Raw genomic sequence first — 110,735 nt, 5'->3', positions numbered from 1 at the left:
CTGCGCGAGTGGTGCGCATACTTCCTGGGCGTGGCCGACGACCAGGCCGGCTTCATGGGACGCATGCTGCAACTCGACGAACTGCGCGGGAGAATCGCGTCGTTGATGCTGGTGCGGTCGCAAAGCGGCCAGTTCGCGAACTACTCGGCGCAGGCGACGGTTCCGCTGTACCACGTGCTGGTGGCGGGGCCGCTGTCCCGCGGCGAGTTCATCCAGATGACCGGCATGCCGGAGCGAAGCGCGCGCCGCGTCCTGTCCCAACTGCTGAAGGACGGGTTGCTGGTCAGCGAGGGACCGAAACGCGCGGTGTCCTTCAATTTCCCCCTGGATGCACTGAACATCCTGCTGCCCAACCTCTACCCCGAAGCGGCCACGGTGAACACCGAAACGTAAGCCGTTTGCATGAGGGAGCTAACATCCCCTCCGCATGAGCCTGTTTCTCGACTCCTTCTGGCGCGCCGTCGCCTACTGCCTGCATCCGCGCGTCATCGGCCTGTCGCTGCTGCCGATCGCGCTGCTGATCGTGCTGGCCGGCGGGCTGGGCTATTTCCTCTGGGATCCGGCCGTCGGCATGGTGTTCGGCTGGCTGGAAGCCTCGGACACCTTCGCCACCATCTCCAACTGGCTGCAGGGCCTGGGCTTCGGCAACGTCAAGACGGTGCTGGCGCCGCTGCTGGTGATCCTGGCCGTGACGCCGCTGCTGATCGTGGTGGTGCTGTTCTTCGTCGCGCTGCTGATGACGCCGGCCGTGGTTCGGCTGGTGGGCCGGCGCCGCTTCCCGGCGCTGGAGCAAAGGCACGGCGCGGGCTGGATCGGCAGCGCCTTCTGGTCGCTGGGCTCGGTGCTGCTGGCCGCGGTGGCGATGGTCGTGTCGGTCCCGCTCTGGGCGATCCCGCCGCTGGTGCTGGTGCTGCCACCGCTGATCTGGGGCTGGCTCACTTACCGCGTGCTGGCCTTCGACGTGCTGGCGGAACACGCCACGGGTGACGAGCGCCGCCGGATCTTCAAGGACCATCGGCTGTGGTTGTTGCTGATGGGGGTGGCGACGGGCTACCTGGGCGCTGCGCCTAGCGCGCTGTGGGCGACGGGGTGGTTCTTCGCGCCGGCGTTTCCCCTGCTGGTGCCGGTGATGATCTGGCTCTACACCTTGATCTTCGCGTTCTCATCGCTGTGGTTCGCGCACTTCTGCCTGGCCGCGCTGGCCAAGCTGCGCGGCGCCAACCCGGACGGCGCGGAGGCGCCGCCGAGGGAGTTGTTGCGGGAGCCGGTGGTGGTGGAGAAGTTGCCGGCGCCGGAGAATTCCGCGGGGTCGACTGGGCCTACCGGGTCTGCTGGGTCTGCTGGGTCTGCTGGGTCAATGTAGGGTGCGCAGCTCGCTGCGCACCTCACGAGGACGATCGCGCGGCGCGCAGCAAGCTGCGCACCCTACAACTGACGGATGACGGAAGGGCCGGCTGGCAACACATTGCCCCTCATGCCGCGCTACCTCCGCCACTTCGCTCCCGGCGGCACCTACTTCTTCACGCTGGCGCTCGAGGACCGCACCAGCGGCCTGCTCGTGCGCGAAATCGAGGCACTACGCGCAGCCTATGCCGCGGTCCAGCGGCGCCATCCCTTCGAGACGATCGCGATCTGCGTCCTGCCTGACCACTTGCACGCTCTCTGGAAACTGCCGGAAGGCGACCAGGATTTCCCGCTGCGCTGGCAGCAGATCAAACATGGCTTTTCGCATTCAGTGCCGGCCGTGGAATCACGCAGGCTGAGCCAGGTGAGCCGCCGCGAAAAGGGCATCTGGCAGCGGCGCTTCTGGGAACACTTGATCCGAAGCGAAGAGGATCTCCGACGGCACGTGGACTACGTCCACTTCAATCCGGTGAAACACGGGCATGCGCGACGCGTGCAGGATTGGCCGTTCAGCAGTTTTCACCGGTGGGTGGAGCGGGGCGATCTGCCAGTGGAGTGGGGCTTGGTCGAAGCGGCAGAAGGTGGGAGTTTTGGCGAGCGAGACCGGAGTCCGTAATTTGTAGGGTGCGCAGCTCGCTGCGCACCGCATGATCATCCACGCGCGGTGCGCAGCGAGCTGCGCACCCTACATCCGTTGAATCGTCGAAGAGCCGGACATCAAGCCCCGCCCCGCCCGTAACTGTCCTCGAGACGCACGATGTCATCCTCCCCGAGGTAAGCCCCCGACTGCACCTCGATCATCTCCAGCTCCATCTTCCCGGGGTTGTGCAGGCGATGCACCTCCCCGATCGGGATGTAGGTCGACTGGTTTTCGCTGAGGAGGAAGGTCTCGCTGCCGCGCGTGACCTGCGCCGTGCCTTTCACCACCACCCAGTGCTCGGCGCGATGGTGATGCTTCTGGAGGCTGAGGGACGCGCCCGGCTTCACGCCGATGCGCTTGACCTGGAAGCGCTCGCCGGCATCGACGCTGTCGTACCAGCCCCAGGGCCGCACCACCTTGCGGTGCAGGACGGCCTGGGCCGCTTCGGCCTTTTCCAACAGGGCGACCACGTCCTTCACCTGCTCCGCGCAGCTGCGGTCGGCCACCAGCACCGCGTCGGGTGTGTCGACGATCAACAGGTCCCGCGTGCCCAGCGCCACCACCGGCCGGTGCGGCGCATGGATGAAGGTGTTGCGCGCATCGTGCGCGAAGCCCTGGCCGATGACGCGGTTCTGCTGCGCGTCCGCCGGCGTCAGGTCGGCTACGGCGTTCCAACTGCCCACGTCGCTCCACTGGCCGCGGAAAGGCACCACGGCAACCTCGGGATGCTTCTCCATCACGGCGTAGTCGATGCTCTGCGAACGGCATGCCTCGAAGGCGGCACGCTGCGGGCGCAGGAACACGGCGCGGGCGGCGGCGCTGCCCACCGTCTCTTCCTGCACGGCGGCCATCGCGGCGCGGCAGGACGCCAGGATGTCGGGCGCATGCTTCTCCAGCGCGTCCAGCAGCACGCCGGCCACGGCCAGGAAGATGCCGGCGTTCCAGAGCGTGTCGCCTTGCAGCAGCAGTTGCTGCGCCCGCGCGGCGTCCGGTTTCTCGATGAACTGCGCCACCTTCAGGCTGCCGTCGCTGCGCGGGGTGCCCTGGCGGATGTAGCCGTAGGCCGTGCTCGGAAAGCTGGGCACCACGCCGAAGGTGACGACGGCGCCGGCCTCGGCGGCCACCACGCCCTGGCGCATGGTGGCCTGGAAGGTGGCGGCGTCGGGAATATGGTGGTCGGCCGGACAGAACAGCAGCAGGTCGTCCGGCTTGGCGGCCAGCGCCGCCAGCGCCATCGCAGCGGCGGTGTTGCGGCCGGTGGGTTCCAGCAGCAGCCGGCCTTCGACACGGGCCTGGCGGAAGGTGTCCGCGACCAGGAAGCGATGGTCTTCGGCCGCCACGGCCATCACCTGCGGGCCCAGCGGCGCCACCCGCTCCAGCGTCAGTTGCAGCAAGCTCTTGTTGCCGATGAGGGGGACGAACTGCTTGGGAAAGCTTTTCCGGCTCAAGGGCCAGAGCCGGGTGCCGGAACCGCCGCAGAGGATGACGGGGACTAACGTACTCATGGGCTCCCATCGTAGCCGCTGCCCGGCCATTCACCGCGGGCGAGGGTGCGCCAACCGGTAGGATTACCGCATGAGCGCAACGCCCGTCCCCACTCCGAACATCGGCCTCGTCATCGTCGGCGACGAAATCCTGTCCGGCAAGCGCGCCGACAAGCACATGCCCAAGCTGATCGAGCTGCTGTCGACGCGCGGGCTGCAGCTGTCGTGGGCCGACTACGTGGGCGATGCGCCGGCGCGCATCACCGCCACCCTGAAGCGCGCCTTCGACTCGGGCGACATCGTGTTCTCCTGTGGCGGCATCGGTGCCACGCCGGACGACCACACCCGCCAATGCGCTGCCGCGGCCCTGGGCCGACCCCTGCAATTGCACCAGCAGGCCGAGGCCCTGATCCGCGAACGCATGCAGGACACCGCGCGGGAGCAGGGCGTGCCCTACGAGCCGGACCGGCCGGACAACATCCACCGCCTGAACATGGGCGTGTTCCCCGAGGGCGCGTCCATCATCCCCAACCCGTACAACAAGATCCCGGGCTTCACGGTGGGGGACGTGCACTTCGTGCCGGGCTTCCCGGTGATGGCCTGGCCGATGATGGAATGGGTGCTCGAGACGAAGTACCGCCCCCTGTTTCGCCAGGGCGCCTATCTCGAGAAGTCGGTCATCGTGTTCGGCGCCATGGAGGCCACGCTGACACCGCTGATGGAGCAGATCGAGCGCGAACACCCGCCGGTGAAGGTGTTCAGCCTGCCCAGCGTGGACCACCCCACGTACGGCCGCCACATCGACCTGGGCGTCAAGGGGGCGCCGGATCAAGTGGAGCCCGCCTACCGGCTCCTCCTGGAAGGCTTGGCCCGCCTCGGTGCCAAGCTGGGCCCCGAACTGGTGCGATCATGATGCACCGATAAGGTGCAACTCGGCAACAGCACCAAAACGGTGCTCTGCCGCGTAAAAACTTCCCGAACCGACCTAGGGACAACCCCTGTTTTCGTGGAAAATCGCCGGGCTGTAGCGCACGGCCGATGCACCAAGCTTTGGCACAGAACCTGCATCCCTGCCCCGCGCAAATCGCTCAACAACCAACCATCCCCCCAGGAGAAACCTGATGGCAGCAGCCAAGAACGTCGCAGACGTCATGAAGATGGTGAAGGAGAACGAAGTCAAGTTCGTCGACTTCCGCTTCACCGACACCCGTGGCAAGGAACAGCACGTGACCGTGCCTGTGTCCCACTTCGACGAAGACAAGTTCAGCGCGGGCCACGCCTTCGACGGTTCGTCCATCGCCGGCTGGAAGGGCATCGAAGCCTCCGACATGCTGCTGATGCCGGATCCGGGCACCGCCAACATCGACCCCTTCTTCGAAGAAACGACGCTGATCCTGTCCTGCGACGTTCTCGAGCCGGGCGACGGCAAGGCCTATGACCGCGACCCGCGTTCCATCGCCAAGCGCGCCGAAGCCTACCTGAAGGCCTCCGGCCTGGGCGACACTGCCTTCTTCGGCCCCGAGCCCGAATTCTTCATCTTCGACGACGTGCGCTGGGGCGCCGGCCCGAACGGCTCCTTCGTCGAGATCGACGAATACGAAGCCCCCTGGAACACGGGCAAGAAGATCGAAGGCGGCAACAAGGGCCACCGTCCCACCACCAAGGGCGGCTACTTCCCCGTGCCCCCGGTCGACAGCACGCAGGACATGCGCGCCGAGATGTCCCTGATCCTCGAATCCGTGGGCATCCCGGTCGAAGTGTTCCACCACGAAGTGGCGGGCGCCGGCCAGAACGAGATCGGCACGCGCTTCAGCACCCTGGTGCAGCGCGCCGACTGGTCGCAGCTGCAGAAGTACGTGATCCAGAACGTGGCCAATGCCTACGGCAAGACCGCCACCTTCATGCCCAAGCCCATCGTCGGCGACAACGGCTCCGGCATGCACGTGCACCAGTCCGTGTGGAAGGACGGCAAGAACCTGTTCGCCGGCGAAGGCTATGCCGGCCTGAGCGAACTCGCGCTGTACTACATCGGCGGCATCATCAAGCACGCCCGCGCGCTGAACGCCATCACGAACCCCGGCACCAACAGCTACAAGCGCCTGGTGCCCGGCTTCGAAGCCCCGGTGAAGCTGGCCTACTCGGCCCGCAACCGCTCGGCCTCGATCCGCATTCCGTACGTGGCGAACCCCAAGGGCCGCCGCATCGAAGTGCGCTTCCCGGATCCCACGATGAACCCGTACCTGGGCTTCGCCGCCATGCTGATGGCCGGCCTGGACGGCATCGAGAACAAGATCCACCCGGGCGAAGCCGCCACCAAGGACCTGTACCACCTGCCGCCGGAAGAAGACGCGAAGATCCCGACCGTCTGCCACAGCCTGGACCAGGCCCTGGACTACCTGGACAACGACCGTGCCTTCCTGACCAAGGGCGGCGTGTTCACCGACAGCATGATCGACGCGTACATCGAGCTGAAGATGCAGGAAGTCACGCGCTTCCGCATGACGACGCACCCGATCGAGTTCGACATGTACTACAGCCTGTAATTCCTTACAGTCCTGGAGCAGCAAAGGGGCGACATTTGTCGCCCCTTTTCTTTTTAAATCAACACCTTAATTGGCAATCTGCAGAGTTTGCGCGATACTGAAAGGCCGTCCTGGGCGCCCCGGGCGCTAGGAGCAGCCCCATGAAGTTCGCCTACTTGTTGATTCCCCTGGCAGCACTCGCTTGCGCCGATGCCGCCCTCGCGCAGGGCAAGATTTTCCGTTGCGGCAACACCTACACCAACGACGAGGCGGTGGCCAAGGCGCAAGGCTGCAAGGCCATGGAAGGCGGGAACGTGACGATCGTGCAGGGCACGAAAGTGAACGGCAACAACGGCACCCGCGTGGCCAACGCCCCGCAGGCCGCCAGCGGTCCCAAGGTCGATGCCGGCGAGCAGAAGTCGCGCGACGCCGAAGCGCGGACCATCCTCGAGTCCGAGCTGAAGAAGGCCGAAGCGCGCCTGGCCGACCTGCAGAAGGAATACAACAACGGCCAGCCCGAGATGCTGGGGCCCGAGCACCGCAACCACCAGAAGTACGTGGACCGCACCGCCGAAATCAAGGCCAACATCGACCGCACCGAGCAGGACATCGCGGGCATCAAGCGCGAGCTGAACCGCGGTAACGGCGCGTCCAGATGAGCGCTTGATCAAACCGACCGTCAAGAACTCCGTCCGCTTCGCCTGCTTCGACCTGCTGGCCACGCTCGTGGCCGTGGTTCGAGGCGACGGCACCGTGCTGTTTGCCAACTCCGCGCTGGAGGACGTGCTGGGCATCTCCCGCCGCAGCATCGAAGGCACCAGCTTGCTCCCCCAGTTCGCCGAGCCGCACGTGCTGCGCACCGCGCTCGACGGCGCGCGCGGCAACGAGTATTCGGCGCTGCGCTATGACGCGCGCCTGCTGCGCCAGGGCAGCGAGCCCATGCCCGTGCACGTGGTGCTGGCGCAGACCGAGCACCCCGACGAGTTCATCGTCGAACTGCTGCCGCTGGAGGCGCAGACGCGCAAGGAGCGCGAGGACCGGCTGCTGGACCAGGCGCAGGCCAACAAGGAACTGATCCGCAACCTCGCCCACGAGATCAAGAACCCGCTGGGCGGCATCCGTGGCGCGGCGCAGCTGCTGGAGATGGAGATCGACGGCCGCGAGCTGAAGGAATACACGCGGGTCATCATCCACGAGGCCGACCGCCTGCAGACGCTGGTGGACCGCCTGCTGGCGCCGCACCGCCGCCCGCACGTGGTGGGCGACGTCAACATTCACGAAGTGCTGGAGCGCGTGCGCTCGCTGATCCTGGCCGAGTTCCCGCGCGGGCTGAAGGTCGTGCGCGACTACGATACCTCCATCCCCGAGTTCCGCGGCGACCGCGAGCAGTTGATCCAGGCCGTGCTGAACATCGCGCACAACGCCTGTCAGGCGCTGGTGGAGCGCATCGCCGCCGGCGATGCCATGCTGACCTTCCGCACGCGGATCGGCCGCCAAGTGACTTTCGGCCAGCAGCGCTATCGACTGGCACTGGAATTGCATGTCATCGACAACGGGCCCGGTGTACCGGACTCGATCAAGGACCGCATCTTCTATCCGCTGGTGAGCGGGCGCGAAGGCGGTTCCGGCCTGGGGCTCACGCTGGCGCAGACCTTCGTGCAGCAGCACCACGGGCTGATCGAGTGCGACAGCGTGCCGGGGAGGACGGACTTCAAGATCCTCATCCCCTTGCCCTGAAAGTATTTTTGCAAGACCTGAGGTGACTGAAGCACATGAAGCCGATCTGGATCGTTGACGATGACCAATCCATCCGCTTCGTGCTCGAGAAGGCCCTCATGCGCGAGGACCTGCCTACGCGCAGTTTCACGAACGCGCGCGAGGTCCTGACCGCGCTCGAATCCGCGAACGACGACGATGGCCCGCAGATCCTGGTAAGCGACATCCGCATGCCGGGCGGCAGCGGGCTGGACCTGCTCACGAAGGTCAAGGAGAAACATCCGGGGCTGCCCGTCATCATCATGACGGCGTTCTCGGACCTGGACAGCGCGGTCTCCGCCTTCCAGGGCGGCGCCTTCGAATACCTGCCCAAGCCCTTCGACCTGCCGAAGGCGATTGAGCTGATCCGCCGCGCGGTGGAAGAAAGCCAGCGCGAGGAGGTGGCCGAGGAGCGCATGATCGCCGCGCCCGAGATGCTGGGCCAGGCGCCGGCGATGCAGGACGTGTTCCGCGCGATCGGCCGGCTGTCGCAATCGAACGTGACGGTGATGATCACCGGCGAATCCGGCTCGGGCAAGGAACTGGTGGCGCGCGCGCTGCACAAGCACTCGCCGCGCGCCAACGGGCCTTTCGTCGCGATCAACACCGCGGCGATCCCGAAGGACCTGCTGGAGTCGGAGCTGTTCGGCCACGAGCGCGGCGCCTTCACGGGCGCACAGACGATGCGCCGCGGCCGCTTCGAGCAGGCCGAGGGCGGCACGCTGTTCCTGGACGAAATCGGCGACATGCCTTTCGACCTGCAGACGCGCCTGCTGCGCGTGCTGTCGGACGGCCACTTCTACCGCGTGGGCGGCCACAACGCCGTCAAGGCCAACGTGCGCGTGATCGCGGCGACCCACCAGGACCTGGAGCAGCGCGTCAAGGAAGGGAACTTCCGCGAGGACCTGTTCCACCGCCTCAACGTGATCCGGCTGCGGCTGCCGGCGCTGCGCGAGCGGCGCGAGGACATCCCGATGCTGGCGCGGCACTTCCTGCAGCAAAGCGCCAAGCAGCTTGGCGTGGAGCCCAAGCGCATCTCCGATGCGGCGCTGGCGCGGCTGACGGTGTTTGCGTTCCCGGGCAACGTGCGGCAGCTGGAAAACATCTGCCACTGGCTGACGGTGATGGCGCCGGCGCAGCTGATCGAACCGAAGGACCTGCCGCCGGAGGTGGTGGGAGCAGCGGTTTCTTCAGAGGCCGCGGCGCCGCGTGCCGCTTCCGCCGAAGTGGCGTCCTCCGTTGCTGCGGAAGTCGCGCCTGCGCTTGCGGTCGCTGCGCCCGTCGCGGGCGGCTGGGAGTCGGCGCTGGAAGCCGAAGCCTTGCAGCTCCTGGCGGCCGGCCATCACGACGTGTGGGACCAGCTCACGCGGCGCTTCGAGTCGAAGCTGATCCTGACCGCGCTGGCCAACACCCGCGGGCGGCGCATCGAGGCGGCGCAGAAGCTGGGGATCGGCCGCAACACGATCACCCGCAAGATCCAGGAGCTGGGTCTCGAAGAGTGACGGCGGTCAACGCCGCACGTCCACGTCCCGCGTCTCCGGCAACATCGCCATCGCGATGACGCTCACCACGCTGATCGCCGCGACGTAGTACGCCGGCGCCAGCGGGTTGTGCGTGGCCGCCAGCAGCCCCGTCACCACGAACTGCGTGGTGCCGCCGAACAGGCAGGTGCTGATGGCATAGACCAGCGACATGCCGGTGCTGCGCACGCCGATAGGCAGCAGCTCGGGCACCGTCACCATGCCGGCCGCACCGGAGATGGCCGTCAGGCCGGCGAGGACGGTGGTCACGCAAAGCAGCGTCGCGATCCCCGGCGCGCCGGCCAGCCAGAGGAACAGCGGCACGATCAGCAGCATCAGCGCGATGCGGGGCACCTGGTTCACCACCTTGCGGCCGTAGCGGTCGCATAGCACGCCACCCAGCAGGCCGAAGCCGAAGGTCACCAGGCCGCCCACCAGCACGCTGGACTGCGCCACTGCCGCGGGCAGCTTCAGCACCTGCACCGCGTAGCTCACCATGTAGTTGCCCACCTGCGAGGCCACCGCGACCGAGGCGGAGACCAGCACGCCCAGCACCAGCACGCGCTTGTGCTGGCGGAAGGTGGCGCCGAGGATGCGGCTGCTGCTCTCGTTGCTGCCGCCGTGCGTCTCGGGCAGGCAGCGGCGCAGGTACAGCGCGATCGGCACCAGCACCAGGCTCACCAGGAAGGGCACGCGCCAGCCCCAGTCGGCCAGCTGCTGCGGCGACAGCAGCAGCGACAGGCTCACGCCGAACACGCCACCCACCGCCACCGCCAGGCCCTGGCTGCCGATCTGCCAGCTGGAGTAGTAGCCGCGCTTGCCCTCGGGCGCCGCCTCGATCAGCAGCGCCGTGGCGGGACCGACCTCGCCGCCAAGGGCCAGGCCTTGCAGCAGCCGGCACAGCACCACGATGATGGGCGCGGCGACGCCGATGCTGGCGTAGCTGGGCGTCGCGGCCAGGCCCAGCGTGCCCACGGTGATGAGGACGACAGTGAGGATCATCGCTGGCTTGCGGCCAGCGCGGTCGGCGAACGAGCCGATCAGGATGCCGCCCAGCGGCCGCGTGAAGAAGCCCACGCCGAAGGTGGCCACCGCCACCAGCAGGCTGCCGAACTCGCCGCCCACCGGGAAGAAGGTCCGTCCGATGTAGACGGCGAAGTAGGCATAGATGACGAAATCGTAGAACTCCATCGCGTTGCCGGCGACGGCGGCGGCGATCGCCTTGCGGCTGATGCGCGTGGCGTTCGCCGCGGGGGCCGGCGCGGCTGCCAGCGTTTCGAGGGTGGTGGCGGTCATTTTGTCTCCAGGATGTTCGTTCAGGCGGCGAGCGGCAAGGGCAGGTCGTCCTGCAGGCCCCGCAGCGCCTGCTCGCAGGCCTGCTGACCCTGGCGCCAGACGGCCAGCTTCCAGTCCTCGGCCGCGGGGTAGAAGGCCTCTTTCAGCGCGAGGCGGATGGCCGCGGCCTGCGGCGTATCGCCGCCGCGCGCCTGCAGCCAGTGTTCGGCGCGCAGCGCGTTCATCACGCGTTCCATCGGGTGCGTGCCGAACTCCAGGCAGATGCCCAGGTGGCGGGCGAAAGGGCATTCCTCGTGCAGCGCCGTCTGGATCGGGCCGGTCAGCGGGATGCTCGCGGAGCTGCCCGCCGTCACCGAGGTGAGGGCGCCCCACCAGCGGCTGGCGCGCTCCAGCACCGCCGGGTCGGGGTCGAAGCTGGCGAAGATGCGCTCGCCGTGGCCGGACGGCCCGAGGCCGGTGTGGATGTCGACGGAGGCGATCTGCTCGACGCCCGCCGTGTGTTCGCGCAGCACCGCGCGGAAGGTGCTGTTGCTCCACGCCGGGCCGAGGCCGCCGTAGTGCAGGCCGTCGGCATGCGAATGCTGGCCCAGGGCCATGGCGCGCTGCAGCCCGCGCGCGCCATGCTTGTCGCGGTAGGTGGCCAGCACGGCCTCGTCCTCGGCGCGCGGCGGCCAAGTGGCAGGCAGCAGCGCTTCGTGGATCTCGCCATAGCCCGCGTTCACCGGCAGCGGCGCGCTGAAATCGACGAAGTTGCGGTTCAGGTCCACGTTTTCCTGCGTCGCGCGGCGCAGGTGCGAGAAGCCATAAGGGTTGACCGCATGCACGTACAGCACCGCGGTGTCGGAACGCTGCGGGCGCAGGCCGGCGCGCAGCACGCCGGTCTGGATGGCGGAGCCGCAGAAGCCTTCCACGCCATGCACCCCGCTGATCACGACAAGCAAGCGCCTGGCGTCGATGTCGCCGTCGCGGGCGACGTCCATGGCCAGTGTCTCGCCCTCGGCGCCGGGCAGCGGCAGCACGTGGCTGCGCAGCGCAAGTCCGCGGTCGCGCGCGGCCTGCACGAACTTCTCGCGGGCGCGGGCGTAGCTGGGACTGAAGGTGTCGAGGATCTGTTGCGGGTTCATGGCGGTCTCAGTGGCGCAGGCGCTGGTCGCGGCGCGCGCGGCAGGCGTCGCCGAAGGCCGCGAAGATGGCGCGGCAGAATGGGCTGTCGTCGATGCGCATCTCGGGATGCCACTGCACGGCCAGGGTGAACTGCGGGGCGTCGGCGACCGAGAAGGCTTCCACCAGGCCGTCCGGCGCGGCGGCTTCGACACGCAGGCCGTCGCCCAGGCGCTGCACGCCCTGGTGGTGCAGCGAATTGACCATGGCCTGGTCGCTGCCCACCAGCGGGGCCAGCCGGCCGCCGGGGAGCACATTGATCGCGTGGCTGTCGTCGTACCAGCGCTGGATCGGCCGGTCGTGGTCGCCTTCACGATGGTCCAGGGCGCCCGGGCGCTGGTGCACGGCGGCATCGAGCGTGCCGCCGAAGGCGACGTTCAGTTCCTGGAAGCCGCGGCAGATGGCCAGCACCGGCACGCCCGCGGCCACAAGTTCCGGCAGCAGCGGCAGGATGGCCGCATCGCGGTCGGGATCGAGCTGCATGGGCGCGTGCGGCTCGGGCGCGCCATACCGCGCCGGGTGCACGTTGGACGGGCTGCCGGTGAGCAGCACGCCGTCGACGGTCTGCGCCAAGGTCGCGGCGTCCAGCGCTTCGCCGTCGGCGGGCAGCAGCAGGGGCAGGGCGCCGCTGGCCGCGCGGACGGCGCGCACGTAGCCGTCGAAGGCGGCGTGGGCGCCGTGGCCGTGGCGGGCTATGCGGTCGGCTGCGATCGCCACGACGGCGCGCGGCGCCGCGGCGTGGGGGCGGGGCATGCGGGGTCTCCTGGGGGTTCGAGCCTGGAGTCTAGGAAGCGCATGCCCTTGCGTAAATTGCAATATAGTCAAGCGTAGGTTGCAAGGCCTGCAAGCAATGAACACCCGGCAACTGCGCCACTTCCTCGCCGTGATGGACCTGGGCTCGCTCAGCGCAGCGGCCGAACAGGTGCACCTGAGCCTGCCCGCGCTGTCGCGAAGCCTGCGTGCCCTGGAAGACGTGCTGCGCGTGCCGCTGTTCGACCGCGAGGGCCGCGGCCTGGTGCCCACGACCTATGCGCACGCCTACGCGCAGCGTGCCCGCCGCATGGTGTTCGACGAGAAGGAGGCCGCGCGCGAACTGGCGCTGATGCGCGCCGGCGAATTGGGGCCGCTGGCCTTCGGCATGGGCGCCTCGCTGGCGCACAGCCTGCTCGCGCCCATGGTGATGCAGCTCGTGACCGGCGCGCCCGGGTTGCGGGTGCGCACGATGGTGCAGAGCTCGGACGTGCTGTTCGCGGCGCTGATGCGCGAGGAGATCGATTTCTTCGTCGGTGACGTGCGCATGGGCGCGCACGACCCGGATGTGGCGGTCGAGCCCTTGCACGAATGCGGGTTCGCGTGGACCGCGCGGGCAGGGCATCCGCTGGCGGGGAAGCGGGCTTTGCAGGTCGCGGACCTGGCGCGTTTTCCCTGGGTACTCTCAGGCTACGCGGACGAAGCCGTGCTGCGCCGGCTGGCACAGCTCTATGGCCTGACGCAGCCGCTGGAGAACCACTTCGCCGTGGACACGACCGACCCGGCGACGGTGCGGGCGATGATGGTGGACATCGACGCGTTGGTGCCGGGAACGGATATTTCCACAGTGATCGAGGTGGCGGCGGGGCAGACGGTGCTGCTCGATGTGGATCCGCCGCTGGAACTGGAGTTGACCTTGGGGATCTTGCGGCGCGCGGGGCGGACAGTGGTGCCGGCGGCGGATCGGGCCTTCGCGATCGTGCGGCGGTTTTTTGCCGACGCGCAGGCGCAGATCGCATCTCGTTAGAGATACGCCTCCGCCGCCTCCTCCTCGAAGCGCTCCGGCTCCCCCTCCCACGCGATGCGCCCATGTTCGACCACGTACAGCCGGTCGGCATGGGGCAGCGCGAAGGTGATGTTCTGCTCCCCGAGCAGCACCGTCAGCCCGGTGGTGCTGCGCAGGCGATGCAGCGCCTTCGACAGCGTCTCCAGGATCACCGGCGCCAGCCCCAGGGTCGGCTCGTCGAGGATCAGCAGGCGCGGCTTCATCATCAGCGCCCGCGCGATCGCCAGCATCTGCTGCTCGCCGCCGCTGAGCGTGCGCGCGACCTGGGCCGAGCGGTCGCGCAGGATCGGGAACAGGTCGAACAGCCAGGCCATGCGCTCGGCCAGATCCGTTGGTGAAAGCAGGTTGCCACCGAGTTCCAGGTTCTCGCGCACCGTCATGTCGCCGAACAGCTCGCGCGTCTCGGGGCACTGCACGATGCCCGCGCGCGCGATCGCTGCCGGTGTCATGCCCGCCAGCGAATGGCCATTCCAGCGGATCGATCCCGCATGGCGCACGAGGCCGGAGATGGCGTTGAACAGCGTCGTCTTGCCGGCGCCGTTGAGGCCCACCAGCGCGACGAACTCGCCTTCGCGCACCTGCAGCGACACGCCCTGCACAGCCAGCGCCTTGCCGTAGCGGACTTCGACGCCGTCCACCTCCAGCAGCGGCGGGCCGTCCTGCGCCACGCGCGCCGGCTCGTGCTGCGCGCGCGTGAGCGCGCCGCCCAGGTAGACGCGGCGCACCGTCTCGTCGCGCATCACTTCGGCCGCCGTGCCTTCGGCGATCTTCTCGCCCAGGTACATGGCCACCGCGCGGTCGACCAGCGCGGCCACGCTCTTGACGTTGTGGTCCACCAGCAGCACCGCACGGCCTTCGCTGCGGAATTCGGAAATCAGCTCGGAAAAGGCGCCCACCTCGGAACTCGTGAGGCCCGCGAAGGGCTCGTCGACCAGCACCAGCTTCGGGTGCTGCGCCAGCGCCTTGGCCAGCTCCATGCGCCGCAGGTCGGCGAAGGCCAGGGTCGGCGGCTTGCGATCGAGCACCGCGCCCAGGCCGACGCGCTGGGCGATCGCGCGCGCCTTGGCGTCGATCTCCTCGCTGTGCAGGATCATGCTCAGGCGGTCCGGGATCAGGGCCACCTTGATGTTCTCCAGCACGGTCTGCCGGTTCAGCGGCCGCGAGTGCTGGAACACCAGCCCCACGCCCAGGCGCGCGATCTTGTGCGCGGGCAGGCCGGCGACCTCGCGTCCCTCGAAGCGCACCGAGCCGGAAGTGGGCGGGTCCACGCCCATCACGCAGCGCATCGCGGTGGACTTGCCGGAGCCGTTCGGCCCGATCAGGCCCAGCACCTCGCCGCCGCGGATGGCAAAGCCCAGGCCCTTGACGGCGACGAGGCCGCCGAAGCGCTTGGTGAGGTCCTGGACTTCGAGCAGCGGCGCGTCAGTCACGGCGCGCCTTTCCCTGCAGCAGCCCGAGGAAGCCGTCGGGGAAGAACAGCACCACCAGCAGCGCCATCAGCGACACCAGCAGCGTGGCCAGTTCGCCCAGCGGCCGCAGCGTTTCGCCCATCGCGATCAGGAAGACGGCGCCGATCGCCGCGCCGATGACGGTGCGCCGTCCGCCCAGCACCGCCGCGACGATGATCTGCACGCCGACCGAGATGTCGATGAAGGTGCCGACGCTGGCCGTGCCCATGTAGAACACCATCAGCGCACCGGACAGGCCGGAGAAGAAGGCGCTGACGATGAAGGCGAACAGCTTGTGCTTGGTGACGTTGAAGCCGAGCGCGCCGGCCTGCACCGGGTCCTGGCCGCTGGCCTGCAGCACCAGGCCGATCGGCGAACGCGACAGGCCGTAGAGGATGGCGCCGCTGGCCGCCATGAAGCCGAAGGCGATCCAATAGTTGGTGGTGGCGCTCACCGACATCACGTCGGGCACCGACAGCCCGATCTCGCCACCGGTGAGGCCGGCGAACACCACCACCATGTTCTGCAGCATCAGCACTGCCACCAGGGTGGTCAGGCCGAAGTAAGGCCCGCGCACACGCAGGGCCGGCAGCGCGAGCACCACGCCGCCGATCACCGCGGCAAGGGCTCCGGCGGCCACACACAGCCACAGCGACACGGCGGGCGCGAACTTCGCGTCGAGGATGCCGGCCGTGTACGCGCCGAGCCCGATCAGGAAGGTGGGGCCGAAATTCACTTCGCCGGCAAAGCCGAACAGCAGGTCCCAGGCCATCGCGAACACCGCGGTGTAGAAAGCCACCGTCAGCAAGCCCAGCACGTAGTCGGAGCCGGCCAGCGGCACGCAGGCGGCCAGCGCCAGGAAGACGAGGCCGGCCAGCGCCGGGCGGGACGGGCGCGCCATCAGCGCCTGCCGAACAGGCCCTGCGGGCGCAGGTACATGACGGCCACCAGCAGCAACAGCGCCGGGATGGTGCGGTAGGCCGGCGAGACGAGGTAGGCGGTAGCGGTCTCGAGGTAGCCGACCACATACGCCGCGATCAACGATCCCGACACGCTGCCCAATCCGCCCAGCACCACGATGGAGAACGCGCTGGCGGTGAGCGGCCCGACGCTGTACGAGCTGACGCCCAGGAACATGCCGAGCAGGATGCCGGCGACGCTGGCGAGCAAGCCGTAGATCAGCCACACGGCCAGATGAATACGCGACAACTCGATGCCCAGCAAGGTCACGCCGCGCGGGTTCATCGACGCGGCCAGCACCGCCTTGCCATGCCGCGTCTTGTTCACCAGCACCCACAGAGCGCCGATGGCGAGCCAGCAGATCCCCGCGGTGAAGTACTCGTTGGCGGGCGTGCGCACGCCGGCCACCGTCACCACGCCTTCGACGATGGGGAGCACCGTCTTCGCGTTGTTGGTGAAGAAGTAGGCGATGGTCTCGGAGATGATGATGCCCCACAGCAAGGTGGCCGTGAGGATGAAGATCTCCTTCTCCGCCTCTGCGACGCGCGGCGAGCGCTGGATCGGCCGCACGGCGACGAAGTAGGTGGCCAGGGTCAGCACCATGCCGAAGGCGATGCCCCCGATGGCCGCCGCGTAAGGCCCGGCCTGCAGCAGGCCGGCCAGCGCCCAGGCCGCCACCGCGGCGGCGACCATGATGGCGCCGTGCGAGAGATTGAGCACGCCGGACACGCCGAAGATTAGCGTGAAGCCGGTCGCGCCCAACGCATAGAGCGAGCTGATGGCGAAGCCGTCGATCAGGATCTGCCAGAAGTTCATCGGCGGCGGCGCCCGGGCCTGGTGCTCAGCTCGCCGGCAGCTTGACGAAGGCCGGGAACTTCATCTTCCCGACCGCCAGGTTCTTCGGCCAGACGTTGACCTGCTTGCCGTCCTGCCACTGCAGCATCAGCCCGGTGATGTAGCCGGCGCCGGTGCGCAGCCCGTGCACGTTGGGGTCGCCCCTGGGCTTGAACGCCACGCGGCCGATGGTGCCCGTGTAGTCGGTCTTCTCCATCGCCTCCACCAGCTTGTCGCTGTTGGTCGACCCGGCGCGGTGCACGGCGTCGGCAATGATGTAGACCTCGTCGTAGGCGGTGTAGCCCGCGTACGAGGGGTTGTTGCCGTACTTCTTGACGTAGGCATCGACGAAGGGCAGGGTCTTCGCCGTCACCGCCACGCCGGGCCCGGAGACGGCCTGGTACAGCACGCCTTCGGTGGCGCCGTTGGTGTCCTTCCAGAAGGTGGAGTTGGTCGCCTGCGAAGAGATGCCGAACATCGCGATCGGCACCTGCTGGCTCTTCCACTGCACCGTGGGCTGCGTGCCCACGTGCGAGATGCCGGTGATCATCACGTCCGGCTTCTGCCCTTCGATCTTGTTGAAGATCGGCGTGAAGTCCGTGGTGTCGGGCGAGAAGCGGATGTGGTCCAGCACCTTGATGCCGGCCTTGGGCAGGCACTGCTCGTAGCCGGCGTCCAGCGGCGTCGTCCAGGCGGCGTCCTCGCTGACGATGATGCCGGTCTTCACCTTCTGGCCCGTCACCAGCAGGTCCTTGGCGGCGTCGCACACCAGGCCGGCGAGCGCGCTGGAGGTGAGGTAGCCGTGGAAGGTGTACTTGTTGTGCTCGTAGTCCTTGGCGATGTTCTGCGTGATCACGTCGGAGGCGGCGCCGGGCGTGATCATCACGGTCTTCAGGCGGGCCGCCCAGGGTTCCAGCGCCAGCACCACCTCGGAGATGTAGCTCGCGATGACCGCGTTGACCTTGTCCTCGTTGACGGCGCGCTGGAAGGCGCGCACCGATTCGGCGGCGGACGAGTGGTTGTCGTAGACGACGATCTCGACCTTGCGGCCGTCGATGCCGCCCTTGGCGTTGATCTCATCGGCCGCCAGCTGCGCGGCCGGCGCGATGGACGAGCCGGCGACGGCCTGCGCTTCGGCAATGACCCCGATCTTGATCGGGTCGGCCGCGAGTGCAAAAGCAGGCAGGAGGGCCGCGAGGCAGGCGCTCGCGAGGACGGACGGCCTGAGCCGCAAGCTGTGGCGCATGTTCTTCTCCAGGGAAGACGCCGCGGTTGCGCGCGGCCGCAAGACACGCATTGGGACAAAGATTCTTGCGGCAGGCGTGCGCCAGGAGCTCGCTGGCAAGCCCCAATAGCCAAGCGGGGCGCGGGCTGCTACCCGCGCGCGCTCAAAACTCGACCGTCACCGGCGCATGGTCGCTCGGCTGCTTCCACTTGCGCGGCGTGCGATCGACGGCGCAGGCCTTCACCAGCGGCTTCAGCGCCTCACTGACCAGGATGTGGTCGATGCGCAGGCCGCGGTTCTTCTGGTAGCCCAGCATGCGGTAGTCCCACCAGCTGAAGCTCTTCTCCGGCTGCTCGAACATGCGGAAGCTGTCGACCAGGCCCAGCGACAGCAGTTCGCGGAAGTGCGTGCGTTCCTCGGTGGTGTGGTGGATGGTCTCGCGCAGGCCTTCGGGGTCGAAGGAGTCGCGGTCCTCCGGTGCGACGTTGAAGTCACCCAGCAGCACCAGCCGCTCGTGCTGCGCCATCTCCGCGCGCACGTGCTCGCGCAGGCCGTCCAGCCACTTCATCTTGTACGCGAACTTCTCCGAGCCCGGTTCCTGCCCGTTGACGAAGTAGCCGTTGACGACGCGCATCGCGCCTGCCGGCGCGTCCACCGTCACCGACAGCAGGCGCGAGTGCTCGTCCTCGAAGCCGGTGATGTTCCGGACCACGTCCTTCAGCGGGTGGCGGCTCATCACCGCCACGCCGTTGTACGTCTTCTGCCCGAACACGGCGCAGTGCTCATAGCCCGCCGCGCGCAGCACGTCCAGCGGGAACTTGTCGTCGGTGAGCTTCAGCTCCTGCAGGCACAGCACGTCCACCGGGTTGGCGGCGGTCCAGTCCAGCACGTGCTGCAGGCGCGCCGTCAGCGAGTTGACGTTCCAGGTGGTGATCTTCATACGTGCAGCATCGCGGCAATGCCGATGATCACGCCGACGCCGCCGACGCCGAACATGCCCCATTCGAGCCACTTCTTCTTCGTCAGCAGCGCGATGGCGGCCAGCGCGATGGCCACCTGCAGCGCGGTGGTCGCCTGCGCCCAGCGATGGTGCTGGTGCATCTGCTCATCGCTCTTGTGGTCCCACTCGGTGGCCTCGGCTTCCAGCTTGTCGGCGGCGAGCTTGATCTCGGCCTTCTCCAGCTTGTAGCGCTCGATTTCCTTCTGGTAGGCCGGCTTCTTGTCGTCGGCGACCAGCACCGCGGCCAGTTCCGACAGGTTCTGCTTGCTGCTCTTGGCCTGGTAGAAATTCCACTGGTTCGACGCCTCGGTCTTCTTGATCGCGGCGTTGTTCTTGTACAGGCCGGCATTGGCCTGCGTGGCGCCACCGGCGTACGCGAAGATCGCGCCCACCGTGGCGATCAAGGCGGTGAACATGGCCACCTGGTTGGTGAGGCTGCCGCCGCCGATGCCGTGGTGGCCTTCGGCCGCGTGCTGCGCCGCGTGTTCCAGTTCGTGGTCGTGTGGACCGTGGACGTGGAAGGAATCGCCGGACATTTCACTCCTCCAAGAGCGTGTTTTGATAGTTGACGAAGCTGAAGGCGAGGCCGGTCTTCGACAAGTGCTGCTCGCGCGCCGTCTCGCGCCAGTGCGGCCCCAGCTGTGGCGCGTGGGTGTCGCCTTCGAAGTCCGCGTCGATCTCGGTCACCGCCGCCAGGTCGGCCAGTGGCAGTGCCAGCTTGTAGATTTCGGCGCCGCCCGTGATCCAGGCGCGCGGCACGTCGCCGCACAGTGCGATCGCCCGCTCCAGCGACTCGGCGCGTTCAGCGCCTTCCGCGTGCCAGTCCGCCTGCCGCGTGATGACGACATTGCGCCGCCCCGGCAGCGGCCGGAAGCGCACCGGCAGCGAATCCCAGGTCTTGCGGCCCATGATCACCGGCGCGCCCAATGTGGTCCGCTTGAAGTGCGCCAGGTCCTCCGGCAGGTGCCAGGGCATGACGCCGCCCTGGCCGATCACGCCGTTGCGCGACCGCACGTAGATGATGCCCAGCTTCATTCGGGTCAGACCGCCACCGGCGCCTTGATCGCGCCGTGGCACTGGTAGTCCAGCACCTCGAAGTCCTCGTACTCGTAGTCGAAGATCGAGGCGGGCTTGCGCTTGATGTTCAGGGTGGGGTAGGGATAGGGCTGGCGCGACAACTGCAGTTCCACCTGCTCGTGGTGGTTGCTGTAGATGTGGCAGTCGCCGCCGGTCCAGATGAAGTCGCCCACGCCCAGGTCGCACTGCTGCGCGATCATGTGCGTCAGCAGCGCATAGCTGGCGATGTTGAAAGGCACGCCCAGGAAGATGTCGGCGCTGCGCTGGTACAGCTGGCAGGACAGCTTGCCGTCGGCAACGTAGAACTGGAAGAAGGCATGGCAGGGCGCCAGTGCCATCTTCGGGATGTCGGCCACGTTCCAGGCGCTCACGATAATGCGGCGCGAATCCGGGTTGGTCTTGATCTGCTTGACCGCCTCGGCGATCTGGTCGATCTGGCCGCCGTCGGGCGTGGGCCAGCTGCGCCACTGCACCCCGTACACCGGGCCGAGGTCGCCGTCTTCACGGGCCCATTCGTCCCAGATGGTGACGCCGCGTTCCTTCAGCCAGTTGTTGTTGCTGGAGCCCTGCAGGAACCACAGCAGTTCCTGGATGATGGAGCGCAGGTGGACCTTCTTGGTCGTCACCAGCGGGAAGCCCTCGTTCAGGTCGAAGCGCATCTGGTAGCCGAAGACGCTGCGCGTGCCGGTGCCGGTGCGGTCGGTCTTGGGCGTGCCATGTTCGTAGACATGGCGCATGAAGTCTTCGTACTGCGAGCGGACGGGGCGGGTCGTCATGGGAAAGGATTATCGTAGGGCGCGCAGCTCCGCTGCGCACCTGGGGCCTTTGGCGGTGCTGCAAATGTCGCTGGTGCGCAGCAAAGCTGCGCACTTACACGGAGACCACCCGCCCGGGGTTCAGGATGTTCTGCGGATCCAGGGCCTTCTTGAGCGATTTCATCAGCGAAAGCGCCACCGGCGACTTGTAGTCCGGCAACTTGTCCACCTTCAGCGCCCCGACGCCGTGCTCCGCCGAGATCGAGCCGTCGAACTTCTTGACCTGGTCGTACACCAGCACGTTCACCCGCTCCTCCAGCTCGCGCAGGAAGGCCTGCGGGTCGCCGCCCACGGGCGCCTGCACGTTGTAGTGCAGGTTGCCGTCGCCCAGGTGGCCGAAGTTGACCAGCCGCACGCCGGGGATGCTGCTCGCCAGCAGCGCGTCGGTCTCGGCGCAGAAGGCCGGGATGCGCGACACCGGCACCGAGATGTCGTGCTTGATGTTCAGGCCTTCCTGGGCCTGGGCCAGCGGGATGCTTTCGCGGATGTGCCACAGGCCGCGGGCCTGCGCGATGTTCTCGGCCACCACGGCGTCGGTGGCGCAGCCGTCTTCCAGCGCCGCTTCCAGCAGCCGCTCGAAGGCCGCGCGGGCGTGCGGCTCGGATTCCTGGTCGGAGTTCTCCAGCAGCACGCAGTAAGGCGTGTCCTGGTACAGCGGCACGCGCAGCTGCGGCATGTGCCTGTCCACCAGCGACAGGGCGAACTGGCCCATCACCTCGAAGCCGGTCAGCCCGGCGCCCAGGTGCTTGTGGGCCAGGCCCAGCAAGGTGACCGCCGCTTCCATGGATGGCACCGCGGCCCAGGCCGTCAGGCTGGCCACCGGCAGCGGGTACAGCTTCATCGTCGCCGCCGTGATGATGCCCAGCGTGCCTTCGCTGCCGATGAACAGGTCGCGCAGGTCGTAGCCGGTGTTGTCCTTGCGCAGGCCGGTGAGGCCGTTCCACACCTCGCCTTGCGCCGTCACCACTTCCAGGCCCAGGCACAGCTCACGAGTGTTGCCGTAGCGCAGCACCTGCGTGCCGCCGGCGTTGGTGCCCAGGTTGCCGCCGATCGTGCAGCTGCCTTCGGCGGCCAGGCTCAGCGGAAAGAGGTAGCCGGCGTCTTCCGCCGCCTGCTGCAGGTTCTGCAGCACGCAGCCGGCTTCCACCGTCATCGTCAGGTTGCCGCCGTCGACTGCGCGGACGCGGTTCATGCGGGTGAGGCTCAGCACCACTTCGCGGCCGCTTTCGTCCGGCACGCCGCCCACCACCAGGCCGGTGTTGCCGCCCTGCGGCACGATGGGTGTGCCGGCTTCGGCGCACAGCTTCACGGCGGCGGCCACTTCCCCGGTGTTGCCGGGGCGCAGCACGGCCAGCGCCTTGCCGCGGGTGCGCTTGCGCCAGTCCTGCTCGTAGGCGGTGAGGTCGCCCTCGGTCAGCACGTTGGCGGCGCCCAGGGCGGCGCGCAGCTTGGCGATCAGGTCATTCATGGCTTGGCATTCCGCAGGCGCACGCGCACGTGCACGGCGCAGGCGGTAAACAGGGTGAGGGTGAAGAGGACTTGCAGGACCGCCGGCGCGCCTTCGTGGATGCGCACCACGGCTTCCATGAAGTAGGGCCACACCAGCAGGCTGGTCCAGCGATACGTGTACATGCGGCGCTTCAGCAGCCCGGCGACGGGGATGCACAGGGGCAGCACCTTCAGCACCCACAGGCTGGGGCGCGCGGGCAGCCACAGCTCCCAGGCGAGGCCGGTGGCGATCAGCCCCAGCAGGCTGGCCACCGCGATCCAGCGTGTGGTTTCGACGACGGGCGGCACGGGAGCGGGGGACATGGCGGGCGGCGACTGCATGGGCGAATGGCATCATAGCGGCCGATGAATGCCCGCCAACTGCTCGCCGACCTGGCCCGCTTTCCCTGGCTGTCGACCGCGCAGACCTTGCGGGAGCGTTTCCGCGAGGACCGCCTGGGCCTGTCGGCCAGCAGCCTGACCTTCACCACCACCATCGCGCTGGTCCCCTTCTTCACCGTGGCGCTGGCGGTGTTCACCGCCTTTCCCATGTTCGGCAAGCTGCAGACCAACCTGCAGGGCTGGCTGGTGCAAAGCCTGGTGCCCGACACGATCGCCCGCCAGGTGCTGGGCTACCTCACGCAGTTCGCGGGCAAGGCCAGCCGCCTGGGCTCGGTCGGCTTCGCGGCGCTGGTGGTGAGCGCGCTGGCGCTGGTGCTCACCATCGACCGCACGCTCAATGGCATCTGGCGCGTGCGCCGGCCGCGCGGGCTGGCGCAGCGGGTGTTGATCTACTGGGCGGCCATCACGCTGGGGCCGCTGCTGCTGGCGCTGAGCCTCAGCACCACCTCGTGGATGCTGACCGCCTCGCGCGGCTTCGTGGGCGGCTTGCCGGGCGGGCTGAGCCTGGTGATCGACACCTTCGAATTCCTGCTGCTGGTGCTGGCGCTGACCGCCCTGTACCGCTACGTGCCCAACACGCCGGTGCGGCGCTCGCACGCGCTGGCCGGCGGCTTTTTCGCGGCGCTGGGCATCGAAGTCGCCAAGCGCCTGCTGGCCTGGTACATCCACCAGGTGCCCACCTATTCGATGGTGTACGGCGCCTTCGCCACGGTGCCGATCTTGCTGGTGTGGATCTACATTGCCTGGGTCACCGTGTTGCTGGGGGCGGTCGTTGCGGCCTACCTGCCCAGCCTTCTGGCGGGCGCCAAGCGGCGCGCCGGCGCCCATGGCTGGCAGTTCCAGCTGGCGCTGGAGGTGCTGCAGCACCTGAATGGCGTGCGCAGCACCGCCCGCCGCGGCCTGAGCGCCACCGAGCTGGCGGCGGCGATGGAAGTGGACATCCTGCAGCTCGAGCCGGTGCTGCAAGCCCTGGTGCAACTGGATTGGATCGGCCGCCTCAACGAACTGGACGACCACGAAGGCACGCGCTACATGCTGCTGGCCGACACCCAGTCCACCGCGCTGGAGCCACTGATGCGCCAGCTGCTGCTGCCTTCCGCCGACAGCACCGCGCGGCTGTGGCAAAGCGGCCGGCTGTCGTCCATCTACCTCGCCGACGTGCTGTAGTCGTCGCATGCGCCCGCCGCCGTCCACCGCCGAAATCCTGGAAGAGGCGGCGCTGCGCGACCCGCTCCGGCCGGCCTTCCAGGAAGAGGGCGCGCTGCTGGAGGTCGGCCAGTTCTATGGGATGGTGGCGCAATGCGCGTTGTGGCTGCAGCGCCTGGGCGTGCGGCGCGGCGAGCGCGTTGCGATTGCCGGCCCGGGCTACGGCGTGCAGCTGGTGCTGCTGCTCGCGGCCGAAGGCCTGGGCGCGGTCATCGCCTCCTTCAATGCCGAAGCCGATCCGGACGCTTCCTTCCTGTTCTCGCAGGTGCAGTGGGTGTTCGCGGCGCGGCCGCAGCAGGTGCCCGCGGGCGTGCGCTTCCAGTTGCTGGACGAGGCGCTGGCCCGCGCCTGGGCGCAGCCACTTGGCCAGGAGCGGCCGGCCTGGAACGCGCAGGCGCTGGGCGAGCCGCAGCGCATCTCCCGCACTTCGGGTTCCACCGGCACGAGCAAGTTCATGCTGCTGTCGCGGGCCGCGCAGGAGCACTGGATTGAAACCGGGCGCGAGAAGCGGACCTTCGGGCCCGGCACGCGCTCGCTGATGCTGGCGCCGCTGGTGATGAATGCGGCCCTCACGCGCTGCAGCGTCTGCCTGCGCCGAGGCGGCATGGTGCTGGCGCCTGCCCACGGCGGGGTGCTGCCGCAACTGCTGCCCACGCATGCCTGGGGGCTGCCCATGCACCTGGAGCGGCTGCTGGCCGAAGCGCCCGCCGGCTGGGTGTCGCCGCACCCGGTGCAGGTGTCGGTGCTGGGGGGCGCCATGGCGCCGGCGTTGCGCGAACAGGTGCTCCGCGTGTTCCATGGCTGGACCCGCAACCGCTACGGCAGCAACGAAGCCGGCGCCATCTGCGAGGAGCTCGATGCCACCGGCACCGGGCTGCTCGCGCCGGGCGTGGACGTGCGCATCCTCGGTCCCGACGGCGGTGAACTGCCGCCCGGCGAGGCGGGCCGCATCGCCGTGCGCACGCCGGCGCTGGTGGACGGCTACCTGGAGCGGCCGGAAGAAACCGCGCAGTGCTTTCAGGACGGCTGGTTCCTGAGCGGCGACGCCGGCCTGCTGGTCGGCCCACGCCAGCTCCGGCTGCTGGGTCGCCAGGACGACCTGCTGGACCTGGCCGGCATCAAGGTGCCCGCGTCGCAGCTGGAAGCAGCCTTGCGCGCGCAGCCCACCATCGCCGACTGCGCCGTGCAGGCCCTGCATTCCGGCGCCGGCGCCGTCACGCTGGGCCTGGCGCTGGTGCTCGCGCCGGACGCGCGCCAGGAGGACGTTGGCCCGCAGGTCCACGAGGCCTTGCGCGCGCAGCCGAATACCCGTGCGCAGCTGCTCGTGCTGCCCGCCCTGCCGCGCCTGCAGAACGGCAAGGTCGACCGCATGGCGCTGCTGCGCCGATTCCACCAAGCTCCTTGACGTCCATGCGCCCTCCAGCCACCACGCTCGAATTCGTCGAATCGCTGGCCCTGCGCGAGCCCGGGCGGCTCGCCATCCACGAGGAGGGCAGCGCCATCAGCTACGGCCAGCTGTATGCGATGGCGCTGCATGGGGCGCTGGAGCTGCAGCGGCTGGGACTGCAGCCCGGCGAGCGCGTTGCCGTCGCCGGGCCCGGCTACGCGCGCCAGTTGCTGGTGCTGCTGGCGGCCGAGGCACTTGGAGCGGTCACGGCGTCCTTCCAGGCACAGGGCGATGCCGATGCGCCTTTCCTCTTCTCGCAAGTGCAGTGGGTGCTGGCCGCGGCGCCGCAGGAGGTGCCCGCCGGCGTGCGCTTCCGTGCCATCGACGACGCCTTCATCGCGCGCATCGCGCAGCCGCTGCCGCCAGCGTCGGTGTCACCCGTGTGGGCGCCGCGCGCCTTGCACGAACCGCAGCGGATCGCGCGCACTTCGGGTTCCACCGGCGCGTCCAAGTTCATGCTGCTGCGGCGGGTCGCGCAGGAGGAGTTGATCCGCATCGGCACCGACACCGGCGCCTTCGGGCCGCAGTTGCGCCTGCTGGTGCTGGGGCCGCTGGTCATCAACGTCGGCTTCACGCGGGCCTGCGCCGTCCTGCGCTGCGGCGGCGCGCTGCTGGTGGGCAATGGGCGCGACGTCGCGCAGCTCGCGCCGAACTACGTGTGGGGCCTGCCGATGCAGGTGGAGCGCCTGCTGGATGAACTGCCGGCCGGCTGGCGCGCCGCGCAGCCGGTGCCCGTGGCCACTTTCGGTGGCACGGTGTCGGAGCAATTGCGCGGGCGCATCCAGGCGGTGTTCGGCGGGCGCATCAACAATCGCTATGGCAGCAACGAGACCTCGTCCATCGTCGACGACATGGATGCGGAGGCGACCGGCGTGCTGGCGCCCGGCGCGGACGTGCGCATCCTCGATCCGCAGGGCCACGAGGCGGCGCCCGGCCAGAGCGGCATCGTGGCCGTGCGCACGGCGGCGCTGGCCGACGGCTACCTGGGCCGCCCCGAGGAGACGGCGGCGGCTTTTCGCGATGGCTGGTTCATTACCGGCGACGTCGGCGTGCTGGTCGGCCGGCGCCGCTTGCGGCTGCTGGGGCGGCACGACGAACTGGTGAACGTGGGCGGGCTGAAGGTGCCGGCCTTCCGGCTGGAAGCCGATTTGCGGCGGCAGCCGGGCATCGCCGATTGCGCGGTGCTGGCGGTGCAGGTGCCGGGCGGCGCGGCATTGGGCATCGCCTTGGTGACGGCGCCGGGTGTCTCGCAGGAGGATGCGCGCTCGCAGGTGCAGGCAGCGCTGGACCTGCCGCATCCGGCGCAAGCGCGGGTGGTTTTCGTCGACGCCGTGCCGCGGATGGTGACGGGAAAGGTGGACCGGATGGGGTTGTTGCGATTGTTGACGGCCGCCTGATTACCGGACGGCAAACGGCGCCTTCAGGAACCCCCGAAACCGCGCCCGCCCGCCGCGCGTCGGCATCGCCGTCAGACGGTAACCCGGGAAGCGCGCCAGGAACCTGCCGATCGCCACCCGCCCTTCCAGTCGCGCCAGGCTCAACCCCGCGCACTGGTGGATACCGAACCCGAAGGCCAGGTGCCGGTTGTCCTCGCGCGCGAGGTCCAGCACCTCGGGCTGCGCGAACTGCGCCGGATCGCGGTTCGCCGCGCCAATGCCCAGCGTCACCAGCGCACCTTCGGGCAAGGCCACGCCTCCCGCTTCGCAGGCGCGTAAGGCGCGGCGGTTCCCGAGCTGGTTCGACGATTCGAAGCGCAGGAACTCCTCCACGGCCAGCGTCATCGGCCGCTCACCGAGGTCGTGCAGCAGCATCGCTTTTTGCTGCGGCCATTCCTGCAAGGCCACCAGCGCGTTGGCGATCAGGTTGGTGGTGGTCTCGTGGCCGGCGTTGAGGATGAAGATGCAGTTCTGCAGCAGCTCGATTTCCGAAAGCTGTTCGCCCGCTTCCTCGCCCTGGACCAGCCGCGTCAGCACGTCGTGCCCCGGGTCGCCCGGCTGCTTCCGGCGCTCGGCCACCAGCAGCCGCAGGTAGTCGACGAACTCGCGCACGGCGCGGTTGCCAAGCTCTTCCTGCAGCGGCGTCAGCTTGGGCTCCAGCGCGCCCAGGATCGCGAGCGACCAGCCGCGCAGCGGCCCGCGGTCCGCGCGCGGCACGCCCAGCAGGTTGCCGACGATCTCCACCGGGATGGCCGCGGCGAAGTCGTCCACCAGGTCGCCGCCGCCACGCGCTGCTATCGCGTCCAGCAGGCGATCGACCAGCACGACGAGCCCGGCTTCCATCTCCGCGATCGCGCGGCGGGTGAGGGCGCCCATGATCAGCCTGCGCACCCGCGTGTGCAGCGGCGGGTCGTTGAACACGAGGCTGGTCGTGTGGTGCTCGAGCAGCGGCGCGCCCGGGCCGTATTTCGGCGTGAACTCCACCTTCTTGTCGGAGCTGAAGGTGTGCGCGTCGCGGTACACCGCGACCACGTCGGCGTGGCGCGAGAGGAACCACGAGCCGTCGGGCATAGTCCGCACCGGCGCGGACTCGCGCAGCGCGGCGTACACCGGGTAGGGATTGGCGTGGAAATCCGGCGGCAGCGCCCGCAGGTCGAAGCTCGCGGCGATCTCGCGCGCGCGCTCCGCCGCCATGGGCGCCGTGACCTTCATGGGCCCAGGAAGTCCTTCAGCGCGAACAGGGTCGCGTCAGGCGCTTCGGTCATCAGCTGGTGGCCGGCTTCGACGACGACCGTCTTCGCATGGCGCGCCTTGGCCTGCAGCGCCTGCGCGGCCTTGGGCGGCGTCATGGCGTCGTTGCGCCCCAGCAGGAACAGCACCGGGCACTGCACCCTGGCCATCGCCTCCTCGCCGCCGGCATAGCTGTCGCAGGCGGCGAAGCCGCGATGGAACACGTTCACCTCCTTGTTGCTCGCCAGCACCCGGCGCATCAGCGCGCGCGAGCCGCCATAGAGCCAGGTGCCGGGGCCCAGCGCCGAGGGCGGCGGCGCCAGCATGGACAGCGAGAAGACGTTGACCATGGCGATCGCCTTTTCCGGCTGGCTCAGCGAGCTCTCCAGCAAGGCGGGCGACACCTTCATCGGGAAGGCCGTCCCGACCAAGGCCAGTTTCGAGATGCGCTCCGGCGCGCGGGCCGCGGCTTCCAGCGCGATCAGCGAGCCGAAGCTGTGGCCCACCAGCGCCGCCTGCTGCACGCCGGCGGCGTCCAGCAGCTTCAGGATGAAGTCGGCGCCTTCCTCGACGGATCGTGGCGGCTCGCCGGCACTGCGGCAATGCCCCGGCAGGTCCGGCGCCAGCACGTTGAAGCCGTGGTGGGCGAAGTAGCGCGTCTGCAGGATCCAGACGCTGTGGTCGTTGAGCACGCCGTGGATGAACACCACGGTGGGCTTGGCCGGATCGAATTCCTTGCCGCCGGTGTAGCAGAAGGTGCGGGCGCCGTTGACTTGGAGTTCCATCTCAGCCTCCGCACGGCCGCCCGAAGGAGGCTGAAGCCCCCTCGGGGGGCAGCGCAGTACACGTAGTGACAAGCGTGGGGGTCATACCGCTTTCTCCGCGGCACGCAGGGCGCGCTTCAGGTCATCGAGCAGGTCGTCCGGGTCTTCCAGCCCGATCGACAGGCGGATGGTGCCGGGGCCGATGCCGCCGGCGCGCAGCGCCTCGTCGCTCATGCGGAAGTGCGTGGTGCTGGCCGGATGGATCACCAGCGAGCGGCAGTCGCCCACGTTGGCCAGGTGGCTGAACAGCTTCAGGCTCTCGATGAACTTGCGGCCCTGCTCGCGCGAGCCCTTGATGTCGAAGCTGAACACCGAGCCGGCGCCCTTGGGCAGCAGCTTCTGCGCCAGCGCGTGGCTGGGGTGCGATTCCAGCATCGGGTGGCCGACGCGCTCGACGAAGGCGTGCGAAGCCAGGAACTCCACCACCATGCGCGTGTTGGCCATGTGCCGGTCCATCCGCAGCGGCAGCGTCTCTATGCCTTGCAGGATCAGCCAGGCCGTGTGCGGGCTCATGCTGGCGCCGAAGTCGCGCAGGCCCTCGCGGCGTGCGCGCAGCAGGAAGGCGCCGACGGTGGATTCGTCGCTGAACACCATGCCGTGGAAGCCGTCGTAGGGCGCGCTGAGTTCGGCGAACTTGCCGGAGGCGTCCCAGTCGAAGCTGCCGCCGTCCACCACCACGCCGCCGATCACCGTGCCGTGGCCGGACAGGAACTTGGTGGCCGAGTGGTAGACGAGGTCCGCGCCCAGGTCGAAGGGCTTCTGCAGGTAAGGGGTGGTAAACGTCGAATCCACGAGCAGCGGCAGCCCCGCCTCGTGCGCGATGGCGGACACGGTGGGAATGTCCAGCACGTCCAGGCCGGGGTTGCCGACCGTCTCGCCGAAGAGGAGCCGGGTGTTCGGCCGGATCGCCGCGCGCCAGCCGTCGATGTCGCCCGGCTTGACGAAGGTGGTTTCGATGCCGAAGCGCCGCATCGTGTAATGCAGCAGGTTCTGCGAGCCGCCGTACAGCGCCGTGCTGGCGACGATGTGCGAGCCCGCGCCCATGAGCGTGGCGATCGACAGGTGCAGCGCGGCCTGGCCGCTGGCGGTGGTGATGGCGCCGATGCCGCCTTCCAGCGCCGCCACCCGCTGCTCCAGCACGGCATTGGTGGGGTTGCTGATGCGCGAATAGACGTGGCCCGAGCGTTCCAGGTTGAACAGCGCGGCGGCGTGGTCGCTGGACTCGAAGACGAAGGAGGTACTCAGGTGGATCGGCACCGCCCGCGCGCCCGTCGCCGGGTCGGGCGCGGCGCCGGCGTGCAGTGCCAGCGTGTCGAATCCAGGGTCCTGGTAGCCTGCCATGGCTTGTGTCTCCTCGGTGGTACAGGGCCGGATTGTGGGCTATATTCTTCACGAAGGCCGCTACAGGGAGCGGCCGCAAGGAGACATGAATGAAGGTCAGCGACATCCTCCGCGTGAAGGGAAACACCCTCTACACCGTCGGGCCCGATGAGCCGCTGGCGCGCGCCATCGACGTGATGGCCGATCGGGACATCGGTTCGCTGGTGGTCATGGAACACGGCGACCTGGTGGGCATGCTCACCTTCCGCGAAGTGATCCAGTGCATCACGAAGAACAAGCACGTAGTGGGCAGCATCGGCGTGCGCACCGCGATGGACGACCACCCGCTCACCTGCACGCTGGAAACCGAGCTCGATGAAGTGCGCCGCATGATGCTGGAGCGCCACGCGCGCTACATGCCGGTGATGGACAAGCGCATGCTGATGGGGGTCATCAGCTTCTACGACGTCGCCAAGGCGGTCGTGGACAGCCAGAACTTCGAGAACCGGATGCTCAAGGCCTACATCCGCGACTGGCCGTCATCGGAAGACGAACAGCCTTCCGCCCAGCTGTAGGGTGCGCAGCTCGCTGCGCACCGCGCGAGGGTGATCACGAGGTGCGCAGCAAGCTGCGCACCCTACGCCTCCGCCCCGTGGATCAGCTCCCGCACCCGCGGGTAGATCTGCTCGCGCCATTTCCGGCCGCTGAACACCCCGTAGTGGCCCACGCCGGTCTGGACGTGGTGCAGCTTCATGTAGGGCCGCAGCCCCGTGCATAGCTCGTGGGCGGCGACCGTCTGGCCGACGGCGCAGATGTCGTCACGCTCGCCTTCCACCGTCAGCAGCCAGGTGCGGCGGATCGCCTCCGTGCGAACCGGCCGGCCGCGGTGCGTGAGTGCGCCGCGGGCCAGGTCGAAGGTCTGGAACACTTTTTCCACCGTCTCCAGGTAGAACTCCGCCGGCAGGTCGTTGACCGCCAGGTATTCGTCGTAGAAGGCGCGGATCAGCTCCGCCTGCGCCAGCTCGCCGTCCACCAGGTGCTGGTACAGGTTGCGGAACTGCTGCAGGTGGCGCTCCAGGTTCATGCTCATGAAGGCGGACAGCTGCACGAAACCGGGGTAGACGCGCCGCATGTGGCCGGCGTGAGGCAGGGGCACGTGGCTGATCAGGTTCTGCTCGAACCAGCCGATCGGCTTGCTGGTGGCCAGCGTGTTCACGCCGGTAGGGTTGATCCGGCAGTCCACCGGGCCAGCCATCAGCGTGACGCTGCGCGGCTGCGCCGGGTCCTCGTCTTCGGCCAGCAGCGCGGTGGCGGCCAGCGCCGCGACGCAGGGCTGGCAGACGGCCACCACATGCGCTCCCGGGCCGATCGCGCGCAGGTAACGCATCATGTAATCGACGTAGTCGTCCAGCCCGAAGCTGCCGTGGCGCAGCGATACGTCGCGGGCGTTGTGCCAGTCGGTGATGTAGACGTCGTGGTGCGCCAGCAGGGTGCGGGCCGTCTCGCGCAGCAAGGTGGAAAAATGGCCCGAGAGCGGCGCCACCAGCAGCACCCGCGGCTGCGCCGCCGCGCCCGGCTTGGCGAAACGCAGCAGGGTGCCGAAGGGCAGCGACAGCACCTTCTCCTCGGTGACGGGCTGCGGCCCGCCATCCGTCTCGACCTGGGTGACGCCATAGGCCGGGCGGCTGTGCGTCAGGCGCAGGCGCGAGAACACTTCCAGCGCCGCGGCGACCTTGCGCATCGCGCTGCCTTCGGTCTGCCGCCACCAGAGCAGGGCGCTGTGGTGCTGGGCCGCCAGCCGCAGCGGCGACAGCGCGTTGCTGTGGGCCTGGTAGGCGTGGTAAAGCATCGTCATGGGGCTGCCTCCGCCCAGGCTGAGGCAAGTTGCGGGCCAGCCGTGCACCGCCATGGCACAAGGCTTGCTCGGACTGCTCGCACCGGGGACGGAGGCAGCCCCGACTTGGAGCGCGCAGCATGGCGAAAGCCGTCCTCACGATCAGCAGCAAGAACTACGGCGCCTGGGCCCTGCGGGGCTGGCTCATGGCCAAGCTGGCCGGCCTGGAATTCACCGAGAAGGTGATCCCGCCGGACGACCCGGCCATGAAGGCCGAAATCCTGCTGCTGGCGCCCTCCATGCGCGTGCCGGCCCTCCTGCACGACGGCATCGAGGTCTGGGACACCCTGGCCATCGGCGAATACCTGCACGAACGCAAGCCCAGGGCCGGCCTGCTGCCGGCAGACGTCAAGGCCCGCGCCCACTGCCGCGCGATCTGCGGTGAGATGCATTCCGGCTTCAGCTCGCTGCGCAGCGCCTTGCCGATGAACATCAAGGCCCGCTTTCCCGGCTTCAAGGTGTGGTCGCGGGCGCAGGCCGACATCGACCGCATCCTGGCGATCTGGGCCGACTGCTTCGAGCGCTATGGGGGCCCCTTCCTGTTCGGCAAGCAGCCCTGCCTGGCCGATGCGATGTACGCACCGGTGGTGACGCGGCTCCTCAGCTACGACGTGGCCATCGACAAGGCCAGCGCCGCCTACTGCAAGCGCATCATGGAGCTGCCGGCCATGAAGGAATGGGTGGCGGCGGCGAAGCAGGAGCCCGACGAGATCGATGAGCTCGATGCGGAGTTTTGAAGGCGGACTTCCGGACGCGAAGGTCGCGAAGGTTACGCAAAAGTCGCAAAAGGACATCCAATTAAATTGGATTTTTTTTGCGAGCTTTTGCGTTCTTTTGCGACCTTCGCGTCCGGAAGTCCGCTTTCAAGGCCAGGGTGTGGGGTCCGGGATCTCGCACACCGGCTCGACGTCCACCGTCTTGAAGTCCGCTGGCGAGACGATTTCCAGGTACTCCATGTCCGGCGAGTAGTCGAACAGGTAGTGGCGGATACCGGGGCGCTGGTGCACGCAGTCGCCGGCCTTCACCAGCGTCTCCTGGTCCTCGTACATGAAGCGCGCCCAGCCCTGCAACATGATCACGATCTGGAATTCCGCCTCGTGGCGGTGCCAGCCCGTGCCCTTTTCGGGTGCCATGTTTGCCTTGACGAGGTGCGCGATGACCTTGCCGCGCGTCGCATCGGCCACGCCGAGGTCGCGGTACAGGAAGAAGTCGCGCAGGCCGCCGGACTGGTAGTCCGTGTCGCCGGGCTTGACGTGGGAGAACTCGGTCGTCGTGCGATCCAGCATGGTGCTCTCCGTTGGCGCCGATGGGCGCCCTGCGCGGGAAGTAGCAGGAAGCGTTCCCGGCCCTCTGGGATAATCCGGCCCATGAGCGGGAATACTTTCGGCCGGCTGTTCGCCGTCACCAACTTCGGCGAATCGCACGGGCCGGCCATCGGCTGCGTCATCGACGGCTGCCCTCCGGGCCTGGAACTGTCGGTGGAAGACATCCAGCCGGACCTGGACCGGCGCCGTCCCGGCACCAGCCGCTACGTGACGCAGCGGCAGGAAGAGGACAAGGTGGAGATCCTGTCCGGCGTGTACGAAGGCCGCACTTCCGGCACGCCCATCTGCCTGCTGATTCGCAACACCGACCAGCGCAGCAAGGACTACAGCGCGATCGCCCGCACCTTCCGCCCGGGCCACGCCGACTACACCTACCTGCAGAAGTACGGCCTGCGCGACCCGCGCGGCGGCGGCCGCGCCTCGGCCCGCCTGACCGCGCCGATGGTGGCGGCGGGCGCGGTGGCCAAGAAGTGGCTGCAGCAGAAGTACGGGACTACCTTCCGCGGCTGCATGCAGCAGATCGGCGAGGTCGCGATTCCTTTCGAGAGCTGGGACCACGTTCCCAACAATCCCTTCTTCGCGCCCGTTGCCGACGTGAGCGAACTCGAGGCCTACATGGACGGCCTGCGCAAGAGCGGCGACTCCATCGGCGCGCGCATCCGCGTCACCGCCAGCGGCATGCCGGTCGGCCTGGGCCAGCCGCTGTTCGACAAGCTCGATGCCCAGATCGCCTACGCGATGATGGGCATCAACGCCGTCAAGGGCGTGGAGATCGGCGCCGGCTTCGGCAGCGTCGCGCAGCGCGGCTCGGTGCACGGCGATTCGCTGACCCCGCAAGGTTTCGCCAGCAACAACGCCGGCGGCGTGCTGGGCGGCATCAGCACCGGCCAGGACCTCGAAGTGTCCATCGCCATCAAGCCGACCAGCTCCATCCTGACGCCGCGCGACACCATCGACATCGAAGGCCAGCCGACCACGGTGGTCACCAAGGGCCGCCACGATCCCTGCGTCGGCATCCGCGCCACGCCCATTGCCGAGGCCATGCTGGCGCTGGTGGTCATGGACATGGCCATGGAGCACCGGGCCCAGTGCGGGGACGTGCTGCTGCCGCTGACGCCGATCGAGGCCTCGCGCCCTTAAAGCCGGCCTACACGCCCATCGGAAAAGCGGTCAAGCAGGAAGGGCCGGTTTTCCGCAGAATGGCGCCATGCGCCTGCTCAAGTACCTCTGGGCCGGCCCCTACACCGTGCTCGGCGCGGCCCTGGGGCTGCTGGTGCTTGCCTGCGGCGGTTCCTGCCGGGTGGAACAGGGCGTGCTGGAGTTCTGCGGCGGGCTCATAGGCCGCGGCTTCGCGCGCCTGCCGCAGCCGCTGGCCTTTTCCGCGATGACCCTGGGCCACGTCATCCTGGCCGTGGACCGGCCGGCGCTGAGCCAGCTGCGCCGGCACGAGCACGTGCACGTGCGGCAGTACGAGCGCTGGGGCCCGCTGTTCGTGCCGGCCTACCTGCTGTCCAGCCTGGTGCAACTGCTGCGAGGCCGCGACCCCTACCGCGAGAACCATTTCGAGCGCCAGGCCTTCGCCCTGGCCAAGCGGCCGCGTCCCCGGTGAGGGCGGGGTTTACCGCGCTTCGACCCCCAGCGGCCGCGTTTGGGTTCATCATGGGGCTGTACCGAAGGAGTCAAAGACATGGATAACAGCTCCGTAACCTCATCCGACACGCGCCGCATCGACTTGACGAAGCAGGTGGACCAGCAGTTCTGGTGCCGCCTGTTCGACGTCAGCCTCGACGAGCTGCGCATGGCCGTCAAGCACGCCGGCCATCGCATGGAGGATGTGCAGCGCTACATCCGCAGCCAGCGCGACGGCCAGAAGTAGGCGCATTCCGACGCTGCGCGACGCGCTTTTCGCCGGCGGCGCCCGCCGGCCCGGGACCACGATGGCGGTTTGCCAGAAGGAGGCCCCGACGATGGACCACAAACCGAGCGCCAGGAACACGCCCCGCAACGGGACCGAGCCGACGGTCGCGAAACAGCGCGAGCTGCAGCGCGAGCAGGACCGCAAGGAGCCGTCCGGCAAGGGCGGTTCCGAGTCCAAGGACCAGGGCGCGGTGCAGACCAGCGCACGCCAGCAGCCCGAGCAGGTGCCGGCGCAGCACCTGGTCAAGCCCGGCCAGGAAAAGGACATGGAGCTCAAGCCCCATTTCCTCGCGCCCGACTACCGGGGCAGCGGCAAGCTGAAGGGCATGGTGGCGCTGATCACCGGCGGTGATTCCGGCATAGGCCGGGCCGTGGCCGTGCTGTTCGCGCGCGAAGGCGCCGACGTCGCCATCGTCTACCTGAGCTCGCACGAGGACGCGCAGGAGACGAAGCAGTCGGTGGAGAAGGAAGGCCGCCAGTGCCTGCTGATCCCCGGCGACGTGAAGGACTCGGCGTTCTGCAAGCAGTCGGTGGAGAAGGTGGTGGAGGAGTTCGACCGGCTCGACATCCTCGTCAACAACGCCGCCTTCCAGCTGCATGCGCACTCGCTCGAGGACATCACCGACGAGCGCATGGAAGAGACCTTCAACACCAACATCATGGGCTACATGCGCATGGCGCGCGCCGCGTTGCCGCACCTGAAGCAAGGCTCCTGCATCATCAACACCGGCTCGGTGACGGGCCTCAAAGGCAGCCAGAAGCTTCTGGACTACTCGGCGACCAAGGGCGCCATCCACGCCTTCACCATGTCGCTGGCCTCCAGCCTGCTGGAGAAGGGCATCCGCGTGAACGCGGTGGCGCCCGGCCCGGTGTGGACGCCGCTGAACCCGGCCGACAGCAGCGCGGAGGAAGTGCAGGAGTTCGGCAAGCAGACCGACTTCAAGCGCCCCGCGCAGCCGGAAGAACTGTCGCCGGCCTATGTGTTCCTGGCCTCGCCCGCGTGCTCCAGCTACATCACGGGGATCGTGCTGCCGGTGACGGGGTCGGTGGGCTGACGCCCCTCATCGTCATCCCCGCGAAGGGGGGGATCCAGGCCAGCGGCCGCTTGGAGCGCCCCGGGTTCCCGCCTCCGCGGGAATGACGAGGTTTTCGCCAAGCGGCGAGAATGTGCTCCATGACCACCCCGCTGCAAATCGATTTCGTCTCCGACGTGGCCTGCCCCTGGTGCGCCGTCGGCCTGGCCTCGCTCGAGCGCGCCCTGGACCACCTGGGCGCCGAGGTGCCGGTGGAGATCCGCTTCCAGCCTTTCGAGCTCAATCCGCAGATGGGGCCCGAGGGCCAGGACGTGACGGAGCACATCCAGCAGAAGTACGGCGCCACGGCCGAACAGCAGGCGAAGAACCGCGAAGCAATGGCGGATCGCGGCGCTGCCGTCGGCTTCGAGTTCCGTAGGGAAGGCCGCGGTCGCATCTGGAACACCTTCGACGCGCATCGCCTGCTCACGTGGGCGGGCGAGCAGGGCGCGCAGCAGCAGCGCGCGCTGAAGATGGCGCTGCTGCAGGCCTACCATGGGCAGGCGCGCAATCCTTCCGACCCTGCGGTGCTGCTCGATGTGGTGGAGGGCGTGGGCCTCGACCGCGCCGCGGCGCAAGAGGTGCTGCAAAGCGGCCGCTATGCCGACGAAGTGCGCGAGGCGGAGCGGCACTTCCAGCAACTGGGCATCCAGGCCGTGCCTTCGGTCATCGTGAACAACCGGCACCTGATCCAGGGCGGCCAGCCGCCGGAGGTGTTCGAGCAGGCTTTGCGGCAGATCGCCGCCGGGGCCGAATAAATCCGCGGCGGGCGTCCGTAGGCTGGGTTGCGCGCCAGCGCACCCCAGCTCAATGCCCGCCGGCAGCCCTCGCGAGCGCGACGCAGTAATCCAGCATCGCCTCCGTCTCCATCGCCTTGTCGAACACGGCGTCAGCGCCCAGCGCCTCGCAGCGGCGGCGCACCTCGCGGTTGGCGCTGCCGGTCAGCACGATCATCTTCTTGATCGGGTCGCGGTCGCGCAGGGCTTGCAGCACGCCGAAGCCGCTGCCGCCGCCCGGCTCCAGCACGAGGTCGACGATGGCGATGTCCCAGGGATGGGCGGGGTCGCGCAGCCAGGCGACCGCGGCCTTTTCGTTGGAGGCATGGCCGGCCGTGGCGATGTTGCCCAGCTCCGCCAGCGCCTCGATCAGGCTGTCCCGGATCTGGGGCTGGTCCTCCACCACGAATGCCTGCAACGCCAAGGCGAGCCTCCCTTGCGCCGGTCGGGCCGGCGTCAGCAGATTCTGCGCCGAAGGGCGCGGCGGGGCACGCGGGGCGTGGCGCTGAACCCACGGGCTGTGGGCAAGGCGCCGCGGCCACCGGGGCCGGTACGATGGCGCACCCCGTCATGGAAGCGCAACCGCGACCCTTGCCGTGCTGAACCTGCGCCTGGCGCACCGCGCCTTCCTGCGCGGCCTGGCGGCCGGGCTGCTGCTCGCCGCCGTCCCGGTTCGGCCGGCCGAGCCACCGGCGGCCGCGCCTGCCGCCACCGCGGCGCGCAAGCCGATCACCATCGCCGAGATCATCCCGCGCGCCGACAGCGACCAGCGGCAGGCAGAGCGGGTGGCCAGCGAGTTCGCGGCCCAGGACCCGGCCGAAAGGCTGCAGCCCAGCCTGGACGCCATCGCGGCGTCGGTCGACGACAAGCTGCGTGCCTTTCCTCCCGGCGACCTGGTCCGGCTGCCGGTGCGGCGGCTGGAAAGCCTGGAGCGCCACTGGCGCTTCGATGCCCGGCGCTTCGACCGCTGGCAGGGGGAGATGCGCGACGCCACGCAGCCCTTGCTGGATGACGCCGCCGACATCGCGCGGCGCCGGATGGACTGGGAGGCCACGCGCGCCGCCGTGGGGCTGGACGGCCTGCCCGCGGCCCTGGCCACGCGGGTCGACGCGATGATCGCCCGCCTGCAGCAGGTGGAGCGCGGACTGTCGCAGCCGCTGGAGCGCGTGATCGCGCTGCGCCAGCAGGCCAACGCGCTGGATGCCCGCATAGTCGCCGGCCGCCGGCAGGTGGCCGACGCCATCCAGGACATCGACCGCCGCCTCTTGCGCCTGGATGCGCCGCCGCTGTGGCGCGCCTACCAGCCCGGCGCCGGCGGCACGGACGCGGCAGCCAGCCTGGCCGAGGGACTGGAGATCGAAACGCGCTTCCTGCGCGACTACGCGCTGGCGGACGGCATCCGCCTCGCCCGCGCGCTGGAGCTGCTGTTGCTGCCGCTGGTGCTGTTCCTGGCGGCGCGCGGCCGGCGCGCACTGGAGCCGGTGGATGTGGAACTCAGCGCCGCGCGCGCCCTGGCCCGGCCGGTGTCGCTGTGGCTGCTGCTGGTGGTGACCGCGGTGCTGGCGTTCGAGCCGGACGCCCCGCTGATGGCGCAGCAACTGGCGATGCTGCTGGCGGCCATCCCGGTGTTGCGCCTGCTGCCGCCGGCGAGCCAGCGGGAGCTGGGGCCGTGGCCTTACGTCGCCAGCGGGCTGTTCCTGCTGAACCGGCTCGGCTTCCTGGTCATGTCCAGCACCTTGCTCTATCGCGTCTATGTGCTGGGGCTGGCCGTGTTGGCGCTGGTCCTGATGCTGTGGCTGCTGCTGCGCCTGCAGCACGCGATGAATGCGGGGAAGGCGGGGACCATGGCCCGGGGCTTGCGCGTCGGCGGCCTGGCCAGCGTCGGCCTGCTGGTCGCTTCGATCGCGAGCAACGTCGCCGGCAACCTGTCGCTGGCGGAGATGCTGGTCGACGGCGTGGTCGACAGCGGGTACCTGGCCCTGATGGCCCATGTGGGCGTGGCGGTCTGCGTGGTGTTGCTGCAGCTGCTGATGAACCGCTCCCGCTGGTCCCGCAGGCGCCTGCTGCGGCCCGACGCCCCGCCGCTGGAGCGGCTGTTGGTGCGGGTGGTCAAGGTGGCGGCGCTGGCCGGCTGGGCCGCCTACGCGATGAACAGCTTCCGCGTCTTCCGCCCGGCCTATGGCGCGGCCTCCGAGCTGCTGTCCTATGAGCTCACCCTGGGCGAGATCTCGCTCAGCCTGGGACGGGTGTGCGTCTTCTTCCTGGCGGTGTTCCTGTCGGTGGGCGCGGCTCGGCTGGTGCGGCTGCTGCTGCGCGACGAGATGCTGCCGCGCCTGGAGGTGCCGCAGGGCGTGGGCAGCAGCGTGGCCTCGCTCGCCTACTACGCGATGCTGCTGCTGGGCTTCGTGCTGGCGCTGTCGGCCGCCGGCTTCCGGGTCAGCCAGCTGGCGCTGGTGTTCGGCGCGCTGGGCGTGGGCATCGGCTTCGGGCTGCAGGCCCTGGTCAACAACTTCGTGTCCGGACTGGTGCTGATGGTGGAACGCCCGCTGCGCGTCGGCGACGTCGTCGAGATGGGTGGAATCACCGGCGAAGTGCGCACGATCGGCCTGCGCGCGACGGTGCTGCGCACCTTCGATGGCGCCGACGTGGTGGTCCCCAACGGCTCGCTGCTCTCCGGCAACTTGACCAACTGGACGCTGGTGGATCGCCGGCGCCGGGTGGAGGTGAACGTCGGGCTCGAATATGGCTGCGAACCGGCCCGGGCCATCGAGCTGCTGCTGGCGACCGCGGGCGCGACGCCCGGCATCGCGGCGCAGCCAGCGCCGCAGGTGTTGTTCCAGGGCCTGGGCGCCAACTCGCTGGACTTCGTCGTGCGGGCGTGGTGCGAGGATTTCGACGCTTCCGCCACGACGCGCAGCGCGCTCGTCACGCGGATCCACGACGCCGTGACGGCCGCCGGCCTGCGCTTCCCCTTCCCGCAGCGGGACCTGAACCTGCGCAGCGTGTCGCCGGAAGCCGAGGCCGTGCTGCGGCCTCAGCCGCCGCGGTGACGCGTCACTCGTAAGCCGACATCGGCACGCAGCTGCAGAACAGGTTGCGGTCGCCGTAGACGTTGTCCACGCGCCCCACCGGCGGCCAGTACTTGGCGTGGCGGCGCTCGTCCAGCACCGCCGCGCCCACTTCGCGCGGATAGGCGTGCTTCCACTCGCCCTTCAGCAAGGTCGCGGCCGTGTGCGGCGCGTTCTTCAGCGGGTTGTCGTCCTGCGGCCACTCGCCGCGCTCGACTTTCCGGATCTCCTCGCGGATCGCGACCATCGCGGCTATGAAGCGGTCGATCTCTTCCAGCGTCTCGCTCTCGGTCGGTTCCACCATCAAGGTGTTGGGCACCGGGAAGCTGAGCGTGGGCGCGTGGAAGCCGTAGTCGGCCAGGCGCTTCGCCACGTCCTCGGCCATCACGCCGCAGCTGTCCTTCAGCGGCCGCAGGTCCAGGATGCACTCGTGCGCGACGTGCCCGTTCTTGCTGGCGTACAGCGTGGGGTAGTGCTCGCGCAGGCGCGTGCTGATGTAGTTGGCGCTGAGGATCGCGGTTTCGGTCGCGTGCTGCAGGCCTTCGGCGCCCATCATGCGGACGTACATCCACGAGATCGGCAGCACCGCGGCGTTGCCCAGCGGCGCGGCCGACACCGCACCGACCGCGTGCTCCGGCAGGCCGCCGGACTTGTGCCCGGGCAGGAAGGGCACCAGGTCTTCGACCACGCAGACGGGGCCGACGCCCGGGCCGCCGCCGCCGTGGGGAATGCAGAAAGTCTTGTGCAGGTTCAGGTGGCTGACGTCGCCGCCGAATTCGCCCGGCGCGGCCACGCCCACCAGCGCGTTCATGTTGGCGCCGTCCACGTACACACGGCCGCCGTGCTCGTGCACCAGCGCGCACAACTCCTTGACCTGCGTCTCGAACACGCCGTGCGTGCTCGGGTAGGTGATCATGATGCAGGCGAGATGCTCGCTGTACTGCTCGCACTTCAGCCGCAGGTCGTCCAGGTCGACGTTGCCCATGTCGTCGCAGGCCGTCACCACCACCTTCATGCCCGCCATCTGCGCGCTGGCCGGGTTGGTGCCGTGCGCGGAAGAGGGGATCAGGCAGACGTTGCGGTGCGCCTGGCCGCGGCTCGCGTGCCACGCCTGGATGGCGAGCAGGCCGGCGTATTCACCCTGCGAGCCGGCGTTGGGTTGCAGGCTGATGCCCGCATAGCCCGTGGCCTGGCACAGCCAGGCGCGCAGCTGTTCGTCCAGCTCCGCGTAGCCTTGCAGCTGGTCGCGCGGCGCGAAGGGGTGCACGTGCGCGAACTCCGGCCAAGTGATGGGGATCATCTCGCTGGTGGCGTTCAGCTTCATCGTGCAGCTGCCCAGCGGGATCATGCTGCGGTCCAGCGCCAGGTCCTTGTCCGACAGGCCCCGGATATACCGCAGCATGCCGGTCTCGCTGTGGTGCGAGTTGAAGACCGGGTGCGCCAGGAACCCGCTGGTGCGGCGCAGCGCCTGCGGGATCGCGGGCTCGACGCCTTTCTCGAACTGGGCGAAGTCCGGCAGCTGCTGGCCCGGCTTGGCGAAGATGGTCCACAGCAGCTTGATGTCGTCGCGGGTGGTCGTCTCGTCCAGCGAGATGTAGATGTATTCGACCCAGTCCTTGCGCAGGTTGGCGCGCAGCGCATGGCCCTTGGCGATGAGCGCATCGGTCGCTTCACCGGTGTGCAGCGAGACGGTGTCGAAATAGGCGGCCGCGCGCGGCTTGTGCCCCAGCTGCTCCAGGCCCTTGGCGAGGATGACGGTGTAGCTGGCCACGCGCTGCGCGATGCGCTTCAGGCCTTGCGGCCCGTGGTACACGGCGTACATGCTGGCCACCACGGCCGGCAGCACCTGCGCCGTGCAGATGTTGGAAGTGGCCTTCTCGCGGCGGATGTGCTGTTCGCGCGTCTGCAGCGCGAGGCGGTAGGCCGGGTTGCCATGCACGTCGACGCTGACGCCGACCAGGCGGCCGGGCAGCGAGCGCTTGTATTCGTCGCGGCAGGCCAGGAAGGCGGCATGCGGGCCGCCGGCGCCCATGGGCATGCCGAAGCGCTGCGTGCTGCCGCACACGATGTCCGCATTGAATTCACCGGGCGGGACCAGCAGCGTGAGTGCCAGCAGGTCGGCGGCGACGATGAAGGCGGCCTGCTTGGCGTGGACCGTCTCCACGTCCAGCCGCAGGTCGTCGATGCGGCCGCTGGTGCTGGGGTACTGGGCCAGCACGGCGAAGTAGTCGCCGGCGATCGCCTTCACCCATTGTTCGTGCGAATTGGCCAGCACCAACTCGATGCCCAGCGGCTTCGCGCGCGTCTGCAGCACCTCGATGGTCTGCGGATGGCAGTCGCCGGCGACCACGATGGTGTTGCTCCTGCTCTTGACGCTGCGCCTGGCAAGCGTCATCGCTTCGGCCGCGGCCGTCGCTTCATCGAGCATCGACGCATTGGCGATGGGCATGCCCGTCAGGTCGCACACCATGGTCTGGAAGTTCACCAGCGCTTCCATGCGGCCCTGGCTGATCTCCGCCTGGTAGGGCGTGTAGGCCGTGTACCAGGCCGGGTTCTCCAGGATGTTGCGCAGGATGACGCCTGGCGTGTGGGTGCCGTAGTAGCCCTGGCCGATGAAGCTCTTGAAGACCTGGTTGCGCTGTGCAATCGCCTTCAGCTCGCCGAGCGCCGCCGCTTCCGTGGTGGCGGGCGGCAACTGCATGGCCGTGCCGCGCGCGATGGAACGCGGGACGATGCTGTCGATCAGGGCGCGGCGCGAGGCCTCGCCGATCACCGACAGCATGTGGCGCTCGTCCTCCTCCGACACGCCGATATGGCGCGGGATGAACTCGGACGGGTTTTCCAGCTCGCCGAGCGGCCGGGCGGATTGCATCAACATTCAGGCTCCGTACTTGCGCTTCTTGTCGTCATGGCGGGCTGCGCCCGCCGGGATCACGCGTTCTCTTTGGTGAACTTGTGGTAGTCCGGCTCGTCCATCAGGACGTCGAATTCCGCCATGTCCTTGATCAGGATCTTGAAGAACCAGCCGTTGCCCATGGGGTCCTTGTTGGCCAGCGAGGGGTTGCTGCGCAGTTCCTCGTTGACTTCGGTCACCTCGCCGGCGATGGGCATGTACACGTCGGCGGCGGCCTTCACCGACTCCACCACGCCCGCCACTTCACCCTTGGCATAGCTGCGCCCCACTTCGGGCAGGTCCACGAAGACCACGTCGCCCAGCGCGTCCTGCGCGTGCAGGGTGATGCCGACGACGGCCGCTTCGTGGTCCTCCAGCTGGATCCACTCGTGATCGGGCGTGTACTTGACGGTCATGTTTCTTTCTCCTTCCTGGCGGCGGCTAACCGCGGTAGTAACGGTTGGGGACGAAGGGCATGGTGCGCACTTCCATGGGGACGGACTTGCCGCGCACGACGGCGTTGACGCGCGTGCCCGCGGCGGAAAGCTGCGGCGGCACATAGCCCATCGCGACCGGCTGGTCCGCCGTGGGGGCGAGCAGGCCGCTGGTCACTTCGCCGACCTGCAGGCCTTGCGCGTCCTGCAGCGGCGTGTGCTCGCGTACCGGCACGCGCTCCAGCGCCACCAGGCCCACGCGCTTGCGCGCGATGGCTTCCGTGCCATCGAGCTGCGCCAGCACGCGCTGCGCGCCCGGGAAGCCGCCGGCGCGGGCGCCACCGGTGCGGCGCACCTTCTGGATGGCCCAGGTCAGCGCGGCTTCCACCGGCGTGGTCGTCGTGTCGATGTCGTTGCCGTACAGGCAGAGGCCGGCTTCCAGCCGCAGCGAATTGCGCGCGCCGAGGCCGATCGGCTTGACTTCAGGCTCGGCGAGCAGGGCGCGTGCGAACGCTTCGGCCTGCGCGGCCGGCACCGAGATCTCGAAGCCGTCCTCGCCGGTGTAGCCGCTGCGCGTGACGAACAGTTCGGCGGCTTGCCACTGGATCGCGGCGCCGGTCATGAACACCAGCTTCTCGACGCCAGGCAGCACGCGCTTCAGCGCATCCACCGCCTTCGGGCCCTGCAAGGCGAGCAGCGCGCGATCGGGCAGCGGCTGCACCTGGCAGCGCGAGCCGATGTGTTCCTGGATATGCGCGATGTCGCCGGCCTTGCAGGCGCCGTTGACCACCACGAACAGCTCGGTGCCGCGATTGACGAACATCAGGTCGTCGATGATCGTGCCTTCGTTCGTGAGCAGCAGCCCGTAGCGCTGCTTGCCGGGCGCGAGGTCGATCACGTCCACCGGCATCAGCGTTTCGAAGGCAGCAGCGGCCTGCGGGCCGGCCAGCCGCAGCTGGCCCATGTGCGAGACGTCGAACAGGCCGGCGGCGGTGCGCGTGTGGTGGTGCTCGGCCATCAGGCCGGCGGGATATTGCACCGGCATGCTGTAGCCGGCAAAGGGAACCATGCGCGCACCGAGTTCCAGGTGCAATGCATGCAGGGGTGTCTTCTGTAGCTCTTCTTGGGGGGCGGACACGCGGACTCCGACAGGGGCTGAGGGCCATGGTACTTCACCATGGGTGGGCCCGTGCTGTCCGCTTTACCTGAGAGATTCACCCCGTGTCGGGGCTTGCTCCTTCGGTGGACCGTTGCTCATCCGGGCAGCGGCCTCTCTCCAGCATGGAGACGCCTCTCGCGAGGCGTTTGCCAGTCCTTTGTGCCTGAGCGTTCGACGCCTTCGGCGGTTCCCCGCAAGGAACTCTCTCCTGACGTGAAGGATTGTAGCCTCAGCCGTGGACCTGCCTGTCGCGCATCGGCGGCTACACTCGCGCCCGTCCCATGGCCGCTTCGCCCCCCGTCAATGTCGTGCTCCGCTCGCTGCAGGTGCTGCGCGCGCTCAACCGGCAGCCGGTGTCCAGTGTCGACGTGCTGCACAAGCAGACGGGCCTGCCCAAGTCCACCATCGTGCGGCTGCTGCAGACCCTGGAGGCCGATGGCCTGGTGCGGCGCGCGCCGCAATACGGCGCCTACTACCTCACTTCCGAAGTGACGGCGCTGTCCAGCGGCTATCACAGCGAGCCGCGCATCGTGGAAGCCTCGTCGGCGATCGCCGAAGCGGTGACGCAGGAGCTGAAGTGGCCGGCCTCGGTGGCCGTGCGCGATGGCGACGCGATGGTCGTGCGCTACAGCACCATCCCGCACTCGCCGCTGTCCTTCTTCCATTCGACGATCAACATGCGCCTGAGCCTGGTCACGCAGGCGTTGGGCCGTGCCTATCTCGCGTTCTGCGATCCGACGGAGCAGGACGCGATCATCGAGATGCTGGCGCGCAAGGGCGAGCAGGTGCCGCTGGCGACGACCGAAGCGCAGTTGCGCGCGATGCTCGCCGAAGTGCGCGAGCGCGGCTACGCGCTGCGCGACCCGCGTGTGCGGCCGGAGTCGTCGACCATCGCCTTGCCGATCTTCGAAGGTCCGCGCGCGGTGGCGACGCTGGGCCTGACCTGGTTCCGTTCGGCCCTGACGGTGGACCAGGCGGTTGAACGTTTCCTGCCGCCGCTGCAGCAAGCAAGCGCCGGGATTTCGCGGGCTCTGGAGACCTTGGCCAGTCCGGGCTAACTTTTCGCGCGGCGGAAAGTCCGGAATTTCGGCTTGGCACGGCCGGGCGCCGCGCCCATCATCCGGGCCTTTCCAAGGAGTCCCGAATGAAAAGACGTACCGCCCTGGTCGCGGCAGCCCTGGTGGCAGCAATCGCGCCGGCGTTCGCGGCGGACTGGCCGTCCAAGCCCATCACCATGGTCGTGCCCTTCCCGGCCGGCGGCAGCACCGACGCCGTCGCCCGCCTGATCGCGCAAGGCCTGGGCCAGAAGCTGGGCCAGACCGTCGTGGTGGACAACCGCGCCGGCGCCGCCGGCAACCTGGGCACCGACGTGGTCGCGCGCGCCCAGCCGGACGGCTACACCATCGTCCTGTCCACCTCGGGCCCGCTGGCGAACAACAAGTTCCTCTACAAGCAGATGCCCTTCGACCCGCTGAAGGACCTGACGCCGATCGTCGCGGTCGGCGAGATCCCGATGGGCTTTGCCGTGAATCCCAACGTCAAGGTGAACTCGCTGAAGGAGTTCCTGGACGAGGCGCGCGCCAAGCCGGGCAAGCTGTCGATCGGCAACCCGGGCAACGGCACCATCGGCCACCTCACCGCCGAACTGATCAAGGTCCAGTCCAAGGTCCACGCGCTGAGCGTTCCCTACAAGGGCGACTCGCCGGCCATTGTCGATGCCTTGAGCGGCACCGTCGACGCCGTCTGCCTGCCCATCACCGCGCTGGTGCCGCAGATCCAGAGCGGCAAGTTGAAGGGCCTGGCCGTCACCTCCAGGCAGCGCTTCCCCGGCCTGCCCAACCTGCCGACCGCGCTGGAGCAGGGCGTCAATGCCGAAGCCACCGTGTGGCTCGCGATCGCCGGTCCCAAGGGCCTGCCCGCCCCGGTGGTGGAGCGCCTGAACAAGGACATCAACGCGATCCTCGCCACGCCCGAGGCGAAGGCCAAGCTGGCGCAGTTCGGCGCCACCACCATGGGCGGCAGCCCGCAGCAACTCGCCCACCTGATGGCCACCGACAGCGAGAAGTGGAAGAAGGTCATCGAGTACGCCCACGTCACCCTGGATTGATTGCCATGAGCCAGCCCCTCTTCTTCGATTCCCACGCCCACCTGGTCGCCGACGACCAGCAGCGCTACCCGCGCAACCCGATGCAGCGCTCCAAGGACGCGCCTTACCGTCCGCCAGGCGTGATCGGCCGTCCCGGTGGCCACCACGGCCCGAACCCCATCAACGAAGTGCCCGACGTCTCGCGCATGCTGGGCTGGATGAAGGCGGAGAACGTCGATGGCGCCGTGGCCGTGCAGAAGCGCATGGTCTACCGCTACGACAACAGCTACATCCTCGACTCGTCGGACGCGCACCCGGAGATCTTCTCCGCGGTGGTGATCCTCGACGCCGAAGACGCCGGCACGCCCGACCTGGTGCGCAAGTGGGTCAAGGAGCACGACCTGGTCGGCCTGCGCCTGTTCGGCGGCCGCCAGCCCGATGGCAGCATGCCCTGGCTCAATTCGCCGGCCGCGCTGAAAAGCTGGGAAGTGGTCAACGAAGCCGGCATCGTGATGGACCTGGAAGTGCTGGCCCAGGGCGGCGGCGGCCCGGCCGTGCCCGCGCTGCTGGAGCTGGCCGAGCGCTTCCCCCAGGTGCGCATCTGCCTGGACCACCTGCTGGAGCCCGAACTGCACCATGGCGAGCACTTCGGCATGGACGAACGCTGGGAGCAACTGGCCGCCTGCGAGCGCATCTCCTTCAAGTTCACGTCGATCAACCTCGACCACTGCCGCGAGGAAGGCTTCCCGGCCAACAAGGTGCTGCGCCGCGCCGTCGACCTGTTCGGCGCCGACCGCGTGATGTGGGGCTCGGACATCGGGACTTCGTCCGGCACGTACCAGGACATGGTGCAACGCATGGTCGATGCGTCCGACCTGCTGAGTGCCGAAGAGAAGCGCAAGGTCTGGCACGACACCGGCCGCCGCGTGTTCACCAAGGGCGGGGCCAAGTGATGAGCGCCGCAGCTCCCACCCTGCGCGCGGGCTCCGTCGCCCGCTGGTACGACCAGGCGCCGCAGATCGAAGCCCCGGGCGTGCGCACCTGGGTCGCGCGCGGCGCGAACTTCATCGTCACCTTCTCCGAGGTCGCTGCCGGCGCCAGGCTGCAGCGCCGCGGCCAGGTGGACGAATACATGGTGTTCCTGCCCGATGCGACGGCGACGATCCGCGCCGGCAGCGAACAGGTGCAGGCCGGCGCCGAGTCGCTCACCATCGTGCCGCCCGGCGACAGCGAGATCGTGGTGGAGCGCGCGGGCCAGGTGGTCTGCGTCTACTCGCACCTCGCCGCCGACCTGCTGGCGCTGGCCGGCAACGGCGCCGACTACGCCGCCGGCGCGCCCGACGTGGCGCCGCTCGTGCCCTGGCCGACGCCGGCCGACGGCTTCAAGCTGCGCCACTACCCGCTGGCGCAATACACGCAGGCCGACAGCAACATGCGCATCTTCCGCAGCACCAACCTGATGCTGAACGTGATGACCCCGCGCATGGTGGCGCGCGACGTGCGCAAGCTCAGCCCGCACCAGCACGCCGATTTCGAGCAGGGCTCGCTCGCGATCAAGGGCGACTGGGTGCACCACCTGCGCTACCCCTGGGTGGCGGACATGAACGCCTGGCGCGAGGACGAACACCCGGAGATGGGCAGCCCTTCGCTGGCGGTGATCCCGCCCAAGGTGATCCACACCAGCCGCAACCTCAATGACGGTGGCGCCTGGCTGGTGGACATCTTCGCGCCCCCGCGCATGGACTTCTCCAGCAAGCCCGGCAAGGTGGCCAACGAGAACGACTACCCGCTGCCGGCGGCGCAATGAAGATCACGATCGTGGGCGCGGGCGCCATCGGCGGCTGGCTGGCCGCACGGCTGGCGCTGGCGGGCGAGGACGTCAGCGTCGTCGCCCGTGGCGCGACGCTGGAGCGCATCGCTTCGCACGGGATCGAGCTGCAGTCCGGTGGCCGCAGCGAAGTGGCGCGGGTGCGCGCCGTCGCGTCCGCCACCGAGCTCGAGCCGCAAGACGTCGTGCTCGTCACGCTGAAGGCCCCGGCGCTTCCTGCGCTGGCGCCGCAGCTGCAAGGCCTGCTGAAGCCCGACACCCTGGTGCTGAGCGCCGGCAACGGCCTGCCCTGGTGGTACTTCCTGTCCGCGGGCCAGCCCTGCGAAGGCCTGCGCCTGCGCAGCGTCGACCCGCAAGGCGCGATCGAAGCGGCCTTGCCCCAGCCGCACGTGCTGGGTCTGAGCGTCTTCGCCGCCTGCCATTGCCCGGCGCCGGGCGTGGTGCGGCACGACAGCGGCGGCCGCTTGGTGCTGGGCGAACCCGCGGGTGGCGACAGCGAGCGCGTGACCGCGCTCGCGCAGCGCCTGCAGGTGGCCGGCCTGGACGCGCAGCCTTCGAGCGATATCCGCCGCGACATCTGGATCAAGCTGCTGGGCAACGCCTGCTTCAACCCGGTGAGCCTGCTGACCGGCGCGCCCACCGACGAAATGATCGACCAGCCGGAGTTGCATGCGCTGTTCGTGCGCATGATGGGCGAAGCGCTGGCCATCGGCGGGCGCCTCGGCCTGAAGCTGGACGTCGACCCGGTGCAGCGCATCGCGCAGACGCGCAAGCTGGGCCACATCAAGACCTCGATGCTGCAGGACCTGGAAGCCGGCCGCGCGGTGGAACTCGATGCCATCGTGGGCACCCTGGTCGAATGCGCCGCGGCCGTGGCGATGCCGGTGCCCACCTTTGCCAGCGTGCTGGCGCTCGCGCGCCTGCGCGCCCATCACGCCGGCCTGCCCGGCGCCTGAAGGAGAAACATGGCCATCACCAGTGAGCAGATCACGCAGCTGACCGCCGACCTCTACGAGTGGTCGCTGAAGAAGGTGCCCGACGACACCAAGGCGGCGCTGGCCGCCGCCGCGCCGCGCGAGAGCGACGACACCGGCCGCAAGACGCTGCGCATCATGCTGAAAAGCGCGGACGCGGCGGAGAGCACCGGCGGGCTGGTCTGCTCCGACGTGGGCATCCCCACCTACAGCATCAAGATCGGCACCCGCGTGTCTTTCGACGGCCCGGTGCGCCAGGCCATCGTCGACGGCTTCGCCCGCATGGCGGCGCGCAGCGACCCGCCGATCCTGAAGATGGTGACCAACCCGCTGACGCACCAGCGCAGCCACGCGGGCAAGGACATGCCCATCGTCACCTTCGACGTGATCGACGAAGCGGACTACGTGGACATCACCTGCGCGCCCAAGGCCATGGGTACGGGCCGCTGGGAGGCGCTGGAGACCTTCGTCTACCCGACGCACCAGCAGATCGAGGACTACGTGCTCGACGTCGTGCTGCGCTCCGGCTCGCAGGCCTGTCCGCCGATCGTGGTGGGCGTGGGCATAGGCGGCACCTTCGACCACGCGGCGCGCATCGCCAAGGAAGCCGTGCTGCGGCCCTTCGGCCAAGTGAATCCGGAGCCGGTGCTGGCCGGCATGGAGCAGCGCCTGCTGCAGGCGATCAACACGCTGGGCTTCGGCCCCATGGGCACCGGCGGCGACACCACGGCGATGGCCGTGCACATCAACTATTCGGCCTCGCACGGTTTCGTGCCGGTGGCTGTGAGCCTGAACTGCTGGATCAACCGCCGCACGCGGGCCCGCATCCATGCGGACGGCCGGGTGGAGCGCATCGAATGAAGCACCTGCAACTGCCGCTGTCCCGTGCCGACATCGACGGCCTCGAGGTCGGCGAGATGGTGACCTTGAGCGGGCAGGCCACGATGAGCATCGGCCTGCCGACGCACCAGCGCATGGTGGAGCACCTGGACGCGGGCACGCCCTTGCCGGTGGACTTGAAGGACGGCGCCTTCTTCCACCTGAGCTGCTTCAACCGCGAAAGCGCCGATGGCGAAAGCCACGAGGCGCTGTACCTGAACCCGACGACCAGCACGCGCTACAACGCCTTCATGCCGCGCCTGATCGAAGGTTGCGGGCTGCGGCTGGTGGGCGGCAAGGGCGGGCTGGACCACGCCAGCGTCGAGGCGATGCAGCGCCAGGGCTGCGCCTACCTGTCCTTCCTGGGCGGTGGCTGCACCTTGCTGTCGCAGGCGATCCAGCGCGTCGTCGCCGTGCACTGGACCGACTACATCGCGCAGTTCCGCCTGCTTACGCTGGAGCTCAGCGAGCTGGGGCCGGCCACCGTCGCGATCGACGCGCACGGCAACAGCGTCTACGAGCGCCTGCACGAGCAGGCGAAGCAGCGCCTGCAAAGCCTGCGCGACGGCCGGGCGGCCTAAGACCCCGCTGCCCGCGTGGCGTATTGCTGGCGGGGCGCGCTGCGCTCCACGATGCGTCTCCGCACAGAGGAGCGCATCCATGGCCAGCAAGATGAAAGCCGCCGTCGTCAAGGCCTTCGGCAAGCCGCTGGAGATCGAGGAGGTCCCGGTGCCCGAGGTGCAGCCGGGCTCGGTGCTGGTGCGCGTCGCGGCCTGCGGCGTGTGCCACACGGACCTGCACGCGGCCGACGGTGACTGGCCAGTGAAGCCGGGCCTGCCCTTGATCCCGGGCCACGAGGGCGTCGGCCACGTCGCCGCGGTGGGCGCGGGCGTCAAGGACGTGAAGGAAGGCGACCGCGTCGGCGTGCCCTGGCTGCACACGGCCTGCGGGCGCTGCGAGCACTGCATCACCGGCTGGGAGACGCTGTGCGACTCGCAGCAGATGACCGGCTACACCGTGAACGGCAGCTACGCGGACTACGTGTTGGCCGACCCGGCCTATGTGGGCCAGCTGCCCGCGAACATCGGCTTCACGGAGATCTCGCCGATCCTGTGCGCCGGCGTCACCGTCTACAAGGGACTGAAGGTGCTGGATTGCAAGCCGGGCGATTGGGTCGCCATCTCCGGCGTCGGCGGCCTGGGGCACATGGCGGTGCAGTATGCGAAGGCCATGGGCTTCCACGTCGCGGCGGTCGACGTCGACGACGAGAAGCTGCGGCTGGCGACCGACATCGGCGCGGACCTCACCGTCAACGCCAAGACCGACGACCCGGTGCGGGTGCTGCAGCGCGAGCTGCGTGGCGCGCACGGCGTGCTGGTGACGGCGGCCTCGCGGCCGGCCTTCAGCCAGGGCCTGGGCATGCTGCACAAGCGCGGCACGATGGCGCTGGTGGGGCTGCCGCCCGGCGAGTTCGGGCTGCCGATCTTCGACGTGGTGCTCAATGCGAAGACGGTCCGCGGCTCGATTGTCGGCACCCGCAAGGACTTGCAGGAGGCCCTTGCCTTCGCGGGCGAAGGCAAGGTGCACACGGTCTGCAGCGAGGACCGGCTGGAGAACATCAACGCGATCTTCGGCCGCCTGCGCGAAGGGCAGATCGAAGGCCGCGTGGTGCTGAAGATGTCTTGACCTTGATGGCGTAGGGTGCGCAGCTCCGCTGCGCACCAGGCACTACTTGTGATAGACGAGGTCCCGCAGCCCCAGCGACAGCGCCGGCACGTAGGTGACCACCATCAGGCAGGCCAGCACCACCAGCACGAACGGAATCAGCCGCGGGACGATCCGGTCCAGCGAGATCTTCGCCACCGTGCAGGCGGCGAACAGGTTGACGCCGAAGGGCGGCGTGATCATGCCCAGAGCCAGGTTCACCACCATGATCAGGCCGAAGTGCACCGGGTCGATCCCGAAGTGCTGGGCCACCGGCGCCAGGATGGGCGCCAGCACGATGATGGAGGCGCTGGTCTCGATGAACATGCCGATCACGAACAGCGCCGCGTTCACGCCCAGCAGGAACATGTGCGGGCTCTGCAGCACGCTTTCGAGCCAGCGGCCGATGGCCTCGGGCACCCCGGCGCGCGTGATCAGGAAGGCGAACAGGCCGGCGTTGGCGATGATGAACATGATCACCGCCGAGGAGATGACCGACTTGCGCAGGATGGCGTAGAGGTCGCGCACGCCGATCTCGCGGTAGATCGCCATGCCGACGACCAGCGCGTAGAACACCGCGACGGCCGAGGCCTCCGTCGGCGTGAAGATGCCGCCGTAGATGCCGCCCAGGATGATCACCGGCATCATCAGCGCCCAGCCGGCCTGCCACAGCGCACGGCCGAAGGGCAGGCGGCCCTCGCCGTCGTTCTTGCCCCAGCCCTTCCACTTGCAGTAGGCCCAGACGAACAGCATCAGTGCGCCGCCGATCAGGATGCCGGGACCGAAGCCGGCGATGAACAGCTCGCCGATGGAGACTTCGGCGCTGACGCCGTACAGGATCATCGGGATCGAGGGCGGGATGATCACGCCCAGTTCCGCGCTGGTGGCCTGCAGGGCCGCGGCGTAGTTGGTCGGGTAGCCGTGCTTGATGAGCGCCGGGATCAGGATGGCGCCGATGGCGAAGGTGGTCGCCACCGAGGAGCCCGAGACCGCGGCGAAGATCATGCAGGTGAGCACGCAGGTCATGGGCAGGCCGCCCTGCACGCCGCCGACGATGCTCTTGGCGAATTCGACCAGCCGGCGCGAGATGCCGCCGGTTTCCATCAGGTTGCCGGCCAGGATGAAGAAAGGGATGGCCGCGAGCGGAAACTTGTTGATCGAATTGAACATCTCCTTCACGGAGATGAGCATGTTGGCGTTGGTGACCTGGATGCCCAGGATGGCCGACAGGCCGATGGAAACGGCGACCGAGACGCTGAGCGCGAAGCACAGCACCATGGTTCCGAGCATGGCCGACGTCATTGCGCGGTCTCCAGTTCTTCGCGGACAGGGTCGATGAGGTTGCCGATGACGCCGAGGATCGAGAAAAGCGCGCCCACCGGCAAGGCCAGGTAGCCCCAGAACATCGAGATCGACTCCAGCCCGGCCATCGATTGCACGCGGCCGCGCACCGCGTAATCCCAGCCCCACCAGAGAATCACCAGCACCAGCACCATCGCGGCGATGGCCACCAGCCAGTCCAGCAGGCGGCGGGCGTGGCCGCGGGTCATGCGGTACAGAACGTCGACGCTGACCATCGCGCCCTGGCGGAAGGCGGTGGGAATGCCCAGGAACACCATCCAGATCAGCGCCAGGCGGATCAGGATCTCGCTCCATTCGGCCGGCTGCTCCAGCACGAAGCGGGTGATGATCTGGAACAGGCCGAGCAAGCTGGCCACCACCAGCATGAGGCAGGCGCCGCCCATGGCCAGCCCGCTGGTGAAGCGCTCGAAGCGCAGGAACTTGTCTTTCATGGTCCTCCTCTCGCGAAAAGGCCCGCGTGCGCGGGCCTTCCCTCTTCCTCCGGTCGCGGAGGCGTTACTTGTAGTTCCGGATCTTGTCCAGGTTCGCCTTGCCGAACTGCTTCTCGAAGTCGGCTTCCACCGGCGCGAGCGCGGCCACGAACTTGGTCTTGTCGATGTTGTCGATGACCGTCATGCCCTTGGCGCGCAGGTCGGCCACGCCCTTGGCGTCGTCCTCGTCGACGCGGTCGCGGTTGGCCTTGGTCGCCACCTTGGCGGCTTCCAGGAAGGCGGTCTTGTCGGCCGCCGACAGCTTGTCGAAGGACGCCTTGTTCATCAGGAAGATGCAGGGCGAGTAGACGTGCCCGGTCAAGGTCAGGTGCTTCTGCACCTGGTCGAACTTGGCGGAGATGATCACCGACAGCGGGTTCTCCTGGCCGTCCACCGTGCCCTGCTGCAGCGCGGTGAAGACTTCGGGGAAGGCCATGGGCGTGGTGATGATGCCGAAGCCCTTGTAGGCCGCGATGTGCACCGGGTTCTCCATGGTGCGCATCTTCAGGCCCTTCAGGTCCTCGGGCAGCTTGACGTCGCGCTTGCTGTTGGTCATGTGGCGGAAGCCGTTCTCCGCCCAGGCCAGCGCCTTGAAGCCCTTGGCGTCGAACTTGGTCAGCATCTCCTGGCCGATCGGGCCGTCCAGCACCGCGCGGGCGTGGGCCTTGTCGCGGAACAGGAAGGGCACGTCCAGGATCTTGGTTTCCGGCACGAAGTTCGGCACCGGGCCGGTGGAGCTGAAGGTCAGCTCCTGGGTGCCCAGCTGCACGGCTTCGATCGACTCGCGCTCGCCGCCCAGCGAGCCGTTGTAGAAGGTCTGGATCTTGTAGCGGCCGCTGGTCCGCTTCTCGACTTCCTTGGCAAATGTGTCGATGGCCACGCCCTGGTGCGAGTTCTGGGCGGTGGAAATGCTGATCTTCATCGTGGTCTGCGCGCTGGCGAGCGAGCAGGCCAGCAGGCCGGCAGCCAGGGCAGCGGCGAGGCGGGTGAACTTCATGCGGGGTCTCCTGCGGGGTGTTGTGGACAGCTTTGCGCGGACCACTATGCACGGCAGGAGGGAAGGGCACCACCGGAGTTCTACCGACCCCAGCCGTCAGCCTGCCGTAGGGTGCGCAGCTTGCTGCGCACCGCGCGGGGATGCTCCGTGCCAGGTGCTGCCGTAGGGTGCGCAGCTTGCTGCGCACCGGTCAACCTCACATGTTCGTGTAATTCGGCCCGCCGCCGCCTTCCGGCGTGACCCAGACGATGTTCTGCGTCGGGTCCTTGATGTCGCAGGTCTTGCAGTGCACGCAGTTCTGCGCGTTGATCTGCAGCCGCTCCTTGCCGTCCTCCTGCACGAACTCGTACACGCCCGCGGGGCAGTAGCGGCTTTCGGGGCCGGCGTACTTGGCGAAGTTCACGCTCACCGGCACCGACGCGTCCTTCAGCGTCAGGTGCGCGGGCTGGTCTTCCGCGTGGTTGGTGTTCGAGATGAACACCGAGGACAGGCGGTCGAAGGTGAGCTTGCCGTCCGGCTTCGGGTAGACGATGGGCTTGCATTCCGCGGCCGGCTTCAGGTACACGTGGTCCGGCTTCTCGCGGTGGATCGTCCACGGGATGCTTCCGCGCAGCACGAACTGCTCGATGCCGGTCATGAAGGTGGCGACCGTGCGGCCCTTCTTGAACCACTGCTTGAAGTTGCGGGCCTTGTTCAGCTCCTTGTACAGCCAGCTGCGCTCGAAGCTCTCCGGGTAGGCCGTGAGCTCGTCGTGCTGGCGGCCGTGCTGGAGCGCGTCGAAAGCGGCCTTGGCGGCCAGCATGCCGGTCTTGATGGCGGCGTGGCTGCCCTTGATGCGCGACGCATTCAAAAAGCCGGCGTCGTCACCCACCAGCGCGCCGCCCGGGAACACCAGCTTGGGCAGCGACAGGATGCCGCCCACCGTCAGCGCGCGGGCGCCGTAGGCCAGGCGCTTGGCCGCGCCGCCTTCGAAGTACCAGCGGATGTTGGGGTGCGTCTTGAAGCGCTGGAACTCCTCGAACGGCGACAGGTAGGGGTTGGAATAGTCCAGGCCCACCACGAAGCCGATCGCGACCTGGTTGTTCTCCATGTGGTACATGAACGAGCCGCCGTAGGTCATCTCGTCCAGCGGCCAGCCGGCGCTGTGCAGGGCCAGGCCTTCCTGGTGGCGGGACGGGTCGATCTCCCACACTTCCTTGATGCCGATGCTGTAGCTCTGCGGGTCGCGGTCGGCGTCGAGCTGGTAGCGGCCGATGATCTGCTTGCCCAGGTGGCCGCGCGCGCCTTCGGCGAACACGGTGTACTTGGCGTGCAGTTCCATCCCGAGCTGGAAGTTCTCGGTGGGCTCGCCGTCCTTGCCGATGCCCATGTTGCCGGTGGCCACGCCCTTGACGGAGCCGTCCTCGTTGTACAGCACTTCGGCGGCCGCGAAGCCGGGGAAGATCTCCACGCCCAGCGCCTCGGCCTGCTGCGCCAGCCAGCGCACCAGGTTCGCCAGGCTGGCGATGTAGTTGCCGTGGTTGCCGAAGTTCGGCGGCAGCATGAAGTTGGGCACGCGGGTGGCGCCGGTCTCGGACATGAACAGGAAGATGTCCTCGGTCACCGGCACGTTCAGCGGCGCGCCCTTTTCCTTCCAGTCCGGGATCAGCTCCGTCAGCGCCTTCGGGTCGACGATGGCGCCCGAGAGGATGTGGGCGCCGGGCTCGGAGCCCTTTTCCAGCACGACGACCGAGACTTCCTTGCCCGCGTCGGCGGCCAGCTGCTTCAGGTGGATGGCCGTCGCCAGGCCGGCGGGACCGCCGCCGACGACGACCACGTCGTACTCCATCGCTTCGCGGGGGCCGTACTGGGCCAGGATTTCTTCTTGGGTCATGGGCAGTCGTTGATAATGGATTGTGGTGCCGAGCGTACGATTTTATTCGTCCGGCCGGCCCCCCCAAAGCGAGAGGGATCCGTGGCTTATTCGATCGACTTGTCGGGCCGTGTCGCCTTCGTTACCGGCGCCAGCAGCGGGCTGGGCGCCCAGTTCGCGCGGGTGCTTGCCCGCTCCGGTGCGGCGGTGGTGCTGGCCGCGCGCCGCATCGAGAAACTGAAGGACCTGCGGGCCCAGATCGAAGGCGAGGGCGGCGATGCCCACGTCGTCGGCCTGGACGTCACCGACATCGGGAGCATCCGCGCCGCCGTGGCGCACGCCGAGACCGAAGTCGGCTCCATCGACATCCTGGTCAACAACTCGGGCGTCAGCACCACCCAGCGCATCCAGGACGTCACCGAGGACGACTGGGACTACATCTTCGACACCAACGCCAAGGGCGCCTTCTTCGTCGCGCAGGAAGTGGGCAAGCGCATGCTGGCCCGCGCGCGCGGCGCGGCGCCGGGCAGCTACACCGGCGGACGCATCATCAACATCGCTTCGATGGCGGGGCTGAAGGTGCTGCCGCAGATCGGCGCCTATGCGATCAGCAAGGCGGCGGTGGTGCAGATGACGCGGGCCTTCGCGCTGGAGTGGGGCCGCTTCGGCATCAACGTCAATGCCCTTTGCCCGGGGTACATCGATACCGAGATCAACCACCACCACTGGGACTCCGAACAGGGCCAGAAACTGGTGCAGATGCTGCCGCGCAAGCGGGTGGGCAAGCCGGAGGACCTGGACGCGCTGATGGTGCTGCTGGCGTCCGACCAGAGCCACTTCGTCAACGGTGCGGTGATCGCGGCCGACGACGGCTTCGCGCTCTAGCTGCCGGCTTCGCGCAGCGCATGCTGAGAGGTGTGCTCGCCGGCCTGCTGGCCGGCGCCCTGTGGGGTCTCGTCTTCGTCGCCCCGCGCATGGTTGCGGGCTTGCCGCCGGTCGATTTCGCGGCCGGTCGTTTCCTCGCTTATGGCCTCGTGGCCTTGGTGGTGGTCGGCTTCAACCGGCGTCCCTTGCCGACGGCGCGCCAGGCGCTGGCTGCCGCCGGACTGAGCGTGCTGGGCTTCACCGGCTACTACCTGCTGCTGGTGCTGGCCATCCGCGATGCCGGCACCGAGGTGCCGGCGCTGGTGATCGGCACCATCCCGATCTGGGTGATGCTGCTGGGCAAGCCGGGGCATTTGCGCTGGCGGGCGCTGGTGCCTGCTCTCGTGCTGACCGCTGCCGGCCTGGCGCTGATGATGGCGCTGCCGGCGGATGCCGGCGCGCGGCCGCACTTCTGGCGCGGCATCCTGATGGCGACGGCCTCGCTGGCGGCATGGACCGCGTTCGCCTTGCTGAACTCCGCCTGGCTGAAGCGCCATCCCGGGGTGAATGCGACGGACTGGGCCAATTGGCTGGGGCTGGCGACGGGCGCGGGCGCGCTGCTGATGTGGGCGGTGGCGGGTTCGGGTGTGGCCGCGTTGCGCGCGCATCCGCAAGCGGGCTTCTTCCTCGCGCTGTGCCTGGCGACGGGTTTCGGTTCGGCGTGGCTGGCGACCATCCTCTGGAACGTGGCCTCGCAGCGCCTGCCGGCCAGCCTGAGCGGGCAGTTGATCGTCAGCGAGACGCTGTTCGCGCTGGCCTATTCCTTCGCCTGGGACGGCGCCTGGCCCAGTGCGGCGCAATGGGCCGCGGTGGCCATGTTCACGCTGGGCATCGTGGCTTCGATCCGGGCGCACCGCGAATAGCCGCGGGTATGCTTTGGGCATGAAGCTCGAGCTGCCCGAACGCAAGAAGCTGGTCCACAGCGCGCGGATGCCCATCCGCTGGGGCGACATGGACGCCATGGGCCACGTCAACAATACCGTCTATTTCCGCTACCTGGAGGTGGCGCGCATCGACTGGTTCGCCGCGATCAAGTGCCCGCTGAACCCGCAAGGCGAGGGGGCGCTGATCGTCAATGCCTTCTGTAACTTCCACAAGCAGCTGGAGTATCCCGGCGACATCGTGGTGAAGATGTACGCCAGCGACCCGGGCCGCAGCAGCTTCGAGACCTGGGCCACGATCGAACGCGAGGACGACCCGGGCGTGGTGTACGCGTCGGGCGGAGCGACCACCGTGTGGCTGGACTTCCGGCAGCAGAAATCGTCCCCGCTGCCGGCTTGGCTGCGCAGCCTGCTGGAAGACGGGCCGGCCCGTTAGCCTCTCCGCTCCCCGGTCCAGGTACATGGCGCCGGGAGTGGTGGCGCGGAACTCAGGAAGCCTTCTTCTCCCTCGGCACGCGGCCCATCAGGTAGAACTCGGGGTTCGGCATCATGTTCGAGAAGCTCGCCATGCGGTTCGACAGGCCGAAGAAGGCCGTGATGGCGGCGATGTCCCAGATGTCCTCGTCGTCGAAGCCGTGCGGCTGCAGGGCCTGGAAGTCGGCCTCCTCGATCTCGTGCGAGCGCAGGCACACCTTCATCGCGAAATCGAGCATCGCGCGCTGGCGCGGCGTGATGTCGGCCTTGCGGTAGTTCACCGCCACCTGGTCGGCCACCAGCGGCTTCTTCTCGTAGATCCGCAGGATCGCGCCATGCGCCACCACGCAGTACAGGCAGCTGTTCGCCGCGCTGGTGGTGGTGACGATCATCTCCCGCTCGCCCTTGCTCAGCGAGCCCGTCTCCTTGAGCATCAGCGCGTCGTGGTAGGCGAAGAAGGCCCGCCACTCGGCCGGCCGGCGCGCCAGCGCCAGGAAGACGTTGGGCACGAAGCCGCTCTTTTCCTGCACCTCCAGGATGCGCTGGCGCATGTCCTCGGGCAGGTCCTTCAGTTCGGGCGATGGGTAGCGTTGCATGGCGTCTCCGGAAATGCATGGGCCTGACTAAGCGGGCCCACCAAGCATACGGGAGCTTAGAACTGCTGCCAGTCGGGATCGTCCGCCGCGGAGACCACCGCCGGACGCGACGTCCGCACGGGCGGGCGCGGCGCCGGCGCGCGCACGGCGACGGCCTTCGCGGAGCTGCTGGCCGTGGCGATCGCCGTGCGGGCCTGCACCTCACCCAGCGTGAAGGCGCCGACCGCCTCCACCAGGCGAGCCGCCTGCTGGTTCAGGCTGGCCGCGGCGGCCGCGCTCTGTTCCACCAGTGCCGCGTTCTGCTGCGTCACCTGGTCCAGCTGCGTCACCGTGTGGCCCACTTGGCCAATGCCGGTGGTCTGCTCGATGGTCGCGGCGCCGATCTCGCCGATCAGGTCGTTGACGCGCTTCACCTGGGCCACGATGTCGGTCATCGTGCGGCCGGCGTCGCTGGCCTGCACGCTGCCGCGCTCCACCTTGGCGACGCTGTCCTGGATCAGGTCCTTGATCTCGCGGGAGGCGTCGGCCGCGCGGTGGGCCAGGTTGCGCACCTCGCCCGCCACGACGGCAAAGCCGCGGCCCTGGTCGCCGGCACGCGCCGCTTCCACGGCGGCATTGAGGGCGAGGATGTTGGTCTGGAACGCGATGCCGTCGATGGTGCTGGTGATCTCGGCGATGCGTTTGCTGGCTTCGCTGATGGCGCCCATGGTCTGCACCACCTGGCTCACCGCCGTGCCGCCCTCGGCGGCGACCGCGCTGGCGGCGCTGGCCAGCTCGGTGGCCTGGCGCGCCGCATCGGCGTTCTGGCGCACGGACGAACCCATCTGCTCCATCGAGGCCGCGGTCTGCTGCAGGCTGGACGCCTGTTCCTCGGTGCGCTGGCTCAGGTCCTGGTTGCCGATGGCGATCTGGTTGGTGCCGGTGGCGATCTGGTCGGCGGCGCTGCGCACCTGGCCGACGGTGCGGCTCAGCGCTTCGCTCATCGCGTTCAGGGCGCGCATCAGGTCGCCGAATTCATCGCCCCGGCTGGCGTCGCCGCGCTGCGTGAGGTCGCCGCGGGCAATGGCGGCCGCCATGTCCACGGCCTGCGTCAGCGGGCGGCGGATCGAGCGGATCAGGAAGGCGGCGCCGGCCACAACGCCGGCCAGCAGCAGGAGGACAACGGCGCAGACGACGGTCGTCAGGTTCTGGCGCTGGGCGCGGAAATCCGCGCCGACCTGGGTCATGTTGTCCTGTTCCAGCTTGGCGAACTCCCGCTGGGCTTCGAGGTAGGGCGCCGCCGTGGCGTCGATGGTGGCCGCGCTCTCGGCACGGGCCGCGGCGGTCGCCTTGGCGCCCTGCTGCTTCGCGGTGGCGGCGGTCACGTCCAGCAGGCGCTTGCGCAGGCTGGCGATCTTTTCCATCTGCGCGTTTTCGGCAGCGTCGCGGGGCAGGGCGGCCAGCTCCTTCTGCAGCGCGGTGATCTCCTGGATGGCCTTGCCGGTGGCCTGGTCCACCAGCGCGCGGACGGCCGGTTCGGTGCTGGAGGCGGTGATGACGATGCGGCCGACGGTGGCCTCGGTCAGGGCGGTCCAGCGCGTGGCCAGCTGGATCTTGCGCTGGGCCAGGCCCAGGGCGGCCTGCGCCTGCGCCGTCGATTCGGCGGTGCGCCAGGCGGCGAAGGCGATGACGCCGGCCAGGCCGGCGACGAGGAGGGCGACGGCAAGCCAGAGCTTGGTGCCGATGCGGAGCTTGCTGAAGGTCATGGAATGGGCAGTGAAGGTGCGTTGCTCGCAGCTTCTTCGGCGGCGCCCGGCCGGACTTGAGGGCTGCTTACGCCCCGGCCATCAGCTTGTGGACCAGATCCGCAGTCGTATTCGCCTTGTACTTCCGCATCAAACGCGCCCGGTAGATCTCCACCGTCCGGTGGCTGATCTGCAGCGTCTTGCCGATTTCCTTGGAAGTCAGCCCGTCGAGCAGCCGCGCCGCCACCTCGCGCTCGCGCGCCGTCAGCTCGGCCTTGACCGGGCGCACCGCGCTGAGATCTTCGAAAGACCAGATGCCCGCCTCGTGCGGCGCCGCGCGGTTCAGGGCCCGGCCGCTCACGTGGCACCAGAAGACGTCGCCGCTGGCCCGCTTCATGATGCGGTCGTCGGCATAGCGGCCCTTGGCGTTCAGGATGGGCGCCATGCGCTTGCCCAGCCGCTCGTATTCGTCGACGCTCGGATAGAGCACCAGGAAGGACTGGCCCACCAGCAGCTCGCGCGACCAGCCGAACATCTCGCAAAGCGCCTGGTTGCAATCCACAATGGCGCGGTTGCGCGAGACGCACAGTCCCACGGGCGCGAGGTCGAAGGCGAGTCGGTAGTCGGCGTCCATCCGGTGGGGCCTCTAGGGATTACTACGTAACATCGTAGGTAGTATCGTAGCGCCCATCCGGGCATCTTCGTCCCAGCAGGAGACAGTGTGAACAAGATCTACCCCAATGCAGCGGCGGCGCTGGACGGCGTGGTCAAGACGGGCCAGCTGATGGCCGTCGGCGGCTTCGGCCTGTGCGGCATTCCCGAGGCGCTGATCGAGGCGCTGAAGGACAGCGGCGTCAAGGACCTCACGGTCATCTCCAACAACGCGGGCGTCGACGGCTTCGGCCTCGGCAAGCTGCTGGAGACGCGCCAGATCCAGAAGATGATCTCCTCCTACGTCGGCGAGAACAAGGAGTTCGAGCGCCAGTACCTGGCGGGCGAGCTGCAGCTGGAATTCACGCCCCAGGGCACGCTGGCCGAGAAGCTGCGCGCCGGCGGCGCCGGCATCCCGGCCTTCTTCACCAAGACCGGCGTCGGCACCCTGGTGGCCGAGGGCAAGGAACTGCGCGAATTCGACGGCGAGACCTACGTGATGGAGCGCTCGCTGGTGCCCGAAGTCTCGCTGGTGAAGGCCGACGTGGCCGACAAGAGCGGCAACCTGCGCTTCAACCTGACGGCGCGCAACTTCAACCCCGCGGTGGCGATGGCCGGCAAGGTCTGCATCGTGGAGGTGGAGAAGATCGTCGAAGTGGGCGAACTGGCCCCGGACGACATCCACCTGCCCGGCATCTACGTGCACCGCATCGTGCACAACCCGAATCCCGAGAAGCGCATCGAAAAGCGCACCACCCGTCCCGCCTGAGGAGTCAGACAATGCCCTGGACCCAAGACCAGATGGCCGCGCGCGCGGCCCAGGAACTCAAGGACGGCTTCTACGTCAACCTCGGCATCGGCATCCCGACGCTGGTGGCCAACTTCACCGGCGACAAGGAAGTCTGGCTGCAGTCCGAAAACGGCATGCTGGGCATAGGCCCCTTCCCGACCGACGCGGAAGTGGACGCCGACCTGATCAACGCCGGCAAGCAGACGGTGACGACCATCAAGGGATCGTCCATCTTCGGCAGCCATGACAGCTTCGCCATGATCCGCGGCGGCAAGATCAACCTGTCCATCCTGGGCGCCATGCAGGTCAGCGAGCACGGCGACCTGGCCAACTGGATGATTCCCGGCAAGATGGTCAAGGGCATGGGCGGCGCCATGGACCTGGTGGCCGGCGTGCCGCGCGTCATCGTGCTGATGGAGCACGTGGCCCGCAAGAAGGACGGCACCGAGGACCTGAAGATCCTGCCCAAGTGCACGCTGCCGCTGACGGGCGTGGGCGTGGTGGACCTGATCATCACCGACCTGGGCGTGTTCGATGTCACGCCCAAGGGCCTGAAGGTGCTGGAGCTGGCGCCCGGCGTCACCTTCGAACACGTGCAGTCCAAGACCGGCGTCCAGCTGATCCAGTGAAAGCGCAAGCCGCCCTGGCAGGCCTGTGGCAGCTCGGTGGGCTGCCGCAGGAAGCCCTGGGATGCGCCGCCCTGACGGGGCAGGACCCGGCCTGGCCTTCCTCCTTCGCGGTTGCCACGGCTGCGCAAAGCACCATCGCGGCGGCCGCACTGGCCGCCTGCGAAGTCGGCCATGTGCGCGGGCAAGCGCGCCAGTCGGTTAGCGTCGACGCCGCGCATGCCTGCGCCGAGTGCCTGGGCTGGTTCAGCCTGGACGGCCAGGTGCCCGAGCTCTGGGACAAGTTCTCCGGCCTGTACCGCACCGCCGATGGCTGGGTGCGCGTGCACGCCAATTTCGCCCACCACCGTGACGGCGCGCTGCGCCTGCTGGGCCTGGATCCGGCCACGGCCGCTCGCGCTGACGCCGAAGCCGCCATGCTGCGCTGGAAGGCGCTGGATTTCGAGCAGGCCGCGGCCGACGCCGGCCTGGTCGCCACCGCCTTGCGCAGCTTCGCCGAGTGGGATGCCTCGCCGCAAGGCCAGGCCATCGCCGCGCAGCCGCTGATGACGATCACGCGCGTCGGTGACGCGGCTCCGCTCACCTTGCCTTTGCTGCGCGACGACCAGCGCCCGCTGGAAGGCGTGCGCGTGCTGGACCTGACGCGCATCCTGGCCGGCCCGGTCGGCGGCCGCGCGCTGGCGGCGTATGGCGCGGACGTGATGCTGGTGAATTCGCCGCAGTTGCCGAACATCGAAGCGATCGCGGACACGAGCCGGGGCAAGCGCTCGGCGCTGGTGGACCTGCGCTCCGACGAAGGCCGCGTGACGATGCACACCTTGCTTCGGGATGCGCATGTCTTCGTGCAGGGCTACCGCCCGGGCGGGCTGCAGCAGCTGGGCTTCGGCGTGGAGCAGGTGGCGGCTGCGCGGCCCGGCATCGTCTACGTCTCCTTGTCCGCTTATGGACCGCATGGGCCGTGGAGTGGCCGGCGCGGCTTCGATTCGCTGGTGCAGACCGCCAGCGGCTTCAACCTGGCCGAGGGCGAAGCAGCCGGCTCGCCGGGCAAGCCGCGGCCGCTGCCCATGCAGATCCTCGACCAGGCCACCGGCTACCTCATCGCTTTCGGCGCGGCCGCGGCACTGCGCCGGCAGCAGCTGGAAGGCGGCAGCTGGCACGTGCAGGTGTCGCTGGCGCAGACCGGGCGCTGGCTGCGCGCGCTGGGCCGTGTCGAAGGCGGCCTGGCGGCGCAAGCGCCGGCGCTCGATGCATGGCTGGAGACCAGCGCTTCCGGCTTCGGCGAGCTGCGCGCGGTGCGCCACAGCGCCCAGCTGAGCCGCACACCGGCCGCGTGGACGCGGCCTTCGATGCCGCCCGGCAGCGCACCCGCCCACTGGTAGCGGTCCGCCGCGCCGGCGGGAAGAGCGACTACAGCCGTTGACTGCCTAGGACTGCGCACCCTGCGCGGCGCGGTACTCATCATGGCCGCATCTGAATTTGCCGCCGCATGCACCGGCGCTAGAGGCGACCATGAAATCGAAACTCGCACTGCTCCTGGGCCTGGCGCTCATTGGCGCCAAGGCCATGGCCTGCTACACCGTCTACGACAGCCGCGACCGCGTGCTGTACAGCGGCGCCGATGCGCCGGTGGACATGCGCCTGCAACTGCACGAAGGCCTGAGGGCACGCGGCTATCCGGCAGGGGCGCGCCTGGAGTTCGATGAGACCAGCACCTGCCAGCGCGTGACGCTGGGCGCGCTGGCGCGGCCGACGGGCAGCGACGTCCCGCCCAATCACATGGCGATGGAGCGCTCGGCGACGCGCACGGTGGCGCGCAGTGGCCCGCCGGCGCCGCTGTTCACCAGCCGCGAAACGGCCGAAGCCTCGCGCCTGCCGCACGTGCAGGTGGCGGGCGACATCGTGATGGTGCCGCCGCAGGCAGCCGACCGCGCGATCAAGCCCACGGTGACGGTGCTGCCGGCGCCGACCTTCGTCGCCGCCGCGCCGGCCGCGCCCGACACCACGTCGCTGGGCGCCGGCCCGGCCACCTACGGCGCCGCCGCCCCGCGCGGGCGCCGGCAGGTGGTGATCACCGAATTGCGCGATCCGCCGGTCACGATCGTGAACAACGGCGGCAGCGTGACGGTGACGCCGTCGCGTTGATGATCATGGCGACCAGCAGTCCCCCGACGATCGCCCCCAGCCCCGCGATCGCCGCCGGCGCCATCGCATTCCCCAGCACCGCCCAATCCAGCAGCGCGGTTCCACCCGGCACGAGGTAGAACAGGCTGGTGACGTTCACCAGGTTGCCGGCCTGGATCAGGCGATACAGCAGCAAGGTCGCCGCCACCGAAATCACCAACGCGAGCCAGCCCACCGACAGCGCCAGTCCGGCCGACCACTGCACGCGCACTTCGGCGAAGGGCAGGGCCAGCAGGCACAGCGCGAGCGCGACAGCGTACTGCAGCGGCAACACGTCCAGCGGCGCCTGCTGCAGGCGCTTCTGCAGCAGGGTGCCCCAGGTCATGGCCGCCAGCGCCGCCAGTGCGGCCAGCACGCCCGCGAGGCCGAGCCGCGCCGCCAGCAGGCTGTCGAAGACCACCAGCGCCAATCCCGCCAGCGCCAGCAAGAGGCCCGCGATGCGCCGCAGGGACAGCGGCCTTTCGGTGAGCGCGAGCGTCAGCAGCGGCTGCACGCCCATCACCGTGGCCAGCACCCCGGGCGTCATGCCGTGGGCCAGCGCGAGGAGGTAGAAGACCGAGTAACAGCCGACCAGCACGAGGCCCGTCAGCGCGACCTGCTTGCGCGTGCCCGGCAAGGGCAGCCAGCGTCCGCGCCGCAGCGCGATCACGGACAGAACGGCCAATGCGAGAGCAAAGCGCAGCGAGAGGAAAGTGAAGGCGCTGGCGTAAGCCAGCCCCCATTTGGCGAACAGGGCGCCGCTGCTCCAGAGGAGCACGAACAGGGACGTCGGGCCGGACGCGGCCGCGACGGAAGAACGGAAAGACATGGCACCACCCTTGGCTGGCGGGCATGCACGGCATGCCCGCGCGAACACGAAGCCCCGCGCGCAGCGCAGCTACGGCAGGAGCACGAGGAAGGTCAGCGGCGCGCCGGAGGCGGCGCGGTGACCATCGGGGGTGCGAAGGGAGGCGGGTTGGTGGCCAACCGCCGGGTCGTGTTCATGGGGGGATGATAAGAGGTCAAAAGCGCCGGCTCAGATAGGGCGAACCCGCCAGCCCGAAGCGCCACGGCACTTCCGCCGCCTTGCTGATCCCGATCCGCGGCCCGATCGCGATCTCGTGCAGCCTGTCGGGGGCGTGCACTTCGAAAGGCTTCTGGTCCAGCCGGTAGCCGTTCATGTCATGCGCGATGGCCAGCGCCTGGCCGACGCGTCCCGGCCCCGAGCAAAGCAGGCGCGGATCGTGCAGCCCGCGCCGCTCGCACATGACGGCTAGGCCCTGCAAGGGCTCGATCGCGCGGATCAACACCCCTGCGCCATGGCCTTCCTCGCGGCAGACGAAGTTCAGGCACCAGTGGATGCCGTAGGAGCGATACACATAAGCCCGCCCCGGCGGCCCGAACATCGACGCGTTGCGCGCGGTTGGCCCGCCATACGTGTGCGAGGCCGGCTCGGACATGTCGTAGGCCTCGGTCTCGACGATGCGGCCGCCGACGCCGTCCACCAGCAGCACGGCGCCGATCAGCACGCGCGCCATTTCCTCGGCGTCGCGCTGGAAGTCCTGCGGCTTCAGCTTGCTAGGCCTCAAGCGCTTCCTCTTCGCTGCTCTCGCCGAGGAAGCCGCCGCTCTGGTGCGCCCACAGGCGCGCGTACAGGCCGCCGGCCGCCAGCAGTTCGCGGTGCGAGCCTTGCTCCACGATGCGCCCCTGGTCCAGCACCACCAGCCGGTCCAGCGCCGCGATGGTCGAGAGGCGGTGAGCGATCGCGATCACCGTCTTGTTCTGCATCAACTGCTGCAGGCTCGCCTGGATGGCGGCCTCCACCTCGGAGTCGAGCGCGCTCGTGGCTTCGTCCAGCAGCAGGATCGGCGCGTCTTTCAGCATCACGCGCGCGATCGCCACGCGCTGCCGCTGCCCGCCCGAGAGCTTGACGCCCCGTTCGCCCACGTGCGCCTCGTAGCCCTTGCGCCCCTGCGGGTCGCTCAGGTTCATGATGAATTCGTGCGCCTGCGCACGGCGCGCCGCGCGCATCAGCTCCTCGTCGCTCGCGCCCGGGCGGCCGTAGACGATGTTGTCGTGCACCGAGCGGTGCAGCAGCGAGGTGTCCTGCGTCACCATGCCGATGGCCAGGCGCAGGCTGTCCTGCGTCACGTGCGCGATGTCCTGGCCGTCGATGAGGATGCGGCCGCCTTCGGTGTCGTAGAAGCGCAGCAGCAGGTTCACCAGCGTCGACTTGCCGGCGCCGGAGCGGCCGATCAGGCCGATCTTCTCGCCCGGCTTCACGGTGAGGTTGAAGTGCTCGATGATCGGCTGCGCCTTGCCGTAGCCGAAGCGCACGTCCTCGAACTTCACCTCGCCGCGCGGCACCGCCAGCGGCTTCGCATCGGGCTCGTCCACCACCTGGCGCGGGCGGGTCAGCGTGCCGATGCCGTCCTGGATGGTGCCGATGTTCTCGAACAGCGAGGCCATTTCCCACATGATCCAGTGCGACATGCCGCTGATGCGCAGCGCCATCGCGGTCACCGCGGCCACCGCGCCGGGCCCGACCTGGCCCTGCGTCCACAGCCAGATGCTGTAGCCGCCGGCCGCGATGATCAGCAACACCACCAGTGCGTGGTTGACGATCTCGAAGCTGCTGACCAGCCGCATCTGCTGGTAGCCGGTGGTCATGAACTCCGTCATCGCCTGGCGCGCGAAGCTGGCCTCGCGCTGCGTGTGCGAGAACAGCTTGACGGTGGAGATGTTGGTGTAGGCGTCGGTGATGCGGCCGGTCATCATCGCGCGCGCATCGGCCTGCTTCTTGCCGATGCGGCCCAGGCGCGGCACGAAGTACCAGACCGAAACGGCATACAGCGCGAACCAGCCCAGGAAGGGCAGCATCAGCCGCACGTCGAAGGCCGCCGCCAGTCCGAGGATGGTGATGAAGTAGACGCCGATGCCGATGATGACCTCGGTCGTCGTGAAGATCATCTCGCGCACGGCCAGCGCGGTCTGCATGACCTTGGTCGTGATGCGGCCGGCGAACTCGTCGGAGTAGAAGGCCAGGCTCTGGCCCAGCATCAGCCGGTGGAAGTTCCAGCGCAGGCGCAGTGGGAAGTTGATGGCCAGCGTCTGGTGCTTGAGGATCGTCTGCAGCGCGATCACCACGGTGCTCGCCAGCAGGATCGCCGCGTACACCGTGAGCAGGCCGTCTTGCTGCTGCCAGAAGGTCTCGCGCGAGGAGCGCGACAACCAGTCCACCACCTGCCCAAGCATGCCGAACAGCCAGGCCTCGTAGCCGGAGATGATGGCGCTGACGATGGCCAGCGCGAGGATGTAGCCACGCAGGCCCTCGGTGCAGGCCCAGACGAAGGCGAAGAAGCGCTTGGGAAGGGGTGGGGGCTCGACATCCGGGTAGGGATGGAGCAGCTTTTCGAACAGCCGGAACATGGAACCGGTGAGTTTTAACGGAAACCTGACATCGCTGGTGGGAAGGGCATTCCTGGCACTTGTAGGCGACCAGGAATACTGTATAAAGAATCAGTATTCTGCCATGACTGCCCCTGCCGTTTCCGACCTGCAAATTCGCCACGTCTGGCGTGGGCGGGAACTGGCGCAGGCGCAGGAAAAGGTGCTCTCCACGGGCTTCGCGGCGCTGGACGCGCAGCTGCCGGGCCAGGGCTGGCCGCTCGGCTGCCTGGTCGAGGTGCTGCAGGCCCAGCCGCAGCAGCACGTCTGGCAATTGCTGGCGCCGGCGCTGGCGCAATGCATGCGCGAGGAATCCGGCCCGGTCGTGCTGGTCGCCCCGCCTTACGAGCCTTTCGGCCCGGCCTTGCAGGCCCAGGGCCTGAGGCCGCAGCAGCTGCTGTGCGTGCACGCCGACAAGCCTGCGCAGCGCCTGTGGGCCGCGGAGCAGGCGCTGCGCTGCGCCGACGTCAGCGCGGTGCTGGCCTGGGTGCCACGCGCGAAGGCGGAGGAGCTGCGCCGCCTGCAGTTGTGCGCGCAGCAGAACGATCGCCTGCTGGTCGCCTTTCGCGGCATCGAAGCCCGCGAGCAGTCGTCGCCGGCGCGCCTGCGCCTGCTGTTGCAGGGCACGGAGCAGCTGGAGGTGAGCATCCTCAAGCGCCGCGGCCCGCCGCTGCTGCAGCCGGTCATGCTGGACGCGCATCCCGCGCGCCTCGCGGCCTTGCTGGCCGCGCGCAAGGTGCGCCGCGCCGCCACGCCCCTTCCCGTCGAACAAGTCGTGTCCGATGTACTGGATCGCGCTGCAAGCCTCGTCCGCTGAAGTGCGGCAGGCCTGGGGCTGGCGTGGCTTGCAGTTCACGCCCCGGGTCGCCGCCGTCGAAGAGGCCTTGCTGCTGGAGGTCTCGGCTTCCGAACGCCTGTTCGGCGGGCGCAAGCGGCTCGCGCGGCAGTTGCTGAACTCGGATTTGCCGGCGCCGGTGTGGGCGCATGGCGCGACGGCGCTGGTGGCCCTGGCGCTGCTGCGGCTGCGCGAGCAGGGGCGCGAGATGCCGGAACAGGTCCCCGACGGCCTGCCGCTGGACACACTCACCGCCGCCGGCCCGCACCTGCACACGCTGGAGCGCATCGGCTGCCTGACCTTCGGCCAGCTGCGGGCGCTGCCGCGCGGCGGCGTCAGCCGGCGCTTCGGCGCGGAGCTGCTGCAGGCGCTGGACGCGGCCTATGGCCAGCGGCCGGAGCGCTACGACTGGCTCACCTTGCCGGGCAGCTTCGACCTGAATCTCGAACTGCAGATGCTCGCCACCTCCGCGCCGGAACTGCTGTTCACGGGCTCGCACCTGCTCACCTTGCTGCAGGCCTGGCTGCAGGCGCGGAACCTGGGCGTGCTGGCGCTGGAATTCGAGTGGACGCTGGACCTGAAGCGGCTCGATGGCAAGCGGCTGCCGCCCAACGAGAAGCTGGAGCTGCGCACGGCCGAACCGACCCAGGACATGAAGCATCTGCGGCGCCTGGCCAGCGAGCAGTTCAACCGGCTTTCCATCGCCGCACCGGCCAACCACCTGCGCCTGCGCTCGCTGGAGACGGTGCCGTGGGGCGGCCTGACGACCAGCCTGCTGCCGGAGGACAACCGCCCGGGCGAGAAGCTGCACCAGCTGGTCGAGCGCCTGAGCGTGCGGCTCGGCGAGGACAACGTGGTGATGGCACTGCCGCAGGCGGACCACCGGCCCGAGGCGATGCAGCGCTGGAGGCCCGTGCGCGGCGCGGAGCCCTCGAAAGCGACTCACGGCGTCGCCGACGCGCTCTATCCGACCTGGCTGCTGCCGCAACCGCTGGAGCTGGAGGTGAAGGACAACGTCGCCTACTACGGCGGCCCCTTGCGCCGCCTCGCGCGCCTGTACCGCGTGGAGACGGCCTGGTGGGAAGAGGACGGCGCGGTGCTGCGCGACTACTTCCTGGCGCGCAGCGTTGGCGCCGGCCTGGTCTGGGTGTTCCGCGAACGGCCGCTGAAATTCGCCAGCGAGTACCGCTGGTACCTGCAGGGGCTGTATGCCTGAGACCCACGCCAAGCCGGGACCTTTCCTCGACAAGGAAAGCCAGCTGCCGCCCATCCTGCGGCCGGGGCCGGACTCGCTGCCGCCTTATGCGGAGCTGCACTGCATCAGCAACTTCAGCTTCCAGCGCGGGGCCTCGCATCCGCAGGAGCTGGTGCGGCGCGCCTACGACCTCGGCTACCAGGCGATCGCGATCACCGACGAATGCTCGGTGGCCGGCGTGGTGCGTGCCTCCAGCGGCCTGAAGGCCTACCTGGAGTTCGCGCGCGAGCTGCAGGACAAGGAGCCTGGCAACCGGCGCCTGCGCGATTTCAAGCTGCTGTTCGGCAGCGAGTTCGACCTGGGCGATGCGCGCCTGGTGGCGCTGGCGCGCAGCCTCGATGGCTGGGGCGGCCTGTGCGAGTTCATCTCCACGGCGCGCATGACCTCGGCCAAGGGCGAATACAACGCCAGCTGGGACGGCAGCGATTTCGGCAAGTTGATCGGCTGCGAGATCCTCTTCGCGCCCAAGCGCCTGCCCGGTGTGCCGCTGGACCTGGAGGCGCTGTGCGCCAGGCTCGCGCAGGCGCGCAACCTGTTCGGCGAAAACCTGTGGCTGGCGGTGGAGTTGCTGCACTCGATCGACGACGACCTGTGGCTGGCGAGCCTGCGCGAAGCCGGCGAGCGCTGCGGCGTGCCGCTGGTGGCCGCCGGCGACGTGCACATGCACGTGCGCTCGCGCAAGCCCCTGCACGACGTGATCACCGCCGTGCGCGAAGGCAAGGCCGTGCGCGATTGCGGCTTCGCGCTGCAAGGCAACGCGGAGCGCCACCTGCGCACGCGCCTGCGGCTGGCCGAGACCTATCCGCGCGAACTGATGGAAGCCTCGCTGGAGGTGGTGAAGCGCTGCAACTTCGAGCTGGAAAGCATCCGCTACAACTACCCGCTGGAGGCCGTGCCGGAGGGGATGACGCCCGCGCACGCCTTGCGCAGCCTCACCTACGCAGGCGCGCGTGCGCGCTACCCGCAGGGCGTGCCGCTGAAGGTGCGCCTGCTGCTGCGCAAGGAGCTCGCGCTGATCGAGCTGTGCAACTACGAGATGTACTTCCTCACCGTGCACGACATCGTGCGCGAGGCGGAGCGGCTGCGCATCCTGTGCCAGGGCCGCGGCTCCGCCGCCAACTCGGTGGTCTGCTACTGCCTGGGCATCACCGCGATGGACCCGATGGACTCCGAGCCGCTGCTGGAGCGCTTCATCAGCCTGGACCGGCGCAACGAGCCGCCCGACATCGACGTCGACTTCGAGCACGAGCGGCGCGAAGAGGTCATCCAGTACATCTACGGCAAGTACGGCCGCGAGCGGGCGGCGATTGCCGCGGTGGTCATCAGCTACCGCACGCGCAGCGCCATCCGCGACGTCGGCAAGGCGCTGGGCGTGCCCGAGCCGCTGGTCGACGCCTTCGCCAAGGACCACCACTGGTTCGACAGCGAGCTGGCGGTGGAGCGCCTGCAGGACCTGGCGCGGCTGGAGCAGTGCGAGATCACGGCGCATGTCGCGACGCAGTGGATGGACCTGACCTGGCAGCTCATGGGCTTCCCGCGCCACCTGAGCCAGCACGTGGGCGGCTTCGTGCTGACGCAGACGCCGCTGGTGCGCCTGGTGCCGGTGGAGAACGCCAGCATGAAGGACCGCTCGGTGATCCAGTGGGACAAGGACGACCTGGAGGACATGGGCCTGATGAAGGTGGACGTGCTGGCGCTGGGCATGCTCAGCGCGCTGCGGCGCTGCCTGGACATGCGCAACGCGCTGCGCGGCGGCCCGCCGATGGCGCTGCGCGACATCCCGAACGGCGACGAAGCGACCTACGAGATGATCCGCCGCGCCGACACGGTGGGCGTGTTCCAGATCGAGAGCCGGGCGCAGATGTCCATGCTGCCGCGGCTGAAGCCCAAGAAGTTCTACGACCTGGTGGTGGAGGTCGCCATCGTGCGGCCGGGGCCCATCTCCGGCGGCATGGTGCATCCCTACCTGCGGGCGCGCGAAGCCTTCGACCGCGGCGGGGCGGCCGCCATCTCCTACGAACGCTCCACCCGCGAAACCGGCAAGGAGCCGCGCCTGAAGAAGGCGCTGGCACGCACCTTGGGAGTGCCGATCTTCCAGGAGCAGGTGATGGAGATCTCGATGATCGCCGCCGGCTTCACCGCCACCGAAGCCGATTCGCTGCGCCGCGCGATGGCCGCGTGGACGCGCAAGGGCCGCGTGCACGACTTCGAGCGGCGGCTGGTCGGCGGCATGCTGGCCAACGGCTACTCGCAGGATTTCGCCGAGCGCATCTTCAAGCAGATCCAGGGCTTCGGCGAATACGGTTTCCCGGAGAGCCATGCCTACAGCTTCGCCTTGCTGGCCTACAAGAGCAGCTGGCTCAAGCGCCACGAACCCGAGTGCTTCCTCGCCGCGCTGCTGAACTCGCAGCCCATGGGCTTCTATGCGCCTTCGCAGTTGATCCAGGATGCGAGCCGGAATGCGGGCGTGGCGGTGTTGCCGCCGGACGTGTCCTCCAGCGATTGGGACAGCAAACTGGAGTCCGACGCCGATTCGCGGCCGCCGGTGCGGCTGGGACTGCGCCTGGTCGGCGGCCTCAGCCAGCTGGCCGGTGAACGCATCGCGAAGGAGCGCGAGGAGGGCGGGCCCTTCAGCAGCGTCGAAGACATGACTCTGCGCGCGCAGCTGGACGTGAAGGACCTGAAGGCGCTGGCCGCCGGCGACGCCTTGAAATCGCTGGCCGGCCATCGCCGCCAGCAGGTCTGGGAGGCGGCGGCGCAGCGGCGCGCGCCGGCCTTGCTGGAACAGGCCCCGATCGCGGAAGAACAGCTGGAACTGCCGGCGGCCCGGGAAGGCGAGGAGATCGTCTTCGATTACGCATCGCTGGGCCTGAGCTTGCGGCGCCATCCGCTGGCGCTGCTGCGCGCCAGGCTGAAGCGCATGAAGATCCTCACGGCCACCGAGCTGGACGCGCTGCCGCACGGGCGGCGGGCAGCGGCCTGCGGCATCGTCACCGTCCGCCAGCAGCCCGGCACGGCCAACGGCACGATCTTCGTCACCCTGGAAGACGAGACCGGGCCGGTCAACGTGATCGTCTGGCCGCGGGTGCGCGAGCTGCAGCGCGAGCCGCTGCTGCGTTCACGCCTGCTGGCGGTGCACGGCACCTGGCAGCGGGACGTGGAAAGCGGCGGCCACGTGCGGCACCTGGTCGCCGAGCGGCTGGAAGACCTCACGCCGCTGCTGGGGCGCATCGGGCAGCAGCGCAGCAGCAGCCGCGACTTCCACTGATCAGGGGGCCAGCGCCGCCTTGACCGCCGCGCTCACCTGGCCCATGTCGGCCTTGCCGGCCAGGCGCTGCTTCACCGCGCCCATCACCTTGCCCATGTCGCCGGGTCCGGAGGCGCCCAGTTCGGCGACGATGGCCTTCACTTCGGCGGCGATCTCGTCGGCCGACAGGCGCGCGGGCAGGTAGGCCTGCAGCACCACCACTTCGGCCTGCTCCTTGTCCGCCAGGTCCTGGCGGGCCGCCTTCTGGAAGGCGTCGATGCTGTCCTTGCGCTGCTTCAGCAGCTTGTCGACGATGGCGACCACGGCGGCGTCGTCCAGCTCCACCCGCTCGTCCACTTCCTTCTGCTTGATGGCGGCGGTCAGCATGCGGATGGCGCCCAGCTTCTCGCTGTCCTTGGCGCGCATGGCGGCCTTCATGTCCTCGGTGATGCGTTCCTTGAGCGTCATGTTCTTTTCTCCGTTGCAATGAAAAAAGCCCGCGCGGGCTGGCCCCAGACGGGAGTATCAGAAGAAAAGCCCGCCTGGGCGTCCCCAGGCGGGCTTTTGTTCGAAGCGGCTTAGGCCGGGGCTCAGTAGAGCTTCTTCGGCAGCTGCATGCTGCGCACGCGCTTGAAGTGGCGCTTGACGGCGGCAGCCTTCTTGCGCTTGCGCTCGGCGGTGGGCTTCTCGTAGAACTCGCGGGCGCGCAGCTCGGTCAGCAGGCCCAGCTTTTCGATGGTGCGCTTGAAGCGGCGCAGCGCCACGTCAAACGGCTCGTTTTCCTTGACACGAATGGTCGTCATGACTTTCCGGATATCCAGTGTGTTGGCGGAACGAAGATCGAGGACGTCCGCCGGGGTTCCCCACCTTTCAGGTTCGATCAGGCCGGTGGGGTTTGCCAGCAAAGCCGGAGATTATAGCCTTGTTTGGCCAACGGGCAAGCCAGGGGCGAAACGCTCCCCCAAAGCCTCCGCGCAGGCGTTCCCGCTCGCCCAGGCCCACTGGAAGTTGTAGCCGCCCAGCCAGCCGGTCACGTCGACCACCTCGCCGATGAAGTACAGCCCGGGCTGCTTCTTCGCCTCCAAGGTCTGCGAGGACAGCTCCCGGGTGTCGACGCCGCCGGCCGTCACTTCGGCCTTGCGGTAGCCCTCGCTGCCGGTGGGCACCAGCTCCCAGGCCTGCAGGCGCTGTGCCAGCTGCTGCAAGGCCTTGTCGCTGCACTCGTTGACCGGCCGCTGCAGGCCCGCGTCCTGCTGCACCCAGGCATCCGCCAGGCGCGAAGGCACCCAGGCCGCCAGCTCGTTGGCCACCAGCTTGCGGGAACGGGACTTGGCTTGCAGCAGCTCGGTGGCCAGGTCCACGCCCGGCGCCAGGTCGATCCGCAGGGGCTGGCCTGCGCGCCAGTAGCTGGAGATCTGCAGCACCGCCGGCCCGCTCAGGCCGCGGTGCGTGAACAGCAGGTCCTCGTCGAAGGCCATGCGCTCCTTCTTCGCCCCGGTCTCGATGCGCACCGGCAAAGCCAGTCCGGCCAGGCCGGCGAACGGCGCCCAGGCGGCGCCGTCGAAGGTCAGCGGCACCAGCGCGGGCCGCGTCGTCACCAGCGCCAGGTCGAACTGCCGCGCGACGCGATAGCCGAAGTCGCTGGCGCCGATCTGCGGGATCGACAGCCCGCCGGTGGCAATCACTACCGCCGGCGCCTGCACCTCGCCCTTGGACGTGCGCAGGCGATAGGTGCGGTCCGCAAAGGCCATCGACTCCACCGTGCATGGCTGCCAGCGCGTCACGCCGCCGGCCTCGCACTCCGCCAGCAGCATGCGGATGAAGTCCTCCGAGCTGCGGTCGCCGAACAGCTGCCCCTTGTGCTTCTCGTGGAAGGGAATGCCGTGCTTCTGTACCAGGGCGATGAAATCCGTGGGCGTGAAGCGGGCCAGCGCCGAGCGGCAGAAGTTGGCGTTCTCGCCGAGGAAATGCTTCTGCGGCGCGCGCGGCTCCAGGTCCCGGTTCGTGAAATTGCAGCGGCCGCCGCCGGAGATGCGCACTTTCTCCGCGACCTTGGCCGCGTGGTCGACCAGCAGCACCTTCACGCCGCGCTGGGCCGCGCGGGCGGCGCAGAACAGGCCGGCCGCGCCGGCCCCGATCACGATGGCGTCGAAAGTGGAAGGGGAAGTCGCGTCCGGCATGGACGCGGATTATCGGGCGGAGTCCACCGGCGGTCGGCCGCCTGTGGCGCTGCGCCATCAAGCCGGATGCGCGGCGCGCAAGGCCGTGCTAGCGTGCCCCGCAAACGAGGAGAGGGTTCCATGTCCGTCATCTACCCGGCCGGGCCGGCCCAGGTCGCGCCCGCGCTCACCGCTGCATCTTCCGTCTACCGGCGCCAGGCCTGGGTCGCGATGCTCGCGCTGCTGGCCTTCGGCTTGTTCTACGCCGCGCTCACGGGCTGGTTCGGCTGGAAGGCCTACACGCTGCTGCGCGCGGCCGTGCTCGGCTCGCGCGACCCGCTGTGGGTGTGGGTCGGCGGCGCCGGCGCGGCGTTCATCACCGTCTTCATGCTCAAGGCGCTGTTCTTCGTGCGGCGCGGCAAGCTCGAAGGCCTGGTCGAAGTGACCGAGCAGGAGCAGCCAGGGCTGTTCGCCTTCCTGGTCCGGCTGGCCGACGAGGCCCGGGCGCCGCGTCCGCGCAAGGTGTTCCTGTCCTCGCGCGTCAATGCGGCGGTGTTCTACGACCTGTCGCCGCTGAACCTGCTGTTCCCCTCGCGCAAGAACCTGGAGATCGGGCTGGCGCTGGTGAACGTGCTGAACCTGTCGGAGCTGAAGGCGGTGCTGGCGCACGAGTTCGGCCACTTCGCGCAGCGCTCGATGGCGGTCGGCCGCTGGGTGTACGTGGCGCAGCAGATCGCGGCCACGCTGGTCGCGCGCCGCGACATGCTGGACAAGGTCCTGCGCGGCCTGTCCTCGATCGACATCCGCGTGTCCTGGGTCGGCTGGATCCTGTCGTTGCTGGTGTGGTCGATCCGCTCGCTGGTGGACACCTTCTTCCGCATCGTGCTGGCCGCGGAGCGCGCGTTGTCGCGCGAGATGGAGTTCCAGGCCGACCGCATCTCCGTCAGCCTGGCCGGCAGCGACGCGCTGATCGAGGCGCTGTTCCGCCTGCAGGCGGCCGATACGGCCTGGGACCGCGCCATCGCCTTCGCCAACGCGGAAGCGGCCAAAGGCAAGCTCACCGGCGACCTGTTCGAGGTGCAGTCGCAGATCATGCAGCGGCTGCGTGCGCTGCTGGACGACGCCGCCTTCGGCGCGCCGCCGCCGCGCCCGGCCACAGAAGCGGCCGGTCACCGCATCTTCCGCAAGGAAATGGTGCAGCCGCTGCGCATGTGGGCCAGCCACCCGCTGAACCACGAGCGCGAGGAAAACGCCAAGCGCCTGTACCACCCGGCGCCGCTGGACCCTTCCTCGGCCTGGACGCTGTTCCGCGATCCGGCGGGAGTGCGCCGCCAGGGCACAGCGGCGATGTTTCCCAAGCGGGACCCGCAACTGCCGGTGGCTACGCCGGAGGAGACCCGGGTGGCGCTGGACGCGGAGTACGGCCGCGAATCCTTCAAGAGCATCTACCGCGGCTGCTACCTGGCGCGCCCCGTCACCCGGGCGGCGACGCGCGTGGACGAGCTCTATGCCGCCGGCCCGGCCGACCGCAACGCCATGTACCCGCCTGCGCTGGGCGCGCTGGTGAAGGACCTGGAAGCGCTGCAGCGCGAGCAGGCGGAACTGCAGGCCGTGCAGGCCGGCCGCGGGCAGGTCACCGACGGCGAGATCCGTTTCCGCGGCCGCATCCTGCACCGCCGCCAGCTGCCGCTGGCGCTGGGCAAGGTGAAGTCGGAACTGCAAGTGGTGCAGGACAAGCTGGCCGCGCATGACGCCCTGTGCCGCAGCGTCGGCCGCGACCTCGGGCGCGCGCAGGGCCGCGGCTGGGACGCCTACGTGCAGGGGCTGCTGGCGCTGCTGCACTACGCCGAGCATATGGAGGCCAACCTGGCCGATGCGCACGGCTCGCTGGCCAACGCGGTGAGCATGGTCACGGCCAAGCGGCGCGTCAGCGACGCGGAACGCAAGCGGCTGGTGATCGTCGCGGCTGACCTGTACACCCTGCTCGAAGTCGTGCACCGCGATGCCGTGCACGTGCAGCCGGACGCGGCCACGCTGCAGCGCGCCGGCCTCGCCAGCTGGCAGGCGGCGCTGGGCGAATGGAAGCTGGCCCCACCCTCGCAGGAGAAGCTGGGCCAGTGGCTGGACGTCATCGACAGCTGGGCGCAGCCGGTGCAGCGCGCGCTCGGCCGCCTGCGCCGCAGCACGCTGGACCAGTTGCTGGTGACCGAAGCCATGCTGGCCCGCGCGGCCTACCAGCACCAGGGCCTGGAAGATGCGCCGGCCGCGCCCCAAGTGCCGCCGCAATACCCCAGCTTCGTCGCTGGCAGCGCGCGGCCGCGCCAGGAGAAGCTGGACTGGTGGTCCCGCTTCCTCACTGCCGACGGCTGGTTGCCCGGCACTGTGCGGCTGGCGGTGGCGGGCGGCATCATCGCCAGCCTCGTGGGCATGAGCAGCGCGCTGGGCACGGCGCAGGTGGCCGTGCACAACGGGCTGGACCGCGCGGTGCAGGTCGAGATCGGCCGCTGGAAGAACCTGGCCGTGGGCCCGGGCGCGACGCAGCACGTGGACCTGGATCTCAATGGCGCGGTGACGATCCGCGCCCGCACGATGCAGGGCCAGGAGATCGAAAGCTTCCGCGTGGAGCCGGACGTGCCGGGCGCGCAGTACGTCTACAACGTGGCCGCCGCCTCGCCGCTGGTGGAATGGACGGCGGTGTACGGCAATGCGAGCGCGCCAGCCGACGCGCCGCTGGGCGCGCAGCGCTGGCTGTCCACCGGCGCCGACACCATCCTGCAGGCGCCGCCGGAGCAGATCCGCACGAAGGGCGGCGGCGGCACGCGGCGCGTGATCAGCGCGGCGCCGGGCACCTCGGTGCGCGCCGTGTTCCAGATGGATCCGCGCGGCAACGCGCGCAAGGACGTGACGCTGGCCCACGCGCGCTGGGACGACACCGCCTCGGCGTCGATTTCCGACTGGCTGGGCCTGGCGCAGGGCTACCCGGAGTTCCCGCGCCTGCTGGCCGCGCGGCTGGCCGAGCAGCCGGCCGACGTGGTGCTGCTGCGCCTGCAGCAGGACAGCGCGCCGTCGCAGCAGCACGAGCAGGTCTGCCAGGCGCAGCAGGCGCAGGCGGTGAAGAACCCCGAGCAGGCCGACCTGCAGTACCTGGCGGCGCGCTGCCAGGCCGATCCCGCGGAGCGCGAGGCGGCCTTCCAGGCGGGCTACCAGCTCCATCCCGGCAACGGCTGGTTCGGCTTCGCCGCTGCTTCCGGGCTGGCGGAGAAAGGCGAATTCGGTCCCGCGGCCCGCGGCTATTCGACCTGCCTCAAGCTGCCGGCGCTGGCCGAGCAATGCGCGCTGGAGCTGGCCCGCGTGCGCCGGCTGCAGCAGGGCTCGGGCGCGGAACTGCAGGACCTCGCGTCCAGGTACCAGTCGGTGCGCGTGGCGCACATGTTCGAAAGCGGCGCCGGCCTGCAGCCCGGCACCGAAGCCGAGGCCTATCCGCAGCTGGCGCGCGGCCGCGTTGCCGAAGCGGCCCTCAAGGCCGGCAAGGGCCCTGATGCAGCGCGCGTGCTGCGGCTGGCCGCCGCGTCCGACGGCGCGCCGGACGCGCTGGCGCAGCAGGCCGCGAAGCTGCCGGCTGGTGCGGGCATCGACAACACGACCTTCTGGCCCGCGCTGGGCCTGGCCCTGCGCCGCGGCGAGGACGTGCAGCCGTTGCTGGCGCACCTGCAGGAACCCGGCCTGCCGCCGCCCGTGCAGCAAGCCTTGCAGCAGTTCGTCGACGTGCTGCGGACTTCGCGCGACGTGCAGCAGGCCGAAGCCGCGGCGGCGCAGCTGCCGGTGGCGCTGCGCGCGCAGGTCTACGTGGCCGGGGTGGTGGCGCTGGGGCCCAAGGCGCCGGCGGCCTGGCGCGAATACGCACGCCGCGCCTTGTTCGTCGGCGAGCGGCCTTACTTCGCGCTGGCGCAGTAAGGCGGCTGGCTCAGGCGGCGCGCGCTTGCGGCAAGGCGGAGCTGGCCGCCTGCACGCCGCGCACGACGTCACCGACGACGATCACCGACGGGCTGGCCAGGGCTTCGCCCGCGATGGTCTGCGCGAGATGGTCCAGCCGCGTCACCGCATGGCGCTGGTCGGGCAGGGTGGCGCGCTGGATGACGGCCACGGGCGTGTCGCCGGGCAGGCCGGCCAGCAGGTCCTGCTCGATGCGCTCGGCGCTGCTCACGCCCATGTAGATCACCAGCGTCAGGCGGGCGTCGCGCGCAGCGGCCGCCAGCGTGCGCCAGTCGGGCGCTTCCGCACCCTTCTGGGCATGGCCGGTGATGAAGATGACGCCTTGCGCATGGTCCCGGTGCGTGAGCGGCACGCCCAGCGAAGTGGCGGCAGCCAGGCCCGAGGTGATGCCGTTGACCACTTCGACGTGGATGCCGGCGGCGCGCAGGTGTTCCACCTCCTCGCCGCCGCGGCCGAAGATGAAGGGGTCGCCGCCCTTGAGGCGCACGACGTTCTCGCCTTCGCGCGCGGCCATCACCATCAGCTTCTCGATGAAGGCCTGCGGCGTGCTCTTGCAGCCGCCGCGCTTGCCGACGTGGACGATGCGCGCCGTGGGCGGCGCATGCGCCACCACTTCGTCGCTGACGAGGTCGTCGACCAGCAGCACGGTGGCCCCCTGGATCGCTTTCAGCGCCTTGAGGGTGAGCAGTTCCGGATCGCCGGGGCCGGCGCCGACCAGTGTGACCTTCCCGGTGTGGATCGTATTCATGATGCGTCAGCCAGATGCAAGATGTGTTCCACTTGCGCGGCGAGCGAGTGGGGAACGGGACGCGTGCCCGCGAGCACTTCGCGGATGTACGCGGCCGTGGCCTCGGGGGCGATGTCCTTGGGGAGTTCCGGCAATTCGGCGAGCGTGCCCTTCTGGCCTTCCTGCAGGGTCACGCGCTGGCCGCGGATGAAGCCATCCATCTGCGGCAGGCGGCGCGCGTCGGCGACCACTTCGCCTTCGGTGCCGCGCAGCAGCAGCGCGGTCGAACCCATGAGCTCGAACACGGCGGCCATCGAGACGGCGTATTCCGGGTGCGTGTAGCTGCTGACGATGACGGCCTTGCCGGCGCAGGGGTTCATCAGCTTCACCAGGCTGTGCGCGGAATTGCGCAGGCCGATCGCCTTGCGCGCGTCCAGCAGGCGCTTGAGGCCCGGGCTGAGCACCTCGGTGGGCAGGAACACCACCTGGCCGTCGCGCACGGTCGGCACTTCGCCATGCGCCTGGACGTCGAGCGCGTGCAGTACGTCGCGCACGAAGACGCGGCTGGACTCGGTGGACGCGCCGTGGATCACCACCGGCAGGCCGCGTCGTGCGACGAGCGCCGCCAGCAGCGGCGTCAGCACCGGCAGGCGGCGCGCCCCGTTGTAGCTGGGCAGGACGACCACCGGCTTGCCGCTGGCAGCAGGGACCTTGTGCAGGCGTTCGTCAAGGGCGTCGAGGAAGCCCGCCATTTCTTCCGGCGTCTCCCCCTTCACGCGCATGGCGATGCAGAAGGCGCCGACCTCGAGGTCGGTGACGGCGCCGTCGAGGACCTGGCCGAAGAGGTCCCTGGCCTGGTCGCGTGCGAGGGGCCGCGCGCCCTGCTTGCCGCGGCCGATTTCCTTGAGGTATTGACTGATGCCCACGCGCAATTGTCCCAGAGCCTTGATGACTTTTGGCTATGAGGACATTCCAGGGCGATCAGGCAGGCACCAGGCTGCGGATCATCCGCTTCAGTTCCGGCACGCAGGAGCCGCAGTTGGTGCCGCAGCGCAGCGCCTTCTGCAGTGAGGCCAGGCGTTCGTCCGGCGAGCCGCCGCAGCCCTCCAGGTGCTGCTCGATCGCCGGCGCCTCCACCCCGAAACAGCTGCACACCTGCTTGCCCTTCTTCTGCACGGCCACCGGCGCCTTCGCGCCCGGGGCCAGCAGCAGGCGGCCATAGGCCTGGGCCGGCAGCTCCTGCAGCAGCAGCGACTTGATCCAGGCTTCGGCGCTGGTGTCGCCGGCGAGCAGCAGGGCTTCGATGCGCGTATCGGCGCCCTCGCGGCGCACCCGCACCGTGCGCCGTTGGCCCTTGCGGCGATCGGCGTAGCGCAGCGTATCCACGGTGCCGGCCAGGCCCAGCAGCTGTTCCAGCTGTTGCACGATCTCGTCGGGGGGCGCCTCGTAGGCGGCGGCGCGGAACAGCACGCCGTTGCGCTCGCTGTTCGCCGCCTGGTCCAGCGGTGGGTTGTTGGAGAAGGGCACGCAAGCGGCGAAGGGGAACAGCGCCATCATCGACTTCAGCTGCTCGCGCGCCGCCTGCGCGTCCTGCGCCGGCAGCCAGGCCACGCCCAGCAAGGTCCAGGGCAGTTCGGCCTTGAGGATCTTCACCGCCGCGTGCTTCAGCTCCGGTTGCTTCGAGCCGGGGCAGTAGGCGGAGGTGGTGAGCGCGTTGACGCCGGCCAGGGGTTCGCCGGTGCTGGAGACGCCGCCCAGGAACTCCGCGCCCCAGTGCATCGCGATGAAGGCCTGGCTCAGTCCCACTTCGTTGCTGGCCTGCGCGGGCAGCACGATGGAGCCGCGCTTGGAGGTGACGTGCACCAGGTCGCCTTCCTGCAGGCTGCGCCGCGCCATGTCCTGCGGATGCATCTGCACCGCCGGCTCCGGCACGTGGCCGAACAGGCGGCCCAGGGTGCCGGTGCGCGACATGCCATGCCACTGGTCGCGCAGCCGCCCGGTGGTGAGCGAGAAGGGATAACGCGATTCGCGCGGCTCGGCCAGGGGCACGTAGGCCACGTCGGCGAAGCGGGCCTTGCCGTCCGGCGTCGGGAAGACACCGTCTTCGTAGAGGCGCGCCTTGCCGCTGCTCGCGCCTTCCGGGAAAGGCCATTGCTGCGGCGCCTGTTCCAGCAGCGCATACGACAAGCCAGTGATGTCGAGGTCGCGGCCGCGCGTGGTCTCGCGATGTTCGAGCCAGATGCTTTCCGGCGTCGTGTAAGGGAACAGCGTGGGCGCGCGCCGCAGCCGCGTCTCCAGCCGCCGCGCGAAATCGACCACGATCTCCCAGTCGTGCCGGGCGCCGCCCGGCCGCGGCACGGCCTGCCGCACGCGGCTGATGCGCCGCTCGCTGTTGGTGACGGTGCCTTCCTTCTCGCCCCAGGTGCTGGCGGGCAGCAGCAGGTCGGCGTAGTCGCAGGTGGCGGTGGTGGCGAAGGCTTCCTGCACCACCACCAGCTCGGCACGCTCCAGCGCGCGGCGCACGGTCGCCTGGTCCGGCATCGATTGCGCCGGGTTGGTGCAGGCGATCCATAGCGCCTTCAGCTGGCCGTCGGCCGCGGCCTGGAACATCTCCACGGCCGTGAGGCCGGGCTGCTCCGGCACGGAAGGCACGCCCCAGAGCGCGGCGACTTCGGCGCGGTGTCCGGGATTGGCCAGGTCGCGATGCGCGGACAGCAGGTTCGCGAGCCCACCCACCTCGCGGCCGCCCATCGCATTGGGCTGGCCCGTCAACGAGAAGGGCCCGGCGCCGGCGCGGCCGATCTGGCCCGTGGCGAGGTGCAGGTTGATGAGCGCCGCGTTCTTGGCGGTGCCGCTGGAAGACTGGTTCAGGCCCTGGCAGTAGAGGCTCAGGGTCGCGGGCGAGGTGGCGAACCACTTCGCTGCCGTGAACAGGTCGTCCTTGGAGATGCCGCAGGCCTGCGACACCTTCTCCGGCGTGTACTCGCGCACCAGCGATTTCAGCGCGTCGAAGCCGCTGGTGTGGGCCGCGATGTAGTCCGTGTTCGTCCAGCCCTCCCACAGCATGATGTGCAGCAGGCCGTGGAACAGCATGACGTCGGTGCCGGGCTGCAGCGGCAGGTAGAGGTCGGCCAGTTCCGCGGTGTCGGTGCGCCGCGGGTCGCAGAAGATGATCTTCATCTGCGGGTTGCGCGCCTTCGCCTCCTCGATGCGCCGGAACAGGATGGGGTGCGCGAACGCGGTATTGCTGCCGACGATGAAGATGCAGCCCGCATGGTTGACGTCGTCGTAGCAGTTGGGCGGTGCGTCGGCGCCCAGCGTCTTCTTGTAGCCGGCCACGGCGCTGCTCATGCAAAGCCGCGAATTGGTGTCGACGTTGTTGGTGCCGATCAGGCCCTTGGCCAGCTTGTTGAAGACGTAGTAGTCCTCGGTGAGCAGCTGGCCCGAGATGTAGAAGCCCACGCTGTCCGGCCCGTGCTCCGCGATGACCTGCGCGAAGGCGTCGGCCGCGAAGTCCAGCGCGCCGTCCCAGTCCACTCGCCGCGGCGCCTCGCCGCGGTGCTCGCGGCGCATCGGCTGCAGCAGGCGGGTCTGGCGCGTCACCTCCGCCGAGGCGGTGAGGTGCAGGGTCGAACCCTTGGTGCACAGCCGCCCGAAGTTGGCCGGATGCTCCGGGTCGCCGCGCACGCCCACGATCTGCTCGCCTTCGGAGCGGATGATGACGCCGCAGCCCACACCGCAGTAAGGGCAGGTCGACTTCGTCTCTTTCACTTGCAGGGTCCCGCCTTCGGCGCCTCCAGCTCCAGCGCCACGGTGGCCAGTTCCACCGGGTCCAGGAACACCTGGCCCGCTTCCACCCGGCACGAGAAGCGCGGCGTGCAGCCTTCGTCGGGCGCCTTCGCGCAGCCGTCGTCCAGGCCGATCGTCTGGTTGTGCAGCGGGCAGGCCACGCTGGTGCCGAACACGATGCCCTGCGACAGCGGGCCGCCCTTGTGCGGACAGCGATCCAGCAGCGCGAAGACCTGGTCCTCGCCGTTGCGGAAGACCGCCACGTCCATGCCGCGCGGCCGCGCCACGCGGCGCGCGCCCAGCACCGGGATCTCGTCGACCCGGCAGATCGGGGTCCATTCGTTGAGGTTCATGCCTTCAGTCCCGTGTAGAGCGTGGTGATGCGGTCCATCACCTGCAGCACGTTCTCGCTGGTGATGAACACGTCGGATTGCGGCTTGGTGCCGTCGCCGGGAGCCGCCTTCTGCAGCGCGTTGTCGAACAGCACCCATTGCAGGTCGGCCAGCTGCAGTTCGTCCTTGATGCGCGGCGTGGCTTCCGGGGCCTTGCGCAGGAAGTCCAGGCCGGCGAGGAAATCGGTGCGGGCCTTGGCGACTTCGGCGCGTGCCGCCGCGGCGTCGCCCGGCATCAGCGAGGCGAGATAGAAGGCGGCCATGCGCTGCGACAGCATGCGCTGGCGGCCAGCCACGTTGACCAGCTTGCCGAGCGGCTGGTTCAGCAGCGCCTCGAACTGGCCCGTGCCCTGGTGCGCCACGGCCAGCACCTTGCCGGACTGCGCGACCACGGCCGCAACGCCGGTGCGCGCAGGCGCGGCCAGCAGGCCCTTGTAGTCGCCCCAGGCCGAGCCCAGCGCGCCATAGGTCGCGCGCAGTTCCGCGGTGCTGGCGTAGGCCCTCAGCTCGCCCAGCTGGCGCTCGAACAGCGCAACCGAGGCGTCCAGCACGCGTTGCGCCTGCTCGGGCTCCACGCCCTGCACGAGGGCGAGATAGGCCTTGCAAGTGCGCTGCGACAGCATGCGCTGGCGGCCGGCCTTGTTGATCGCATCGGCCAGGTCCGTGACCTGGGCCCACGCGGTCCCCGCGCTTGCCATCGCGGCGGCGAGCAGCGTCCTGCGTCGCATCATGCGGCCACCCCCGAGGGCAGTGCGTCGAACTGCCGCTCGTCGACGGATGCCTTCTCGTGCTCGAACCAGGGGTCCGGCTCGCCATCCAGGGCGAACTGCAGCCGCTCCCACAGCGCCTTGCGGCCTTCATGGTCCTCCAGCACCTTCTTCTTGATGGACTCCAGGCCGACGCGGTTGACGTAGTGCACCGTGCGCTCCAGGTACCAGCCTTCCTCGCGATACAGCTGCAGGAAGGCGCCGCTGTACTCCAGCACTTCCTCGGAAGTCTTCACCTTGCAGAAGAACTGGCCGGCCTCGGTCTTGATGCCGCCGTTGCCGGCCACGTAGATCTCCCAGCCCGAGTCGACGCCGATGACGCCGACGTCCTTGATGCCGCTTTCGGCGCAGTTGCGCGGGCAGCCGCTGACGGCCAGCTTCACCTTGTGCGGCGCGTACATGCGCCACAGCGCGCGCTCCAGGTCCTTGCCCATCTGCGTGGAGTCCTGGGTGCCGAAGCGGCACCACTCGCTGCCCACGCAGGTCTTCACCGTGCGCAGCGCTTTCGCATAGGCGTGGCCCGAAGGCATGCCCAGGTCCTGCCAGACATTGCGCAGGTCTTCCTTCTTCACGCCCAGCAGGTCGATGCGCTGGCCGCCGGTGACCTTGACGGTGGGGATGTGGTACTTGTCCACCACGTCGGCGATGCGGCGCAGCTCCGAAGCCGTGGTCTCGCCGCCCCACATGCGCGGGATCACCGAGTAGCTGCCGTCCTTCTGGATGTTCGCGTGGCTGCGCTCGTTGATGTAGCGGGATTGCGGATCGTCCTTGGCCTCCTTGGGCCAGGTGGAGATCAGGTAGTAGTTCAGCGCCGGGCGGCAGGTGGAGCAGCCGTTGGGCGTGCGCCATTCCATGAAGCGCATCGTGTCGGCGATCGTGACCAGCTTGTTGGCGCGGATCGCATCCCGCACTTCCTGGTGGCTGTGGTCCGTGCAGCCGCACAGCGCCTTCTTCTTCGGCGCGGCGGAGTAGTCGCCGCCGGCCGTGAACATGATGATCTGTTCGACCAGGCCGGTGCAGGAGCCGCAGGACGCGCTGGCCTTGGTGTGCTTGCGCACCTCGTCCAGCGTGAACAGGCCCTTCTCCTTGATGGCCTTGCAGATCGTGCCCTTGTTGACGCCGTTGCAACCGCAGACTTCGTCCGTGTCGGCCAGCGCCGCCGCCTTGTTCTGGCCCTGGTGGCCCGCGTCGCCCAGGTTGGACTCGCCGAACATCAGCTTCTCGCGGATGTCGCCGATCTTGCGGCCCTCGCGCAGCAGCTTGAAGTAGTAGCTGCCGTCCACCGTATCGCCGTACAGGCAGGCGCCGACCAGCTTGTCGTCCTTGATCACCAGCTTCTTGTAGACGCCGCCGAAGGGATCGCTCATGACGATTTCCTCGGTGCCCTCGCCGCCCATGAATTCGCCGGCGGAGAACAGGTCGATGCCCGTCACCTTGAGCTTGGTGGAGGTCAGCGAGCCGGTGTAGCGGCCGATGCCGAACTGCGCCAGGTGGTTGGCCGCCACCTTGGCCTGCTCGAACAGGGGCGCCACCAGGCCGTAGGCGATGCCGCGGTGCGCCGCGCATTCGCCGACGGCGTAGATGCGCGCGTCGGTCACCGTCTGCATCGTGTCGTTGACGACGATGCCGCGGTTGCAGTGGATGCGCGACTTCTCGGCCAGCTCGGTGTTGGGGCGGATGCCGACGGCCATCACGACCAGGTCGGTTTCCACCTCCGTGCCGTCCTTGAACCTGACGGCGGTCACGCGTTCGTCGCCGACGATTTCCTGCGTGTGCGCGCCGATCAGGAACTTCAGCCCGCGCTCTTCCAGCGACTTCTGCAGCAGCTTGCCGGCCACGTCGTCCAGCTGGCGCTCCATCAGCCAGGGCATCACGTGCACCACGCTGACTTCCATGCCGCGCTTCATCAGGCCGTTGGCCGCTTCCAGGCCCAGCAGGCCGCCGCCGATGACCACCGCCTTCTTGTATCTGGTGGCCGCCTCGATCATCGCGTTGGTGTCGGCGATGTCGCGGTAGGCGATGACGCCCGGCAAGTCCTTGCCCGGCACCGGCAGCATGAAGGGGTTGGAGCCGGTGCACAGCAGCAGGCGGTCGTACTCTTCCTCCGTGCCGTCCTCGGCCCGCACGACGCGGCGCACGCGGTCGATCTGCACCACCTTCTTGCCGGCGTGCAGCCGGATGTTGTTCTGCTCGTACCACTCCCAGGAGTTGAGGACGATCTCGTCCAGCGTCTGTTCGCCGGCCAGCACCGGCGACAGCAGGATGCGGTTGTAGTTGGGATGCGGCTCGGCGCCGAACACCGCGACGTCGTACAGCTCGGGGGCGATCTTCAGCAGCTCTTCGAGCGTGCGCACGCCGGCCATGCCGTTGCCGACCATCACCAGTTTCATCTTCTTCATGCTTCGATCTCCGGGAAATCAGGAACGGGAGGCTTGCGGCAGCGGCAGGCCGCCGGCTTGCGCTGCGGGCTGGTGCGCATGCACGCGGGCGCGGCCGCCGCGGCCCACCCAGTTGCGCGTCCAGCCGGCCTGCATCACGCGCAGCAGGCCCAGCACCAGCAGGGCGAGCGCCGCGAAGAACAGGAAGCCGAAGCTGTAGCTGCCCAGGTATTGCTTGGCGAGGCCCATGGAGCTGGGCACGAGGCCGCCGCCCAGGGCGCCGATCTCGCCGATCATCGAACCGGCCACCGCGGTGGCCGCGGGCCAGCGCAGCGGCACCAGCTGGAACAGGGCGCCGTTGCCCGCGCCCAGCGCGGCGAAGCACGCCATCATCAGCAGGGTCGTCGCCAGCAGCGAGCCGCCGCTGAAGCCGATGGCCACCAGCGTGCCGCAGACGACCGCCAGCACCAGGGTCAGCGTGTTGATGCCGCCCCAGCGGTCCGCGATCCAGCCGCCGACCACGCGCAGCGCCGCGCCCATGAAAGCCGCCAGCATCGTCAGCTGGCCTGCCTGCACCTTGCTCACGCCGAACTGCTCGAAGAAATAGGAAGGCAGGAAGCTGGTGAGGCCGATGAAACCGCCGAAGGTGATGGCGTAGATGACGCTGAACACCCAGCCGTCCTTCTCGAACAGGCAGGCCACGTGATCGCGCAGGCCGGCGTGCTTGTTCACGTCCTGCGGCTCGCGGGCGAAGACGATCATCACCGCGGCGGGAATCGCGACGGCCACGGCGGCGACGCCGTACACCGCCTGCCAGCCGAGCCACTGTGCGAGCGGCGGGGCCAGCAGCACGGCGATGGCGGTGCCGACGTTGCCGGCGCCGACGATGCCCATGGCGAGGCCCTTGTGCTTCGCGGGGAAGGAGCCGGAGCCGAGCGACAGCGCCACGCCGAAGCTGGCGCCGGCGATGCCGAGCAGCACGCCCATGGCCAGCAGGTCGCCGAAGCCGTGGACGAAGAACAGGCCGAACAGCATGGCCACGGCGATCATGGCCATCTCCACCAGCGTGGCGTTCTTGCGGCCGATGTACTGGGCCAGCACGCCCAGCGGAAAGCGCATGAGGGCGCCGGCGACGATGGGGATGGACAGCATCAGGCCCTGCTGCGCCGCGGTGAGCTGGTAGGCCTCGCGGATGAAGGGCGCCATCGCGCCGTTCAGCACCCAGATCGCGCAGGAGCAGGTGAAGTAGAGGAAGGCCGCGAACAAGGTCGGGGCATGGCCGGACTTCAGGAACTTGGAGGTTGCGCTCATCGTGTGTTGTCTGGACCCGGGCGGCCTTGCGGCGCAGCTCGGGAGGTTGAGGACAGGACAGCACACGGCGTTGTGCGCAAGGCCGGGACTTCAGTCGCGGCCCAGGTGCGGCGTTGCACCCGGCGAGGCTCTTGATGCAGGGACCGTGCCAGCGCGCATTGCCCTATGCTTGCGCCTCAAGTGACCTCCGTTCTCCTCCTCCATACGCCCGATTCCGGTGCACCGGACCTCGGCGCCGATCTCCGCGCGGCCGGTTTCGACGTGCGCGGCAGCGGTGAATGCGCCCACCTGGTGCGCGAAACGCTGCGTGCCGATGCCGACGTGCTCGTTTGCTGGGCGCCGCGCCCCGATGCGGAACTGTTGTCCGCGCTCGCCCTGGTGCAGGCCCAGCAGCCGCTGCCGGTGCTGGTGTTCACGCAGGACAGCAGCGCCGAAGCGATGCAGCGTGCACTGGAAGCGGGCGTGCACGCCTGGGTGGTGCAGGGCTATGCACGCGAGCGGCTGCGGCCGCTGGTGCAGATGGCGCAGGCGCGCTTCGCCCGCGAGAACGCGCTGCGCGCACAGGTGGCGGAGCTGGGCGAGAAGCTGGACGAGCGCAAGTGGGTGGACAAGGCCAAGGGCATCCTGATGCGCGCGCAGCAGGTGAGCGAGGAAGAGGCTTTCCAGCTCCTGCGCAAGGCCTCGATGCAGGGCAACCAGCGCGTGGGCCAGCTGTCGCGGCAGGTGATAGACGCGGCGCGTGTGGCCGAGGGCATCAATCGCGCCGGCCAGCAGCGCATGCTGTCGCAGCGGCTGGTGAAGCTGTATGCGCTGGGCGCCAGCCGCACCGAAGTGGCGGCGGTGGCGGTGCTGCTGCGCGAATCCCTGTCGCGGGTGGAAGAGAACCTCGGCTGGCTCGAGGCCAATCTCTCTGCCGCGACCTATGGCGACCTGCTGGGCGCGGCGCGCGCGGGCTGGCAGGCCTTGCGGTCCGCGCTGGAGGCGGGCAGCGTCGAGGCGCCTCGCCTGGATGCCTTGGCCGATGCCGTGCTGGCCCAGGCCGATGCGCTGGTGAGGGCGCTGGAGTCTTCCGGGCTGGCGGCGCAGGTCGGCGTGATCAACGTGGCCGGGCGGCAGCGCATGCTGGCGCAGCGGATGGCCAAGCAGGCCTTGCTGCAGTCGGAGGATGCTGGTGTCGTCGAAACGGCGGCGGCTTTCGAGGAAGGCATGGCGCGGCTGGCGGCAGCGCCGCTGTCCACGCCGGAGATCCGGGCCTTGCTGGAGCGCGGGCAGGGCGCGTGGGATCAGCTGCGTGGCGCCGCCGGCAAGGCGGGCCAGGCCGCGGGGAGGATGAAGCTGGCGGCGGCGAGCGAGGAACTGCTGGAGGTGTTCGACCAGCTCACCGAGGCGTACCAGCACTCGATCCAGGTCCTCATGTCATTGCGGCCCTGAGCCGCAACGCAGGGATCCCGGGTCAAGCCCGGGATGACAAGAGAGAAGGTGTGCGGACGGAACCACGCGCCGCCAGCACCTCCACCTTCCTCTGCTTCTCATACAGGAAGCTCAGGATCTCCTGCCGGCAATGGTTGTACGCGGGGTTCTCCGCCAGCGCGATGCGGTTGCGCGGACGCTCCAGCGGCACTTCCATCACCTGCCCGATCGTCGCCGCTGGCCCGTTCGTCATCATCACCACGCGGTCGGACATCAGCACGGCCTCGTCGACATCGTGCGTGATCATCAGCACGGTGTTGCCCAGCTCGCTCTGGATGCGGATCACCTCGTCCTGCAGGTGTGCGCGGGTCAGCGCGTCGAGCGCGCCGAAGGGCTCGTCCAGCAGCAGGACCTTGGGTTCCATGGCCAGCGCGCGGGCAATGCCCACCCGCTGCTTCATGCCGCCCGAGATCTCCGAAGGCAGCCGCTCCAGCGCGTGCGACATGTTGACCATGGCCAGGTTGTGCAGGATCCAGTCCTTGCGTTCGGCCTTCGTGCGCGAGCCGCGGAAGATCTTGTCGACCGCGAGCTCCACGTTCTGGTAGACCGTCAGCCAGGGCAGCAGCGAGTGATTCTGGAACACCACGGCGCGGTCCGGGCCGGGCGCGTTCACTTCGCGGCCATCGACGATGACGCCGCCGGAGCTGGCCTTCAGCAGTCCGGCCACGATGTTCAGCACCGTGCTCTTGCCGCAGCCGGAGTGGCCGATCAGCGAGATGAACTCGCCGCGCTGCACGGCCAGGTCGATGCCCTTGAGCACCACGTTGGCGCCGAAAGCCATGTCGACGCGGGAGAGGGAGAGGTAGGCGTTGCTCATGCTGCGGAAGTCCCACGGGTGACCTTGCGGCCGATGAAGGCGACGACGCGGTCCAGGGCGAAGCCCACGAGGCCGACGTAGAGGAGCGCCAGGATGATGTCGCTCAGGCGCGAGCTGTTCCAGGCGTCCCAGATGAAGAAGCCGATGCCCACGCCGCCGATCAGCATCTCCGCGGCGATGATCGCCAGCCACGACAGGCCCACGCCGATGCGCAGCCCCGAGAAGATGAAAGGCGCGGCGGCCGGCAGCATGATCTTGGCGAAGTACTCGTAGCCGTTCAGGCGGATCACCTTCGCCACGTTGCGGTAGTCCTCCGGGATGTTCCGGATGCCGATGCTGGTGTTGATGATGATCGGCCAGATCGAGGTGATGAAGATGACGAAGATGGCCGAGGGATGGCCGTCGCGGAAGCCGGCCAGCGAGATCGGCAGCCAGGCCAGCGGCGGCACCGTGCGCAGGATCTGGAACAGCGGGTCCAGGCCGCGCAGCGCCCAGGTGCTCTGGCCCACCAGCACGCCCAGGCTGACGCCGACCACCACCGCGATCGAGTAGCCGTAGGCCACGCGCTTCAGGCTGGCGAGCAGCTGCCAGGCGATGCCGACGTCGTTGCCGCCGTGGTCGTACCAGGGATGGACGATCAGCTCCCAGGTGTCCTGCACCACCTTGCTCGGCGAGGGCAGCGCGGCGCCGGGCCGCGAGCCCAGCACCTGCCAGACCAGGACCAGGAAGCCGACGATCACCAGCGGCGGCAGCACATGGGTCATGAAGCCGCGGGCCAGGCTGGCCGCCCAGGTGCGCAGCGCGCCGGGCGCGGCCGGCGGCGCGAGGGGAAGGGATTCGAGGGTGCTCATGTCCTGTCCTTCACGCCGCGGCGCCCTTGACGTTCTTGACGGCCAGGCTGTCGAGGTATTTCTTCGGGTTGGCCGGGTCGAACACCTTGCCGTCGAAGAACTTCTCGACGCCGCGCGAGGTGGAGGCGGGGATGTCCTTGGCGGCCACGCCCAGCTCCTTGGCGGCGGCGCGCCACAGGTCCTCGCGGTTCACCTTGGCGATCAGCGCCTTGGTGTCCAGGTTCATGGGCAGGTAGCCCCAGCGCTGGTTCTCGGTGAGGAACCACAGGTCGTGGCTCTGGAAGGGATAGCTGGCGTTGTCCTTCCAGTAGCGCATCTGGAACGGGCTGTTGCTGACGACGCGGCCGCTGCCGTAGTCGAAGTCGCCCTTGATGCGGTCGACGATGTCTTCCACCGGCGCGCTGATCCAGCGGCGGCGGGCGCAGATTTCGGCCACCTCGGCGCGGTTCTTGGGGTCTTCGCAGAACATCTGCGCTTCCATCACCGCCTTCAGCAGCGCCTTGCTGGAGTTCGGGTTGGCCTGCACGTAGTCGGCGCGCATGGCGAAGGCCTTTTCCGGATGGTTCATCCAGAGCTCGCTGGTGGTGAGCGCTGTGTAGCCGATCTTCTGGTGAATGAGCTGCAGGTTCCAGGGCTCGCAGACGCAGAAGGTGTCCATGCTGCCGACCTTCATGTTGGCCACCATCTGGGGCGGCGGCACCACGATGGTGTTGATGTCGCGGTTGGGGTCGACGCCGCCGGCGGCCATCCAGTAGCGCAGCCACAGGTCGTGCGTACCGCCGGGGAAGGTCATGGCGGCGTTGACCGCCTTGCCGGTCTTCACGCGCTTGGCGAGCAGGGCCTTGCCGAACTCCTTGTTGTCCAGGCCGACCTTGAGGTCCTTGTATTCGTTGGCCACCGAGATGCCCTGGCCGCCCAGGTTCAGGCGGGCCAGGATCGCCATCGGCACCGGCACGTTGTTGGGCGTGACGGCGCCGGTGGTGAGCAGGTAGGGCATGGGCGTGAGGATGTGCGCGCCGTCGATGCCGTTGCTCCTGGAGCCGAGCACCAGGTTGTCGCGCGTGGTGCCCCAGGACGATTGCTTGAGGACTTCGACCTCCGTCATGCCGTGCTTCTTGAAGAAGCCCTTCTCGTCGGCCACGAACAGCGGGGCGGCGTCGGTGAGCGCGATGAAGCCCAGCTTGGCGGCCTTGGTCTCCAGCGTGGTGCCTTGCGCCATGACGATGCCGGGGAAGCCGGCGGCGAGGGCGGCGCCTTTGAGGACGGTGCGGCGGGAGAGGTCTTGCATCTTGTGCTCCAGGGTTGCGAAGAAACAAAAAAGAAACGGCGCCCATCGACCGCCTGCTCGCGCACGCGGGATGGACGCCGTTGTCCGGATTCGGGAAACCTGATCGCGCGCCGACGTTGGCGTGCGTTACCCAGTGGTTAGCAGGAGGCGTGCCAGCGTTTGTGCACCGCAACAGTGCGCCTCAGCGCACCCCCGGCAACACGTCCGCCAGCGACAGCACCGCCTGCGCCACGTCGACCAGCCGCCGGTTCTGGTTCATGGCCATCTGGCGCAGGGTCTTGTACGCCTCGTCCTCGCTCATCGCGCGGTGCGCCATCAGCAGGCCCTTGGCGCGCTCGACGGCCTTGCGTTCGTTGAGCGAGGCGCGGACCGCATCGAGCTCGTCGCCCATGGCCTGCAGGCGTTGCGACTGCTCCTGCACCAGTTCGAGGATCGAGCGTTCCAGGTGCGGGCCGTACGGGGCCGGGGCGGCGGCGCTCGCCGCCTGCTGCGAAAGTTCGGCCAGCAGCGCTCGCTGGTCGCGCAGTTCGTCTCGGGCGCGCTCGATGCGGCTCGCGCACAGGCGCTGCAGGTGGCCGGCCAGCACGTCCTCCATGGCCCGCATCGCGTCGATGCGGCGCGTGGCCCATTCGTACCAGGCGTGGCTCAGCTCAGGGTCGAGGATGTGCCCGGTGCAGCCCACGCGGCGCATGCGCTCCACTTCGGCCAGGGCCAGCACGTCGCGCCCGGCTTGTTCGGCCTGCAGCACCGCCGCCTCGGAGAAAGCGGCGAACACCTGCAGGCAGGCTTGCTGCGACTCGATCAGGTGCTGCCATTGCTGCTGCCCGGCCGCGTCGATGCCGCCGCCGGCGAAGGCGCGCGCACCGAAAGCGCGCTCCTGGCCGGCGAACTCCTTGCCCTGCATGAAGTTGAACAGCGCCACCAGCGCGCGCGAGATCTCGGGGTCGGTGGCGGCATCGGCCGCTTCGAACACCACCGCCAGCAGGCCGTTCACCAGCCGCGTGTAGGCCGCCGAGGCGTCCGCGGGCGAGAGTTCGCGCGTGGCGACGCGCTCGCGCAGCGCGGGCAGCCCGTCCAGGCCGTGCAGCACGAAGGCGATGCGACTGAACAGGCGCGAACCGTTGCGCACGCGCGTGGCTTCGGTGTCGAGCTCGTCGAAGCGGCCCCGCGCTTCCTGCTCCACGACAGCGCATTCGTCCACCTGCGTCACGCGCTGCGTGGCGAAGCGCCGGCCCTGGGAGACGAGGTAGATGTTGGAAATGCCGCGCTCGCGCTGCAGCGCGTGGATGAAGCGCCCGATGGCGCCGACAAGCTCGCCGGTGCGCCCGAGCTGCTCGAGCTCGGCGATCTCGCACTGGCGGGCGGCAAGGAGGAAGCTGGATCCGGATCGCATTGACCCCCGGACAGCAGCAACAAGCATGCCGGGGCTAAACTCGCCGCATGATCGTGCTCGGCATCGAATCCTCCTGCGACGAGACCGGCGTGGCGCTGGTGCAAACCGGCGGCCAGCCCGTGCCGGCGCTGCTGGCGCACGCGCTGCACAGCCAGATCGAGATGCACCAGGCCTATGGCGGCGTGGTGCCGGAACTGGCCAGCCGCGACCACATCCGGCGCGTGCTGCCGCTCGCGCAGCAGGTGCTGGACGAGGCCGGCCGCACCGTCGCCGACATCGACGTCGTGGCCTACACCCGTGGGCCGGGCCTGGCCGGCGCGCTGCTGGTGGGCGCGGGCGTGGCCTGTGCCATGGGCGCGGCGCTGGGCAAGCCGGTGCTGGGCGTGCACCACCTGGAAGGCCACCTGCTGTCGCCCTTCCTCAGTGCCGACCCGCCGGAGTTTCCTTTCGTGGCGCTGCTGGTGTCCGGCGGCCACACGCAGCTGATGCAGGTGGACGGCGTCGGCCGCTACACGCTGCTGGGCGAGACCATCGACGATGCCGCCGGCGAAGCCTTCGACAAGTCAGCCAAGCTGCTGGGCCTGGGTTATCCGGGCGGCCCGGCCTTGTCGAAACTGGCGCAGCAGGGCGATCCCGCGGCTTTCAAGCTGCCGCGGCCGCTGCTGCACAGCGGCGACCTCGATTTCTCCTTCGCCGGCCTGAAGACGGCGGTGCTGACGCAGACGCACAAGCTGGCCGACCAGATGCAGGCGCGCAAGGCGGACCTGGCGGCCTCGACCGAGGCGGCCATCGTGGACGTGCTGGTGAAGAAATCGATGATGGCGCTGGACGCGAGCGGGCTGCAACGCATCGTGGTGGCCGGTGGCGTGGGCGCCAACCGGCGGCTGCGTGCGCAGCTGAACGCGGCCTGCGCGAAGCGGGGCGTGCGCGTGCACTACCCGGAACTGGCGCTGTGCACCGACAACGGCGCGATGATCGCGCTGGCCGCGGCGATGCGGCTGCAGTCGGGCGTACAGGAAGCCGTGGCGGATTACGCCTTCGACGTGCGGCCGCGGTGGCCGCTGCAGGACATCCACGCGTAAACGGCGGTCACCGGCCGAACCACTCCTGCCAGAAATCCAGGCAGGCCTTGATCTTCGGCAGCCTCTGCCGCGTGCCCGCCGTCACCGCGTACACCGGCACCGGCTGCAGCTCCACGAACTCCGCCAGCACCGGCACCAGCCGGCCTTCGCCCACCAGCACGTCGCCGACCAGCGTCGTCAGGCGGCCGATGCCCAGGCCCTGCACCACCATGTTGGCGATCATGCCCGTGTCGTTGGCGAACCACGCGCCGCGCGCGGGCACCACCACCGGCTCGCCATCGACCCGGAAGGGCCAGGCGTTGAGCACGGTGACCTCGCTGTTGGTGACGAGCCGGTGCCGCGCCAGTTCCTCCGGCCGCGCCGGCAGGCCGTGCGCCTTCGCATAGGCCGGTGACGCGTACAGCCCGCGGCCCAGCGTGCCGACCTGCCGCGCCACCACGGTCTCCGGCAAGGTGGTCACGGTGCGGATCGCGATGTCGATGCCTTCGCGCGCCATGTCCATTAGGCGGTCGGTCACCTGCAGGTCCACCTGCACCTCGGGGTGGCGCTGCGCCAGCAGCGGCAGGCTGGGCACCAGCTGGTACTGCGCGATGACCGTGCTGCAGGCCACCCGCACGCGGCCGCTCGGGCCGCCGGAGCGCAGCGCGAACTCGCCTTCCAGCTCCTCCATCGTCTCCACCGCGCGCCGGCTGTAGGCGAGGAAGGTGTGGCCTTCGTCGGTGAGCGACAGGCTGTGCGTGGAGCGCTGCACGAGCCGTGCGCCGCACGCCTTCTCCAGCCGCACCAGGGTGCGCGAGACCTGGCTCACGGGCACGTCGCGCTCGCGCGCGACGGCCGACAGGGAGCCCAGTTCGGCCACGCGCGCGAAGAGGGCCAGTTCGTCCAGCTGCAGTTTGCGCATGGCGCGCATGGTAGCGGTGCGGCGCTGTCCTTGCAGGGCGTGCAAAAGCGATTTGCCGGCAGCGGCGTTTCCGCCTGGGCGCTCGCTTCCTAGAGTCGAGGCCCCAAGGAGCGAACCATGGACTACCGCGATACCGAGGACTTCGCCAGGCTCAAGGAAGCCGCCGCGCTGCGCGCCCGCCAACTGCGCGGCGACGCGATCGACGCAATGTGGAACGCCATCGGCCGCGCGCTGCGCCGCGTGTGGACGGCGCTGCGGCGCGAGCGCCAGATCACGCTGGAGGCCTGACGCAGGCGCAGCGGCGGCACCTGGCCGTGGCCGCGTGATGCCCGTCAGGGCTTCGATGCCACCACGCGGTCCATGAATGCCCGCGCCACCGGCGACAACGAGCGCCCTGCACGGGTAATCAGCCCGACCGGCCGGGTCATGGCCGGACTCGTCAAAGGCACCGTCGCCAGCCCCTGGTGGTTCAGCAAGTGCAAGGCCAGCTTCGGCAGCGCCGTCACCCCCAAGCCCGCCAGCACCATCGCCCCGCCCGCCGCCACGCTGGGGAACACCAGCGCCTGGTGCACCTGCATTCCCTTGCGCAGGAACGCCGCATCGGTGATCGGCCGGATGCTGCTCTTGCTGCCGCTGGCGATGAAGGGCTGGCCGGCGAACACGGTCCACGGCACCGAGGAACGCGCCGCCAGCGGGTCGTCGGCCCGGCACACCAGCACGAAGGGATCGTCCATCCAGTGGCGGTAGCGCAGCGGCTCGTGTGGCGCCGGCCGCACGGTGATGCCGAAATCGGCGCGGCCTTCGTCGACCGCCGCGCGCACCACCTCCGCCGGCCCTTCCAGGAAGGAGAACTCCACCTGCGGATGCTCGCGGCGGAAGGCCGCGATGGCCGGCGGCAGCAAGGCCACGCCGGCCGAGGGCAGGGCGGCGATGGTCACATGGCCGCTGCGCCCTTCGAGGAACTGCGCCAGCTCGCCGAAGGCGCCATTGAAGTCCGCCAGGATGCGCTGGGCGATGGGCAAGAGCTCGCGGCCGGCCGGCGTGATCTCCACGTGGCGCGTGTCGCGGTCGAACAGGCGGGTGCCGACCGCGTCCTCGCACAGCTTGATCGTGCGGCTGAGGGCCGGCTGGGAGACGTGCAGCGCCTGGGCGGCGGCGCGGAAATTGCCGGTGCGCGCCACTTCGGCGAAGGCTTCCAGCTGCTGCAGGGTGAGGGGGATCTTCACGCGGGGACCTGATCCACTTTGCGGATCAGAGATATAGGAAGATTGTAATTCCCAGATCAATCGCCGCTGCCCAGAATGGCGCCCATGCAGAACATCCTGGCAGGCGTGCGGGTGCTGGAGCTGGGCCAGGTGCTGGCCGGCCCCTTCGCGGGCGCCATCTTCGCGGACCTCGGCGCCGAGGTGGTCAAGCTCGAACGCCCCGCAGGCGGCGACGACGCGCGCCACATGGGCCCGGCTTTCCGGCACGGCGACGCGCTCAACTTCCACATCTTCAACCGCGGCAAGAAGTCGGTCGCGATCGACCTCAAGAGCCCCGAAGGGCTGGCCGACTTCGAACGCCTGGCCGCCGACAGCGACATCCTGGTCCACAACCTGCGCGCCGGCGTGCCCGAGTCGCTGGGTATCGATGGACCGTCGCTGTGCGCGCGCCACCCGCGCCTCATCTACTGCGGCATCTCCGCCTTCGGCCACGCCGGGCCGATGGCGCAGCGCCCCGGCTACGAGCCGCTGGTGCAGGCCTTCAGTGGCCTGTCCAGCCTCAATGGCGGGCCGGACGACCCGCCCATGCGCAGCGGCGCATCGCTGTGCGACCAGGGCACCGGCATGTGGGCGGTGATCGCCGCGCTGGCGCTGCTGGAACGCCGCCACCGCACCGGCCGCGGCGGCGTGGTGCAGGCCTCGCTGCTGGAAACGGCGCTGGTCTGGAACGGCCAGAAGGCCGACGCCTTCGTCAACCAGGGCCGCCTGCCGGACCGGCACCGCTCGGGCCATCCGGGCTTCGTGCCCTACGAGGCTTTCGACACGGCGGACCTGCCGGTCCTCATCTGCTGCGGCAACGACCGCCTGTTCGCCAAGCTGGCGCAGGAGCTGGGGCGCCCGGGCTGGGTGGAAGACCCGCGCTTCGCCACCAACCGCTCGCGCCTGCAGAACAAGGCGGAACTGCTGGCGCAACTGGAGCCGCTGCTGCGCGAGCAGCCGCGCGCGACGTGGCTGGAACGCTTCGAAGCAGCTGGCGTGCCCTGCGCGCCGGTGCACACGGTGCCCGAGGCGCTGGCGCATCCGCAGGTGCAGGCGCTGGGCCTGCTGCAGCCGGTACCGGACGAAGACTTCTCGCTGACGGCGCTGCCGATCACGGTGGACGGCGAGCGCCCCACGCACCAGGGCCCGGCGCCGCGCCTGGGCCAGCACAACCCCGACTACGGACTGAAAAACCATGGCTGATTTCCCCCGCCGCGTCCACATCCACGAGGAAGGCCCGCGCGAGGGCTTCCAGATCGAGCAGGGCCCCATCGCCACCGCGGACAAGGTGCGCTTCATCGAGGCGCTGGCCGGCACCGGCGTCGCCGAAGTGCAGTGCGTGTCCTTCGTCGACCCGAAGCGCGTGCCGCAGATGGCCGACGCCGAGGAAGTGGCGCGTGCGATCCAGCGCCGCGAGGGCGTGCGCTACACCGGCCTGTGGCTGAACCTGCGCGGCATGCAGCGCGCGCGCAAGACGCCGCTGGACATTGGCGGCCAGGTGGGCTTGAGCGCTTCCGAAAGCTTCTCGGTGCGCAACAACGGCAAGGACACCGAAGGCCTGCTCGCCGCGCACCGCCAGACGCTGGACTACCTGGTCGAGAACGACATCCCGCTGGTCTCCGGCATCGTCACCACGGCCTTCGGCTGCAACCTCGAAGGCGCGATCCCGGTGGAGCGCGTGGTGCAGCAGGCCGAGCGCCTGCTGGCGGTGGTCGGCGAATACGGCATGAAGCTGCCGGTGCTGCGCCTGGCCGACACGGTGGGCTGGGCCAACCCGCAGGCGATCGCCGCGGTGGTGGGCGCCGTGCGCGAGCGCTGGCCCGAGCAGCGCATCGGCCTGCACCTGCACGACACGCGCGGCACCGCCATGGCCAACGCGCTCATGGGCCTGCAGATGGGCGTGGACACCTTCGACAGCGCCTGTGGCGGCCTGGGCGGCTGCCCCTTCGCCGGCCATGCGGGCGCCGCTGGCAACATCTGCACCGAAGACCTCGCCTTCCTCTGCGAAGAGATGGGCATAGCAACCGGCATCGACCTCGAGGCGCTGGTCGAATGCGCGCGCCTCGCCGAAAGCATCGTGGGCCATCCGCTCCCCGGCAAACTGATGCGCGGCGGCACGCTGGCCCGCTTCCGCCACTGAACAGATCACAACAGGAGACAACATGCAGTTTTCGCTTTCCCGCCTGCTGGCCGCCGCCGGCCTGCTGGCCGCGGCTCTCGCCGCGCCGCCAGCACTGGCCCAGAACTATCCCAGCAAGCCGATCACCATCGTCGTGCCCTTCGCGGCCGGCAGCGGCACCGACCAGCAGGCGCGCGTGATGGCGCAGGCGCTGACCGAGGAATACAAGGTGCCGGTGCTGGTGGACAACCGCGCCGGCGCCAGCGGCTTCATCGCCGCGCAGTACGTGGCCAAGGCGGCGCCGGACGGCTACACCGTGCTGATGACGACGAACACGACGCACGCGGCCAACGAGCACCTGTTCAAGAAGCTGCCCTACGACCCGGTGAAGGACTACACGCCGGTGGCGCTGCTGTCCAAGGGCCACATGTTCCTGCTGGTGAGCCCGAGCTCGCCGTACAAGACGGTCGGCGACCTGCTGGCCGCCGCGCACAAGCAGCCGGGCAAGCTCAATTTCGGCAGCGGCAGTTCGTCCAGCCGCGTGGCCAGCGAGATGCTGAAGCAGATGGCCGGCGTCGACATGGTCAACGTGCCGTACAAGAGCAACCCGATGGCGATCACCGACCTGATCGGCGGCCAGGTGAACTTCATGTTCGCCGACGCGCCCACCGCGCTGCCGCAGGTGAAGTCCGGCAAGCTGCGCGCGCTGGCCGCGAGCGGCAACAAGCGCATGGCCTCCGCACCCGATGTTCCGACCGTCGAAGAGGCCGGCGTCAAGGGCTACGACATGTCCTACTGGACGGCCGTGTACCTGCCTCCGGGTGCTTCGCCCGCGCTGGCGAAGCAGTTGAACGAGATGATGCTGAAGGTCTCCGCCGCGCCTTCCGTGATGGCCTTCCAGGTGCAGACCAGCCAGGACGTGGCGACCAGCACGCCCGAAGGCCTGGCGAAGTTCCAGGCGGCGGAGTCGCAGAAGTGGGGGAAGATCATCAAGGCGGCGGGGATCGAGCCGGAGTGACCTGGTCCCTGTCATCCCGGGCTTGACCCGGGACCCACGAAGAAAAGCCCGCGTCAGCGGGCTTTCTGCTTCGCGGGAGGACGGCGCTTACTGCACGGCGATCGTGCGCGAGGTGACGACGGCCTTCTTCTTGCCCAGCGTCAGCGTCAGCACGCCGTTTTCCAGCTTGGCGCTGGTCGCGTCGGCGTCGATCTCGGCCGGCAGCTCGTAGGCGGCGCTGAACTGGCGCGCGGCTTCCTGGGCGGTCTTCAAGCGGACCACGGTGCCGTCGACTTCGATGGCCAGCTGCTCGCGGGCGACGCCCGGCAGGTCCAGCGACAGGGTCCACGCTTGCTCGTTCTGTTCGACCTTCAGGGCGCCGGAGGCCGGGGCGAAGGAGTCGGCGAGGAAGCGCTCGAAGCTGCGGTCGAAACCACGGGTGGCGGGAGCGAAAGCGCGGGTGCGAAGGGCGGGGGCGAAAAACATATCCACTACTCCTGAAGTGTCCTGAAATCGGTTGGCTTGCGGGGCGCTGTGGTACGTGGCATTACCAGTCCTCGCGTCCCTTACACTGCGCGGCTCCCGTTTCCGTCGAGCGCCGCATGTTCCCCATCTGCGCATCGCGAAGCGCATTTCAAGGACCAGCCACGCATGAATAAATTTCGCCGCCACCTCTTGAAAACACTGGCCGCGGCGGCATGTCTGCCCGCCCTGGCCAGCGCGCAGGGCGCCCCCATCAAGGTCGCCATGATCGAAGGCTTCTCGGGCGGCAATGCCAACGGCGGCGAGTCCATGTTCCGCAACATCCACTGGGCGATGGAGCGCGTCAACCAGCGCGGCGGCGTGAAGACCCGCGACGGCCAGCGGCAGCTGCAGCTGGTGCGCTACGACAGCAAGGGCCAGATCGAGGAAGCGCTCGCCGCGCTGCGTTCCGCCATCGACGACGGCGCGCGCATCGTGCTGCAGGGCAACTCCTCCGCCGTCGCCGCGGCGCTGGTGGAAGCGATCAACAAGCAGAACGAACGCGACCCGCAGCGGCGTGTCGTCTACCTCAATTACGCCGCGGTCGACCCGGCGCTGACCAACGAGAAGTGCAGCTTCTGGCACTTCCGCTTCGACGCCCATGCGGACATGCGCATCGCCGCGCTGATGTCGGTGCTGCGCGAGGACCAGGCCGTGAAGTCGGTGTACCTGGTGAACCCCGACTACAGCTTCGGCCAGGGCGTGGCGCGCGAGGTGCGCCGCCAGCTCGCGCTGCAGCGGCCCGACGTGAAGATCGTGGCCGACGAACTGGTGCCGCTGGCGCGCATCAAGGACTTCGCGCCCTATGCGGCGAAGATCAAGGCGAGCGGCGCGGACGCCGTCATCACGGGCAACTTCAGCAACGACCTCACGCTGCTGGTGAAGGCGGCGCGCGAGTCCGGCTTCGACGGGCGCTTCTACACCTTCTACGGCAATGCGCTGGGCGCGCCGGCGGCGATCGGCGATGCCGGCATCGGCAAGGTGATCGCCGTGGCCGACTGGCTGCCCAACGTGCCGTCGGCGCAGAGCGAGGCCTTCATGCAGTCCTTCCGCAAGCGCTTCCCCGATCCCGCGGACGACTATGTGCACATGCGGCTGCAGCTGATGGTGGAGGCGCTGGCGCAGTCCATCGAGAAGGCCGGCACGACCGACGCGGTGCCGCTGGCGAACGCGCTGGAGCATGCGTCGGTGTCCTTCGCCGGCTGGGTGGGCACGATGCGCGCGGCCGACCACCAGTTCCAGCAGCCGCTGGTGGTGGGCGTGATGGACCGCCAGGGCGCGCCGGGCGTGAAGTTCGACGTGGAAGGCTCCGGCTACGGCTTCCGCGTGGTGCGGCAGTTCCCGCCGCCCAAGGTCGAAATGCCGACGTCCTGCAAGATGGTTCGGCCGACCTGAATTCGAAGGCAGGACGCAAAGGTCGCAAAAGAACGCAAAGCTCGCAAAGGAAATCCAATTTCATTTGGATGTCCTTTTGCGGTTTTTGCGAAACCTTTGCGGCTTTTGCGTCCGGCAGTCCGGTTTTTCCGCTTCGCGGACAATCCACGCCATGCGCCAAACCGTCCTCGACCTCGAAGAATCCAAGATCCGCGAAGTGGCCAATGCCGGCATGGGGCGCAGCGACGTGCTGGCCTTCTGGTTCGGCGAGAGCGACGAGGTGACGCCGGACTTCATTCGGCAGGCGGCCATTGCTTCGCTGCAGGCGGGCGAGACCTTCTACTCCCACAACCTGGGGCTGCCGGAACTGCGCGAGGCGATCTCGGCGTACACCAGCAAGCTGCACGGCCCGGTCGGTGTGGAGCGGATCGCCGTCACGTCCGGCGGCGTCAGCGCCCTGATGCTGGCGGTGCAGGCGGTGGTGGATGCCGGCGATGAAGTCGTGGCGGTCACGCCCGTGTGGCCCAACCTCACGGCCCAGGCGCAGATCATGGGCGCGAACCTCAAGCGCGTGTCGCTGCAGCCCGAAGGCGGCGCCTGGAAGCTGGACCTGCAGCGCCTGCTGGCAGCCATCACCCCGGCCACGCGGCTGCTGATCGTCAATGCCCCCAACAACCCCACCGGCTGGACGCTGAGCCGGGACGAGCAGAAGGCCGTCCTGGAGCACTGCCGCGCTACCGGCACCTGGATCCTGGCCGATGAGGTGTACGAGCGGCTGTACTACGAAACCACGCCCAACGGCTGTGCCCCGAGCTTCCTGGACGTGGCGGGGCCGGACGACCGGCTGATCGTCGCCCACAGCTTCTCCAAGAGCTTCCTGATGACCGGCTGGCGCCTGGGCTGGCTGGTGATGCCGCCGGCGCTGACCCACCACATGGGCAAGCTGATCGAGTTCAACACCTCCTGCGCCAGCGTGTTCACCCAGCGGGCCGCGGTGGAGGCCATGCGCCGCACCGACGAAGTGACGCCCCGGGTCGTGGCGCACCTGAAAACCTGCCGCGACACCCTGGTGCCGCTGCTGCAGGCGCTGCCGGGCGTGGAGCTCAGCCCGGCCAAGGGCGGCATGTACGCCTTCTTCAAGCTGGCCGGTTACGACGATTCGCTGGCCCTGGCCAAGCGGCTGGTGGCCGAGGCCGGGATCGGACTGGCGCCCGGCAACGCCTTCGCGCCGGAGGCCCAAGGGTGGCTGCGGTGGTGCTTCGCCTCGAAGGACGTGGCGCGGCTGGGGCAGGGCGTCGATCGGCTGGCCACCTGGTTGGCGAGGTAATTTGCGGCGTCGATCCCGGGTCCAGCCCGGGATGGCAACTCAAGCTATAATCCCCAGGTTCTGCACCCCGCAGAGCGCACGTTGGGTCTGCAATTCCGGCTCCCAACGCAAGTCAACAATCTCTTAAGGAACCTCATGACCGCCCTCAACAAGGCAGAAGTCGTCGCCGCTCACGCGCGCGGCACCAATGACACCGGTAGCCCGGAAGTGCAGGTCGCGCTGCTGACCGCCCGCATCAACGAGCTGACCCCCCACTTCAAGACCCATGCCAAGGACCACCACGGCCGCCGTGGCCTGCTGCGCATGGTGAACCGCCGCAAGAGCCTGCTGGCGTACCTGAAGAACAAGGACGCCGAGCGCTACACGGCGCTGATCGGCAAGCTGGGCCTGCGCAAGTAAAGCGCATCCCCAAGACGGACGCCTGAGACGATTCACGGATCGCTCAGGCGTTTTTTACTTCGGAGCATCGGACAGACGCTGTGTCATTCCTCAAGGGCTAGCGGCGAACCCTTCAGGAATGGCATCGTGTCCGAACCTCCGGCCACAAGAGAAAGAGAAAAGCCATGAGCATCTTCAACAAGGTCACCAAGACGTTCCAGTGGGGCAACCACACCGTCACGCTCGAAACCGGCGAGATCGCGCGCCAGGCCTCCGGCGCCGTGCTGGTGAACATCGACGACACGGTGGTGCTGGCCACCGTCGTCGGCTCCAAGACCTCCAAGCCGGGCCAGGACTTCTTCCCCCTGACCGTCGACTACATCGAGAAGACCTACGCCGCCGGCAAGATCCCCGGCTCGTTCTTCAAGCGTGAAGCCAAGCCCTCCGAGCTGGAGACGCTGACCAGCCGCCTGATCGACCGCCCGATCCGCCCGCTGTTCCCCGAAGGCTTCTACAACGAGGTGCACGTGGTCATCCACACCATCTCGCTGAACCCCGAAGTCGACGCCGACATCGCCGCCATGATCGGCGTGTCCGCCGCGCTGGCCATCTCCGGCCTGCCGTTCAACGGCCCGATCGGCGCCGCCCGCGTGGGCTACGTCAACGGCGAATACGTGCTGAACCCCGGACCGTCCGAGCGCAAGAACTCGCAGCTGGACCTGATCGTCGCCGGCACCGAATCCGCCGTGCTGATGGTGGAATCCGAAGCGCAGCAACTGTCCGAGGAAGTGATGCTGGGCGGCGTGGTGTTCGGCCACGAGCAGGGCAACATCGCCATCAACGCCATCCACGAACTGGTGCGCGAAGCCGGCAAGCCGGTGTGGGACTGGCAAGCGCCCGCCAAGGACGAAGACTTCATCGGCAAGGTCACTGGCCTGGCCGAGGAGAATATCCGCGCTGCCTACCAGATCCGCTCCAAGCAGGCCCGCACGCAAGCACTGCGCGAAGCCACGGCTTCGGTGCACGCCGCGCTGAAGGAGCAGGGCACCGAGTTCGATCCGATCAAGGTCGACAACCTGCTGTTCGACATCGAAGCGCGCATCGTGCGCAGCCAGATCCTGAACGGCGAGCCGCGCATCGACGGCCGCGACACCCGCACCGTGCGTCCCATCGAGATCCGCACCGGCGTGCTGCCCCGCACCCACGGCTCCGCCCTGTTCACGCGCGGCGAAACCCAGGCGCTGGTCATCTCCACGCTGGGCACCGAGCAGGACGCGCAGCGCATCGACGCGCTGGCCGGCGAATACCAGGACCGCTTCCTGTTCCACTACAACATGCCTCCCTTCGCCACCGGTGAAGTGGGCCGCATGGGCAGCACCAAGCGCCGCGAAGTGGGCCACGGCCGCCTGGCCAAGCGCGCGCTGATCCCGCTGCTGCCTTCGAAGGAAGAGTTCCCCTACGTGATGCGCGTGGTCTCCGAGATCACCGAGTCCAACGGCTCGTCCTCCATGGCTTCCGTCTGCGGCGGCTGCCTGGCGCTGATGGACGCCGGCGTGCCGATGAAGGCCCACGTGGCCGGCATCGCCATGGGCCTGATCAAGGAAGCCAACCGCTTCGCCGTGCTGACCGACATCCTGGGCGACGAGGACCACCTCGGCGACATGGACTTCAAGGTGGCCGGCACCGTCAACGGCGTGACCGCCCTGCAGATGGACATCAAGATCCAGGGCATCACCAAGGAAATCATGCAGGTCGCCCTGGCCCAGGCCAAGGAAGCGCGCATGCACATCCTGGGCAAGATGCAGGAAGCCCTGGGCGAGGCGAAGACCGACGTGTCCAACTTCGCGCCGCGCCTGTACACGATGAAGATCAACCCGGAAAAGATCCGGGACGTGATCGGCAAGGGCGGCGCCGTCATCCGCGCGCTGACCGAAGAGACCGGCACGCAGATCGACATCGCCGAAGACGGCACCATCACGATCGCCTCCACCGACGCCGACAAGGCCGAAGAGGCGAAGAAGCGCATCGAGCAGATCACCGCCGAAGTGGAAATCGGCAAGGTCTACGAAGGCCCGATCACCAAGATCCTGGACTTCGGCGCCCTGGTCAACCTGCTGCCCGGCAAGGACGGCCTGCTGCACATCAGCCAGATCGCCCACGAGCGCGTCGAGAAGGTCACGGACTACCTGTCCGAAGGCCAGGTCGTGAAGGTCAAGGTCCTGGAGACCGACGACAAGGGCCGCGTCAAGCTGTCCATGAAGGCCCTGCTGGAGCGTCCGGAAGGCATGCCCGAGCGCGAGCCGCGTGGCGACCGTGGCGATCGCGGCGACCGTCCCCCGCGCGGCGAGTACCGCGGTGACCGTGGCGATCGCGGCGACCGTGGCGACCGTGGTGATCGTCCCCCGCGCGAATCGCGTGAGTCCCGCGAACCGCGTGGCGAGCAGCAGCCGCCGCGCGAACCGCGCGAGTCCTCGCCCGAGCAGCAGGAGCAGGGCGCGCCCAAGGGCGACACGCAGCAGTAAGCCATGAAGGCGATCGAGATCCAGCAGTACGGCGCACCGGAAGTCCTGCGCGCCGGCGAGCGGCCCGACCCCCAGCCGGGGGCGGGCGAGCTGCTGATCCGCGTCTGGGCCAGCGGCGTCAACCGGCCGGACGTGCTGCAGCGCATGGGGCACTACCCCGTGCCGCCCGGCGCGTCCGACATCCCGGGCCTGGAAGTGGCGGGCGACATCATCGGCGGCGACGCCCAGGCGATGGCGCAAGCCGGCTTCAAGCTGGGTGACCGCGTCTGCGCGCTGGTGGCTGGCGGCGGCTACGCGCAACTGTGCGTGGCGCCCGTCGGCCAGTGCCTGCCTATCCCCCGGGGCCTGAACGACATCGAGGCGGCTTCGCTGCCCGAGACCTTCTTCACGGTCTGGAGCAACGTCTTCGACCGCGGCCGCCTGCAGGCCGGTGAAACCTTCCTCGTGCAGGGTGGCACCAGCGGCATCGGCGTGACCGCGATCCAGATGGCCAAGGCCATGGGCGCGACGGTCATCGCCACGGCGGGCACCGACGACAAGGTCAAGGCCTGCCGCGAGCTCGGCGCCGACCACGCGATCAACTACAAGACCCAGGACTTCGTCGAGGAGACGAAGAAGCTCACCGGCGGCAAGGGCGTGGACGTGATCCTCGACATGGTCGCCGGCGCCTACGTCGCGCGCGAGGTCGAGTGCCTGGCCGAGGACGGCCGGCTGGTGATCATCGCCATCCAGGGTGGCACCAAGTCGGAATTCAACGCCGGCCTGGTGCTGCGCAGGCGCCTGACCATCACTGGCTCCACGCTGCGGCCGCGGCCGGTGGGCTTCAAGGCGGACATCGCCGCCGCGCTGAAGCGCAACGTGTGGCCGCTGATCGAAGCGCGCAAGATCAAGCCGATCATCCACAGCACCTTCCCGGCGGAAGACGCCGCCCGGGCGCACGCGCTGATGGAATCGAACCAGCACATCGGGAAGATCGTGCTGACGTGGTAGTGGCTGAGGGACGGATGACCAAGAAGAAGCTGATTGCCGGCAACTGGAAGATGAACGGCAACCTGGAGGCCAACGACGCGCTGGTGCGCGCGGTGGCCGCCGGCATGAAGGAGGCGGCCTGCGACGTGGCGGTCTGCGTGCCCGCGCCTTTCCTGGCGCAGGTGCAGATGCTGCGCCACGGGTCGAAACTGGACCTGGGCGCGCAGGACGTGTCGCAGCACGCCTCGGGCGCCTACACCGGCGAGACCAGCGCGGCCATGCTGCGCGAGTTCGGCGTGCGCTACGCCATCGTCGGCCATTCCGAACGCCGCCAGTACCACGGCGAGACCGATGCGCTGGTGGCCGAGAAGGCCAGGACGGCGCTTGCCCACGGCATCACGCCCATCGTCTGCATCGGCGAGACGCTGGCCGAACGCGAAGCCGGCAAGACCGAGGAAGTGGTGAAGCGCCAGCTGGCCGCCGTCATCCACGTCAACGGCCATTGCATCAGCGAGATCGTCGTCGCCTACGAACCGGTCTGGGCCATCGGCACCGGCAGGACGGCGACGCCGGAGCAGGCGCAGCAGGTGCATGCCTTGCTGCGCAAGCAGCTGGCCGCCGCCACGGAACACGCCGGGCGCGTCCAGATCCTTTATGGCGGCAGCATGAATGCCGCCAACGCCGCCAGCCTGCTCGCGCAGGCGGACATCGACGGCGGCCTGATCGGCGGCGCGTCCCTGAAGGCCCCCGATTTCCTGCAGATCATTGCCGCCGCCAACGCTTCCCAGCGCTGAAGCGGCCACGAACGAAAACTACGGAGTTATTCCATGCAAGCCATCACGACCATCGTGCTCGCCATCCAGATGCTGTCGGCCCTCGGCATGATCGGCCTCATCCTCCTGCAGCACGGCAAGGGCGCCGACATGGGCGCCGCCTTCGGCAGCGGCGCTTCCGGCAGCCTGTTCGGCGCCACCGGCAGCGCGAACTTCCTGTCGCGCACCACCGCCGTCCTGGCCGCCGTGTTCTTCGCCTGCACGCTGCTGCTCGCGTATTTCAGCCACAGCGTGGCGCCCACCACGGGCGGCTCCAGCGTGCTGGAACGCGCCGCGGTCCCGGCCGCCTCGCCGGCCGCCGCCAACGCATCAGCCCCCGCTGCGGCCGGCACCGCCGGCCAGATCCCGGGCGGCCCGGCCGGCGTGCCCGCCACCAGCAGCGCGCCCGGCACGGCGATGCCGGCGGCACCGGCGGCTTCCGGCGCGGGCCAGATTCCGACCAAGTAAGCTGACAAGCTCCCAAACCCCGCTGCAGCACGGCAGTGGGGCGTCTCCTTCGGAGTACAATCAGTAGTTGTCCT

102 protein-coding genes and 2 riboswitches (1 of these 104 running past the window's edge) are annotated in these 110,735 nt (G+C 69.0%); of the genes, 52 read left to right on the top strand and 50 right to left on the bottom strand.

Features of this window, described 5'->3' with window-relative positions; translation table 11 throughout:
* The 3 genes from HHL11_RS22505 to HHL11_RS22495 all read left to right on the top strand — a co-directional run.
* Positions 1-393 carry the 3' end of a Fic family protein gene (locus tag HHL11_RS22505; RefSeq protein WP_169420794.1) on the top strand. It extends 828 nt beyond the left edge of the window, so 393 of the gene's 1,221 nt are visible here — the last part of the coding sequence; its start codon lies beyond the left edge, outside the window; it ends in the stop codon at positions 391-393.
* 34 nt (positions 394-427) lie between these two features.
* On the top strand, positions 428-1,363 hold the full coding sequence (locus HHL11_RS22500) for an EI24 domain-containing protein (protein WP_169420793.1): 936 nt from the start codon (positions 428-430) through the stop codon (positions 1,361-1,363).
* Between the two features lie 111 nt (positions 1,364-1,474).
* Entirely contained in the window at positions 1,475-2,020 is a 546-nt protein-coding gene (locus tag HHL11_RS22495; RefSeq protein WP_169420792.1) for an REP-associated tyrosine transposase, read from the top strand.
* Positions 2,021-2,121: 101 nt separating this feature from the next.
* Here HHL11_RS22495 and HHL11_RS22490 read toward each other — a convergent pair whose 3' ends face one another.
* Positions 2,122-3,549 (bottom strand): mannose-1-phosphate guanylyltransferase/mannose-6-phosphate isomerase, encoded by a 1,428-nt coding sequence (locus tag HHL11_RS22490; RefSeq protein ID WP_169420791.1) that lies wholly within the window; start codon positions 3,547-3,549, stop codon positions 2,122-2,124.
* Positions 3,550-3,619: 70 nt separating this feature from the next.
* On the opposite strand from HHL11_RS22490, the gene HHL11_RS22485 reads away from it, so the two are divergent.
* The 5 genes from HHL11_RS22485 to ntrC all read left to right on the top strand — a co-directional run bounded on the left by HHL11_RS22485 (position 3,620) and on the right by ntrC (position 9,307).
* Positions 3,620-4,441: a competence/damage-inducible protein A gene (locus HHL11_RS22485; protein WP_169420790.1), complete on the top strand. Its 822-nt coding sequence runs from the start codon at positions 3,620-3,622 to the stop codon at positions 4,439-4,441.
* A 208-nt stretch (positions 4,442-4,649) separates the two neighbouring features.
* Positions 4,650-6,071 (top strand): type I glutamate--ammonia ligase, encoded by a 1,422-nt coding sequence (gene glnA, locus HHL11_RS22480; RefSeq protein ID WP_169420789.1) that lies wholly within the window; start codon positions 4,650-4,652, stop codon positions 6,069-6,071.
* A gap of 140 nt (positions 6,072-6,211) precedes the next feature.
* Entirely contained in the window at positions 6,212-6,709 is a 498-nt protein-coding gene (locus HHL11_RS22475; protein ID WP_169420788.1) for a hypothetical protein, read from the top strand.
* Between the two features lie 4 nt (positions 6,710-6,713).
* Positions 6,714-7,787: a nitrogen regulation protein NR(II) gene (glnL, locus tag HHL11_RS22470; RefSeq protein WP_169420787.1), complete on the top strand. Its 1,074-nt coding sequence runs from the start codon at positions 6,714-6,716 to the stop codon at positions 7,785-7,787.
* 35 nt (positions 7,788-7,822) lie between these two features.
* A complete protein-coding gene (gene ntrC, locus HHL11_RS22465; protein WP_169420786.1) occupies positions 7,823-9,307 on the top strand; it encodes a nitrogen regulation protein NR(I) in 1,485 nt (494 codons plus the stop codon).
* Positions 9,308-9,313: 6 nt separating this feature from the next.
* Here the strand turns inward: ntrC and HHL11_RS22460 are convergent, their stop codons facing one another.
* From HHL11_RS22460 to HHL11_RS22450, 3 genes are read right to left on the bottom strand one after another with little or no spacing between them, the layout of a single operon-like run.
* Positions 9,314-10,621 (bottom strand): MFS transporter, encoded by a 1,308-nt coding sequence (locus HHL11_RS22460; RefSeq protein ID WP_169420785.1) that lies wholly within the window; start codon positions 10,619-10,621, stop codon positions 9,314-9,316.
* Between the two features lie 20 nt (positions 10,622-10,641).
* Positions 10,642-11,745, bottom strand: a complete 1,104-nt coding sequence (locus HHL11_RS22455) for a M14 family metallopeptidase (RefSeq protein ID WP_169420784.1) — start codon at positions 11,743-11,745, stop codon at positions 10,642-10,644.
* 7 nt (positions 11,746-11,752) lie between these two features.
* Positions 11,753-12,535: a gamma-glutamyl-gamma-aminobutyrate hydrolase family protein gene (locus HHL11_RS22450; RefSeq protein ID WP_169420783.1), complete on the bottom strand. Its 783-nt coding sequence runs from the start codon at positions 12,533-12,535 to the stop codon at positions 11,753-11,755.
* Between the two features lie 97 nt (positions 12,536-12,632).
* On the opposite strand from HHL11_RS22450, the gene HHL11_RS22445 reads away from it, so the two are divergent.
* On the top strand, positions 12,633-13,559 hold the full coding sequence (locus tag HHL11_RS22445) for a LysR family transcriptional regulator (protein ID WP_169420782.1): 927 nt from the start codon (positions 12,633-12,635) through the stop codon (positions 13,557-13,559).
* Here the strand turns inward: HHL11_RS22445 and HHL11_RS22440 are convergent.
* The 10 genes from HHL11_RS22440 to HHL11_RS22395 form a co-directional block, all read right to left on the bottom strand.
* A complete protein-coding gene (locus HHL11_RS22440; RefSeq protein ID WP_169420781.1) occupies positions 13,556-15,028 on the bottom strand; it encodes an ATP-binding cassette domain-containing protein in 1,473 nt (490 codons plus the stop codon). The two genes, HHL11_RS22445 and HHL11_RS22440, sit on opposite strands and share 4 nt — an antisense overlap.
* Positions 15,021-15,947: a branched-chain amino acid ABC transporter permease gene (locus HHL11_RS22435; RefSeq protein ID WP_169420780.1), complete on the bottom strand. Its 927-nt coding sequence runs from the start codon at positions 15,945-15,947 to the stop codon at positions 15,021-15,023. The genes HHL11_RS22440 and HHL11_RS22435 overlap by 8 nt, the downstream gene beginning before the upstream one ends.
* Positions 15,947-16,822: a branched-chain amino acid ABC transporter permease gene (locus HHL11_RS22430; RefSeq protein ID WP_169420779.1), complete on the bottom strand. Its 876-nt coding sequence runs from the start codon at positions 16,820-16,822 to the stop codon at positions 15,947-15,949. Before HHL11_RS22430 ends, HHL11_RS22435 begins: the two co-directional genes overlap by 1 nt.
* A gap of 25 nt (positions 16,823-16,847) precedes the next feature.
* Positions 16,848-18,086, bottom strand: coding sequence for an ABC transporter substrate-binding protein (locus HHL11_RS22425; protein WP_169420778.1), 1,239 nt, complete (start codon positions 18,084-18,086; stop codon positions 16,848-16,850).
* Positions 18,087-18,228: 142 nt separating this feature from the next.
* Positions 18,229-19,005, bottom strand: a complete 777-nt coding sequence (xth, locus tag HHL11_RS22420; protein ID WP_169420777.1) for an exodeoxyribonuclease III — start codon at positions 19,003-19,005, stop codon at positions 18,229-18,231.
* Positions 19,002-19,601, bottom strand: a complete 600-nt coding sequence (locus HHL11_RS22415; protein ID WP_169420776.1) for a DUF4337 domain-containing protein — start codon at positions 19,599-19,601, stop codon at positions 19,002-19,004. Before HHL11_RS22415 ends, xth begins: the two co-directional genes overlap by 4 nt.
* A 1-nt stretch (position 19,602) precedes the next feature.
* On the bottom strand, positions 19,603-20,100 hold the full coding sequence (locus HHL11_RS22410) for a dihydrofolate reductase (RefSeq protein WP_169420775.1): 498 nt from the start codon (positions 20,098-20,100) through the stop codon (positions 19,603-19,605).
* A 5-nt stretch (positions 20,101-20,105) separates the two neighbouring features.
* Positions 20,106-20,918, bottom strand: coding sequence for a thymidylate synthase (locus HHL11_RS22405; protein WP_169420774.1), 813 nt, complete (start codon positions 20,916-20,918; stop codon positions 20,106-20,108).
* A gap of 94 nt (positions 20,919-21,012) precedes the next feature.
* Positions 21,013-22,425: an FAD-binding oxidoreductase gene (locus HHL11_RS22400; protein WP_169420773.1), complete on the bottom strand. Its 1,413-nt coding sequence runs from the start codon at positions 22,423-22,425 to the stop codon at positions 21,013-21,015.
* A complete protein-coding gene (locus tag HHL11_RS22395; protein WP_169420772.1) occupies positions 22,422-22,787 on the bottom strand; it encodes a DUF2069 domain-containing protein in 366 nt (121 codons plus the stop codon). The genes HHL11_RS22400 and HHL11_RS22395 overlap by 4 nt, the downstream gene beginning before the upstream one ends.
* Before the next feature lie 24 nt (positions 22,788-22,811).
* On the opposite strand from HHL11_RS22395, the gene HHL11_RS22390 reads away from it, so the two are divergent.
* Genes HHL11_RS22390 through HHL11_RS22380 form a run of 3 tightly spaced genes read left to right on the top strand, consistent with a single transcriptional unit; the run spans position 22,812 to position 26,897 of the window.
* Positions 22,812-24,014 (top strand): YihY family inner membrane protein, encoded by a 1,203-nt coding sequence (locus HHL11_RS22390; protein WP_169420771.1) that lies wholly within the window; start codon positions 22,812-22,814, stop codon positions 24,012-24,014.
* 7 nt (positions 24,015-24,021) lie between these two features.
* Positions 24,022-25,458: a class I adenylate-forming enzyme family protein gene (locus tag HHL11_RS22385; RefSeq protein ID WP_169420770.1), complete on the top strand. Its 1,437-nt coding sequence runs from the start codon at positions 24,022-24,024 to the stop codon at positions 25,456-25,458.
* A 5-nt stretch (positions 25,459-25,463) separates the two neighbouring features.
* On the top strand, positions 25,464-26,897 hold the full coding sequence (locus HHL11_RS22380; protein ID WP_169420769.1) for a class I adenylate-forming enzyme family protein: 1,434 nt from the start codon (positions 25,464-25,466) through the stop codon (positions 26,895-26,897).
* Here the strand turns inward: HHL11_RS22380 and HHL11_RS22375 are convergent, their stop codons facing one another.
* The 3 genes from HHL11_RS22375 to HHL11_RS22365 form a co-directional block, all read right to left on the bottom strand.
* A complete protein-coding gene (locus HHL11_RS22375; RefSeq protein ID WP_205964519.1) occupies positions 26,898-28,148 on the bottom strand; it encodes a cytochrome P450 in 1,251 nt (416 codons plus the stop codon).
* The gene (locus HHL11_RS22370) at positions 28,145-28,951 is read right to left on the bottom strand and encodes an alpha/beta fold hydrolase (RefSeq protein WP_169420768.1); all 807 of its coding nucleotides are present in this window, start codon (positions 28,949-28,951) and stop codon (positions 28,145-28,147) included. Before HHL11_RS22370 ends, HHL11_RS22375 begins: the two co-directional genes overlap by 4 nt.
* A gap of 81 nt (positions 28,952-29,032) precedes the next feature.
* Complete coding sequence (locus HHL11_RS22365) at positions 29,033-30,331, bottom strand: O-acetylhomoserine aminocarboxypropyltransferase (protein WP_169420767.1); 1,299 nt, start codon at positions 30,329-30,331, stop codon at positions 29,033-29,035.
* A gap of 89 nt (positions 30,332-30,420) precedes the next feature.
* On the opposite strand from HHL11_RS22365, the gene HHL11_RS22360 reads away from it, so the two are divergent.
* Entirely contained in the window at positions 30,421-30,885 is a 465-nt protein-coding gene (locus tag HHL11_RS22360; protein ID WP_169420766.1) for a CBS domain-containing protein, read from the top strand.
* Between the two features lie 62 nt (positions 30,886-30,947).
* Here HHL11_RS22360 and HHL11_RS22355 read toward each other — a convergent pair whose 3' ends face one another.
* Positions 30,948-32,159 (bottom strand): polyhydroxyalkanoate depolymerase, encoded by a 1,212-nt coding sequence (locus tag HHL11_RS22355; protein WP_169421222.1) that lies wholly within the window; start codon positions 32,157-32,159, stop codon positions 30,948-30,950.
* A 125-nt stretch (positions 32,160-32,284) separates the two neighbouring features.
* Between HHL11_RS22355 and HHL11_RS22350 the strand changes: the two genes are divergently transcribed.
* Complete coding sequence (locus tag HHL11_RS22350) at positions 32,285-32,941, top strand: glutathione S-transferase family protein (RefSeq protein ID WP_169420765.1); 657 nt, start codon at positions 32,285-32,287, stop codon at positions 32,939-32,941.
* A gap of 126 nt (positions 32,942-33,067) precedes the next feature.
* On the opposite strand, the gene HHL11_RS22345 is transcribed toward HHL11_RS22350, so the two are convergent.
* Positions 33,068-33,490: a cupin domain-containing protein gene (locus HHL11_RS22345; protein ID WP_169420764.1), complete on the bottom strand. Its 423-nt coding sequence runs from the start codon at positions 33,488-33,490 to the stop codon at positions 33,068-33,070.
* A gap of 81 nt (positions 33,491-33,571) precedes the next feature.
* Here HHL11_RS22345 and aroC point away from each other — a divergent pair, with 81 nt between their 5' ends.
* The 5 genes from aroC (at position 33,572) to HHL11_RS22320 (ending at position 37,277) form a co-directional block, all read left to right on the top strand.
* Entirely contained in the window at positions 33,572-34,669 is a 1,098-nt protein-coding gene (aroC, locus tag HHL11_RS22340) for a chorismate synthase (protein ID WP_169420763.1), read from the top strand.
* A gap of 67 nt (positions 34,670-34,736) precedes the next feature.
* Complete coding sequence (locus tag HHL11_RS22335) at positions 34,737-35,138, top strand: hypothetical protein (RefSeq protein WP_169420762.1); 402 nt, start codon at positions 34,737-34,739, stop codon at positions 35,136-35,138.
* 78 nt (positions 35,139-35,216) lie between these two features.
* Positions 35,217-35,405: a DUF3606 domain-containing protein gene (locus HHL11_RS22330; protein WP_169420761.1), complete on the top strand. Its 189-nt coding sequence runs from the start codon at positions 35,217-35,219 to the stop codon at positions 35,403-35,405.
* 91 nt (positions 35,406-35,496) lie between these two features.
* Positions 35,497-36,501 (top strand): SDR family oxidoreductase, encoded by a 1,005-nt coding sequence (locus HHL11_RS22325; protein WP_169420760.1) that lies wholly within the window; start codon positions 35,497-35,499, stop codon positions 36,499-36,501.
* A 119-nt stretch (positions 36,502-36,620) separates the two neighbouring features.
* Positions 36,621-37,277 carry a DsbA family oxidoreductase gene (locus tag HHL11_RS22320; protein WP_169420759.1) on the top strand — a complete coding sequence of 219 codons (657 nt, stop codon included), beginning with the start codon at positions 36,621-36,623 and terminating at the stop codon, positions 37,275-37,277.
* Positions 37,278-37,326: 49 nt separating this feature from the next.
* Here HHL11_RS22320 and HHL11_RS22315 read toward each other — a convergent pair whose 3' ends face one another.
* Positions 37,327-37,719 carry a response regulator gene (locus HHL11_RS22315; RefSeq protein ID WP_169420758.1) on the bottom strand — a complete coding sequence of 131 codons (393 nt, stop codon included), beginning with the start codon at positions 37,717-37,719 and terminating at the stop codon, positions 37,327-37,329.
* Between the two features lie 172 nt (positions 37,720-37,891).
* On the opposite strand from HHL11_RS22315, the gene HHL11_RS22310 reads away from it, so the two are divergent.
* The gene (locus HHL11_RS22310) at positions 37,892-40,345 is read left to right on the top strand and encodes a mechanosensitive ion channel family protein (RefSeq protein WP_342593259.1); all 2,454 of its coding nucleotides are present in this window, start codon (positions 37,892-37,894) and stop codon (positions 40,343-40,345) included.
* 4 nt (positions 40,346-40,349) lie between these two features.
* Here HHL11_RS22310 and gcvP read toward each other — a convergent pair whose 3' ends face one another.
* Genes gcvP through gcvT form a run of 3 tightly spaced genes read right to left on the bottom strand, consistent with a single transcriptional unit; the run spans position 40,350 to position 44,828 of the window.
* Complete coding sequence (gcvP, locus tag HHL11_RS22305; RefSeq protein ID WP_169420757.1) at positions 40,350-43,241, bottom strand: aminomethyl-transferring glycine dehydrogenase; 2,892 nt, start codon at positions 43,239-43,241, stop codon at positions 40,350-40,352.
* Between the two features lie 53 nt (positions 43,242-43,294).
* Positions 43,295-43,672 (bottom strand): glycine cleavage system protein GcvH, encoded by a 378-nt coding sequence (gene gcvH, locus HHL11_RS22300; RefSeq protein WP_169420756.1) that lies wholly within the window; start codon positions 43,670-43,672, stop codon positions 43,295-43,297.
* Between the two features lie 25 nt (positions 43,673-43,697).
* Positions 43,698-44,828, bottom strand: a complete 1,131-nt coding sequence (gene gcvT / locus HHL11_RS22295; protein ID WP_169420755.1) for a glycine cleavage system aminomethyltransferase GcvT — start codon at positions 44,826-44,828, stop codon at positions 43,698-43,700.
* Between the two features lie 44 nt (positions 44,829-44,872).
* Positions 44,873-44,980: riboswitch (glycine riboswitch) on the bottom strand.
* A 9-nt stretch (positions 44,981-44,989) separates the two neighbouring features.
* Positions 44,990-45,070: riboswitch (glycine riboswitch) on the bottom strand.
* A gap of 60 nt (positions 45,071-45,130) precedes the next feature.
* Between gcvT and HHL11_RS22290 the strand changes: the two genes are divergently transcribed.
* From HHL11_RS22290 to adhP, 8 genes are all read left to right on the top strand, one after another.
* Positions 45,131-45,907: a DNA-binding transcriptional regulator gene (locus tag HHL11_RS22290; RefSeq protein WP_169420754.1), complete on the top strand. Its 777-nt coding sequence runs from the start codon at positions 45,131-45,133 to the stop codon at positions 45,905-45,907.
* Between the two features lie 86 nt (positions 45,908-45,993).
* On the top strand, positions 45,994-46,956 hold the full coding sequence (locus tag HHL11_RS22285; RefSeq protein ID WP_169420753.1) for a Bug family tripartite tricarboxylate transporter substrate binding protein: 963 nt from the start codon (positions 45,994-45,996) through the stop codon (positions 46,954-46,956).
* A gap of 5 nt (positions 46,957-46,961) precedes the next feature.
* Positions 46,962-47,888, top strand: a complete 927-nt coding sequence (locus HHL11_RS22280; protein WP_169420752.1) for an amidohydrolase family protein — start codon at positions 46,962-46,964, stop codon at positions 47,886-47,888.
* Complete coding sequence (locus tag HHL11_RS22275; protein WP_169420751.1) at positions 47,888-48,742, top strand: cupin domain-containing protein; 855 nt, start codon at positions 47,888-47,890, stop codon at positions 48,740-48,742. Before HHL11_RS22280 ends, HHL11_RS22275 begins: the two co-directional genes overlap by 1 nt.
* The gene (locus HHL11_RS22270) at positions 48,739-49,719 is read left to right on the top strand and encodes a ketopantoate reductase family protein (protein ID WP_169420750.1); all 981 of its coding nucleotides are present in this window, start codon (positions 48,739-48,741) and stop codon (positions 49,717-49,719) included. Before HHL11_RS22275 ends, HHL11_RS22270 begins: the two co-directional genes overlap by 4 nt.
* Positions 49,720-49,728: 9 nt before the next feature.
* A complete protein-coding gene (locus HHL11_RS22265; protein ID WP_169420749.1) occupies positions 49,729-50,598 on the top strand; it encodes a fumarate hydratase in 870 nt (289 codons plus the stop codon).
* Positions 50,595-51,197 (top strand): fumarate hydratase C-terminal domain-containing protein, encoded by a 603-nt coding sequence (locus HHL11_RS22260; protein ID WP_169420748.1) that lies wholly within the window; start codon positions 50,595-50,597, stop codon positions 51,195-51,197. The genes HHL11_RS22265 and HHL11_RS22260 overlap by 4 nt, the downstream gene beginning before the upstream one ends.
* A 79-nt stretch (positions 51,198-51,276) precedes the next feature.
* Positions 51,277-52,302: an alcohol dehydrogenase AdhP gene (adhP, locus tag HHL11_RS22255; protein ID WP_169420747.1), complete on the top strand. Its 1,026-nt coding sequence runs from the start codon at positions 51,277-51,279 to the stop codon at positions 52,300-52,302.
* A 42-nt stretch (positions 52,303-52,344) separates the two neighbouring features.
* Here adhP and HHL11_RS22250 read toward each other — a convergent pair whose 3' ends face one another.
* From HHL11_RS22250 to HHL11_RS22235, 4 genes are all read right to left on the bottom strand, one after another.
* Positions 52,345-53,622 carry a TRAP transporter large permease gene (locus HHL11_RS22250; RefSeq protein WP_169420746.1) on the bottom strand — a complete coding sequence of 426 codons (1,278 nt, stop codon included), beginning with the start codon at positions 53,620-53,622 and terminating at the stop codon, positions 52,345-52,347.
* A complete protein-coding gene (locus tag HHL11_RS22245; RefSeq protein WP_169420745.1) occupies positions 53,619-54,113 on the bottom strand; it encodes a TRAP transporter small permease in 495 nt (164 codons plus the stop codon). Before HHL11_RS22245 ends, HHL11_RS22250 begins: the two co-directional genes overlap by 4 nt.
* A gap of 64 nt (positions 54,114-54,177) precedes the next feature.
* Positions 54,178-55,149: a TRAP transporter substrate-binding protein gene (locus tag HHL11_RS22240; protein ID WP_169420744.1), complete on the bottom strand. Its 972-nt coding sequence runs from the start codon at positions 55,147-55,149 to the stop codon at positions 54,178-54,180.
* Between the two features lie 196 nt (positions 55,150-55,345).
* Positions 55,346-57,022 carry an electron transfer flavoprotein-ubiquinone oxidoreductase gene (locus tag HHL11_RS22235; RefSeq protein WP_169420743.1) on the bottom strand — a complete coding sequence of 559 codons (1,677 nt, stop codon included), beginning with the start codon at positions 57,020-57,022 and terminating at the stop codon, positions 55,346-55,348.
* Positions 57,023-57,103: 81 nt separating this feature from the next.
* Here HHL11_RS22235 and HHL11_RS22230 point away from each other — a divergent pair, with 81 nt between their 5' ends.
* Genes HHL11_RS22230 through HHL11_RS22220 form a run of 3 tightly spaced genes read left to right on the top strand, consistent with a single transcriptional unit; the run spans position 57,104 to position 59,242 of the window.
* Complete coding sequence (locus HHL11_RS22230; RefSeq protein ID WP_169420742.1) at positions 57,104-57,886, top strand: SDR family oxidoreductase; 783 nt, start codon at positions 57,104-57,106, stop codon at positions 57,884-57,886.
* Positions 57,887-57,906: 20 nt separating this feature from the next.
* Entirely contained in the window at positions 57,907-58,788 is an 882-nt protein-coding gene (locus HHL11_RS22225) for a DMT family transporter (RefSeq protein WP_169420741.1), read from the top strand.
* Between the two features lie 19 nt (positions 58,789-58,807).
* A complete protein-coding gene (locus HHL11_RS22220; RefSeq protein WP_169420740.1) occupies positions 58,808-59,242 on the top strand; it encodes an acyl-CoA thioesterase in 435 nt (144 codons plus the stop codon).
* A gap of 52 nt (positions 59,243-59,294) precedes the next feature.
* Here HHL11_RS22220 and HHL11_RS22215 read toward each other — a convergent pair whose 3' ends face one another.
* The 3 genes from HHL11_RS22215 to HHL11_RS22205 form a co-directional block, all read right to left on the bottom strand.
* Positions 59,295-59,876 (bottom strand): peroxidase-related enzyme, encoded by a 582-nt coding sequence (locus tag HHL11_RS22215; RefSeq protein WP_169420739.1) that lies wholly within the window; start codon positions 59,874-59,876, stop codon positions 59,295-59,297.
* 56 nt (positions 59,877-59,932) lie between these two features.
* Entirely contained in the window at positions 59,933-61,621 is a 1,689-nt protein-coding gene (locus HHL11_RS22210) for a methyl-accepting chemotaxis protein (protein ID WP_205964516.1), read from the bottom strand.
* 67 nt (positions 61,622-61,688) lie between these two features.
* Complete coding sequence (locus HHL11_RS22205; RefSeq protein ID WP_169420738.1) at positions 61,689-62,234, bottom strand: LuxR C-terminal-related transcriptional regulator; 546 nt, start codon at positions 62,232-62,234, stop codon at positions 61,689-61,691.
* A gap of 87 nt (positions 62,235-62,321) precedes the next feature.
* Here HHL11_RS22205 and HHL11_RS22200 point away from each other — a divergent pair, with 87 nt between their 5' ends.
* The 4 genes from HHL11_RS22200 (at position 62,322) to HHL11_RS22185 (ending at position 65,809) form a co-directional block, all read left to right on the top strand.
* Entirely contained in the window at positions 62,322-63,020 is a 699-nt protein-coding gene (locus tag HHL11_RS22200; protein ID WP_169420737.1) for a 3-oxoacid CoA-transferase subunit A, read from the top strand.
* A gap of 11 nt (positions 63,021-63,031) precedes the next feature.
* Entirely contained in the window at positions 63,032-63,670 is a 639-nt protein-coding gene (locus tag HHL11_RS22195; protein WP_169420736.1) for a 3-oxoacid CoA-transferase subunit B, read from the top strand.
* Complete coding sequence (locus tag HHL11_RS22190) at positions 63,667-65,046, top strand: CoA transferase (RefSeq protein ID WP_169420735.1); 1,380 nt, start codon at positions 63,667-63,669, stop codon at positions 65,044-65,046. The genes HHL11_RS22195 and HHL11_RS22190 overlap by 4 nt, the downstream gene beginning before the upstream one ends.
* Positions 65,047-65,176: 130 nt before the next feature.
* Positions 65,177-65,809 carry a hypothetical protein gene (locus HHL11_RS22185; protein WP_169420734.1) on the top strand — a complete coding sequence of 211 codons (633 nt, stop codon included), beginning with the start codon at positions 65,177-65,179 and terminating at the stop codon, positions 65,807-65,809.
* Here the strand turns inward: HHL11_RS22185 and HHL11_RS22180 are convergent.
* The 3 genes from HHL11_RS22180 to HHL11_RS22170 all read right to left on the bottom strand — a co-directional run bounded on the left by HHL11_RS22180 (position 65,760) and on the right by HHL11_RS22170 (position 69,256).
* A complete protein-coding gene (locus HHL11_RS22180; RefSeq protein WP_169420733.1) occupies positions 65,760-66,656 on the bottom strand; it encodes a DMT family transporter in 897 nt (298 codons plus the stop codon). The two genes, HHL11_RS22185 and HHL11_RS22180, sit on opposite strands and share 50 nt — an antisense overlap.
* A 193-nt stretch (positions 66,657-66,849) precedes the next feature.
* Positions 66,850-67,365 (bottom strand): DNA-3-methyladenine glycosylase, encoded by a 516-nt coding sequence (locus HHL11_RS22175; protein ID WP_205964605.1) that lies wholly within the window; start codon positions 67,363-67,365, stop codon positions 66,850-66,852.
* Positions 67,366-67,405: 40 nt separating this feature from the next.
* Positions 67,406-69,256 carry an ABC transporter ATP-binding protein gene (locus HHL11_RS22170; protein WP_169420731.1) on the bottom strand — a complete coding sequence of 617 codons (1,851 nt, stop codon included), beginning with the start codon at positions 69,254-69,256 and terminating at the stop codon, positions 67,406-67,408.
* Between the two features lie 103 nt (positions 69,257-69,359).
* Between HHL11_RS22170 and imuA the strand changes: the two genes are divergently transcribed.
* The 3 genes from imuA to HHL11_RS22155 are packed head-to-tail and all read left to right on the top strand — an operon-like array spanning position 69,360 to position 74,632.
* Positions 69,360-70,091: a translesion DNA synthesis-associated protein ImuA gene (gene imuA / locus HHL11_RS22165; RefSeq protein ID WP_169420730.1), complete on the top strand. Its 732-nt coding sequence runs from the start codon at positions 69,360-69,362 to the stop codon at positions 70,089-70,091.
* Positions 70,057-71,325 carry a DNA polymerase Y subunit UmuC family protein gene (locus HHL11_RS22160; protein WP_169420729.1) on the top strand — a complete coding sequence of 423 codons (1,269 nt, stop codon included), beginning with the start codon at positions 70,057-70,059 and terminating at the stop codon, positions 71,323-71,325. Before imuA ends, HHL11_RS22160 begins: the two co-directional genes overlap by 35 nt.
* Complete coding sequence (locus HHL11_RS22155; protein ID WP_169420728.1) at positions 71,318-74,632, top strand: error-prone DNA polymerase; 3,315 nt, start codon at positions 71,318-71,320, stop codon at positions 74,630-74,632. The genes HHL11_RS22160 and HHL11_RS22155 overlap by 8 nt, the downstream gene beginning before the upstream one ends.
* Here HHL11_RS22155 and HHL11_RS22150 read toward each other — a convergent pair whose 3' ends face one another.
* From HHL11_RS22150 to HHL11_RS22140, 3 genes are all read right to left on the bottom strand, one after another.
* The gene (locus HHL11_RS22150; RefSeq protein WP_169420727.1) at positions 74,633-75,079 is read right to left on the bottom strand and encodes a GatB/YqeY domain-containing protein; all 447 of its coding nucleotides are present in this window, start codon (positions 75,077-75,079) and stop codon (positions 74,633-74,635) included. It lies immediately after the preceding gene.
* Between the two features lie 122 nt (positions 75,080-75,201).
* Entirely contained in the window at positions 75,202-75,414 is a 213-nt protein-coding gene (gene rpsU, locus HHL11_RS22145; protein ID WP_104301834.1) for a 30S ribosomal protein S21, read from the bottom strand.
* A 111-nt stretch (positions 75,415-75,525) separates the two neighbouring features.
* Positions 75,526-76,791, bottom strand: a complete 1,266-nt coding sequence (locus HHL11_RS22140; RefSeq protein WP_169420726.1) for a BaiN/RdsA family NAD(P)/FAD-dependent oxidoreductase — start codon at positions 76,789-76,791, stop codon at positions 75,526-75,528.
* A 120-nt stretch (positions 76,792-76,911) separates the two neighbouring features.
* On the opposite strand from HHL11_RS22140, the gene HHL11_RS22135 reads away from it, so the two are divergent.
* Positions 76,912-80,724, top strand: coding sequence for a M48 family metallopeptidase (locus tag HHL11_RS22135; RefSeq protein ID WP_169420725.1), 3,813 nt, complete (start codon positions 76,912-76,914; stop codon positions 80,722-80,724).
* 10 nt (positions 80,725-80,734) lie between these two features.
* Here the strand turns inward: HHL11_RS22135 and cobA are convergent, their stop codons facing one another.
* From cobA to HHL11_RS22100, 7 genes are read right to left on the bottom strand one after another with little or no spacing between them, the layout of a single operon-like run.
* On the bottom strand, positions 80,735-81,511 hold the full coding sequence (gene cobA / locus HHL11_RS22130; protein ID WP_169420724.1) for a uroporphyrinogen-III C-methyltransferase: 777 nt from the start codon (positions 81,509-81,511) through the stop codon (positions 80,735-80,737).
* Positions 81,508-82,416, bottom strand: a complete 909-nt coding sequence (gene ybiB, locus HHL11_RS22125; protein ID WP_169420723.1) for a DNA-binding protein YbiB — start codon at positions 82,414-82,416, stop codon at positions 81,508-81,510. The genes cobA and ybiB overlap by 4 nt, the downstream gene beginning before the upstream one ends.
* A gap of 55 nt (positions 82,417-82,471) precedes the next feature.
* Positions 82,472-85,261 (bottom strand): molybdopterin-dependent oxidoreductase, encoded by a 2,790-nt coding sequence (locus tag HHL11_RS22120; protein ID WP_169420722.1) that lies wholly within the window; start codon positions 85,259-85,261, stop codon positions 82,472-82,474.
* Positions 85,258-85,632: a nitrite reductase small subunit NirD gene (gene nirD, locus HHL11_RS22115; protein ID WP_169420721.1), complete on the bottom strand. Its 375-nt coding sequence runs from the start codon at positions 85,630-85,632 to the stop codon at positions 85,258-85,260. The genes HHL11_RS22120 and nirD overlap by 4 nt, the downstream gene beginning before the upstream one ends.
* Positions 85,629-86,402 carry a type IV pili methyl-accepting chemotaxis transducer N-terminal domain-containing protein gene (locus HHL11_RS22110; RefSeq protein ID WP_342593258.1) on the bottom strand — a complete coding sequence of 258 codons (774 nt, stop codon included), beginning with the start codon at positions 86,400-86,402 and terminating at the stop codon, positions 85,629-85,631. Before HHL11_RS22110 ends, nirD begins: the two co-directional genes overlap by 4 nt.
* Positions 86,399-88,837 (bottom strand): nitrite reductase large subunit NirB, encoded by a 2,439-nt coding sequence (gene nirB, locus HHL11_RS22105; protein ID WP_169420720.1) that lies wholly within the window; start codon positions 88,835-88,837, stop codon positions 86,399-86,401. The genes HHL11_RS22110 and nirB overlap by 4 nt, the downstream gene beginning before the upstream one ends.
* Before the next feature lie 18 nt (positions 88,838-88,855).
* On the bottom strand, positions 88,856-90,127 hold the full coding sequence (locus tag HHL11_RS22100) for an MFS transporter (RefSeq protein ID WP_169420719.1): 1,272 nt from the start codon (positions 90,125-90,127) through the stop codon (positions 88,856-88,858).
* A gap of 180 nt (positions 90,128-90,307) precedes the next feature.
* Here HHL11_RS22100 and HHL11_RS34485 point away from each other — a divergent pair, with 180 nt between their 5' ends.
* On the top strand, positions 90,308-91,558 hold the full coding sequence (locus HHL11_RS34485) for an ANTAR domain-containing protein (RefSeq protein WP_169420718.1): 1,251 nt from the start codon (positions 90,308-90,310) through the stop codon (positions 91,556-91,558).
* A 22-nt stretch (positions 91,559-91,580) separates the two neighbouring features.
* On the opposite strand, the gene HHL11_RS22090 is transcribed toward HHL11_RS34485, so the two are convergent.
* The 4 genes from HHL11_RS22090 to HHL11_RS22075 form a co-directional block, all read right to left on the bottom strand.
* Positions 91,581-92,414: an ABC transporter ATP-binding protein gene (locus HHL11_RS22090; RefSeq protein ID WP_169420717.1), complete on the bottom strand. Its 834-nt coding sequence runs from the start codon at positions 92,412-92,414 to the stop codon at positions 91,581-91,583.
* Positions 92,411-93,265, bottom strand: coding sequence for a nitrate ABC transporter permease (gene ntrB / locus HHL11_RS22085; protein ID WP_169420716.1), 855 nt, complete (start codon positions 93,263-93,265; stop codon positions 92,411-92,413). Before ntrB ends, HHL11_RS22090 begins: the two co-directional genes overlap by 4 nt.
* A 10-nt stretch (positions 93,266-93,275) precedes the next feature.
* A complete protein-coding gene (locus HHL11_RS22080) occupies positions 93,276-94,553 on the bottom strand; it encodes a CmpA/NrtA family ABC transporter substrate-binding protein (protein ID WP_169420715.1) in 1,278 nt (425 codons plus the stop codon).
* 181 nt (positions 94,554-94,734) lie between these two features.
* A complete protein-coding gene (locus HHL11_RS22075; RefSeq protein ID WP_169420714.1) occupies positions 94,735-95,946 on the bottom strand; it encodes a nitrate regulatory protein in 1,212 nt (403 codons plus the stop codon).
* A gap of 47 nt (positions 95,947-95,993) precedes the next feature.
* Between HHL11_RS22075 and tsaD the strand changes: the two genes are divergently transcribed.
* Positions 95,994-97,028: a tRNA (adenosine(37)-N6)-threonylcarbamoyltransferase complex transferase subunit TsaD gene (gene tsaD / locus HHL11_RS22070; RefSeq protein ID WP_169420713.1), complete on the top strand. Its 1,035-nt coding sequence runs from the start codon at positions 95,994-95,996 to the stop codon at positions 97,026-97,028.
* Positions 97,029-97,035: 7 nt separating this feature from the next.
* On the opposite strand, the gene HHL11_RS22065 is transcribed toward tsaD, so the two are convergent.
* Positions 97,036-97,929: a LysR family transcriptional regulator gene (locus HHL11_RS22065; RefSeq protein WP_169420712.1), complete on the bottom strand. Its 894-nt coding sequence runs from the start codon at positions 97,927-97,929 to the stop codon at positions 97,036-97,038.
* Between the two features lie 117 nt (positions 97,930-98,046).
* Here HHL11_RS22065 and HHL11_RS22060 point away from each other — a divergent pair, with 117 nt between their 5' ends.
* A complete protein-coding gene (locus HHL11_RS22060) occupies positions 98,047-98,217 on the top strand; it encodes a hypothetical protein (RefSeq protein WP_169420711.1) in 171 nt (56 codons plus the stop codon).
* Between the two features lie 44 nt (positions 98,218-98,261).
* Here the strand turns inward: HHL11_RS22060 and HHL11_RS22055 are convergent, their stop codons facing one another.
* Entirely contained in the window at positions 98,262-99,155 is an 894-nt protein-coding gene (locus HHL11_RS22055; protein WP_169420710.1) for a LysR substrate-binding domain-containing protein, read from the bottom strand.
* Positions 99,156-99,239: 84 nt separating this feature from the next.
* On the opposite strand from HHL11_RS22055, the gene HHL11_RS22050 reads away from it, so the two are divergent.
* The 3 genes from HHL11_RS22050 to HHL11_RS22040 are packed head-to-tail and all read left to right on the top strand — an operon-like array spanning position 99,240 to position 102,310.
* Positions 99,240-100,376 (top strand): CaiB/BaiF CoA transferase family protein, encoded by a 1,137-nt coding sequence (locus HHL11_RS22050; protein WP_169420709.1) that lies wholly within the window; start codon positions 99,240-99,242, stop codon positions 100,374-100,376.
* Positions 100,369-101,313: a hydroxymethylglutaryl-CoA lyase gene (locus tag HHL11_RS22045; protein WP_169420708.1), complete on the top strand. Its 945-nt coding sequence runs from the start codon at positions 100,369-100,371 to the stop codon at positions 101,311-101,313. Before HHL11_RS22050 ends, HHL11_RS22045 begins: the two co-directional genes overlap by 8 nt.
* Before the next feature lie 22 nt (positions 101,314-101,335).
* A complete protein-coding gene (locus HHL11_RS22040; protein ID WP_169420707.1) occupies positions 101,336-102,310 on the top strand; it encodes a Bug family tripartite tricarboxylate transporter substrate binding protein in 975 nt (324 codons plus the stop codon).
* 87 nt (positions 102,311-102,397) lie between these two features.
* On the opposite strand, the gene HHL11_RS22035 is transcribed toward HHL11_RS22040, so the two are convergent.
* On the bottom strand, positions 102,398-102,775 hold the full coding sequence (locus HHL11_RS22035; protein WP_169420706.1) for an Hsp20/alpha crystallin family protein: 378 nt from the start codon (positions 102,773-102,775) through the stop codon (positions 102,398-102,400).
* A 165-nt stretch (positions 102,776-102,940) separates the two neighbouring features.
* Between HHL11_RS22035 and HHL11_RS22030 the strand changes: the two genes are divergently transcribed.
* The 7 genes from HHL11_RS22030 to secG all read left to right on the top strand — a co-directional run bounded on the left by HHL11_RS22030 (position 102,941) and on the right by secG (position 110,661).
* A complete protein-coding gene (locus tag HHL11_RS22030) occupies positions 102,941-104,206 on the top strand; it encodes a branched-chain amino acid ABC transporter substrate-binding protein (protein WP_169420705.1) in 1,266 nt (421 codons plus the stop codon).
* Positions 104,207-104,348: 142 nt separating this feature from the next.
* Positions 104,349-105,512, top strand: coding sequence for a pyridoxal phosphate-dependent aminotransferase (locus tag HHL11_RS22025; protein ID WP_342593268.1), 1,164 nt, complete (start codon positions 104,349-104,351; stop codon positions 105,510-105,512).
* A gap of 135 nt (positions 105,513-105,647) precedes the next feature.
* A complete protein-coding gene (rpsO, locus tag HHL11_RS22020; protein WP_169420703.1) occupies positions 105,648-105,911 on the top strand; it encodes a 30S ribosomal protein S15 in 264 nt (87 codons plus the stop codon).
* A gap of 164 nt (positions 105,912-106,075) precedes the next feature.
* Complete coding sequence (gene pnp / locus HHL11_RS22015) at positions 106,076-108,412, top strand: polyribonucleotide nucleotidyltransferase (RefSeq protein ID WP_169420702.1); 2,337 nt, start codon at positions 106,076-106,078, stop codon at positions 108,410-108,412.
* A 3-nt stretch (positions 108,413-108,415) separates the two neighbouring features.
* The gene (locus HHL11_RS22010) at positions 108,416-109,402 is read left to right on the top strand and encodes an NAD(P)H-quinone oxidoreductase (protein WP_169420701.1); all 987 of its coding nucleotides are present in this window, start codon (positions 108,416-108,418) and stop codon (positions 109,400-109,402) included.
* Between the two features lie 14 nt (positions 109,403-109,416).
* Entirely contained in the window at positions 109,417-110,175 is a 759-nt protein-coding gene (gene tpiA / locus HHL11_RS22005) for a triose-phosphate isomerase (protein WP_169420700.1), read from the top strand.
* A gap of 33 nt (positions 110,176-110,208) precedes the next feature.
* Positions 110,209-110,661, top strand: coding sequence for a preprotein translocase subunit SecG (gene secG / locus HHL11_RS22000; protein ID WP_169420699.1), 453 nt, complete (start codon positions 110,209-110,211; stop codon positions 110,659-110,661).
* Positions 110,662-110,735 lie beyond the last annotated feature (74 nt).

This window comes from Ramlibacter agri (assembly GCF_012927085.1).
Taxonomy (GTDB): domain Bacteria; phylum Pseudomonadota; class Gammaproteobacteria; order Burkholderiales; family Burkholderiaceae_C; genus Ramlibacter; species Ramlibacter agri.
Note: the sequence above shows the minus strand (reverse complement) of the source record. Positions and strands in the feature narration are given on the sequence as shown.

Excerpts from the sequence above, each read along its gene's own strand:
- HHL11_RS22365 (WP_169420767.1), bottom strand. The coding sequence starts at position 30,331 with ATGGCAGGCTACCAGGACCCTGGATTCGACACGCTGGCACTGCACGCC.
- nirD (WP_169420721.1), bottom strand. The coding sequence starts at position 85,632 with ATGAACCTCAACGAATGGACCCCGATCTGCCGGGTCGACGAGATCCCG.
- HHL11_RS22270 (WP_169420750.1), top strand. The coding sequence starts at position 48,739 with ATGAAGATCACGATCGTGGGCGCGGGCGCCATCGGCGGCTGGCTGGCC.
- HHL11_RS22175 (WP_205964605.1), bottom strand. The coding sequence starts at position 67,365 with ATGGCGCGCGTGCTGATCGGCGCCGTGCTGCTGGTGGACGGCGTCGGC.
- HHL11_RS22030 (WP_169420705.1), top strand. The coding sequence starts at position 102,941 with ATGAATAAATTTCGCCGCCACCTCTTGAAAACACTGGCCGCGGCGGCA.
- HHL11_RS22385 (WP_169420770.1), top strand. The coding sequence starts at position 24,022 with ATGCGCCCGCCGCCGTCCACCGCCGAAATCCTGGAAGAGGCGGCGCTG.
- HHL11_RS22500 (WP_169420793.1), top strand. The coding sequence starts at position 428 with ATGAGCCTGTTTCTCGACTCCTTCTGGCGCGCCGTCGCCTACTGCCTG.
- HHL11_RS22370 (WP_169420768.1), bottom strand. The coding sequence starts at position 28,951 with ATGGAACTCCAAGTCAACGGCGCCCGCACCTTCTGCTACACCGGCGGC.
- HHL11_RS22330 (WP_169420761.1), top strand. The coding sequence starts at position 35,217 with ATGGATAACAGCTCCGTAACCTCATCCGACACGCGCCGCATCGACTTG.
- HHL11_RS22415 (WP_169420776.1), bottom strand. The coding sequence starts at position 19,601 with ATGTCCGGCGATTCCTTCCACGTCCACGGTCCACACGACCACGAACTG.
- HHL11_RS22495 (WP_169420792.1), top strand. The coding sequence starts at position 1,475 with ATGCCGCGCTACCTCCGCCACTTCGCTCCCGGCGGCACCTACTTCTTC.
- HHL11_RS22195 (WP_169420736.1), top strand. The coding sequence starts at position 63,032 with ATGCCCTGGACCCAAGACCAGATGGCCGCGCGCGCGGCCCAGGAACTC.
- rpsO (WP_169420703.1), top strand. The coding sequence starts at position 105,648 with ATGACCGCCCTCAACAAGGCAGAAGTCGTCGCCGCTCACGCGCGCGGC.
- HHL11_RS22140 (WP_169420726.1), bottom strand. The coding sequence starts at position 76,791 with ATGCCGGACGCGACTTCCCCTTCCACTTTCGACGCCATCGTGATCGGG.
- HHL11_RS22390 (WP_169420771.1), top strand. The coding sequence starts at position 22,812 with ATGAATGCCCGCCAACTGCTCGCCGACCTGGCCCGCTTTCCCTGGCTG.
- HHL11_RS22235 (WP_169420743.1), bottom strand. The coding sequence starts at position 57,022 with ATGACCCAAGAAGAAATCCTGGCCCAGTACGGCCCCCGCGAAGCGATG.
- HHL11_RS22320 (WP_169420759.1), top strand. The coding sequence starts at position 36,621 with ATGACCACCCCGCTGCAAATCGATTTCGTCTCCGACGTGGCCTGCCCC.
- HHL11_RS22355 (WP_169421222.1), bottom strand. The coding sequence starts at position 32,159 with ATGCTTTACCACGCCTACCAGGCCCACAGCAACGCGCTGTCGCCGCTG.
- HHL11_RS22485 (WP_169420790.1), top strand. The coding sequence starts at position 3,620 with ATGAGCGCAACGCCCGTCCCCACTCCGAACATCGGCCTCGTCATCGTC.
- gcvP (WP_169420757.1), bottom strand. The coding sequence starts at position 43,241 with ATGTTGATGCAATCCGCCCGGCCGCTCGGCGAGCTGGAAAACCCGTCC.
- HHL11_RS22065 (WP_169420712.1), bottom strand. The coding sequence starts at position 97,929 with ATGCGCAAACTGCAGCTGGACGAACTGGCCCTCTTCGCGCGCGTGGCC.
- aroC (WP_169420763.1), top strand. The coding sequence starts at position 33,572 with ATGAGCGGGAATACTTTCGGCCGGCTGTTCGCCGTCACCAACTTCGGC.
- HHL11_RS22080 (WP_169420715.1), bottom strand. The coding sequence starts at position 94,553 with ATGCAAGACCTCTCCCGCCGCACCGTCCTCAAAGGCGCCGCCCTCGCC.
- HHL11_RS22050 (WP_169420709.1), top strand. The coding sequence starts at position 99,240 with ATGCAGAACATCCTGGCAGGCGTGCGGGTGCTGGAGCTGGGCCAGGTG.
- HHL11_RS22380 (WP_169420769.1), top strand. The coding sequence starts at position 25,464 with ATGCGCCCTCCAGCCACCACGCTCGAATTCGTCGAATCGCTGGCCCTG.
- HHL11_RS22475 (WP_169420788.1), top strand. The coding sequence starts at position 6,212 with ATGAAGTTCGCCTACTTGTTGATTCCCCTGGCAGCACTCGCTTGCGCC.
- HHL11_RS22460 (WP_169420785.1), bottom strand. The coding sequence starts at position 10,621 with ATGACCGCCACCACCCTCGAAACGCTGGCAGCCGCGCCGGCCCCCGCG.
- HHL11_RS22170 (WP_169420731.1), bottom strand. The coding sequence starts at position 69,256 with ATGTTCCGGCTGTTCGAAAAGCTGCTCCATCCCTACCCGGATGTCGAG.
- HHL11_RS22435 (WP_169420780.1), bottom strand. The coding sequence starts at position 15,947 with ATGGCGCGCCCGTCCCGCCCGGCGCTGGCCGGCCTCGTCTTCCTGGCG.
- HHL11_RS22360 (WP_169420766.1), top strand. The coding sequence starts at position 30,421 with ATGAAGGTCAGCGACATCCTCCGCGTGAAGGGAAACACCCTCTACACC.
- cobA (WP_169420724.1), bottom strand. The coding sequence starts at position 81,511 with ATGAATACGATCCACACCGGGAAGGTCACACTGGTCGGCGCCGGCCCC.
- HHL11_RS22445 (WP_169420782.1), top strand. The coding sequence starts at position 12,633 with ATGAACACCCGGCAACTGCGCCACTTCCTCGCCGTGATGGACCTGGGC.
- HHL11_RS22040 (WP_169420707.1), top strand. The coding sequence starts at position 101,336 with ATGCAGTTTTCGCTTTCCCGCCTGCTGGCCGCCGCCGGCCTGCTGGCC.
- HHL11_RS22375 (WP_205964519.1), bottom strand. The coding sequence starts at position 28,148 with ATGAAGGTCACGGCGCCCATGGCGGCGGAGCGCGCGCGCGAGATCGCC.
- HHL11_RS22425 (WP_169420778.1), bottom strand. The coding sequence starts at position 18,086 with ATGCGCCACAGCTTGCGGCTCAGGCCGTCCGTCCTCGCGAGCGCCTGC.
- HHL11_RS22150 (WP_169420727.1), bottom strand. The coding sequence starts at position 75,079 with ATGACGCTCAAGGAACGCATCACCGAGGACATGAAGGCCGCCATGCGC.
- HHL11_RS22285 (WP_169420753.1), top strand. The coding sequence starts at position 45,994 with ATGAAAAGACGTACCGCCCTGGTCGCGGCAGCCCTGGTGGCAGCAATC.
- HHL11_RS22350 (WP_169420765.1), top strand. The coding sequence starts at position 32,285 with ATGGCGAAAGCCGTCCTCACGATCAGCAGCAAGAACTACGGCGCCTGG.
- HHL11_RS22275 (WP_169420751.1), top strand. The coding sequence starts at position 47,888 with ATGAGCGCCGCAGCTCCCACCCTGCGCGCGGGCTCCGTCGCCCGCTGG.
- HHL11_RS22250 (WP_169420746.1), bottom strand. The coding sequence starts at position 53,622 with ATGACGTCGGCCATGCTCGGAACCATGGTGCTGTGCTTCGCGCTCAGC.
- HHL11_RS22335 (WP_169420762.1), top strand. The coding sequence starts at position 34,737 with ATGCGCCTGCTCAAGTACCTCTGGGCCGGCCCCTACACCGTGCTCGGC.
- HHL11_RS22215 (WP_169420739.1), bottom strand. The coding sequence starts at position 59,876 with ATGCAACGCTACCCATCGCCCGAACTGAAGGACCTGCCCGAGGACATG.
- HHL11_RS22160 (WP_169420729.1), top strand. The coding sequence starts at position 70,057 with ATGTACTGGATCGCGCTGCAAGCCTCGTCCGCTGAAGTGCGGCAGGCC.
- HHL11_RS22100 (WP_169420719.1), bottom strand. The coding sequence starts at position 90,127 with ATGAGCGCAACCTCCAAGTTCCTGAAGTCCGGCCATGCCCCGACCTTG.
- HHL11_RS22430 (WP_169420779.1), bottom strand. The coding sequence starts at position 16,822 with ATGAACTTCTGGCAGATCCTGATCGACGGCTTCGCCATCAGCTCGCTC.
- HHL11_RS22260 (WP_169420748.1), top strand. The coding sequence starts at position 50,595 with ATGAAGCACCTGCAACTGCCGCTGTCCCGTGCCGACATCGACGGCCTC.
- pnp (WP_169420702.1), top strand. The coding sequence starts at position 106,076 with ATGAGCATCTTCAACAAGGTCACCAAGACGTTCCAGTGGGGCAACCAC.
- HHL11_RS22455 (WP_169420784.1), bottom strand. The coding sequence starts at position 11,745 with ATGAACCCGCAACAGATCCTCGACACCTTCAGTCCCAGCTACGCCCGC.
- HHL11_RS22155 (WP_169420728.1), top strand. The coding sequence starts at position 71,318 with ATGCCTGAGACCCACGCCAAGCCGGGACCTTTCCTCGACAAGGAAAGC.
- tpiA (WP_169420700.1), top strand. The coding sequence starts at position 109,417 with ATGACCAAGAAGAAGCTGATTGCCGGCAACTGGAAGATGAACGGCAAC.
- gcvH (WP_169420756.1), bottom strand. The coding sequence starts at position 43,672 with ATGACCGTCAAGTACACGCCCGATCACGAGTGGATCCAGCTGGAGGAC.
- HHL11_RS22220 (WP_169420740.1), top strand. The coding sequence starts at position 58,808 with ATGAAGCTCGAGCTGCCCGAACGCAAGAAGCTGGTCCACAGCGCGCGG.
- HHL11_RS22060 (WP_169420711.1), top strand. The coding sequence starts at position 98,047 with ATGGACTACCGCGATACCGAGGACTTCGCCAGGCTCAAGGAAGCCGCC.
- HHL11_RS22090 (WP_169420717.1), bottom strand. The coding sequence starts at position 92,414 with ATGAGCAACGCCTACCTCTCCCTCTCCCGCGTCGACATGGCTTTCGGC.
- HHL11_RS22045 (WP_169420708.1), top strand. The coding sequence starts at position 100,369 with ATGGCTGATTTCCCCCGCCGCGTCCACATCCACGAGGAAGGCCCGCGC.
- HHL11_RS22325 (WP_169420760.1), top strand. The coding sequence starts at position 35,497 with ATGGACCACAAACCGAGCGCCAGGAACACGCCCCGCAACGGGACCGAG.
- HHL11_RS22450 (WP_169420783.1), bottom strand. The coding sequence starts at position 12,535 with ATGCCCCGCCCCCACGCCGCGGCGCCGCGCGCCGTCGTGGCGATCGCA.
- ntrC (WP_169420786.1), top strand. The coding sequence starts at position 7,823 with ATGAAGCCGATCTGGATCGTTGACGATGACCAATCCATCCGCTTCGTG.
- HHL11_RS22405 (WP_169420774.1), bottom strand. The coding sequence starts at position 20,918 with ATGACGACCCGCCCCGTCCGCTCGCAGTACGAAGACTTCATGCGCCAT.
- HHL11_RS22205 (WP_169420738.1), bottom strand. The coding sequence starts at position 62,234 with ATGGACGCCGACTACCGACTCGCCTTCGACCTCGCGCCCGTGGGACTG.
- HHL11_RS22180 (WP_169420733.1), bottom strand. The coding sequence starts at position 66,656 with ATGTCTTTCCGTTCTTCCGTCGCGGCCGCGTCCGGCCCGACGTCCCTG.
- HHL11_RS22395 (WP_169420772.1), bottom strand. The coding sequence starts at position 22,787 with ATGCAGTCGCCGCCCGCCATGTCCCCCGCTCCCGTGCCGCCCGTCGTC.
- glnA (WP_169420789.1), top strand. The coding sequence starts at position 4,650 with ATGGCAGCAGCCAAGAACGTCGCAGACGTCATGAAGATGGTGAAGGAG.
- HHL11_RS22265 (WP_169420749.1), top strand. The coding sequence starts at position 49,729 with ATGGCCATCACCAGTGAGCAGATCACGCAGCTGACCGCCGACCTCTAC.
- adhP (WP_169420747.1), top strand. The coding sequence starts at position 51,277 with ATGGCCAGCAAGATGAAAGCCGCCGTCGTCAAGGCCTTCGGCAAGCCG.
- HHL11_RS22400 (WP_169420773.1), bottom strand. The coding sequence starts at position 22,425 with ATGAATGACCTGATCGCCAAGCTGCGCGCCGCCCTGGGCGCCGCCAAC.
- tsaD (WP_169420713.1), top strand. The coding sequence starts at position 95,994 with ATGATCGTGCTCGGCATCGAATCCTCCTGCGACGAGACCGGCGTGGCG.
- HHL11_RS22345 (WP_169420764.1), bottom strand. The coding sequence starts at position 33,490 with ATGCTGGATCGCACGACGACCGAGTTCTCCCACGTCAAGCCCGGCGAC.
- HHL11_RS22240 (WP_169420744.1), bottom strand. The coding sequence starts at position 55,149 with ATGAAGTTCACCCGCCTCGCCGCTGCCCTGGCTGCCGGCCTGCTGGCC.
- HHL11_RS22010 (WP_169420701.1), top strand. The coding sequence starts at position 108,416 with ATGAAGGCGATCGAGATCCAGCAGTACGGCGCACCGGAAGTCCTGCGC.
- ntrB (WP_169420716.1), bottom strand. The coding sequence starts at position 93,265 with ATGAGCACCCTCGAATCCCTTCCCCTCGCGCCGCCGGCCGCGCCCGGC.
- HHL11_RS22135 (WP_169420725.1), top strand. The coding sequence starts at position 76,912 with ATGTCCGTCATCTACCCGGCCGGGCCGGCCCAGGTCGCGCCCGCGCTC.
- HHL11_RS22185 (WP_169420734.1), top strand. The coding sequence starts at position 65,177 with ATGAAATCGAAACTCGCACTGCTCCTGGGCCTGGCGCTCATTGGCGCC.
- HHL11_RS22035 (WP_169420706.1), bottom strand. The coding sequence starts at position 102,775 with ATGTTTTTCGCCCCCGCCCTTCGCACCCGCGCTTTCGCTCCCGCCACC.
- nirB (WP_169420720.1), bottom strand. The coding sequence starts at position 88,837 with ATGAAGAAGATGAAACTGGTGATGGTCGGCAACGGCATGGCCGGCGTG.
- xth (WP_169420777.1), bottom strand. The coding sequence starts at position 19,005 with ATGAAGATCACCACCTGGAACGTCAACTCGCTGACGGCGCGCCTGCAG.
- HHL11_RS22245 (WP_169420745.1), bottom strand. The coding sequence starts at position 54,113 with ATGAAAGACAAGTTCCTGCGCTTCGAGCGCTTCACCAGCGGGCTGGCC.
- HHL11_RS22210 (WP_205964516.1), bottom strand. The coding sequence starts at position 61,621 with ATGACCTTCAGCAAGCTCCGCATCGGCACCAAGCTCTGGCTTGCCGTC.
- rpsU (WP_104301834.1), bottom strand. The coding sequence starts at position 75,414 with ATGACGACCATTCGTGTCAAGGAAAACGAGCCGTTTGACGTGGCGCTG.
- HHL11_RS22490 (WP_169420791.1), bottom strand. The coding sequence starts at position 3,549 with ATGAGTACGTTAGTCCCCGTCATCCTCTGCGGCGGTTCCGGCACCCGG.
- secG (WP_169420699.1), top strand. The coding sequence starts at position 110,209 with ATGCAAGCCATCACGACCATCGTGCTCGCCATCCAGATGCTGTCGGCC.
- HHL11_RS22410 (WP_169420775.1), bottom strand. The coding sequence starts at position 20,100 with ATGAAGCTGGGCATCATCTACGTGCGGTCGCGCAACGGCGTGATCGGC.
- HHL11_RS22280 (WP_169420752.1), top strand. The coding sequence starts at position 46,962 with ATGAGCCAGCCCCTCTTCTTCGATTCCCACGCCCACCTGGTCGCCGAC.
- HHL11_RS22110 (WP_342593258.1), bottom strand. The coding sequence starts at position 86,402 with ATGATGCGACGCAGGACGCTGCTCGCCGCCGCGATGGCAAGCGCGGGG.
- HHL11_RS22290 (WP_169420754.1), top strand. The coding sequence starts at position 45,131 with ATGGCCGCTTCGCCCCCCGTCAATGTCGTGCTCCGCTCGCTGCAGGTG.
- imuA (WP_169420730.1), top strand. The coding sequence starts at position 69,360 with ATGACTGCCCCTGCCGTTTCCGACCTGCAAATTCGCCACGTCTGGCGT.
- HHL11_RS22075 (WP_169420714.1), bottom strand. The coding sequence starts at position 95,946 with ATGCGATCCGGATCCAGCTTCCTCCTTGCCGCCCGCCAGTGCGAGATC.
- HHL11_RS22225 (WP_169420741.1), top strand. The coding sequence starts at position 57,907 with ATGCTGAGAGGTGTGCTCGCCGGCCTGCTGGCCGGCGCCCTGTGGGGT.